This window comes from Blastococcus sp. SYSU D00669 (assembly GCF_054050715.1).
Window position 1 is genome coordinate 1 of the sequence record NZ_JBJGZV010000024.1, and the last position, 93,112, is coordinate 93,112.

Here is a 93,112-nt window from a genome sequence, read left to right on the forward strand (position 1 = left end):
GGGGGGGGGGGGGGGGGGGGGGGGGGGGGGGGGGGGGGGGGGGGGGGGGGGGGGGGGGGGGGGGGGGGGGGCGGGGGCCCCCCCCCCCCCGTCTGCGGGGTGTTACTTGATGATCTTCGTGACGCGACCGGCGCCGACGGTGCGGCCACCCTCACGGATGGCGAACCTCAGGCCCTCCTCCATGGCGATCGGCTGGATCAGCTCGACCGTCATCTCGGTGTTGTCGCCCGGCATGACCATCTCGGTGCCGGCGGGCAGGGTCACGACGCCCGTGACGTCCGTGGTCCGGAAGTAGAACTGCGGACGGTAGTTGTTGAAGAAGGGCGTGTGACGGCCACCCTCGTCCTTCGAGAGGATGTAGACCGAACCCTCGAAGTTGGTGTGCGGGGTGATCGAACCCGGCTTCACGACGACCTGACCGCGCTCGACGTCCTCGCGCTTGATGCCGCGGAGCAGGAGGCCGACGTTGTCACCGGCCTGACCCTGGTCGAGCAGCTTGCGGAACATCTCCACGCCGGTGACGGTGGTCTTGGTCGACGACGGGCGGATGCCGACGATCTCGACCTCCTCCGACACCTTGACGATGCCGCGCTCCACGCGACCGGTCACGACGGTGCCGCGGCCGGTGATGGTGAAGACGTCCTCGACGGGCATGAGGAACGGCTTGTCGATCTCGCGCTGCGGCTCGGGGATCGCCGTGTCGACGGCGTTCATGAGCTCCATGAGCTTGTCGGCCCACTCGGCGTCGCCCTCGAGGGCCTTGAGCGCCGAGACGCGGACCACGGGGACGTCGTCACCCGGGAACTCGTACTCGGACAGCAGCTCGCGGACCTCCAGCTCGACGAGCTCGAGGATCTCCTCGTCGTCGACCATGTCGGCCTTGTTCAGCGCCACGACGATGTAGGGGACGCCGACCTGGCGGGCCAGGAGGACGTGCTCCTTGGTCTGCGGCATCGGGCCGTCGGTGGCGGCGACCACGAGGATGGCGCCGTCCATCTGCGCCGCACCCGTGATCATGTTCTTGATGTAGTCGGCGTGACCGGGGCAGTCGACGTGCGCGTAGTGCCGCGACTCGGTCTGGTACTCGACGTGGGCGATCGAGATCGTGATGCCGCGGGCCTTCTCCTCGGGCGCCTTGTCGATCTGGTCGAAGGCCGACGCCTCGTTGAGGTCCGGGTACTTGTCGTGCAGCACCTTGGTGATCGCGGCAGTCAGCGTGGTCTTGCCGTGGTCGATGTGCCCGATGGTGCCGATGTTGACGTGCGGCTTGGTCCGCTCGAACTTGGCCTTGGCCACTGGGTTCCTCTCCTCGTGGTGACGCAGGTGGTGCGTGCTCTAGGGGTGGGCGGTGCTCGGGGGCCGGCGGGACGTGCCCGCCGGCGGGGTCATTCGCCGGTGGCCTTGGCGATGATCTCCTTGGCCACGTTCTGCGGGACCTCGGCGTACGAGTCGAACACCATGGTGTAGCTCGCCCGCCCCTGGGTGCGGCTGCGCAGGTCGCCCACGTAGCCGAACATCTCCGAGAGCGGGACCAGGGCCCGGACGACGCGGGCGCCGGAGCGCTCCTCCATCGCCTGGATGATCCCGCGCCGGGAGTTCAGGTCGCCGATGACGTCACCCATGTAGTCCTCGGGCGTGACGACCTCGACGGCCATGAGCGGCTCGAGCAGGGCCGGGTCGGCCTTGCGCGCGGCCTCCTTGAAGACCATCGAGCCGGCGATCTTGAAGGCCATCTCCGAGGAGTCGACCTCGTGGTACTGGCCGTCGACCAGGGTGGCCTTGATCCCGACCACGGGGTAGCCGGCGAGGATGCCGTACTGCATGGCGTCCTGGATGCCCTGGTCGACCGAGGGGATGTACTCCTTCGGCACGCGGCCACCGGTGACGGCGTTCTCGAACTCGTAGGTGGCCGAGTCACCGCTGATGGGCAGCGGCTCCAGGGTCACCTGGACCTTCGCGAACTGGCCGGAGCCACCGGTCTGCTTCTTGTGCGTGTAGTCGTACTTCTCGACCTTGCGGCGGATCGTCTCGCGGTAGGCCACCTGCGGCTTGCCGACGTTGGCCTCGACCTTGAACTCGCGCCGCATGCGGTCGACCAGGATCTCCAGGTGGAGCTCGCCCATGCCGGAGATGACGGTCTGCCCGGTCTCCTCGTCCTGGTGGACGCGGAAGGTCGGGTCCTCCTCGGCCAGCTTCTGGATGGCCGTGGACAGCTTCTCCTGGTCGGCCTTCGTCTTCGGCTCGATCGCGACGTCGATGACCGGGTTCGGGAAGGTCATCGACTCGAGGATCACGGGGTGCTGCGGGTCGGACAGCGTGTCACCCGTGGTGGTCTGCTTCAGGCCCACGACGGCGACGATCTGCCCGGCGCCCACGCCCTCGCGCTCCTCGCGCTTGTTGGCGTGCATCTGGTAGATCTTGCCGATCCGCTCCTTGCGGTCCTTGGTGCTGTTGAGCACCGGGGACCCGGAGGAGACCTTGCCCGAGTAGACGCGGACGTAGGTCAGCTTGCCGAGGTGCTGGTCGGTCTGGATCTTGAAGGCCAGGCCGGAGAACGGCTCGCTCTCGTCGGCGTGCCGGACGACCTCGGTCTCGCCGTCCAGCGCGGTGCCGACGATCGCCTCGATGTCGAGCGGGCTGGGCAGGTAGTCGACGACCGCGTCGAGCAGGGGCTGGACGCCCTTGTTCTTGAACGCGGTGCCGGTGAGGACCGGGTTGACCTGGCCGGCGATGGTGGCCTTGCGGATGGCGGCCTTCAGCGTCTCGACCGTGATGTCCTCGCCACCGAGGTAGGACTCCATGAGGGCGTCGTCGGTGTCGGCGACGGCCTCGAGCAGCTTCTCCCGGTACTCGGCGGCCTGGTCGGCGAGCTCGGCCGGGATCTCCTCGACCGCGTAGTCCTCGCCCATCTGGGTCTCGCCGCGCCACGTGAGCGCGCGCATCCCGACCAGGTCGACGACGCCGATGAAGTCGGCCTCGGCACCGATCGGCAGCTGCAGGACCACGGGGTTGGCGCCCAGCCGCTCGACCATCATGTCGACGCAGCGGAAGAAGTCGGCCCCGGTGCGGTCGAGCTTGTTGACGAAGCACATCCGCGGGACGCCGTACTTCTCGGCCTGCCGCCACACCTGCTCGGTCTGCGGCTCCACGCCGGCGACGCCGTCGTAGACCGCGACCGCACCGTCGAGCACCCGCAGCGACCGCTCCACCTCGACGGTGAAGTCGACGTGCCCGGGGGTGTCGATGATGTTGATGTCGTGGCCGTTCCAGGAGCACTTCGTCGCGGCGGACGTGATGGTGATGCCGCGCTCCTGCTCCTGCTCCATCCAGTCCATCGTGGCGGCGCCGTCGTGGACCTCACCGATCTTGTAGTTGATACCGGTGTAGAAGAGGATGCGCTCGGTCGTCGTGGTCTTGCCGGCGTCGATGTGCGCCATGATCCCGATGTTGCGGGTCTTGGCGAGCTGGGCCTGGGTGTCGGCCATGTCCTTACTCCTCTTGCTGTCAGTCCACGTGCGGGGTGTCCGTGCGCGGGTGCCGGGGGTGTCCCGGCGTTCCCGCGGTCAGCGGGGCCGCTGGACCTGCGTCACCAGCGGTAGTGCGCGAAGGCCTTGTTCGACTCGGCCATCTTGTGGGTGTCCTCGCGGCGCTTGACCGCCGCACCGAGACCGTTGCTCGCGTCGAGCAGCTCGTTCATCAGGCGCTCGGTCATCGTCTTCTCCCGGCGGGCCCGGCTGTACTGGATGAGCCAGCGCAGGCCGAGGGTGGTGCTGCGGGAGGCGCGGACCTCGACCGGGACCTGGTAGGTCGCACCACCGACGCGGCGGCTGCGGACCTCGAGGGCCGGCTTGACGTTGTCCAGCGCACGCTTGAGCGTCACGACCGGGTCGGTGTCGGTCTTCGCCCGGCAACCCTCGAGGGCGCCGTAGACGATCGACTCGGCGACCGAGCGCTTCCCGTCGACGAGGACCTTGTTGATCAGCTGCGTCACCAGCGGCGACTGGTAGACCGGATCGGCGACCAGCGGACGGCGCGGCGCGGGGCCCTTGCGCGGCATGTCAGCTCTTCTCCTTCTTCGCGCCGTACCGGCTGCGAGCCTGCTTGCGGTTGCGGACACCCTGGGTGTCCAGCGAGCCGCGGATGATCTTGTAGCGGACGCCGGGGAGGTCCTTCACACGGCCGCCGCGCACGAGCACCATCGAGTGCTCCTGCAGGTTGTGGCCGACGCCCGGGATGTAGGCGGTCACCTCGATGCCGCTGGTGAGGCGGACACGGGCGACCTTGCGCAGCGCCGAGTTGGGCTTCTTCGGCGTCGTCGTGTAGACGCGCGTGCACACGCCACGGCGCTGAGGGGAACCCTTCAGCGCCGGGGTCTTGGTCTTCTCGACCTTGTCCTCGCGGCCCTTGCGGACCAGCTGGTTGATCGTGGGCATGAGCGGCCTGGATCTCCTACCTGCGCTGGGTCGTGCTCTGGAAGTCGTGCTGTGCTGTGGTGCTCGGTGGTGCCGGCCCTGCTCGGGTCGTGACCGGCGCCAGGCCGCCCTGCATCGTCCGGCCCACGCGGTCGGGCGTGTCGCCCTTCCCCGGAACCGGCCGCTGTCGACGGACCGGATCGGTCGCCCCTCGCGACTCGGCGCCGCCTCCCCGGCCTCGACCGGGGGGACCCCGGTGTCCGTGAGGACACCCAGGCGCACCGCGAACGGGAGCAGGCCCAGGGCACCCTGGGCACGGCTGACCACGATACCCGCGCCGAAGAGGCCGGTGCAAACCGGGTCCCCTTGTCGACCGGGGCCCGCGCCCGCACCCGCCGGAGCGGGCCTCGCCGGGGTCAACGCACGGCACCCCGGACGCCTTCCCGGATGCGGGAGGACGTGGCCGGCTGTGGCGCAGCTCTCCCCCGGGCCGCGACGACAGTACCCCTCCGCCGGGCCGCGTGGGGCGGAGGTGGGCGGGACTGTCGGACCCCCGCCGTAGCGTTCGAGGCGTCCGATCCCGTTCCGGCACCGGAGGTCCCGTGCTCCTCGACTCGGCCCGCGAGCTCAAGGCCCGCATCCTCGCCGGCGTCCGCGCCGTCCCGGCCGCGCGCGAGGCCGGGGCGCCCCCCGGGCTCCGGGTGGCCGTCGGCCTGGCGCCGGAGGGGAAGGGGCGCGCGCGGGTCGCGGTGCGCCTCGGCTCGGCCGCCGACCGCGAGCTGCTCCCCGACCTGGGCACGGCCGCGGCGGCCGAGGTGGAGCTGCGCGTCATCGGCCCGGTGCGCCCCCTCTCCTCCCCCGCGCCGGGCGAGCTGCAGGCCCGCGTGCGGCCGCTGCGGCCGGGCCTGTCGGTCGCGCACCCCTCCGTCACAGCGGGAACCCTGGGGGGCTTCGTCCGGCTGGACGGCCGGCTGGCGGTGCTGTCGAACAACCACGTGCTCGCGGCGAGCGACGCGGCGGCCCTCGGCGACCCGGTGCTGCAGCCGGGGCCCGCCGACGGTGGCGTCGAGACCGACCGGATCGCGACCCTGGCGGCCTTCCACCGCTTCACCGAGGAGCCGAACCCGGTGGATGCCGCGGTGGCCGTGCTCGACGACGGCGTCGAGGCCGCTCCGGGCGACCTGCCCGGCGGCCCGCTGGACGGCGTGGTGGCGGCAAGCGCCGACATCGATCCCGACGAGCTGGTCGAGAAGGTCGGGCGCACGACCGGGCACACGCGGGGCCGGGTGTCCGCCGTGGAGGTCGACGGGGTCGCCGTCCAGTACGACGAGGCGGTGCACGTCTTCGACGACCAGGTCGAGATCGAGGGGCTGACCGGCGCGTTCAGCGCTGGGGGCGACAGCGGCTCGGTGATCTGGCGCAGCAGCGACCGGGCGCCCCTGGCCCTGCTCTTCGCCGGCAGCGAGCAGGGTGGCAGTGCCGGCGGCGGGGTGACCTTCGCCAACCCGCTGGCCACGGTGCTCGACCTGTTCGGGGTGCAGTGGGTGTCGTCCTGACGCGCTGAGGGGCACCATGGGTACGTGAGCCCCGATCGAGCGACCGCGCGCGCGGCCAAGAGCGCCCTCGCCCAGCGCCTGTCCGCCGAGCCGGCGGTCGTCGGGATCGGGCTGTCGCGCGCCGCCGGCGGCTACGTGCTCAAGGTGAACCTGGCCGACGCCGCGGCGGCCGGCCGGGTCCCCGGCGTCGTGGACGGCGTCCGGGTGGTCACCGAGGTCGTCGGGGCCGTCCGCCCGCTGTGAGCTCCCGCTACGGTCGCTGAGGACGCCGACGAGGGCGTCCCGAGACCGAGGGAGTGCACGTGCGCATCGGCATCCAGGCCAGCTACGCCGGGGGGTTCCAGCAGACGGCGGCGGAGATCCGCGACCTGGAGGCCGCCGGACTCGACCTCGCGCTGGTCTCGGAGGTCTACACCTTCGACGCGGTCAGCCAGCTGGGCTACCTGGCGGCAGTGACCGAGCGGGTGCAGCTGATGAGCGCCATCTTCCCCATCTACAGCCGCACGCCCGCCCTCACCGCGATGACCGCGGCCGGGCTGGACTTCGTCAGCGACGGCCGCTTCATCCTCGGCCTGGGCGCGTCCGGTCCGCAGGTCATCGAGGGCTGGCACGGCCTGCCCTACGACGCGCCGCTGCAGCGCACCCGCGAGGTCGTCGAGATCTGCCGGCAGGTCTGGCGGCGCGAGCGGCTGGAGCACCACGGCAAGAAGTACGACATCCCGCTGCCGGCGGAGCAGGGCACCGGCCTGGGCAAGCCGCTCAAGCTGATCAACCACCCCGTGCGCGAGCGCATCCCGGTGATGCTGGCCGCGATCGGGCCCAAGAACGTCGAGCTCGCCGCCGAGATCGCCGAGGCCTGGCAGCCCATCTGGTTCCACCCCGAGCGGGCGGCGGACATGTGGGGCGAGTCCGTCGCGGCGGGCAAGGCCAAGCGGGATCCCGCGCTGGGCGAGCTGGACATCGTCGTCGGCGTCCCGGTGGCGATCGGCGAGGACGTCGACGCGCTGCACGACGCCGTCCGGCCGCACCTGGCGCTCTACGTCGGCGGCATGGGCGCGCGCGGCAAGAACTTCTACAACGACCTCGCCGTCCGCTACGGCTACGAGGCGGAGGCCCGGGAGGTGCAGGACCTCTACCTGTCGGGCAAGAAGGACGAGGCGGCCGCCGCGCTGCCCGAGGAGCTGGTGCGGGCGGTGTCGCTGATCGGCCCGGAGTCCTACGTCGCCGAGCGGGTCGCGGCGCTGGCCGAGGCGGGGGTGACGACGCTCAGCCTGCAGCCGCTGGACGACAGCCCGGAGGGCCGGCTGCGCACCGTCGAGACGATGCGCCGCATCGCCGGCTGACGATGACCGCGCCCGGTGCCCCCACCGTCGCCGTCCGGGGGTCGTGGAGCGGCGAGGTGCCGCCGGAGCTGGCCCGCGTGCGGATCGCCGTCGGCGCCCGGTCCGGCGACCGGGCGCAGGCGCTGCGCGACCTCACCCGGCGGATCGAGGAGGTCCGGACGGCGCTCGCCGGCTACGGCGCGGCCGTCGAGTCGGTCGAGGCGGGGGCGCTCTGGGCGCGGCCGCAGGTCAAGGACGGCCGGCCCCGGGAGCGGGTCACCGGGTACGTCGCCGGGTCGCAGCTGACCGTGGTCGTCGTCGACCACTCCGTGCTGGGCGACCTCCTGCTGCGGCTGGCCGACCGGGAGATGCTCGCCCTCGAGGGCCCGTTCTGGGAGCTGCGCCCGGGCAGTGATGCCCACCGGCGGGCGCGGACGGAGGCGGTGCGGGACGCGCGGCGGCGGGCCGAGGAGTACGCCGCCGCCCTCGGCACGCGGCTGACCGGCCTGGTGGAGCTGGCGGACGAGGGCGTGCCGGGCCACGAGGGGTTCGCCACGGCGCCGGCGATGTTCAGCCGGGCGGCGCACGACAGCGTCGCCGACGAGTTGCACTTCGAGGTGGAGCCGGTGCCGCAGCGAGTGCACGCCGCCGTCCTGGCCCGCTTCACCTGCACCCAGCCCGACCTGGGCTGACGAACGCGGAAGGGCCCGCAGGCGCGAAGCCTGCGGGCCCTTCTCGTTCGCTACGGCGTTCAGCCGCGCCAGTCGTACTCCTCCAGGCGCACGGCCTCGCCGGTGCCCTGGCCGAAGACGTCGGGGCTGTAGTACTGCCCGTCGTCGTAGCCGGCCATGGTGTACACCGCGGCACGGGCCTCCTCGGTCGGCTCGACCGTGATGTTCCGGTAGCGGCTGATGCCCGTACCTGCCGGGATCAGCTTGCCGATGATCACGTTCTCCTTGAGCCCGAGCAGGCTGTCGCTCTTGCCCTGGATCGCGGCGTCGGTGAGCACCTTGGTCGTCTCCTGGAAGGAGGCGGCCGACAGCCACGACTCGGTGGCGAGCGAGGCCTTGGTGATGCCCATCAGGACCGGACGGGCCGAGGCCGGCTCGCCGCCCTCGGCGACGACGCGGCGGTTCTCGGTCTCGAACAGCGTCCGCTCGACCAGCGCACCCGGCAGGAACTCCGTGGCACCCGAGTCGATGATGGTCACCCGCTTGAGCATCTGGCGGATGATCACCTCGATGTGCTTGTCGTGGATCGACACGCCCTGGCTGCGGTAGACCTCCTGGACCTCGCGGACCAGGTGCAGCTGCACCTCGCGCGGGCCCATGATCCGCAGCACCTCGTGCGGGTCCACCGCACCCTCGGTCAGCTGCTCGCCGACCTCGACGTGGGAGCCGTCCTCGACCCGCAGCCGCGACCGGCGCGACAGCTTGTCGTAGACGACCTCGTCGGAGCCGTCGTCCGGGGTGATGGTCAGCTTGCGGAACTGCTCGCCGTCCTCGATCCGGACCGTGCCGGCCAGCTCGGCGATCGGGGCCTTGCCCTTGGGGACGCGGGCCTCGAAGAGCTCCACCACACGCGGCAGACCGTGCGTGATGTCCTCACCCGCGACACCACCGGTGTGGAAGGTGCGCATCGTCAGCTGGGTGCCGGGCTCGCCGATGGACTGGGCGGCGATGATGCCGACCGCCTCGCCGACGTCCACCAGCTTGCCGGTCGCGAGCGACCGGCCGTAGCAGGTGGCGCAGGTGCCGAGCAGCGACTCGCAGGTCAGGACGCAGCGGACCTTGACCTCGGCGACACCGGCGTCGATCAGCTGACCGATGAGGACGTCGCCCAGGTCGGCACCGGCCTGCGCGACCAGCGTGCCGTCCTCGGCCACCACGTCGGCGGCCAGGGAGCGGGCGTAGACGCCCGTCGCCACGTGCGGGTCGCGGGTGAGCTGACCGTCGATCACCGTGCCGATCGGCATGATGACGCCGCGGTCGGTGCCGCAGTCCTCCTCACGGATGATGACGTCCTGCGAGACGTCGACCAGCCGGCGGGTGAGGTACCCGGAGTCGGCGGTCCGCAGCGCGGTGTCGGCCAGACCCTTGCGGGCGCCGTGCGTGGAGATGAAGTACTCCAGCACGGACAGACCCTCCCGGAAGTTGGCCTTGATCGGCCGCGGGATGATCTCGCCCTTCGGGTTCGCCACCAGACCGCGCATACCGGCGATCTGGCTGATCTGCATCATGTTGCCTCGGGCACCCGAGTTGACCATGACCCAGACCGGGTTGGTGGTCGGGAAGTTGTCCACCATCGCCTGGCTGACCTCGGCCCGCGCGCGGGTCCAGATCTCGATGAGCTCCCCACGACGCTCGGCGTCGGTGATGACGCCGCGCTCGTACTGGCGCTCGATCTTGCGCGCCTCGTCCTCGTGCCGGTCGAGGATCTCCTGCTTGGCCGGCGGGGTGACGACGTCGTCGATCGCGATCGTGACGCCGGCCCGGGTGGCCCAGTGGAAGCCGGCCGACTTGAGGGCGTCCAGCGTCGCCGCCACGTGCACCTTGGGGTAGCGCTCGGCGAGGTCGTTGACGATCGCCCCGAGCTCCTTCTTCGGCACCTGGTAGTTGACGAAGCGGTAGTCCTCGGGCAGGGCCTCGTTGAACAGCACGCGGCCCAGGCTGGTCGAGACCATGGCCGGGGCACCCGGCGTCCAGTCCTCCGGCTGCTCCCACGGCTCGTTCACGCCGTTGTCGACGCCGAAGACCTCGTCCAGGCGGATGAGGGCCCGCTCCTGCAGACCCAGCACGCCCTTGTCGTAGGCCATGATCGCCTCGGCCGTCGACGCGAACGCCGCCGGCTGACCGCCGTCGGCCTCGCTGCGGCTCGGCACCAGGGTCGTCAGGTGGTACAGGCCCAGCACCATGTCCTGGGTCGGCGCGGTGATCGGACGACCGTCGGCCGGGCTCAGGATGTTGTTGCTGGACAGCATGAGGATGCGGGCCTCGGCCTGCGCCTCCGCCGACAGCGGCAGGTGCACGGCCATCTGGTCACCGTCGAAGTCCGCGTTGAACGCGGTGCAGACGAGCGGGTGGATCTGGATGGCCTTGCCCTCGACCAGCTGCGGCTCGAAGGCCTGGATGCCGAGGCGGTGCAGCGTCGGCGCCCGGTTCAGCAGCACCGGGTGCTCGGTGATGACCTCCTCCAGCACGTCCCAGACGACGGGACGGGCGCGCTCCACCATCCGCTTGGCGGACTTGATGTTCTGCGCGTGGTTGAGGTCGACCAGCCGCTTCATGACGAACGGCTTGAACAGCTCCAGCGCCATCTGCTTGGGCAGACCGCACTGGTGCAGCTTCAGCTGCGGGCCGACGACAATGACCGACCGGCCGGAGTAGTCGACGCGCTTGCCGAGCAGGTTCTGGCGGAACCGGCCCTGCTTGCCCTTGAGCAGGTCGGACAGCGACTTCAGCGGACGGTTGCCCGGCCCGGTGACCGGACGGCCGCGGCGGCCGTTGTCGAACAGCGCGTCCACGGACTCCTGGAGCATCCGCTTCTCGTTGTTCACGATGATCTCGGGCGCGCCGAGGTCCAGCAGCCGCTTCAGCCGGTTGTTCCGGTTGATGACGCGGCGGTACAGGTCGTTCATGTCGCTGGTCGCGAAGCGGCCACCGTCGAGCTGCACCATCGGGCGCAGGTCCGGCGGGATGACCGGGACGCAGTCCAGCACCATGCCCATGGGCGAGTTGCGGGTCTGCTGGAAGGCCGCGACGACCTTGAGCCGCTTGAGGGCCCGCAGCTTGCGCTGGCCCTTGCCGGTGCGGATCGTCTCGCGCAGCGAGGCGGCCTCGGCGTCGAGGTCGAAGTCGGCCAGCAGCTTCTGCAGCGCCGCGGCACCCATGCCGCCCTCGAAGTACTCGCCGAAGCGGTCGCGCAGCTCGCGGTAGAGGCCCTCGTCGGCGATGAGCTGCTTCACCTCGAGCTTGCGGAAGGTGTCCATCACCTCTTCGAGGCGGTCGATCTCCCGCTGCGCCCGGTCGCGGATCTGGCGCATCTCGCGCTCGCCGCCCTCGCGCACCTTGCGGCGCACGTCGGACTTGGCCCCCTCGGCCTCGAGCTCGGCCAGGTCGGCCTCGAGCTTCTGCTGGCGCGCCTCGACGTCGGCGTCGCGGCGGTTCTCCAGCTGGCTCTTCTCCGCGCTGATCTCGGCCTCGACGGTCGGCAGGTCGCGGTGGCGCGACTCCTCGTCGACCGAGGTGATCAGGTAGGCCGCGAAGTAGATGATCTTCTCGAGGTCCTTGGGCGCCAGGTCGAGCAGGTAGCCCAGGCGCGAGGGGACGCCCTTGAAGAACCAGATGTGGGTGACCGGCGCGGCCAGCTCGATGTGGCCCATCCGCTCGCGACGCACCTTGGCGCGGGTGACCTCGACGCCGCAGCGCTCGCAGATGATGCCCTTGAAGCGGACGCGCTTGTACTTGCCGCAGTAGCACTCCCAGTCCCGGGTGGGACCGAAGATCTTCTCGCAGAAGAGCCCGTCCTTCTCGGGACGCAGCGTGCGGTAGTTGATGGTCTCGGGCTTCTTCACCTCACCGTGCGACCACTGGCGGATGTCCTCGCCGGTGGCCAGCCCGATGCGGAGCTCGTCGAAGAAGTTGACGTCGAGCAAAGTGGTGACCCCTTCCAGGGGCTAGTTCTCTTCTCTGACCAAGTGGGTGGCCGGCCGGCCCCGGGAGCCCGGGGCCGGCCGGCGGGACGGTTTAGACGTCCTCGACGCTCGACGGCTCGCGGCGGGAGAGGTCGATGCCCAGCTCCTCCGCGGCCCGGAAGACCTCGTCGTCGGTGTCGCGCAGCTCGATCGCCTGCCCGTCGCCGGAGAGCACCTCGACGTTGAGGCAGAGCGACTGCAGCTCCTTGAGCAACACCTTGAACGACTCCGGGATGCCCGGCTCGGGGATGTTCTCGCCCTTGACGATCGCCTCGTAGACCTTGACGCGACCCAGGATGTCGTCGGACTTGATGGTCAGCAGCTCCTGCAGCGCGTAGGCCGCGCCGTAGGCCTGCATCGCCCAGCACTCCATCTCGCCGAACCGCTGGCCACCGAACTGCGCCTTACCACCCAGCGGCTGCTGCGTGATCATCGAGTAGGGGCCGGTCGACCGGGCGTGGATCTTGTCGTCGACCAGGTGCAGCAGCTTGAGGATGTAGACGTAGCCCACCGAGATCGGCTCCGGGAACGGCTCCCCGGACCGGCCGTCGAACAGCCGCGCCTTGCCGGTCGGGGCGACCATGCGGTCGCCGTCGCGGTTCGGGATCGTCGAGCCGAGGAGGCCGACGATCTCGTCCTCCTTGGCGCCGTCGAACACCGGGGTCGCGGTGCGCGTGCCGGGGTCGGCCGAGCGCGCGGAGGCCGGCAGGTTGGCCGCCCACTCCGGGTCGCCCTCGATCTGCCAGCCGGACTTGGCCACCCACCCGAGGTGGGTCTCCAGCACCTGGCCGACGTTCATCCGGCCCGGGACGCCGAGCGGGTTGAGCACGATGTCGACCGGGGTGCCGTCCTCGAGGAACGGCATGTCCTCGACCGGCAGGATCTTCGCGATGACGCCCTTGTTGCCGTGGCGGCCGGCGAGCTTGTCACCGTCGGAGATCTTGCGCATCTGGGCGACGTAGACCCGGATCAGCTCGTTCACGCCGGCGGGCAGCTCGTCGCCGTCCTCGCGCGAGAACACGCGGACGCCGATGACCTTGCCGGACTCACCGTGCTTGACCTTCAGCGACGTGTCGCGGACCTCGCGGGCCTTCTCGCCGAAGATCGCGCGCAGCAGCCGCTCCTCGGGGGTCAGCTCGGTCTCGCCCTTCGGCGTCACCTTGCCGACGAGGATGTCGCCGGGGACGACCTCGGCACCGATGCGGATGATGCCGCGCTCGTCGAGGTCGGCGAGGACCTCCTCGGAGACGTTCGGGATGTCCCGGGTGATCTCCTCGGCGCCGAGCTTGGTGTCACGGGCGTCGACCTCGAACTCCTCGATGTGGATCGAGGACAGGACGTCGTCCTGCACGAGGCGCTGCGACAGGATGATCGCGTCCTCGTAGTTGTGGCCCTCCCACGGCATGAAGGCGACGAGCAGGTTCTTGCCCAGCGCCATCTCGCCCTGGTCGGTGCACGGCCCGTCGGCGATGACCTGGCCGACCTCGACCCGCTGACCCTCGTCGACGACCGGGGTCTGGTTGATCGAGGTGCCCTGGTTGGAGCGGCGGAACTTCAGCAGCCGGTAGGTCTGCCGGGTGCCGTCGTCGGCCATGACGGTGACGTAGTCGGCGGTGGAGTCCTCGACCACACCGGCCTTCTCGGCCACCACGACGTCGCCGGCGTCGACCGCGGCGCGCAGCTCCATGCCGGTGCCCACGAGCGGGGCCTCCGAGCGGAGCAGCGGCACGGCCTGGCGCTGCATGTTCGCGCCCATGAGCGCGCGGTTGGCGTCGTCGTGCTCGAGGAACGGGATCATCGCCGTCGCGACCGAGGTCATCTGCCGCGGCGAGACGTCCATGTAGTCGACGTTCTCCGGGGAGAGGTAGTCGACCTCACCGCCCTTGGTGCGGACCAGGACGCGGTCCTCGGCGAAGCGGCCCTGGGCGTCCAGCGGCGAGTTCGCCTGGGCGACGACGAAGCGGTCCTCCTCGTCGGCGGTCAGGTAGTCGATCTGGTCGGTGACGACGCCGTTCTGGACCCGGCGGTACGGGGTCTCGATGAAGCCGAAGGCGTTGACCCGGCCGTAGGCCGACAGCGAGCCGATCAGGCCGATGTTGGGGCCTTCCGGGGTCTCGATCGGGCACATCCGGCCGTAGTGGCTCGGGTGCACGTCGCGGACCTCCATGCCGGCCCGCTCACGGGACAGACCACCCGGGCCCAGCGCCGACAGGCGGCGCTTGTGGGTCAGGCCCGCGAGCGGGTTGGTCTGGTCCATGAACTGGGACAGCTGGCTGGTGCCGAAGAACTCCTTGATGGAGGCGACGACCGGCCGGATGTTGATCAGGGTCTGCGGCGTGATCGCCTCGACGTCCTGGGTCGTCATCCGCTCGCGGACGACGCGCTCCATGCGGGAGAGGCCGACCCGGATCTGGTTCTGGATCAGCTCGCCGACGGTGCGCAGGCGGCGGTTGCCGAAGTGGTCGATGTCGTCGACGTCGTGGTCCGGCTCGCCGGCGTGCAGCCGGACGACGTACTCGATCGTGGCGACGATGTCGTCCTCGGTGAGCACCGTGGTGCCCTGCGCGACCTCGAGGCCCAGCTTCTTGTTGACCTTGTAGCGGCCGACCTTCGCCAGGTCGTAGCGCTTCGGGTTGAAGAAGAGGTTCTCCAGCAGCGCCTGGGCGCTCTCCCGCGTCGGCGGCTCACCCGGCCGCAGCTTGCGGTAGATGTCGAGCAGCGCCTCGTCCTGGCCGGCGATGTGGTCCTTCTCCAGGGTGGCGAGGACCGTGGGCGACCACTGGAAGTGCTCGCGGATGCGGTCCTCGGTCCAGCCGAGGGCCTTGAGCAGCACGGTGACCGGCTGGCGGCGCTTGCGGTCGATGCGCACGCCGACGGTGTCGCGCTTGTCGACGTCGAACTCCAGCCACGCGCCGCGGCTGGGGATGACCTTCGCGCTGAAGACGTCCTTGTCCGACGTCTTGTCCAGCGTCTTGTCGAAGTAGACGCCGGGGCTGCGGACCAGCTGGGAGACGACGACGCGCTCGGTCCCGTTGATGACGAAGGTGCCCTTGTTCGTCATGATCGGGAAGTCGCCCATGAACACCGTCTGGCTCTTGATCTCGCCGGTGGTGTTGTTCATGAACTCGGCGGTGACGAACAGCGGCGCCGCGTAGGTCATGTCCTTGTCCTTGCACTCCTCGAGGGACGCCTTGACGTCCTCGAAGCGCGGGTTGGAGAAGGACAGCGACATCGAGCCGCTGAAGTCCTCGATCGGGCTGATCTCCTCGAGGATCTCGGCGAGGCCGCCGACGGCGGTCTCCTGCTCCTCGGGCGAGAGGGTGGCCCGCCACTCGGGGCTGCCGATGAGCCAGTCGAACGAGGCGGTCTGCAGCGCCAGCAGATCCGGCACCTCGAGGGGCTCGTGGATCTTGGCGAAGGAGACGCGGAGCGGAGCGCCGGGGATCTTCTGGAGATCGGTCTCGCCGGTACGGGTACCGGACTGGGGCTCCTGCGGGGCGGTGCGGGTGGTGCCGGACTCGGTGGTGCTGGCGGAAATGCTGGTGGGGCGAGAGCCTGCCAAGATGCGTCCTTCCAAGGACTCACGACGTGCGGCCGGTGGGTGCGGGGTTTCGTCCTGGGTCGAAAGTCGGTAACGGCTGGCTGTCCGCGTTCTCCTGTCCAGTGGTCGTCCCGGGTGACCCGGGGATTCCCGGGCACCCCTGGTGACCCGTCTCGGCGGGCAGGCAGTCAGGGGGCAGCGCAACAGGAGACCCTACCCCTGCTCGCGCGCGCTGTCCACGTCGGGTGCCTGGTTCGCGACCAGCGCCACACCCGGGACGACAGACACGCCCTGCGCGCAGGGGTCTCTCGGGTCGTTCGTGGCAGCCATGATGCCAAATCCCGCGCCGTTGCGGCACTGCCACGCCAGAAAGGACCCGGTCCTTCTCCTCCCCCGCTGGGCTTGGGCGACCCCCGGGACCGGGCCCGATCAGGCGGTGGTCAGCAGCGTGAGCTCGTCGATCTTCCAGTCCCCGTCGGCCCGGACGACGTGCACGCGGACGGTCTGGGTGCAGGCCTGGGCGCCGTCGGCGGTCACCTCGCACTCGGAGCCCTCGGGCGCGGCCCGCTCCCCGCTGTTCACCGACTCGACGACGTAGCGGCCGAAGACGACGAGCGTCGCGGAGTCCTGCGCGTCGTCGATCTGCTGCAGCCCCACGTCGAGGACCTCGTAGCTGGTGGTCGCCGACACCTGCTCGTAGGTGTCGATGATCCCGCCCTGCGACAGGTCCTGCTCGTACTGGTCGCGCAGGTCACCGGTGAGGACGGCGAGCTTGGCCTCGACGCTGCCGTCGGAGTTGCGGTAGTCGTAGGCGTAGAGCGCCTCGACGTTCTCGCGGGTGGCGGCGAAGACCTCCGGGTCCACGTAGGACGGGTCGCTGCGCTGCCAGAGCAGGAACCCGGCGGCGGCCGCGGCGAGCAGGCACAGGACGGCGAGGGTCAGGGCGAGGCCGCCACCGCGGCGGCGCGGGGCCGTCCGCTCGACGACGGCGGTCGTGCGCGCGGAGCGGCGGGCGGCCGGCGTCGCACCGGTGCGGGACGCGGGCCGGGCAGCGGCCTTCACGGCTGCCGTCGCCGGCGCCTTCGCCGGCGCGGTCGACACCGTCCGGCCCGGCCGCGGCCGGGGCGCGGGTACCGCGCGCGCGGTCCGCTCGGCCGGGGTGTCCGGCTCCTCGCGGTCGCGGCGGCTGCCGGCGACGCGCGGCCGCGGGCTCGGGCGCGCGGCGGCACCCGGGCGGGGCCGCGGCGACGGGCGGGGGCGGTCCTCGGAGCTGTCGGTCACGTCGGTCACCTCCCGGTCAGCCCGGAGAGCAGCCAGCGGCCGTCCTCCTTCGCCAGCTCGACCTCGACCCGGTACCGGACGACCTGGGCCTGCTCGGCGGTGTTGGTCTTCTGGGTCGACTGGATGACCAGCAGCACGGTGCCGCGCTCCGCGTCGGCGCGGGTGACGGCGGCGCCGACCACCTCGGTCTGCACGACGGCCTCGGAGTCGGTCAGCTGCTGCCGCGAGGAGTCCAGCTGCTGCACGGTCTCCTCGCGCAGGTCGCCGGTGGTGATCCGGCGTGCCTCCTCGATGTCGTCGTCGATGGTCACGTAGTCGAAGGAGGTCAGGTCCACCACACCGGAGCGGGCGGCCTGCAGCACGTCCACGTAGTCGTCGGTGCGCACCGGCGACTCCTCGGGCCGGGTCGTCCAGAGCCAGACGACCGCACCGAGCAGCAGGACGAGCAGGACGGCGAGAACCGGGACGAGCGGGAGGGAGAGCCGGCGGCCCCGGTCGTCGTCCTCGTCCTCGGCGGTGGCCTCCTCCACGCCCTCCTCGGGCTCGGGGTCGGCCACCCGCCGCCGGCGCCGCGGCCGACGGCGCGGCGCGGCGTCCGCGGCGGCGTCGTCCTCGGCCTCGTCGGCGGTCCCGGTCCCGGGGGCGTTCGTCCTCGTCTCCTCGACATCCGGCGCCCGCTCGGCCGTGCCGCCGGGGACCGCGGTGTCCCCGCCGACGTCCTCGGCCAGCGTGCGGCCCCGCGCCTCGCTCGTCACCCGCGTCATCCTCCCGGTCGTCCGTCCGTCCGGCCCGTCGTCCCCACCGTGGCTCACCCGATCGTGCGGGCGAACGGGGTGGCCGACAGGATCTCCCCGAGCACCTCGTCGACGACCCCGCCGACGACCCCGGCCGCGGACTCCCCGCCGGCCGCGAAGCCGCCCTGGGCGCCGGGCGAGCCGACGCCGCCGCTGCGCCCGATGTTCTGCTCACCGCGGATGTTCGACCCCGTCTCGTCCACGCCGTCACCCGGGTTCGGGTCCACGCCGTTGACGACGTCGCAGGACACCGCGCCGGTGTCCACACCGGCGACCGAACCGGGGCCCGGCGTCGATCCCGTCGAGACGTAGCCGCTGGTGCAGGCCCGGGGGTCGTCCATGTTGAGCACGAACCCGAAGTGCGCCCGCATCGTGCCGCCGTCGTTGCGGACGACGGTGAACCCGCCGGAGACGACGTCGGGGTAGGTGACCAGCAGCTGCTCGACGCCGTCCAGCCGCGGGATCGTGATCCCGTTGAGGATGTCGAGGTTGCGCACCAGCGGGCCCAGACCCGGGCCGGCGTTCTCGATCAGCTGCTGCAGCGCGTCGCCGGCGTCGGGGGCGTTGACCACGAGGCTGCGCAGGTCGGGGTCCATCGCGACGAGCGTGTCGGTGAGCAGCCGCAGATCGGCCGCCCACTGCTGGATCGCCGAGCGGCTGGCGTTCTGCGTGTCGAGCACGGTCTGCCCGTCGGTGATCAGCTGCAGCGTCTGCGGCAGGGACTGCTCCGCCCGGGTCAGCAGCAGGTCGCCGTTGTCGATCAGCCGCCCCAGGTCGTCGCCGGCGCCGTCGAAGGCCCGCCCGAGCTCGTCGACGACGATCCGCAGGTTCTCGACGTCGAGGGAGTTGACCAGCTCGTCGACGTCCAGCAGCAGCTGCTCGACCGGGATCGGGATGGCGGTGCGCTCCACGGGGATGACCGAGCCGTCCTCCAGGAACGGGCCCTCGTCGTCATCGGGGCGCAGGTCGACGTACTGCTCCCCCACCGCACTGCGGTTGGCCACGACCGCCTCGGTGTCGGCCGGGATGCGCTCGGCCTCGGGGTCGATGGTCAGCGTGACCCGCACGCCGTCGTCGACCAGCCGCATGTCGGTCACCCGGCCGACGGAGACGCCGCGGTAGGTGACCTCGGCGTTGACGAAGATGCCGCCGGAGTCGGAGAAGTCGGCCTCCACGTCGTAGCCGCTGCCGAGCACGACCCGGTCCAGGCCGACGTAGTTGAAGCCCAGGTAGGCCATGCCGAGCACGGCGAGCGTGGCGAAGGCGATCAGCTTGATCTTCGTCGTGCGCGTGATCACCGCGTCACCCCCGGGACGGCGGGGAGCCCCGGCAGGCCGGCGGCCCCGGTCACGCCGCCCACGACGTCCCCGACCAGGTCGGTCGGCAGGCCCGGCAGGTTCAGGACCGTCGTCGTGGTGGTCGTCGTCCCGCCCTGGTTGGCCGGCGGGGTGCCCGCCTGGCCGCAGGTGTCGCCGAGCAGCTCCTGCGGCTGGATCTTCAGCGCGCCGGTCACCGGGTCGACGACGTAGCGGCAGAGGATCTCGCGCAGGTCGAGGTTCAGCGTCGCGGTCATGTTGGTGAACAGGCCGTAGCCCCCGGTGCGCGAGTCGGGCCGGTACTGCAGCGCCGACAGCGAGCTGGCCGGGAAGGGGTAGGTCAGCAGCAGGTCCAGCGAGCCGGTGAGGTCGGAGCCGGCCGCGGCCAGCTGGCTGAGGATCGGCTGCAGCAGCTCGAGGTCGCGGACGGTGTTCTGCCCGGCCTCGTTGATGATCCGGGTACCGACGTCGCCCAGGCGGTCGAGGCTCTGCAGCATCGAGACCAGCAGGTCCTCCTGCTGGTCGAGCACGTCCAGGCCCGGCCCGATGGTGTCCAGCGCCGTCTCGATCGTGCCGGTGCGCTCGGCCAGGGTGGCGGCGAGGGCGTTGACGCTGTCCAGCGCCCGGTTGATCTCCTCGCGCTGCTGGTCGAGGCCGCCGATGAAGACGTCGAGCTGGTCGAGGGTGGCCTTGAGCTCGTCCTCGCGGCCCTGCATCGCCTCGCCCAGCTCGTGGGTGATGGTCTGCAGCTGGGCCAGGCCGCCGCCGTTGAGCACCAGCGACAGGGCGCCGAGCAGCTCCTCGACCTCGACGTTGCGGTTGGTCCGGTCGAGGGTGATCAGCGAGCCGTCCTCGAGCGTGCCCTGCGCCGACTCGCTGCCGGGGGCGGCGAGCTCGACGTACTTCTCCCCGAGCAGCGAGGACTGCTGGATCATCGCCACCGCGTTCGCCGGCAGGTCGACGTCGCCGTTGACGACGACGGTCACCACCGCCGTCCAGTCGTCGGACAGCTCGATCTCGGTGACCCGGCCGACCGGGACGTCGGCGACGCGGACGCCGGACTGCGGCACCAGGTCGAGGACGTCGGCGAACTGGATCTGCACCGTGTACGGGTCGTCGCCGACGTCGGCGCCGCCCGGCAGGTCGAAGGAGTACGCGCCGCGGAACCCGCAGCCCGACAGCAGGACCAGCCCGGCGGCCAGCGCGCCGGCCCGGCGCACCGCCCCGGTCACCGGACACCCCCCACCGACGGCAGCCCCGGCAGCGAGCCACCGGACGGCGCCGCCCCGGTGCCGCCGCCGAAGATGCCGGTGAGCAGTTCCTGCAGGTCGGAGATGCCGTTGCCGTCGAGGTCGTCGAGCGCGCCGTCGGCGTCGGCGTCGCCGGAGAGCAGCCGGGCGCAGATCTGCTCCAGCGGCGGCAGGCTCAGCAGCGAGGTGACGTCGTCGAGGTCGATCCCGGCCAGCTGCAGCCGCCCGCTCTGGGCGAGCACCTGGCAGACGAGGACGTCGGCGTTCGTCGCCCCCAGTGAGTTGTCGCGGGTGTCGAGCGTGCCGTAGTCGGGGTTGTAGGCGTGCGCCAGGTTGCCCAGCGCGGCGGGCGCGACGTCGAGCACCTCGGCCAGCGCGTCGCGCTGCTGCACGAGGGTGAGCGTCACGTCGGCCAGCCGGTTGACGTTCGTCGAGAGCAGCGCGGTGTTCTGCTGCACGAACGTGGCCACCTCCCCGAGGGCCCGGCTGAGCAGCGCGACGGCGGCGGCGAGGTCCTCCCGCTCGCCGGCCAGCTGCTCGGCCACCGCGGCCAGGTTGTCGTTGAACTGCCGCACCTGGGTGTCGACGGTGGCCAGCGCCGTGGTGAACGTCTGCAGGTCGTCCAGCGAGCTGAACAGGTCGTCGCGGTTCTCCGCGAGGACCTCCACCGCCTCGGAGAACCCGGCGACGGTGCGGTTGAGGGCCTCGCCGTTGCCGTCGAGGTTGGCCGCGCCGGTGTCGATGAGGTCCGACAGCGCGCCGTCGGCGTTGGCGCCGGTGGGCCCGAGCGCGACCGACAGGTCGTCGAGCGCGCCGTAGACCGCGTCGAGCTCCACGGGCACCGCCGTGCGGTCGAGCGGGACCACCGCGCCGTCCTCCATCGTGGCGCCGCCGTCGTAGACCGGCGCGAACTGCACGTACCGGTCGGAGACGAGCGAGGGCGCCAGCACGGCCGCGTCGGCGTCGGCCGGGATGTCGTAGTCCTCGTCGATCTCCATGTCCACCCGCACCTGGTCGCCCATGGGGACGACGGCGGTGATCGTGCCGACCGGGATGCCCAGGATCCGCACGTCGGAGCCCTCGTACAGGCCCACCGCCGCGGAGAAGTAGGCGGTGACCCGATAAGCGCCGACCGGGCGGAGGACGGCGAACCCGATCGCCAGGAGCAGGACGCCGGCGGCCACGATGGCGACGCCGCGCTGCAGGGCGCCGGTCATCAGTTGCCCCCCGTGCTGCAGCCGATGGGCAGCGGGGTCTGCGCCGCGCCGCCGCAGACCACGGAGCCGAGGATCCCGGGCAGCAGGTTCTCGACGAAGCTGTCGAACCAGCGCCCGTTGCCCAGGGTGTTGGTGAAGACGCGGACGAACGGGGCCAGGTTGGCCACCGTCTCGCCCAGCGCCGCCCGGTTGCGCGACAGGATGTCGGTGACCGTCGACAGCTGCTGCAGCGCCGGCGTGAGCGCCTCGCGGTTGTCGGCGACCAGCCCCGAGAGCTGGGTGGCCAGCTCCTGGGTGGTCGTCAGGATCGAGTCGATCAGCTGCCGCCGCTCCTGCACCTCCTGGAGCAGCACGTTGGAGTCGACGATCAGCTGGGTGAACTCGCCGTTGCGGTCGGCCAGCACCTGGGTCACCTGGCGGGTCGCGGCGAGCAGGTCGCGCAGCTGCTGGTCCCGCGAGGCGATCGTGTCCGACAGGTGGGCCAGGCCCTCCAGGGACGTGCGGACCTCGTCGGGGGTGTCGGCGAAGGTCTGCGAGAGCACCTCGAACGAGCTGGCCAGCTGGCCGGTGTCGATCTGGTCGATGGTGGTGGACAGGTCGGCGAACCCCTCGACCACGTCGTACGGCGAGGCGGTGCGCTCCAGCGGGATCGGCTGGTCGGGGTCGAGCTCGGAGGTGCCGCGGGGCACCAGCGCCAGGTACTTGGCGCCGAGCACGGTCTCGATCCGGATGGCCGCCTCGGAGGCGTCGCCGACGAAGGTGTCCTCCACCCGGAACTCCACCTGCACGGCGCCGTCGGAGAGCGACAGGCTCTCGACCTGCCCGACCTTGACGCCGGCGACGCGCACCGGGTCGTCGGGCTGCAGCCCGGCGGCCTCGGAGAACTGCGCGGTGTAGACGGTGCCGCCACCGATCAGCGGCAGCGACTGCGCGTTGAACGCCAGCAGCACCAGCGCGGCGATCACGGTCAGGCTGATCGCGCCGATGACCACGGGGTTGCGGTCGCGGAACGGCTTGCTCCGGCGGGCCATCAGCTGCACCCCGCCTCTCCGTTGCCCAGGCCGCCGGCCGGCACCGTGATGCCGTTCGTGGTGCTGGGGCCGGAACCGGGGAGGACGACGAAGCCGGACGCCCCGCAGAGGAAGAAGTTGAACCAGCTGCCGTTGACCGCCGTCCGGGTGACGAGGTCGAGCTTGGTGGGGGCGAGCTGGAGGAAGCCCTCCAGCACGTCACCGGTGTCGGCGACGTTTCCGGCGAGCACCCCCAACTGCTCGATGTCGGCGGCCAGCGGCGGGCGTGCCTGCTCGAGCAGCCCGCTGGTGGTGGCCGCGAGCGTGTCGATGGTCTGCAGCGAGTCGAAGATCGCGTCCCGGTCCACCGCCAGGCCGGTGACGAACTGCTGCAGGCTGATGATCAGGTCGTTCAGCTGCTGGTCGCGCGCGGCGACGCTGCTCATGACCGTGGTCAGGTTGTCGATGACGCTGCCGATCACCGCGTCCTTGTCGGCCAGGGAGGACGACAGCGACGCGACGTGGCCGAGCAGGCTCTCGACGGTGCCGCCCTCGCCCTGGAAGACCTGGATGATCTCGAAGGACAGCCGGTTCACGTCGGCCGGCGAGAGCGCCTGGAACAGCGGCTGGAACCCGCCGAACAGCGTGGTGAGGTCCAGCGCCGGGTGGGTGCGGTCCAGCGGGATGACCTCGTCCTCCGACAGCGTGCGCCCGGCCGACCCCTCCCCCTCGGTGAGCGCCACGTACCGCTGCCCGACCAGGTTGCGGTAGCGGATGGTCGCCTCGACCGCGGCCGGCAGCGGCACGTCGCGGGACACCTCCAGCTCGATCTCCGCCACCGGGCGGTCGGTGCCGTCGGCCAGGCCGATGCCGGTCACCTGGCCGACGCGGACGCCGGCGATGCGCACCTCATCGCCCTCGACGAGTCCGGCGACGTCGGTGAACTGGGCCCGGTAGGTCACCTGCTCGCCGTAGCCGGCGTTGGTGATCGTCGTGACCAGCACGTAGCTGGCCAGGACGGTGACCAGCGCGAAGACGGCCAGCTTGGTCAGCGGCCCCGCGAGGCTCCTCACCGGACGACCACCTCCGTCCCGCGCAGCAGGGGCGCCAGCTGGGAGGCGGACAGGTCGGAGACGTCGTCGGCGGCGACGCCGGTCTGGTAGCCCAGGATGCTCTTCACGAAGTCCAGTTCCGCGGTGGATCCGGCGAGTCCGGCGCCCACCGACCGGCCCGCGGTCGGGTTGGGCTCACCGGCGCCCGCCGGGACGTCGTCCGGCCCCGAGCCGCCGAGGCACTCGGGGTTGCCGGAGACCGGGTCGTCGGTGGAGTCGACGCCGTCCGCCGGCGGGGTCGGGCAGTAGTACTCGCCCTGCGCCGCCGCGGCGATGATCGCGTCGATGTCGTCGAGCCCCTGGCAGTCGGGGCCGGACTGGTCGTCGTAGGACGGCTGGTCGCCGGGCACGTAGGGGTTGCGCGGGGGCAGGACCACCGAGATGTTCAGGTTCAGCGCCGGGTCGCCGTCCCCGCCGAAGGCCTCGGTGATCATCGGGTTGAACCGGGTCAGGCCGTCGAGCAGGCACGGGTACACCGGGGAGTACTCGGCGAAGACGCCCAGCACCGGCAGCGAGGTCTCGGCCAGCGAGATGAGGTTGCGCTCGTTGGCCTCGAGGAACTGCGCCACGGTCACCGACGAGCTGCCCACGACGGTGAACGTGCGCCGCAGCTGCTCGGCCTGGTCGACGATCGTCGTGTTGGTGACGGCCAGGTTGTCCAGGACGGCGAGCAGGTCCTCGGCCGCCCCGCTGTAGGTGTCGGCGACGTCGGCGATGCCGGAGATGTCGGCCTGGAGCTCGGGCAGCACGGTGTTGAGCTCGCCGACGTAGCTGCCCACGTTCGCGAGGTTCTCCCCCAGCGCGTCGCCCCGGCCGCGCAGCGCGTCGGCGACCGCGCCGAGCGTGTACGACAGCTGCTGCGGCGGCACCGCGCGCAGCAGGGGCAGCAGGTCGTCGATGACCCGCTGCAGCTCGATGGCGTTCTCGGTGCGGTCCTGCCCGATGACGGCGCCGTCGGCCAGCGGCTCGGCCGAGGGGTTCTCCGGCGGCACCAGGCTGACGAACCGCTCGCCGAACAGCGTCTTGGGCAGCAGCCGGGCGGTGACGTCGGCCGGGATCTGCGCCAGGTGCTCGGGGTCGATCGCCAGCTCGATGGTGGCGCCCTCGAGGTCGGCGCGGACCTCGCGCACCTCGCCGACGATGACGCCGCGGACCTTGACGTCGGACGCCTCCTGCAGCTGGTTGCCGGCGGTGTCGGTCTCCAGCGTCACCGTGGCGACGTCCTTGAACGCCTTGTTGTACTGCGCCACGGCCAGCCCGAGCAGGGCGGCCAGGACGACGAGGAACGCGACGCCCTGCAGGCGCCGCCGGACCGTCTTCGCTCGCTTCGAGGTCACGCGCTCACCCCGCGATCCGCACTGTCGTGGTGGAACCCCAGATGGCCAGGGAGAGGAACAGGTCGATGACGTTCACCGCGACGATGGAGAACCGCACCGCGCGGCCGACGGCCAGACCCACGCCCGCGGGGCCCCCGCTGGCGCGGTAGCCGTAGTAGCAGTGGGTCAGGATGATCACGACGGAGAAGACCAGCACCTTGACGAACGACCACAGCACGTCCTGCGGTGGCAGGAAGAGGTTGAAGTAGTGGTCGTAGGTCCCCGCTGACTGCCCGTACGCCTGCGTGGCGATGGTCCTCGTCGCGAAGTAGCTGGTGAGCAACCCGAGCACGTACAGCGGGATGACGGCGATGAAGCCGGCCACGATGCGCGTCGTGACGAGGAACGGCAGCGACGGCACGCCCATGACCTCGAGGGCGTCGATCTCCTCGTTGATCCGCATCGCGCCGATCTGCGCGGTGAACCCGCAGCCCACCGTCGCCGACAGCGCCAGGCCGGCGACCAGCGGCGCGATCTCGCGGGTGTTGAAGTACGCGGAGAGGAAGCCGGTGAACGCCGAAGTGCCGAGCTGGTCCAGCGCGGCGTAGCCCTGCAGGCCGACCTCGGTGCCGGTGAAGAAGGACAGGAAGGCGATGACGCCGACCGTGCCGCCGATGACCGCGAGCGCGCCCGTGCCGAAGGCGACCTCGGCGAGCAGCCGCACCGTCTCCTTCTTGTAGCGGCGCAGCGTCCGCGGCGTCCAGGCCAGGGCGCGGCCGTAGAAGCCGAGCTGGTCCCCGAGGTCGTCGAGGGTCTCCAGCGGCTTGCGGCCGACCCGGCGGAGGCGGCGGAACCGGAGGCGGATGCGGTCCGCGGGCGAGAGCAGTGCCACGTCACTGCCCCTTCGGCGGGACGAGCTGGAAGTAGATCGCCGTGATCACGAAGTTCACCGCGAACAGCAGCAGGAACGTGATGACGACGGACTGGTTCACGGCGTCGCCCACGCCCTTGGGCCCACCTCCGGCACGCAACCCCTTGTACGAGGCGACGATCGCCGCGATCAGCCCGAAGATCAGCGCTTTGATCTCACCGGACCAGAAGTCGGCCACCTGGGCGAGGGCGCTGAACGAGGCCAGGTACGCCCCGGGGGTGCCGCCCTGGAGGATGACGTTGAAGAAGTAGCCACCGGCGACGCCGACGACGCTGACCAGCCCGTTGAGCAGGACGGCGACGATCATCGCGGCGAGCACCCGGGGGACGACGAGGCGCTGGATCGGGCTGATGCCCAGCACCTCCATGGCGTCGATCTCGTCGCGGATCTTGCGCGCGCCCAGGTCGGCGCAGATCGCCGAGCCGCCGGCCCCGGCGATGAGCAGCGCGGTGACGATCGGGCTGGCCTCGCGCAGCACGGCCAGCACCGACGCCGACCCGGTGAACGACTGCGCGCCGAGCTGACGGGTCAGCGAGCCCAGCTGCAGCGCGATGACCGCGCCGAACGGGATCGCGACCAGGGCCGTGGGCAGGATGGTCACGCTGGCGACGAACCAGGTCTGCTGCACGAACTCGCGCAGCTGGAACGGCCGCTTGGGCAGCGCCCGGAGGACGTCGAGGGCGAAGGCGAAGAGGTTGCCGCTGGCCGCCAGCGGCCGGGTCGGCGAGAACTTGCCGTCGAAGAGGCCGGGGGCCTCGGGCTTGCCGGAGGCCGTCATCCCTCGCCCCGCGAGCCGGCCCACCAGGGACGACGCGCACCCGCTCCGGCGGGCTCGGCGACCGGCTCGCCCACCGGGCCGGCCTGCGGTGCGGCGTCGGGCTCGGGCGCCCAGTGCCGGCCCCGCGGCCCGGGCGCGGGCTGGTACGTGCCGGCGTCGGCGTGGGCCAGCAGGTCCTCGGGCAGGGAGGCGCGGATCGCGTCTGCGGTGTCCCGGTCGAACTCGTGGAGCATGCGCACGACCCGCTCCTGGCGGCGCCGCTGCGCCTTGCGCTCGGGCAGGCCGGGGGTGGGGTCGAGCTGCGGCGGGACGGCGTCCCCGCCGGTGGCGCCCTTCGGGCCGACGCCGTTGTGCTGGTCGCCGCCGCGCGCCTCGAGCGCCGCCATCTCGGCCTCGACCTGGGCGACGTCCTTCTCCTCGCTCATGCCGATCGGGCCCTCGCGGCGACCGTTGAGGAACTGCCGGACCACCGGCTCCTGGCTGGTGAGCAGCTGCTCGCGCGGGCCGAACATCGCCAGGTGGCGGCGGAAGAGCAGGCCGAGGTTGTCGGGCACGGTGCGGGCGGTGCCGATGTCGTGCGTGACGATGAGGAACGTGGCGTCGATCTGGGCGTTCAGGTCGACGATCAGCTGGTTGAGGTAGGCGACGCGGACCGGGTCGAGGCCGGAGTCGGGCTCGTCGAAGAGGATGATCTCGGGGTCGAGCACGAGGGCGCGGGCCAGGCCGGCGCGCTTGCGCATGCCGCCGGAGATCTCGCCGGGCAGCTTCCCCTCGGCGCCCTGGAGGCCGACCATCTCCATCTTCTCGAGGACGATGCCGCGGACCTCGGTCTCGCTCTTGCGCGTGTGCTCGCGGAGCGGGAAGGCGATGTTGTCGAAGAGGTTCATCGAGCCGAACAGCGCACCGTCCTGGAAGAGGACGCCGAACAGCTTCCGGATCTCGTACAGCTCGTGCTCGCTGCAGCGGACGATGTCGGTGCCCTCGATGACGATCGAGCCCTCTTCGGGCTTGAGCAGGCCGACGAGCGACTTGAGGAACACCGACTTGCCGGTGCCGGAGGGGCCGAGCAGCACGGAGATCTCACCGGGCGGCAGGGTCAGCGAGACGTCGCTCCAGATGTTCTGGCTGCCGAAGGACTTGGTCAGACCCTGGACCTCGACCGCGACGCCCACGAACGACCTCCCCTGCTCCGGCCCCGGCGCCGGTCCCCGCCACTGGCTCTACTCGTCAGTAACGACCGCCCATCGTCGGGGTTACGCAGGTCACGCAGCAAATCGAAGCTGTCACCCGGGCGAGCGACGCGCGGGAACGCCGCAGGGGCCGCCCTCCGGACGGAGGACGGCCCCTGCGGGACTGCGGGTGGTGCGTTCCCCGGCCTCAGGCCGGGGACTGCGTCACTTGACGGTGACGGTGGCGCCGGCGCCCTCGAGGGCGGCCTTGGCCTTCTCCGCGGCGTCCTTGGCGACCTTCTCCAGGACCGGCTTCGGCGCGCCGTCGACCAGGTCCTTGGCCTCCTTGAGGCCGAGCGAGGTCAGGCCGCGCACCTCCTTGATGACCTGGATCTTCTTGTCGCCGGCGCTCTCGAGGATGACGTCGAACTCGTCCTGCTCGGCAGCGGCCTCGGCGGCACCGCCGTCGCCACCACCGGCGGCCGGGGCGGCCGCGACGGCGACCGGGGCAGCAGCGGTGACCTCGAAGGTCTCCTCGAACTGCTTCACGAAGTCGGACAGCTCGAGCAGCGTCATCTCCTTGAACGCGTCGAGCAGCTCCGTGGTGGACAGCTTGGCCATGGTTCTCTCCTTCTCGGGGTCAGTCGGTGCTGGCCGCGGCGTCGGCCGGGGCAGCGTCGGTGTCGGGGGTGGTGTCAGCAGCGGCGGGGGCCTCGTCGGCCGCAGGCGCGCCCTCGGCGGGCTTCTTCTCCTGCAGCGCGGCGGCCAGGCGGGCGACCTGCGACAGCGGGGCCTGGAAGAGGCCGGCGGCCTTGGTCAGGTTGCCCTTCATCGCGCCGGCCAGCTTGGCCAGCAGGACCTCGCGCGGCTCGACGTCCGCGAGGCGGCTGACCTCGCGCGCGTCGACCGTGCGACCGTCGACCACGCCGCCCTTGACGACCAGCAGCGGGTTCGCCCGGGCGAAGTCGCGGATGGCCTTGGCGGCGCTTACCGGGTCGCCCTCGATGAAGGCGATCGCGGTGGGGCCGTTGAGCAGCGGGCCCAGGTCGGAGAAGCCGACCTCGTCCGCCGCCCGCTTCGTCAGGGTGTTCTTGACGACGGCGTAGCTGCTGCCCTCACCGAGGGAACGGCGCAGCTGGGTCAGCTGCGCCACGGTCAGCCCGCGGTACTCGGTGAGCACGGCCGCGCTGGACTTCTGGAACCGCTCGGTGATCTCGTCGATCACGGCGGCCTTCGCCTGCGTGGGCATGGGCCTCCTCTCGTCTGTCGGGCGACCACTGGCACCGACGACGGAGCGATCTGCCGGCCCCGGACAGACGGAACGCCCCGGCGCAGGCGCACGGGGCGAGGACGGGACGCACACGGCGCCCGTCGTTCGGACCGTCCTCCTGCGCGGGCCGCCCGGGGGTCCGGGACCTTCGATCGCACGCGGACGTGCGACCACCAGCGGTCTTGGGGGGAACGTCGACAAGGGTACACGCCCGCGACAACAGCCCGCCGCGGGCCCGGGCCGGCCGCCGAGACCACGCGATCTCGGCGCTCCGGGGGCCGGCGAGTGCCGAGATCACGGGATCTCGGCACAGCGGCCGCCGTCCTGCATGCAGAAGGGCCCCGCCGCGCGGTGCGCGGCGGGGCCCCTCAGCGGGTTGAACTCACGCGGAGGTCTCGTCCACCGTCAGGTTGCGGGTGCGGTTCGGGTCCACCGGGATGCCGGGGCCCATGGTGGTGGAGAAGGTGACCTTCTTCAGGTACCGGCCCTTGGCGGCGGCCGGCTTGGCCCGGAGCACCTCGTCGAGGGCGGCGGCGTAGTTCTCGACCAGCTTGGTCTGGTCGAACGACGCCTTGCCGATCACCAGGTGCAGGTTGGCCTGCTTGTCGACGCGGAAGTTGATCTTCCCGCCCTTGATGTCCGCGACGGCCTTGGCGACGTCGGGGGTCACGGTGCCGGTCTTGGGGTTCGGCATCAGGCCGCGGGGGCCGAGGATGCGGGCGATCCGGCCGACCTTGGCCATCTGGTCGGGGGTCGCGATCGCGGCGTCGAAGTCCAGGAAGCCGCCCTGGATGCGCTCGATCAGGTCGTCCGAGCCGACGACGTCGGCGCCGGCGGCCTCGGCCTCGGCGGCCTTGTCACCGGTCGCGAAGACGATGACGCGGGCGGTCTTGCCGGTACCGTGCGGCAGATTGACGGTGCCGCGGACCATCTGGTCGGCCTTGCGCGGGTCGACGCCCAGCCGCATGGCCACCTCGACGGTGGCGTCGTAGCTGGTCGGCGAGGTCTCCTTGGCCAGGGTGACCGCCTGCAGCGGGGAGTACAGGTTCTCGCGGTCGACCTTCTTGGCCGCCTCGAGGAACTTCTTGCCGTGCTTCGCCATGGTGGTTCCTCTCCCCCGGGATCGGGTCACCGGGAGGTCGTGTGGTGTGCGGGCCTGGCGCGGCCCTCCCACGAGTGCTGGATCTGGAGCGAGCGCTCCGGTGGGTGCAACGCTCAGCCGGTGACGGTGATGCCCATCGACCGGGCGGTGCCGGCGATGATCTTCTCGGCCTGGTCGAGGTCGTTGGCGTTCAGGTCGGCCATCTTGGTCTGCGCGATCTCGCGGACCTGGTCACGGGTGACCGTGGCGACCTTGGTCTTGTGCGGCTCGCCCGAGCCCTTCTCGACACCGGCGGCCTTGAGCAGCATGCGCGCGGCCGGCGGGGTCTTGGTGACGAAGGTGAACGAGCGGTCCTCGTAGACCGAGATCTCGACCGGGATGACGTTGCCGCGCTGCGACTCGGTCGCGGCGTTGTACGCCTTGCAGAACTCCATGATGTTGACGCCGTGCTGGCCCAGCGCCGGACCCACGGGCGGCGCGGGGGTGGCCGCACCGGCGTTGATCTGGAGCTTGATGACCGCGGTCAACCGCTTCCTGGGGGGCATGTCATTCCTTCTTCGTGGGACTTGTGCGTGGTCTTGGCTGGAAGGCCCCCTCGCAGGGGCCCGCGCCGAGCGTGCGAGGCGTGGCGGGCGAGGGGGTCCTAGATCTTCGAGACCTGGTTGAACGAGAGCTCGACCGGCGTCTCCCGGCCGAAGATGGAGACGAGCACCTGCAGCTTCTGCTGCTCGGCGTTGATCTCGTTGATCGTCGCGGGCAGGGTCGCGAACGGCCCGTCCATGACGGTGACCGACTCGCCGACCTCGAAGTCGACGACGGCGGCGGCCGCGCCCGACGGGGCGGCCCCACCGGTCGTGGCGGCCTCGGTCGCCTTCGCCGCCTGCGGGGTGACGGCCGGCGCCAGGATCTTCACGACCTCGTCGATGGTCAGCGGCGAGGGCTTGGAGGTGGCGCCGACGAAGCCGGTGACGCCCGGGGTGTTGCGGACCGCGCCCCACGACTCGTCGTTGAGCTCCATGCGGACCAGCAGGTAGCCCGGCAGGACCTTGCGGTTGACCTGCGCGCGCTTGCCGTTCTTGATCTCGGTGACCTCCTCGGTGGGCACCTCGATCTGGTAGATGTAGTCCTCGACGTCCAGCGACTGGATGCGCGCCTCGAGGTTGGTCTTCACCTTGTTCTCGTAGCCGGCGTAGCTGTGCACGACGTACCAGTCGCCCGGCATCATCCGCAGCTTCTTGCGCATGGCCTCGGCCGGGTCGGTCTCCTCGTCGTCCTCGACGAGCGCGTCGTCGGAGGACGGCGCGGGCGCGGCCAGCGGGTCGCTCACCAGGCTGTCGGCGTCGCCGCTCTCGACCTCCGGGGTCACGTCGGCGACCTCGGAGGCGGTGTCGAGGTCGGCGGTGTCTGTGGAGCTCTCGGCGGCAAAGGGCTCGCCGGCGTCGGTCTCGACGTCCACGGAACCGCGCACGTCGAACCGCGCGTCGTCGAGGTCGGTGGCCTCGACGGCGCTGTCGGTGTCGAAGGGTTCGCGGGGGTCGGTCACGGAGATCTCTTCCTCGTCGGGTGTGCGGGGCGTGGGGGCGGTCAGCCGAAGACCGCGAGCACGCCCTGGGCGAACAGCAGATCCAGACCGGCCACCAGGGCGACGATGAACGCCACGAAGATGATGACCACCGTCGTGTAGGTGATCAGCTCACGGCGGCCGGGCCAGATCACCTTGCGGAGCTCGGCGACCACCTCGCGCAGGAACCGGCGGAGGCTGCGGCGCTGCCGGACCTCCCCGGCACGGGCCTTGTCGGCCGCCGCCCGGGAGCGGGTGCCCGCACCGGCCCGCGCGGCCGGCCGCGACGGGGTGCGCTCGCGCGCCGCCCGGCGGGAGCGCGGGGCCGGCTCCTCGTCGTCGTCCTCGCGGTCCTCGTCGTCGGCCGTGATCCGGCCCCGGCGGCGGCGCGCGGGCGCGACGACCTTGTCCTCGTCCTCCGCGGCCTCGGCGGCCACCTCGTCCTCGGCGGCCTCGAGCTCGGCGGCGTCGTCGACGCCCGGGGCCTCCGCGTCGAGCTGCTCGTCGGTCAGCTCGGCGTCGGAAGGGGTGCGCGCGTCGTCGTCGCGTCCCGGCTTCTCGTCGCTCACTGCGCCTCGCTCGCCTCGTGGTGGTGGCCCGTCCGGCGGAGGGACCGTCTGTCGCGTGTGGTGCTGGCAGGGGTGACAGGACTTGAACCTGCAGCCTGCGGTTTTGGAGACCGCTGCTCTGCCAATTGAGCTACACCCCTAGGGGAACTGCAGACCTCGCCACGGCAACGCCGGGCCCGCAGGAGGTGGATCCGGGGCACGCCGGTGGCGGGGTCAACTGCCCCAGGACAGCCAGTGTACGGGACCGCGATCGGGAAGGGCCAACGTCGGTCCGAGCCCGGTACTCGGAGGCGGGACGGCGGTGGTCTTTGACACGATGAACGCATGACCGCCGTCTCCTCCTCGGAGCCCGCCCTGTCCGAGCTGCCGCCCGCGCAGCGCCGCATCTCCCGCCGCATCGCCGCGATCACCGAGTCGGCGACCCTGGCGGTCGACGCCAAGGCGAAGGCGCTCAAGGCGGCCGGCAAGCCGGTCATCGGCTTCGGCGCCGGCGAGCCGGACTTCCCGACGCCGGACTACATCGTCGAGGCCGCCGTGGCCGCCTGCCGGCAGCCGGCGATGCACCGGTACACCCCCGCCGGCGGCCTCCCGGCGCTCAAGGAGGCGATCGTCGCCAAGACGGCGCGCGACTCGGGCCTGGCGATCACCCCGGCCAACGTGCTGGTCACCAACGGCGGCAAGCAGGCCGTCTACGAGGCGTTCGCCACGATGCTCGACCCGGGCGACGAGGTGCTGCTGCCCGCTCCGTACTGGACCACCTACCCCGAGGCGATCCGGCTGGCCGGCGGCGTGCCGGTGCCGGTCGTGGCCGACGAGCAGAGCGGCTACCTGGTGTCGGCCGCGCAGCTGGAGGCCGCCCGCACGCCGCGCACCAAGGCGCTGCTGTTCTGCTCGCCGTCCAACCCGACCGGTGCGGTGCACCCGCGCGAGCAGGTCGAGGAGATCGGCCGCTGGGCCCTCGAGGCGGGCCTGTGGGTGCTCACCGACGAGATCTACGAGCACCTCACCTACGACGGGGCCACCGCGCCGTCGCTGCCCGTCGTCGTCCCCGAGCTGGCCGACCGCTGCGTCGTGGTCAACGGCGTCGCCAAGACCTACGCCATGACCGGCTGGCGGGTGGGCTGGGTCGTGGGCCCCACCGACGTCGTCAAGGCCGCCACCAACCTGCAGTCGCACGCCACCAGCAACGTGGCCAACGTCTCCCAGGCGGCCGCCGTGGCGGCGCTGAACGGCGACCTGTCCGCGGTGGCCACGATGCGCGAGGCGTTCGACCGCCGGCGGCGGACGATCGTCTCGATGCTCCGCGAGATCCCGGGCGTGGCCTGCCCCGAGCCGCAGGGCGCCTTCTACGTCTACCCGTCGGTGAAGGGCCTGCTGGGCCGCGACATCGGCGGCCGGACGGCGCAGGACACCGTGGAGCTCGCGGAGATCGTCCTGGAGCAGGCCGAGGTCGCGGTCGTGCCGGGCGAGGCGTTCGGCACCCCGGGCTACCTGCGGCTGTCCTACGCCCTGGGCGACGACGACCTGGCCGAGGGCGTCGGCCGCCTGCAGCGCCTGCTGGGCTCGGCCGGCTGAGGGTCGGCGGGGCTTCAGCGGTCCAGGGACTCCTTGGACACCGCACCCGCCTGCAGGAGGACCGCCAGCGCGGGCGGCACCTGGGCGAACGCGGCCGCGACGTCGGCCGGGGTCGCGATCGTCCAGGCGTTGGCGTCGACGTAGCAGCGCATCGCCGCGTCGAACGCCTCCGCGCCGGCGGCGTCCCGCGCGGCCAGCAGCGCGGCGCCGCCCTTGCCGTAGACGGTGGAGAAGTAGGCGTCGTCGTCGGGGAACTCGTCCATCGACCCGCCCACCTCGCCCGGCCGCTGCAGCGCCCGGTCGACGGCGCTGTCGTTCGCCGCGTAGTTCACCGACTCGGTGAAGGTGGCGAACGCCTCGTCCAGCCACGGGTCGCGGAACTGCGAGTCGCCGACCATCCCGTAGAACCACATGTGCCCGACCTCGTGCACCAGCACGTTCCGGCTCGGCGCGGCCATGAGGATGCTGCTGGGGTACTCGATGCCCCCGCCGTACGAGGGCAGCAGCGGCACGGTGAGCGTCTCGTAGGGGAACGGCCCGAACCGGCCCTCGAGGTCGGTGATCGCCTGCACGGTCCAGTCGGCCAGCTGCCCGAGCTCGAGGTCTCCCCCGGGCAGCACGCCCACGGTGACCCGCGTGCCCCCCTCCGTCGTCCGCTCCTCGGTGGTGAAGTCGCCGGCGGCGACGCTGACGTCGCGGGCGACCGGCTCGGTGGAGGTCCACGTCCGCCGGCCGTCCTCGGGTGCCGACGGCTCGGCCATGTCGCCGGTCATGAGCACGGTCAGCGCCTCGGGGGCCGACACGGAGATCGTGGTGTCGGCGACCGGGCTGCTCGCCGTCTCGCCCTGCAGCTGCACGAAGGGGTCCTCGGCCCAGCCGACGCCCGGCTCCCAGGCCAGGAGCGGGAACCCGCTGGCCCACCAGGACAGGCCGTCGTCGGTGCCGAACCGGTCGAACTCGCCGCCGCCCAGCCGGAGGGTGAAGTCCAGCTCGACCTCGGTGGAGTCGCCCGCGGCCAGCTCGCCGTCCAGGGCGACCTCGTACAGGCCGCCGGGACCGGCCGCCCCGGCGGCGACGTAGCGCCCCTCGTCGACGTCGTCGCCGCGCACCTCGTCGACGGTGAGCTGGTTGCCCGACCGGGCGGACGGCGGCGCGTTGGCCACCAGGCGGAACACCAGCCGGTCGGTGTCCAGGTCGGGGGTGAAGGTGACCGTCTCGGTGCCGGTGACCGTCGTCCCGTCGTCGGACAGCCGGAACTCGAGATCGATCACCGGGCGGTCGGGATCGGGCTCGGCGCGCTCGGCCGGGCAGCTGAACCCCTCGTCCTCGGCCGCACCGCCGGAGGGGGCCGCCGCGGGCGCGGACATGCCCTCGACGAACGACGTGCAGCCGGTCAGCACCAGCAGGGCGGCCAGGGCCGCCCCGCCGCGCGCCCGCCTCACGGCAGGCGGACGACGGCCCGGGCCAGGGAGAGCACCTTCTCGCCGGCGCTGGTCACGGTCAGGTCCACGCGGTAGCGGTCGTCGTCGAGCACGGCGGCGACCTTGCCACGGACCGTCACCGTCGTGCCGGTGTCGTCGTCCGGTACGACGACGGGCCGGCCGAACCGGACGTGGTACTCGACCAGCGCGGCCGGGTCGCCGGCCCACGAGGTGACCGCGCGCCCGGCGAGCGCCATGGTCAGCATCCCGTGGGCGATGACGTCGGGCAGGCCCACCGAGGTGGCCACGCGCTGGTTCCAGTGGATCGGGTTGAAGTCGCCCGAGGCGCCGGCGTAGCGGACGAGGTCGGCGCGGGTGACCGGGAAGGTCTGCTCGGGCAGCTCCGTGCCCACCTCGACGGCCATCAGGCGCCCCGCGCGACGAGCATGGAGGTGGCCGTGCAGACCGCTTCGCCGTCCTCGGTGGCGAGCTCGACCCGGGTCGTGAGCATGTCGTTGCCCGCCACGCTCCGGACGTTCTCGATGGTGGTCGTGGCGACCAGCCGGTCACCGGCGCGGATCGGGCGGTGGTGGGCGAACTTCTGCTCGCCGTGGACCACCCGGCTGTAGTCGAGGGCGACGTCGGGGTCGTCGAGCACGCTCGTGGCCGCCTCGAGGCTCACCACGATGGCGAACGTCGGCGGGGCGACGACGTCGGGGTGCCCGGCCGCGCGGGCGGCCGCCGCGTCGCGGTGCACCGGGTCGGGGTCACCGATCGCCGCGGCGAACTCGGCGATCTTCGCGCGACCGACCTCGTAGACGGCCGAGGGCGGGTAGCTGCGCCCGACCAGTCCTGGGTCCAGCGCCATGCTCCCGCCCTCGTCCCGCTGCCGGACGCGTCAGCGCGTCTCGCGGTGGACCGTGTGCTTGCGGTCGTGCGGGCAGTACTTCTTCAGCTCGAGCCGGTCGGGGTCGTTGCGCCGGTTCTTGCGGGTGATGTAGTTGCGGTTCTTGCACTCCTGGCAGGCCAGGGTGATCTTCGGACGGATGTCGGTGGCTGCCACGGTGTGCGCTCCTAGCCTTGTCGGTCGGGCCGTCCCCTGGACGACCCGCGTGCCGGCGGGGTTGCCGACACGGCGACGGACCCCCGAGGGGGTCCGTGGTGAGTAGCGGTGACCGGATTTGAACCGGTGACACAGCGATTATGAGCCGCTTGCTCTGCCTGGCTGAGCTACACCGCCGGGACGACCGCGCGGCCCGGTCTCGCGACAGGACCGGTCGGTCGCTTCTCGATGTTACGAGCCCCTTTACGGAATCGAACCGTAGACCTTCTCCTTACCATGGAGACGCTCTGCCGACTGAGCTAAAGGGGCGTTGTCGGACTGCTGGGAACTGTACCCGACGCCTCCCGGCCGCCCTGAGGGGGCCCTGCCTCAGGTGCGGACGAACAGCCGCCGGTGGGTGGCGCCGGGCGCGGCGGACCGGACCCCGGTGCGGGCGAGCAGCCAGCTCTCCAGCCGCTCGTCCGGCAGCGGGCGGCTGACCAGGAAGCCCTGGAGCTTGTCGCAGCCCATCTCGGCGAGCAGGTTGCGGGTCAGCTCGTCCTCGACGCCCTCGGCGACGACCCGCAGGCCCAGGTTGTGCGCCAGCTCGATGATCGACCGGGCGATGAACGACTCACCCTGGCTGGTCGACATGCCCAGCACGAAGGACTTGTCGATCTTGACCTCGTCGATCGGCAGCTGGCGCAGCTGGGACAGCGACGAGTAGCCGGTGCCGAAGTCGTCCATCGACAGCCGCAGGCCGAGGGCGTGCAGGTCGGCCAGCACCGAGCTGTTGCGCACCGTGTCGTCGATGACGCTGCCCTCGGTGAGCTCGAGCGTGAGCAGCTCGCCGGGGACGCCGTGCCGGCGCAGCGCGCGCCGCACCCGGTCGACCAGGTCGGCCTCGGTGAGGCAGCGTGCGGAGAGGTTGACGGCGACCGACAGCGCGATGTCCTGGTCCAGCCACCGTCGGCAGCGCGCCAGCGCCAGGTCCAGCACGTGGTCGGTCAGCGGGCCGATCCGGCCGATCTGCTCGGCAAGGTGGATGAAGTCGTCGGGCGGGATGGCCCCGTAGCGGGGGTGCGCCCAGCGCACGAGCGTCTCGACCGAGACGATGTCCGACGTCCGGGCGTCGATGATCGGCTGGAAGACGACGGAGATGTGCCCGTCGGCCATGGCCTGCTCGATCTCGGTGCCCAGCTGCAGCCGGCGCAGGCTCTGCTGGTCCAGCACGGGGTGGTAGCTGGCGACCCCGCTGGACCCCGACGCGGCCAGCAGCGCGACGTCCGCCCGCTGCATGAGCGTGCCCGCGTCGGCGCCGTGCACGGGCGCGGCGGCCACGCCGATGCTGAGCGTGACCTCCAGGTCGAGGCCGGCCACGCGGGCGCGGGTGGAGGTCGCCTCGCGGAGCCGGCGGGCGGCCCGCTCGGTCGCGGCCAGGGAGAGCCCGGGCAGCAGGACGGCGAACTGGTCGCCCTCCATGCGCGCCAGCAGGGCCTGCGGCGGTGCGTGCTCGCGCAGCAGCCCGGCCGTGACCAGCAGCAGCTCGTCGCTGGCGGCGTGCCCGAGGGTGTCGGTGACCTCGGTGTAGTTGTCCAGCGCGGCGAGGATGAGCCCGGCGCGCGCGGCGACCGGGTCGGCGGCCAGCAGCGCGTCGATCTCGGCGGCCAGCCGCTGCCGGTTGGGCAGCCCGGTGAGCCGGTCGTGGTCGGCGTCGTAGCGGATCTGCGTCAGCAGCTGCTGCTGCCGGATCGCCGCGTTGACGTGGGTGAGCATGCTCTCCAGCGCGGCGCGGTCGCCCTCGCCGAAGTTCACGACGTCGCTGCGCCGGTCGCAGACCTCGAGGTAGCCCGGCTCCCCCGCGGCCGTGACGACGGCGGCGCCGATGAGGTCGGCGGCGCGCCGGCGGGCGAGCGCGGCGGCCTCCTGCGCGTCGGCGCGGGCGAGCGAGACGTGCACCGGGCCCTCGGCGCCGGCGTCCACGGCGCGCCGGCGGAACAGGTCGTCGGGGTCGCCGGGGCCGTCGTACCAGACGGCGCCGTCCTCGGCGGCCACGACCAGGCGCGGCTCCTCGTCGAGGTACGGGGGCAGCCACAGCGCGACCCGCTCGGCGTTGAGCAGGTCGCGGACGGCGAGCACGATCTGCCGGGCGCCGTCCTCGTCCGCCGGGATCTGCTCGACCCGGCGCGCGAACTCGTAGACGCGCTCGAGCCGGTCGCCCTCGCGGGTCACCTGCCCGAAGCGGCGGTAGAGCAGGGCGAGCGCGGCGACGATCGGCGCGAGCAGCGCCCACGCCCACAGGGTCTGGTCGACCAGCAGCAGCGCGCCCAGGCCGACGATGACCGACATCGGGCTGACGATGGCGATGGGGACGAACAGGCTGGTCCACAGGTCGCGCCCGGGATAGCCCTGGGTCGCGGTGATCGCCCCGGCGATGAACAGCGCGCCGACGACGTCGGTGAGCACCATCGCGGCCAGGTAGGACAGCCAGGTGACCGGCGACGTCAGGTCGTCGTGCGGCAGCAGGGAGAGGACGCCGACCGCGACGCCCACCTCGACGACCGCCACGGCGAGGTTGAAGGCCGTCTTCGCCAGCGAGTAGCGCCCGGCGACGAGCACGAGGGCCAGGGCGACGAGCCGGGCGACCACGGTCCACGCGCCGCCGACCTCCGCGAGCGCGACGACGAGGGCGACCTCGTTGGCCGACCAGCTGAAGGTCTGCTTGCGGAACTCGAAGTGGATCGGGACGGACTCGGTGGCCAGGAAGAGGAGGAACACGCCCAGCACGGCGAGGGCGCCGACCGGGCGGTACGTGGCCCCCAGCAGCACGATCAGCGCCGGCAGCCCGAACAGGCAGGCGACCGCGGTGGCGTTCCACGGGTTCCGCCGCACGGGGGCGCGCACGACAGCGCGCTGCTCAGGCTCGGCCAACGGGACCCGTTTCTGGGGAGGGGAAGAATCGCGCCGAGGCTAACAGCGGAGATGGCCGGCGCCAGGGCTTGCACACCCGAAGGGGGCAGGCGGTCCGAGACCGCCTGCCCCCTTCGGTGAACTGCTGTCGGTGCGGGCTCAGCCCCAGCGACCGGTACGGCCCCAACGGCCGGTACGACCCCAGCGGCCGGTGCGCTGCTGCGTGCTGCTCATGACGCCTCCTCAGGCATGAACGACTGCTTTGGTGCGGCAGTCACCCACGCGCGGGGGCAGAGCGTCGTTCGGTACGGACCGCGCCGGTGACATTGCTTCCCGTCACCCGTCCGAGCAAGCACCGCTGATCACGTCCGTGTGACGCACAGTCGCGTCGTCACGTTGCGTGATCGAAGACAGACGACACGTCACCGATTCGGGGGACGCAGGGGCTGGTGGGGCGCGAGAGGCGCGGCTTCCGGGCACCGCTACCCGCCCCGGCGCGCCACACACGTGCGGAAAGACACCGGTGGAACTCGCGACAGAGCACGAAGTCCCTGGCCGGCCGCGCACGGCCCGCGGCCACGGCCCTCAGCGGCCGCCGCGGCGGCCGTCCTCGACGAGATCCCGGAGCCCGTCGGCTGGCGTGGGCAGCTGCTCCCACGGCAGCGCCTCGTCCGGGCGCGGCAGCTCGGGCACGCCCAGGATCCGGCCGGTGCGGTCGAAGCCGTCCAGGGCCCGTTCGCGGGCCTCCGCGGCGGCGTCCCCGGGGCCCGGTCCGGCCGCGGCACCGGCCGCCTGCTCCCGGTCGACGACCAGGCCCTCGTCCGGAGGCACCTCCCACGACCCGTCCGCGTCCACCGCCTCGGCGGCCAGCCCCTCGAGCTGCTGGACCACCTCCGAGGCCACCCGCCCGACCGGGGTCCGGTCGAGGAACTCGGTGAGGATCGTGGTGGGCAGGCCCACCGTGATCTCCCAGGTGATCCGGCGGTCCACCGCCGCGGTCATCACCTCGACGGCGTCGAGGGCGTGGTCCAGCCGCTGCCCGTACTCGCGGGTGGCGAGGAACGCGCCGACGACCGCCGCGCCCGCGGCCCCCTCCCCCGCTGCCCTCTGCCCGACCGCCGCGGCCACGCCCGCCGCGGCGTCCTCGTCGACGGTGAGGTAGCCGAGGCCCCGGAGCGACTCGTCCTCGACGCTGGTGAGCGGCCCGCCCGCCGCGGCGGCGGCCAGCAGGGAGGTGACGACGTCGACCTGCGCGCCGAGCGCCGCACCGAGCGCCGGGGCGAGCACGGCGGCCGTCGTCCGGTCCACCGTCCACATACCCGGCTCGGCCGGGGACAGACCGCTCCCCAGCGCCGCCAGCCCGGCGGCGACCGCGGCACCGCCCTCCGGACCGGGGGCGGCCGCGGCCGCGCCGACCACGTCCGCCAGCGCGCCGCCGTCCGGCCAGTGCCGTGCGAGCAGGGCCGACCAGGCGTCCCGCTCGGCGAGCAGCACCGCGGCGGCGGCCGGGTCCGCCGAGCCGGCCACCCGGTCGAGCAGCAGCGGGACGACGTCGGGCGCGCCGGCGCCCAGCCGCGACGCCGTCGTCACCCCCTGCCGGGGGGGGGGGGGGGGGGGGGGGGGGGGGGGGGGGGGGGGGGGGGGGGGGGGGGGGGGGGCGCGGGGGGGGGGGGGGGCCGCCCCCGCCCCGCCCCCCCCCCCCCCCCCCCCCCCCCCCCCCCCCCCCCCCCCCCCCCCCCCCCCCCCCCCCCCCCCCCCCCCCCCCCCCCCCCCCCCCCCCCCCCCCCCCCCCCCCCCGTCACGCGTTCGGTGCATCCCTGCCGTCGGATGGCGGACGGCGGGTCGTGGCGCCTTGCCAGTTCCCCGACCGGGGGGTTCCCTTCGAGGACCACCCACGGGCCGATGGCGAGGAGAGCCATGGACTTCCTGCAACCGACGACGTGGGCCGAGGCCCTGGCGCTGCGGGCCGAGCGGCCCGACGCGCTGCCGATCGCCGGGGGCACCGACGTCATGGTCGAGCTGAACTTCGACCGGCGCCGGCCGGGAGCCCTGCTCGACCTCGGCCGGGTGGCCGAGCTGCGGGAGTGGTCGACCGACGGCGCGCGGGTGCGGCTCGGCGCCGGGGTGACCTACGCGCGGGTGATCTCCGAGCTCGGCGGGCAGCTGCCCGGGCTGGCCATGGCGTCGCGGACGGTGGGCTCGCCGCAGATCCGCATGCGCGGCACCGTGGGCGGCAACCTGGGCGCGGCCTCCCCGGCCGGCGACTCGCACCCGCCGCTGCTGGCCGCCGACGCCGTGGTCGAGGTGGCCTCGGCCGCCCGCGGCACCCGCGAGGTGCCGGCCGCGGAGTTCTACACCGGCGTGAAGCGCAACGCGCTGGAGGCCGACGAGCTGATCGCCGCGGTGCTGGTGCCTCTCGCCGCCGGTCCGCAGCAGTTCTCGAAGATCGGCACCCGCAACGCGATGGTCATCGCGGTGACGGCGTTCGCGCTGGCGCTGCACCCCGACCGGCACGCCGTGGGCACCGGCATCGGCTCGGCCGCGCCGACCCCCCGGCGGGCCGTCGGGGCCGAGCAGTTCCTCGCCGGTGAGCTCGACGCCGCCGGCCTGTGGGAGTCGCGCGGGCCGCTGCCGGAGTCGCTGCCCCGCGCGTTCGGCGAGCGCGTCGCCGCGGCGGCCGCCCCCATCGACGACGTCCGCGGCAGCGCGGCCTACCGGCGGCACGCGCTGTCGGTGATGGCCCGGCGCACCGCCACCTGGGCGTGGGACCAGTACCGAGAGGCGGCCTGAGCATGCGCGTCACCACCACCGTCAACGGCACCGAGCAGACCGTCGACGACGTCTGGCCCGGCGAGAGCCTGCTCTACGTGCTGCGCGAGCGGCTCGGCCTGCCCGGCTCCAAGAACGCCTGCGAGCAGGGTGAGTGCGGCTCCTGCACCGTCTACCTCGACGGCGAGCCGGTGTGCGCGTGCCTGGTCGCGGCCGGCCAGGCCATCGGCCGGGACGTCGTCACCGTCGAGGGGCTGGCGTCGGAGGAGGGCCTGCACCCGGTCCAGGAGGCGTTCGTCGAGGCCGGCGCCGTCCAGTGCGGGTTCTGCACGCCCGGGCTCGTCGTCGCCGCGCACGACCTGCTGGCACGGGTGCCGCAGCCCGACGACCTGGAGATCCGCGAGGCCCTGGCCGGCAACCTGTGCCGCTGCACCGGCTACGAGAAGATCCTCGACGCCGTGCGGCTCGCCGCGCGGAAGCAGGTGCAGCCGTGACCGAGACGCGCACCCGCCCCGCGCCGCCGACCACCACCACCGGCCGGATCGGCGACAGCCCGCTCCGCCCGGACGGCACGCTCAAGGTCACCGGGGAGTTCGCCTACGCCAGCGACCTGTGGCACGACGACATGGTCTGGGGCGTCACGCTGCGCAGCCCGCACCCGCACGCGCGGATCAGGGGCATCGACGTCACCGAGGCGCTGACGGTGCCGGGGGTCTCCGCCGTCCTCACCGCCGACGACGTCCCGGGCCAGAACGCATACGGCCTCGAGCACGCCGACTCCCCGGTGCTCGCCGCCGACGTCGTCCGCTACGAGGGCGAGCCGGTGGCGCTCGTCGCTGCCGACCACCCGGAGACCGCGCGCCGCGCGGCCCGCCGGATCCGGGTCGACTACGAGCCGCTGCCGGCGGTCACCGATCCCCGGCGGGCCCTGGACGACGACGCCCCGCTGGTCAACCCGGCCGGCAACCTGGTGCGGCACCTGACGCTGCGCCGCGGCGACCCGGAGGCCACCGCGCCGGTCGTGGTGTCGCTGGACTTCGAGGTCGGCATGCAGGACCAGGCCTTCCTCGGCCCCGAGTCGGGGCTGGCCGTGCCGGGGGAGGACGGCGGCGTCGACCTCTACGTCGCCACCCAGTGGCTGCACGTCGACCAGCGGCAGATGTGCACGGCGCTGGCGCTGCCGCCCGAGAAGGTGCGGCTGACCCTGGCCGGGGTCGGCGGCGCCTTCGGCGGCCGCGAGGACCTGTCGGTGCACATCCACGCCTGCATGCTCGCGCTGCGCACGGGCCGGCCGGTGAAGATGGTCTACGGCCGGGAGGAGTCCTTCTACGGCCACGTGCACCGCCACCCCGCCTGGCTGCACTACGAGTTCGGCGCCGAGCGCGACGGCACGCTGGTCTACGCCAGGTCCGACGTCCTGCTCGACGGCGGCGCCTACGCGTCCTCGACGCCGGCCGTGGTCGGCAACGCCGGCACGCTGGGCCTGGGGCCCTACCGCATCCCGAACGTGTCGGTCGACGCCCGCGGCGTCTTCACGCACAACCCGCCGTGCGGCGCGATGCGCGGGTTCGGCTGCGTGCAGGCGGCGTTCGCGCACGAGGCGCTGATGGACGAGCTCGCCGACGTCCTCGGGATGGACCCGGTCGAGATCCGGCAGAAGAACGGCATGCGCGAGGGCGACCGCAACATCACCGGTCAGGTCATCGACTCGGCCGCGCCGGTCGCGGAGCTGCTGCAGAAGGTGAAGGACATGCCGCTCCCGCCCGAGCCGGAGGGGGAGCGGGACCTGCTCACCCTGCCCGGCGCGGTCGGCAACACCACGCACGGCGAGGGGGTGCGCCGCGGCGTCGGCTACTCGGTGACCTACAAGAACATCGGCTTCTCCGAGGGCTTCGACGACTACTCGACCGCCCGGGTGCGGCTGCAGGTGACCGGCGGCGAGGCGGTGGCCACCGTGCACACCGCGGCCGCCGAGGTCGGCCAGGGGCTGGTCACCGTGCAGCAGCAGATCTGCCGCACCGAGCTGGGGGTGGAGCGGGTCGTCGTCGTCCCGGCCGACACCGGGGTGGGCTCGGCCGGCTCCACGTCGGCATCGCGGCAGACCTACGTGACCGGCGGCGCGGTCAAGGCCGCGTGCGAGGCGGTGCGGGCGCGCGTGCTGCAGCGCGCGGCGACCGCGCTCGACCTGCCGGTCGGGTCGCTGGCGCTCGACGGCGAGAAGGTCGTCGGCGTCTCCGGGGAGGTGCTGACCGGGCTGGCCGAGGTCCTCGGCGAGGACGCGGTCGAGGAGACCGTCGAGTGGCGGCACCGGCCCACCCACGCGATCGACCCCGAGACCGGGCAGGGCGACGCGCACGTGCAGTTCGCGTTCTCCGCGCACCGGGCGGTGGTCGACGTCGACACCGAGCTCGGCCTGGTCAAGGTGGTGGCGCTGGACACCGCGCAGGACGTCGGCAAGGCGCTCAACCCCGACGCCGTGATCGGCCAGATCCAGGGCGGCAGCACCCAGGGCATGGGGCTGGCGCTCATGGAGGAGGTCGTCGTCGCCGACGGGCACGTGCGCAACCCGTCGTTCACCGACTACCTGATCCCGACCATCCTCGACACCCCGCCGATGCGCATCGAGGTGCTCGAGTACGCCGACCCGCACGCGCCCTACGGCGTGCGCGGGGTGGGCGAGCCGCCGACCATCTCGTCGGGCCCAGCGGTGGCGGCGGCCGTGCGGGCGGCGACGGGGAAGAAGCTGCGCCGGGTGCCGATCCGCCCGGAGCACATCACGGAGACCTGAGTTCCGCCGATGATCATCGTCATGTGGTCGCCCCCGCCGGCGCGTCGACCAGCCACGCGCCGATGATCAACGCCGACGTGCCCGTGCCGACGCTGGTCGGGCAGAGCGTGGTGGTGGAGGCGGACGCCGTCCGCATCCTCGACCGACGCGTGTTCCCGTTCGAGCGGGTGTGGGTGACCTGCCGCAGCGTCGAGGACGTGGCGAAGGCGATCGAGGACATGGTCACGCAGAGCCTCGGCCCGCCGTTCGCCGCCGCCGGCGGGATGGTGCTGGCCGCCCGCAGCGGCCGGCTCGAGGCCGTCCGCGAGGCCGCGCGGCGGCTGGTCGCCACCAGGCCGACGAACAACGGCATCCGGGACGTCGTCGCCGAGCTGCTCGCGGTCGCCGAGGCCGGTGGGGACGTCGAGCGCGCGGCCGCCGCGCTGGCCGACCGCGCCCGCGCCGGCTACCGGGCGCTCGGCGAGCACGCCGCGGCGCTGGTCCCCGACGGCGCCACCGTGCTCACCCACTGCTGGGCCGACGCCTACCTGACCGAGACGGTCGCCGCGGTGCTGCGCGCCGGGAAGCGGATCGACGCGGTGTGCACCGAGACGCGCCCCTACCTGCAGGGCGCCCGCCTGACCGCGGAGAGCCTGGCCGAGATGGGCGTGCCCACCCGCCTGGTCACCGACGGCATGCCCGCCCACCTGCTGAGCCGCGGGGAGGTCACCGTCTTCATGAGCGGCGCCGACCGGGTGACGATGGACGGCGCCGTCGTCAACAAGATCGGCACCCTGTCCATCGCGGTCGCGGCGCACGCCTTCGGGGTGCCGTTCGTCGCGCTGGTGCAGGCGCCGGACCGGCAGGCGCCCACCGCCGCCGACGTCGAGCTGGAGGACCGCGACGGCGACGAGGTGCTGCACACCCTCGGCCGCCGCACCGCCTCGCACCGGGTGACCGGCGTCTACCCGGCCTTCGACGTCACGCCGCCGCGGCTCGTCAGCGCCGTCGTCACCGACCGCGGGCGGTTCGCGCCGATCGACGTCGCCTCCTACTGGTCGGCATGAGGACGGCGACCACCCGCGCCGAGGCGGTCGAGCAGCTGGTCGAGGTCGGCCGCCTCGCCGTGGAACGCGGCCTGGTGCTGGCCAGCGGCGGCAACCTCTCCGCGCGGCTGCCGGGGGAGACCGAGTTCGTGGTGACCGCGGCCGGCACGTGGCTGGACCGGCTGACCCCCGGCGACTTCAGCGTGGTCACCCTGGACGGCGAGGTCGTCGGCGGGGCGGCGCGGCCGTCGAGCGAGTGGAAGCTGCACCAGCGCACCTACCTGGCGCGGCCCGACGTCGGTGCCGTCGTCCACCTGCACCCGCAGCACACCGTGCTGGTCGACGCGCTCGGCCACCGCATCCGGCTGCTCACCCTCGACCACGCCGTCTACGTCCGCTCGTTCGGCACCGTGCCGTTCCACCCCAACGGCTCCGACGCGCTGGCCGACGCCGCCGCCGAGCAGGCCCGGACCCACGACTGCGTCGTCCTCGCCCACCACGGCTGCTCGGCGCTGGGCCCGGACGTCGGGACGGCGTTCCGCCGCGCGCTCAACCTGGAGGAGGCGGCGACCGCGACCTACCGGATGCTGCTCCTCGGCGACACCACCACCGCCTTCCCCGCCGACGCCGACCCGCGGCACGCCTGACACCGGCCGGCGGCCCGGGGGACCCGGCCCGCGCACGGGCCGGGTCAGACCTCGTGCGGCATCTTGTACGGCAGGGTGCCGCCGGCGTCGACCAGCATCGTCGTCCCGGTGATGTACCGGGCCTCGTCCGAGGCGAGGAAAAGGACGGCGTTGCTGATGTCGACCGCCTCCACCCACGGGATCGGCAGCGCGTTCAGCCCCTTCAGCGCCGGCATCGCCTGCTCCTCGCTGGCGTCCGGCATCCCGGTGAACAACTCGTAGGTCGTCGGGTTCTGCACCATGGGCGTCGCCACGGCCGTGGGGTGGACGGTGTTCACCCGGATCATGTGCGGCGCCAGCTCGATGGCGAACACCCGCATCAGCCCGACCACACCGTGCTTGGCGGCGGCGTAGTGGGCGATGTTCGCGATGCCGGTGACCCCGGCGGTCGAGCTGGTCAGGATGATCGAGCCCCCCTGCCCGCGCTCCAGTATCGAGGGCAGCGCCGCCTTGATCGTCTTCCACACGCCGGTGAGGTTGATGTCGATCGTGGCCTGCCAGACCTCGTCGGTCATCTCGTGGCCGGGCGCGAAGGTCGCGATGCCGGCGTTGGCGCAGACGATGTCGACGTGGCCGAACTCCGAGATCCCCTCGTCGACGGCCGCCTGCAGCGCCGGGAGATCGCGGACGTCGGCCTGCCGGGCGACGATCCGGCGGTCGAGGTCCTCCACCTGCTTGACCGTCTCGGCGAGGTCGGCCTCGGTCGCCCCGGCGTAGCCCACGGTCTCGACGTCCTGGCAGATGTCGACGGCGATGATGTCGGCGCCCTCCTGCGCCAGACGGACGGCGTGCGACCGCCCCTGACCGCGGGCGGCGCCGGTGATGAACGCGACCTTGCCCTCGACTCGTCCCATGTCGCTCCCCTTCGTCTCGATCCGGGCCTCCACCCTGAGGTCCCGGACCGACCGTGGCCCCGGCCCTACATCGGGTCAAGACCGGGCCGTGCCGTCCCGCCGGCGCGCTGTTGTGAGCCGTGGCGGGCGCGGGTAGACAGGGCGCGATCGTCCCGTTCGCCCGCACCGGGAGGCGGTCCTGAGCACCGACGCCCCGTTGTCCGATCCCGCGCTCGCCGGCAGCCGGGTCGTGCACGACGAGGGGGCGTCCGTCCGCGAGGTCCGGGCCCGCGTCGCCGCTCACCTGGTCGGCCGGGAGCGGGAGCTCGACCTGCTGCTGGCGGCCGTCGCAGCGGGCCGCGACGTGCTCCTCGAGGGCCCGCCCGGGACGTCGAAGTCGACGCTCCTGCGCGCCATCACCGCCGAGTGGGGGATCCCGCTGCTGTTCGTGGAGGGCAACGCCGACCTGACGCCGTCCCGGCTGGTGGGGCACCACAACCCGGCGCGCGTGCTGCGCGAGGACTACTCGGAGGACAACTTCGTCGCAGGCCCGCTCGTCGAGGCCATGCGCACCGGTGGCTTCCTCTACGTCGAGGAGTTCAACCGTGCGCCGGAGGACACCCTCAACACGCTGCTCACGGCCATGGCGGAGCGGCAGATCGCCGTGCCGCGGGTCGGCACGGTCGAGGCGCTGCCCACCTTTCGCCTCATCGCATCGATGAACCCCTACGACAACGTCGGGACGACCCGGCTGTCGACGTCGGTGCACGACCGGCTGTGCCGCCTGTCGGTCGACTACCAGGACGCCGAGGCCGAGCGCGGCATCGTCGGCCGGCGCACCGGCATCGGGTCGGCACGGCTGGTGGCCGACGCGGTGGCGCTGACCCGGGCGACCCGGGAGCGCGAGGACGTGCAGCAGGGCAGCAGCGTGCGTGGCGCGATCGACGTCGCGCTCATCGCCGCGCAGCTGGCCACGATGCGCAGCGTCGCCCTCCCGGACGACCCGTCGATCGACCCGCCGCGCGGGCTGCCCGAGGAGTACACCGCCCTGGTCCTCGACGCGGTGCTGGTGGCGCTGTCCGGGCGGATCCACCTCGACGAGACCATCGAGGAGACACCGGAGGACGTGCTGCGGCAGGTCTGGGGGGACCACTTCCTGCTGAACCCGGCGGCCGCGCAGCCGGGTTGAAGGGAGATCGCGGCCGACTCGCCGCTGCGCCGGGACCGCCCCGGGCGCCCGGCGCGCTCCCGGACGCTCCGGCCGCTGCGCCGAAAGCCCAAACAGCTCACCGAGGAGCCCTCGCTCTACGCCACGGACGTCCGGGGTCAGGGTGGGCTCGTGCTCTCCGCCCGGGACGCCGGGCGCCGCGGCTCAGGCGCCCGGCGGCGGGGGAGCGGCGCGCCGGGGACCACGGAGGAGCCCGCGGAGATCATCGCGCTGGCCGACCTCGACCTGACGACGGCCGACGAGCGGGTGGCCCGTCAGCGTGCGCGGGAGATCGCCGCCCGGCTCGCCGTGCCGCGTCCGCGCCGCGACACGCATGCCCGGCGGGGCATCGGCGAGCTGGAGAGCGTTCCCTACCGGGCGGTCGCCGACGACATCGACCTCGACCGCACCCTCGACGTGCTGGCCGGCAACCCGGTGCCGGAGGACGACGACATCATCGTGCGCGAACGAGAGCGCACCCGCCGGTCGGTCGTCCTCGTCGTGGACGTCTCCGGGTCGATGAAGGGTGAGCGGGTGCGGACGGCGGCGGCCACCGTCGGCGCACTCGCCGGTGAGCTGCACCGCGACCAGCTGGCCGTCGTGGCGTTCTGGTCCGACGCCGCCGTCCTGGTGCGGCTCGGGGAGCCGGTCTCCCCGGCGCGGGTGCTCGACCTGCTCCTGCGGGTGCCGGCCCGCGGCCTCACGAACGTCGCCTTCGCCCTGCAGGTCGCCGGCCGGCAGCTGGCCGGCGTGCCCCCGCGGGACGCCCGCGTGCTCCTGCTGTCGGACTGCGTGCACAACGCCGGTCCCGATCCGCGGCTGACCGCCGCCCGGCTGCCCCGGCTCGACGTCCTGCTGGACACGTCCGGCGAGGACGACGTCGACCTCGGCCGTGACCTGGCCCGGCTGGGCCGCGGCCGGCTGCGGCTCGTCCGCGACCACCGGGACGTGGCACGAGCGCTGACCTCAGTCTTCGCCCACTGAGGGGCGCTCGACGCGTCGGGCGCGACCGATGAGTGCGGCCGCGCCCTCCCGTCCTGTAGGCAGGGACCCACCCGCGGAGGAGGAGCGATGGACTGGAAGCTGGAAGTGCTGGTCGTGCCGGTGAGCGACGTCGACCGGGCCAAGGAGTTCTACGGCGGGAAGCTCGGGTTCGCCGTCGACACGGACTTCGCGCCGAACGAGCACTTCCGGGTGGTGCAGGTGACGCCCCCGGGCTCGGCGTGCTCGATCGTGTTCGGTACGGGCATCCCGCAGAGCGCCGCGGGCTCGATGAAGGGGAACCAGTTCGTCGTCGGTGACATCACCGCCGCTGCCGAGCAGCTGGACGCGGCCGGGGTGGCGCACAGCGGCGTCGTCCACTTCGAGGACGGCCAGCAGAAGCCCGGCCGCGACCCGCAGGACGCCGACTTCAACTCCTTCCTCTTCTTCGACGACCCCGACGGCAACACCTGGGCGGTGCAGCAGGGCAAGCGCTGACCGGTCGCGCGGAACGGCGGGGTCGGCCAAGCTCGGGCCATGACCGACCGATCCGGCCCCCCGTTCCGCGCCGACCACGTCGGCAGCCTGCTGCGCCCGCAGGGCCTGCTCGAGGCCCGGGCGCGGCACGCCGCGGGGGAGATCGACGACGCCGAGCTGCGCGGGATCGAGGACGAGGCGATCACCGACGTCGTCCGCATGCAGCGCGACGTCGGCCTGCAGACGGCGACCGACGGCGAGTTCCGCCGCGCCTCGTGGCACATGGACTTCATCTACCGGATCGACGGGATCACCAAGGTCACCGACCAGAACATCGTCGTCCACTTCAAGAACGCCGACGGCACGATCGACTTCACCCCGGCCGGGCTGCACGTCGACGGCCCGCTGGCGATCCCCGAGCCGATCTTCGCCGAGGACTTCGCCTACCTGCAGAGCGTGGTCTCGCCGGAGCAGACGGCGAAGCTGACCATCCCCTCGCCGTCGATGGTCCACTACCGCGGCGGCGCCGCGGCGATCGACCCGGCGGTCTACCCCGACGAGGACTCGTTCTGGGAGGCGCTGTCGGCGGCCTACGCCGCGCAGGTCCGGGGCATCGCCGCGCAGGGCTGCACCTACCTGCAGTTCGACGACACCAGCCTGGCCTACCTCAACGACCCGGCGCAGCGCGCGGAGATCGCCGCCCAGGGCCGCGACGCCGAGCACCTGCACGAGCGCTACATCCGGCAGATCAACGCCGCGCTGGCCGGCCGGCCCGAGGGGCTGACGGTCACCACGCACATGTGCCGGGGCAACTTCCGCTCCTCGTGGGTCGCCGAGGGCGGCTACGACTTCGTCGCCGAGGCGCTGTTCGGCGGGCTGGAGGTCGACGGGTTCTTCCTCGAGTACGACGACGCCCGCTCCGGGGGGTTCGAGCCGCTGCGGTTCGTGCCGCCGGGCAAGCGCGTCGTGCTGGGCCTGGTGACGACGAAGCGGCCCGTGCTGGAGAGCAAGGACCACCTCAAGCGGCGGATCGACGAGGCGGCGAAGTACGTCCCGCTCGACCAGCTCGCGCTCTCGGGTCAGTGCGGCTTCTCCTCGACGGTAGAGGGCAACGCGCTCACCCGCGACGAGCAGATCGCCAAGCTCGCGCTCATCGTCGAGACCGCCGAGGAGGTTTGGGGCTGATCTGTTCCGATAGGTAGTGCTTTCCGGCGCGCGGAGGAGCACTCTTCCCCGGGGGGACCTTGCTCAGCCCGGGGGACGTCATGCTCCACCAGCACGGCCGGCACCGACGCCGGCCCAGGCACATCGGTCTCGTGCTGCTCGTCGTCGCCCTCGTGGCGCTGGTGGCGACCGGCGTCGCGGTGGGACTGGCCCGGGGCGGGGACCCGGCCCCGGCCGCGAACCCGACCGCCGCCTCCGCCTCCGCCCACCGGCACGGTGCGGACGACGACGGACGCCGACCGGCCAGGACCACCAGCGCCCCACCCCCGGAGGCCAGCGTCGCCACACCGGTGGTCGCCGCATCACTCCCGCTCGGGGGCGCACCGCACCACGTCCAGGTCGCCCCCGACGGCTCCTACGCGTACGTCGCCGATCCCGCGGCGAGCCGCCTCGTCCGCATCGACAACGTCACCGGGCAGGTCACCGCGATCATCCCCGTACCGGACGCACCCCCTGAGCTGGTCTCGTTCTCGCGGGACGGGGAGCGCGCCTACGTCAGCGCCTACACCGAGGACTTCGTCACCAACGTCGTCGTGGTCGTGGACACCGCGACCAACCTGGTGGTCGGCCGCGTCCCGGTCGGCCGCGGGCCGTACGCGGTCGCCGAGGGCCCGGACGGCCGGGTCTACGTGCCGCTGTACGACGACGACCACCTCGAGGTCGTCGACCCGGACGCGATGGCGGTGGTCGCGCGTGTCCCCATGGCGCCGAGCCCGCACTGGATCGCGTTCAGCGCCGACGGGCGCACCGGCTACGTGACCAACCACTTCTCCGACCTGGTCTCCGTGCTCGACCTGGCGACCCAGCAGGTCACCGCGACGATCCCGGTCGGGGACGGTCCCCACGCCATCGCGATGTCGCCCGACGGCACGCGCGCAGCGCTCGTCAACTACATCAGCGGCGACGTCACGATCCTGGACCCGGCCACGAACACCGTGGTCGCGACGGTGCCCACCGTCGGGGTCGAGCCGCAGGACATCGTGTTCGCGCCCGACGGCCGCCACCTCTACACGGCCAACTCCGGCGACGGCACCGTGTCCGCCATCGACGTGACCGCCGGCACGGTGACGGCGCGGGTGCCGACGGGGACCACCCCGACCGGGCTCGCGGTCCTGCCCAGCGGCAACTCGGCCCTCGTCACCGACTTCGGCGAGGGCACGCTCACCGTGCTGCGGACGTCCGCGTGACGGGTTCCGCTCAACCGCGGGCGGCGCGCGCCGAAAACCCAGGGGACACCGACCAGACCTGGAGTCCCCCATGTACGTCGACGTTCCCGTCCCGGAGCAACTGCGCACCGCCATCGCCCTCCTCGGCAGCGCGGCATCCGACCTCGGCTGGGGCAACGGCGAGGTCATCCGGGTGCGCTCCGGCGGTCTGCAGATCGGCGACGAGCCGGCGCTGGTCGACGCGGCGACGGTCTACATGGCCGCGCGCGGGCTGGTCGCGGCGCTCGTCGACGACCTGGTGGCGGCCAGCGGCCGGGACATGGACGACGTCGTCGCGCCGTGGCTGCTCTTCCTCGAGCTGCGGTCCGCGCTGGCCGGGGTCGAGGAGGACGACGCCGCCTGAGCACGCCGGTGCGCCGACCTGCCGCGCGCGCGAGCGGAGCGGTTACGGTCCGCTGGTGACCAGCAAGCGGACCGCGCTGCCCGCCGTCGTCCTCGCGGCGGGGCTGCTCACCGGGTGCGGCCAGTCCGAGTGGATCGACCAGGTGGGCGGCGGGGCGCCGCCGACCGACGCCGCCGGCCTCGCCGAGCACCTGCGCGAGGGCGCGGCGGACATCGAGTCGGCGCACATCGAGCTGGAGGTCTCGGCGGCCGGCACGGAGATCACCGGCAGCGGCGACCAGCTGCTCGAGGACGGGCGCACCGAGGCGTTCGACCTCACCCAGACCGTGCCCGGCGTCGGGGACATCCGCGTCGTCCAGGTCGACGAGCAGACCTACGTGCAGCTGCCCGAGGGCATCAACCCCTCCGACCGGCCGTGGCTGCTGGTCAGCGCCGACAGCAGCGACCCGCTGATCCGCGAGCTGGCCGCGTCGCTGGAGTCGACGCGGTCGAGCAGCGACCTCGCGCAGTACACCGCGTTCGCCGAGTCCTCGACCGTCGAGGTGGTCGGCGAGGAGGAGGTGGCCGGCGCGCCGGCGACGCACTACCGGCTCACCGTCGACGTCCTCCGGCTGCCCAACGACACCCCCGGGCGGGCGGACCTGCTCAGCTCCGGCCTGACGCGGCTGCCGGTGGACCTGTGGGCGGACGACGAGGGCCGGCCGGTGCGGGTGCTCCAGGAGTTCACCGTGCAGGGCCAGGACGTCCGCACCCTCGTCGAGCTGGGCGACTTCGACGAGCCGGTCGAGATCAGCGCACCGCCGGCCGACGAGGTCGCCACCGAGTAGCGCGCCGGTGCCGGTCGGCGACCGTTCGGGTGAACTTCGCCGGAGCGTTCCCCCAGGTCTGGCCCGTGGACCGGTGGGGTCGCTCTACTCGGCCCGTGACTTCCCCGCACGAGCCGCCCGAGCGCACCCAGCCGCCGGTTCCCCGTCCCTGGACGACCCGGCGCCGGGTCGTCGTCGTGCGCGAGGTCCGCTCCTAGGCCGTGCGGAACCGGCCCACCGGCACGTCGTCCTCGCAGGCCTCGAGCCCCGTCGCGGTCTCGACGACGTAGCTCACGGCGGCGCGCCAGCCGGAGCCGTCGTCGTACATCCGCCAGCCGCGCTGCACGCCGGGCCACCACCGGCCGTCGACCAGGACCTCGACCTGCCGCTGCGGGTCCACGAGGCGCTCGACCAGGTAGGGGGACGCGGTCACGTCTGCGCAGCGTAGGACGTGTCGGCGGTCACCGTACCGGGGAGTGGTCGGCCGGCTGCGTGTGGACCGGACACGCGGTGCGGCCGTCCGCCCGTCCCCGGCACCCGGCGTGGCGCGGCCGGCGTCCGGGGGCCGCTGCGCACGATCGGTCCGCCAGCCGGGCGCCAGGCTGCCTCCCGTGACGGACCGAGACGATCGGACGGTGCTCCATGCGACACCCGCTCCCCACCCGTGCCCAGCCGGAACCGCGTCTGCGGCCGCTGACGAGGGACCTGCCCACCCCGCGCCGGGTGCCGCGGGACGGTTCGCGCGCCGAGCAGTACAGCCGCTGAACCGGACGGGCCGTGGCTCTCGACCTCGACCTGAGGTCGAGGGCCACGGTCAGCCCACGGAGGCGACGACGCGCGCGGCGGCATCCGCCGGGATCCGCCGGCCGACGAGCACCAGCTCGCGGGACACCGGCGAGGCCGGGCGGAGGGCCCGGAGCGGCGCCCGCTGGTCGGCGGGGACCAGCTCGATCCCGCAGAGGGCGAGCGCGTCGGCGACCTGGCGGAGGGTGAGCGCGTCCGTGGTGGGTGCCGCGAGCCCGTGGATCCGCCAGCCCGGCGTCTGCGTGGCGAGCAGCTGCGCCCCGGCGGCGCCGGTGCGGAACGACCGGCGCGCACCCCGCGGGACGAACACGGCGGCACCGGGGCCGAGGTCGCGGTAGTCCTCGCACCCCGCCACGCTGAACGTCACCGTGCCGCTGAGCACGACGAACGCTTCGTCGGCCGCGTGGTGGACCTAGTCGGGCCGCCCGTCGCCCGGGGACGCGTCGACCAGGAAGGTCGAGAACGCGCCCGTGGTGAGGTTGGCCGGTACCACCTCGCGGAAGCGGTCGCCCCACGGCGTGACGGCACCGGTCGCCGGGTCGTCGGGGATGCACACCGGCTGCCTGCTCGTCGGCGTCACCGGAACTCCTTCCACTGCGGGGCGGTACGACGTCGACTCTCCGGTGCGCACCCCTCGCGCGGAACGGGCAGCACCCACACACCACCCACACACCTGCTGGTGCGGGCGCCCGCGGCCGCCCCGCCGAGCGGCCTAGCATCGGGCCGTGTCGGGAACGGGGGCGGCAGAGCCGGGAGATCCGCCCTTCGGGGAGCGGTTGCGGGCGCTGCGCGAGGCGGCCCGCATGACACAGGCCGAGCTGGCCGCCCGGGCGGAGCTGAGCGTCAACGGGATCAGCGCGCTCGAGCGCGGCGTGCGGCGGCGTCCCTACCCGCACACGGTGCGCACGCTGGCCACCGCCCTCGGCCTCTCCGACGCCGACCGGGAGTGGCTGTTCGACGGGGAGCCCGCCGCGCACGAGGCCGCCACGCCGCCGGCGCCCGCGGCACGCGGCCTGCCGACCCCGGCGACGTCCCTCGTCGGCCGCGGCGGCGACCTGACCGGGATCCTCACCCTGCTGACCGCACCGTGGCCGCGGCTGCTCACGCTCACCGGCCCCGGCGGTGTCGGCAAGACCCGGCTGGCCGTCGAGGTGGCGCGGCAGGCGGCGGCCGCCTTCCGGGACGGCGTCGCGTTCGTCCCGCTGGCCCCGGTGGCGGAGGCCGGCGCCGTCCCGGCGGCGGTGGCGCGGGCGCTGGGCGTGCGCGAGCTGCGGACGGGGGAGCCCGGCGACGGCAGCGCCGTGCCGGCGCTCATCGACGTCCTGCGCCCGCTGCAGCTGCTGCTCGTCCTCGACAACTTCGAGCACCTCACCGAGGCGGCCGGCACGGTCGCCGAGATCCTCGCGGGCTGTCCCGACGTGACCGTGCTGGTCACCAGCCGTGCCGCGCTCCGGGTGCGCGGCGAGCAGGAGCGCGTGGTGGAGCCGCTGCGGCTGCCGACTTCCACGCAGGGGCCGGCCCCGGACGAGGTGATGTCGTCGGCCGCCGGCGAGCTCTTCGTCTCCCGCGCCCGTGCGGTGGTGCCGTCCTTCGCGGTCACGTCGGCCACCGCCGGCGACGTCGCGGCCATCTGCTGGCGGCTGTCGGGCCTGCCCCTGGCCCTGGAGCTCGCGGCCGCCAACGTCAAGCTGCTGTCCCCGGCGGCCCTGCTGCAGCGGCTGGACCAGGCGCTCGCGACCGGCTGGACGCTGGACCTGCCGGCCCGCCAGCGCGGCCTGCGCACCACGCTCGACTGGAGCTTCGACCTCCTGCCGCCCGCCGCGCAGGCGCTGCTGCCCCGGCTGGCCGTGTTCGCCGGCGGCTTCGACCTCGAGGGCGCGGAGGCGGTCGCGCCGCCGTCCATGCCGCCCGCCGAGGTGCTGCCGGCCCTCGGCACCCTGGTGGACCACTCCCTCGTCGTCCCCTCGCACGGCGCCGGGGGCGAGGTCCGGTACGGCATGCTCGAGCCGATCCGGCAGTACGCCGACTCCCTGCTCCCCGCCGGGGAGCGGCCGGCGGTGACGGCCGCCCACGCGGCCCGGTACCTGCGGCTGGTCGAGGAGGCGGAGCCGGGGCTGCAGACGGCGGCCGCCGTCGAGTGGCTGGACCGGCTCGCGACCGAGGACGGCAACGTCCGGCACGCGATCGCCGAGTCGCTGCGCGCGGGGGACGGCGAGACCGCGGCCCGCATGTGCTGGGCGGTGTGGCTGGCCTGGTGGCTGCGCGGGGGCGACCGCCAGGGACGGGAGTGGGTCGAGGCCGCGCTGCGCCTCGAGTTGTCCGACGCGGTGCGCGCCCGCGCCGCGACGACGGCGGCCTGCCTCGCCTACGTCGAGAGCGACTACGCCGTCGCCGCGGCCCGGTGGGCCGAGGGGCTCGCCCTCTCGCAGCGGACCGGCGACCTCCAGATGCAGGCCAACGGCCACGGCGGCCTCGGCCTGGTGGCCATGGCGACCGGGGAGCTCGGCGAGGCCGAGGGGCACCTGCAGCGGGCGCTCGACCTCGCCGAGGAGGCCGACGCCGACTGGCTGCGCTCGCTCGGGCTCGTCTGGCTCGGCACCGTCCGCCTGGTCACCGGCGACACGGCCGCGGCGACCGCCCTGTTCGAGCGGGGGCTCGCCGCGGCCCGGCGGCGCGGGGACCGGCTGGTCACCTACGTCGCCCTCTACAACCTGGCCCAGGCCGCGACCAGCGAGGGGCGGTTCGACGCCGCCCGCGACCTGCTGCACGAGGGGGTCGTCCTGTCCGGCGAGACCGGCGACCGGGCGAACACCGCCTACTTCCTCGACGCCCTCGCCGTCCTGGAGGGGCAGGACGGCCGGTGGGAACGGGCGGCGGTGCTGCTGGGTGCCGCCGAGGCCGCGCTCGGCAGCTCGTGGGGCAGTGGCTACAACTACTACCTGCCCGACCCGGAGCTGAAGGCGCGGACGCGGGACGGCGCCCGTTCGGCGCTCGGGCCGGCGTTCGACGACGCCGTCCGGCGCGGGCGGGAGCTCCCGGCCGACCTCGTGACCGACCTGGCGCTCGCCGGGGTCCTCGACGAGGTGCCCGCCGGGGACGTGCGGCCGTCGTAGCTCACCGGGCGCCGTCCAGCAGCCCGAGCCGCTCCAGGACCCCGACCAGGTAGAGCCGGCGCGGCCGGATCAGACCCGGCACGTTGCACCACCCGGCGCCGGCGACCTGCGCCATCCGGCCCAGGGCGGAGTCGACCGCGGCCCGCGCGTCCTCCGACAGCCCGGCGTACACCGCCACGAGGTCCTCGCCGGTCAGCTCCGGGAGGCTCGGGCCGGCCGCGACCTGGACCGCCGCGGGACGGGCGGCCTCCGGCCCCGGCACGGCGGGCCGGACGACCGGGCGAGCCGCCGGGACCGACGGAACCGGTGGGGCCGGCAGCGGGGGAGGGACGGCGGCGGCACGGTCGCGCGGCGGGGTCGGACCGCCGGTGGCCAGCAGCCGGCGCAGGTAGGCACCGGGGTTCTTGATCTCGCCGAAGCGCCCGGAGATCTCGCGCAGGGCCGCGTCGAGGGCCACGGGGTCGGCGGTGCGGACGACGGACTCCGCGTCGAACACGCCCCACTGCTCGAGCAGCGCGACGACGTCGGCGACCGGCAGCCCGGCGAGGACCGACGGCGGCGTCAGCCGCGCGTCGGGTGCCGGGGGAGATGGATGGTCTTCATCCATCCCATCTCCATGACGGTGACTGCGCACCCCGCCGTCGGAGAACCTGCCACCGGTGCGACCTGCGGGTCCGTCGCCGGTGTCAGGCCGGCTGACAGCGGTCGGCGTGGTGTCAGCTTCCGTGACACCGGCTCTCCGCGAACCGGTGTCAGCTCCCGTGACACCGGTGGGCGAGCCACCGAGCGGGCGCTCACTGTGCGTGAGGGACTGCCGTCGCTCCACCGCGCGGTACAGCTCCGGGCAGAGGACGTACCGGCCGCGGCCGAACCGGTCGGCACGGCCGCCGATGCCACGGGCCTGCTGGCGGTCGAGGAACCCGGCCTGCTCCAGCTGGGTGACCATCTCGCCGGCCTTCTGGCGGCTGCAGCCGAGCTGCTCGGCGAGCTTCGAGGCGTTGGTGTCGACGACCAGGCGGGAGCCGTCGTCGCCGGCCATGCAGATCAGCGTGAACAGCGCTGAGAACAACTTGACGCCGAGGGCCCGCTGCAGCTGCAGGGCGGCCTCGGGCACCACCGTCACCTTCAGCCCACCGCCGGGCGCGATGCCGTCGGTGGTGTAGGCGGCGATGGTCTTGGTGACCTCGAAGACGAGCGCCGGCCGGGCGGTGGTCGGCGTACCGGCCCCGAGGGGCGGGGGAGGGGAAGCGGTCATGGATCGGCAGCTCTCCGGGCGCAGGACGCGGACACCGGTGTCGCGGAACCTGACACCGGTGCCGAGGGAACAGCACGACAACCCGGCGGACCGCTGCTAGCCTTGTGGCGTCCATTCCGGAGGCTTTCGCAGGCCGTCGGGCGTGTACGTGGCATCGGCTGGCAGGCCGGTGCCACGTTGCGTTTCTGGGGTCGGTCAGCGCACGGTGCGCCTCCCCGGGGCGACGGGCCCGCTCACGCGGCAGCGTCCGTGACGATTTCCGGCACGCTCAGGGCGGTCACCAGCAGCGAGGCCACCGGCACGGGGTAGCGGCGGAGGTAGTCGCCGAGGCCGCCGGCGTCGGCGAGCAGCTCCACGTCCCCGTCGCCGTCGACGACGATCAGGCCGCTCCAGCCCGGCTGCAGCCGCTTGCGCTTGAGCCGCAGCGCGTCGCTGAGCCGGCGCAGCTGCTCGCCGCGGACACCGAGGCGGTGCGCCGCCATCGCGAAGCGGGCGACGGCCAGGTCGCTGGTCGAGTAGAGGACCGGGCGGGTGTCCCCGCGGCGGCGGCGCTGCTCGGCCCCCAGCACACCGGCGCGCTCGAAGGTGTCCAGCTCGGTCGCCGTCAGCCCGAGGTCCTCCTCGACCTGCGCGCGGGTGTAGAAGCCGGGCTCCCGCGAGGTGCGGCGGGCGCGGGTGGGCGCCGCGGAGCTGGTCGGCACGTGGTCCTCCTCGAGTTGCACGCTGGTCATTTCGACGCCTGGATCCTGTCACGGCGCCGACGTCCGCCCGGCGCGACTCGCGGGGTGCATCCCGGGAGTCCTGCGCCCGCCGTCCCACTCGTCCCACTCGGGGGATCCGCCCCGCGAGTGGGACGGGTGCGCGTACGCAACTACGGGGAGGGGTACCGCGAGGAAGGCGATGCGGTTCGTTTGCGCAATCACTCCCGTCCTGCGGTGCCCGAGTTGCGCAAACGCGCCAGCATCCACATGCCCGGGCAGTGGGCGAGGCGGCAGGCGGCGATGTCACTGCGAAACAGATTGCGCAAGCGTTCGGGGACGTAAGGTTGCGCAACATGACCGGTCCGCCGTTCGACGAGCTCGAGGACGACTTCCTCACCGTCGAGCAGCTGGCCCAGCTGCGCCAGGTCACCCCGGCGGCGATCCGGGCGCAGCTGCGCGCCGGCAACCTGGCGGGGGAGCAGGTCCTCCAGGGGCAGCGGACGGTGTGGCGGATCCCGGTCGAGGTGGCCCGGCGGTACCTGGAGCGCTCGGGCAATCCGTCACCGGCGGCAACGGGTGGCCGGGGCGTCCCGCCGGACGACGCCCGCCCGCCCGCCGCGGAACCCGCGCCCGCACCCGCGCCCGTGCGGGCGGTCCCCGTCGCGCCGTCCGTCGCCGCGCCGCCCGTGACGGCGCCGTCCGGGCGGGTGGAGGCGCTCGAGGCGGAGGTGCGACGGCTGCGCCGGCAGCTGGCGGCCCTGGCCGATGCCCACCGCCGGTTGCTCGACGCGCTGACCGCGGACGGGGTCGACGACCGGACGCCGTGACGGCGCCCGGTCGTCGGTGGGGTCAGGCCGGCAGCGGGACGGCGGTCCCGGTGACGCGGATGCCGGTGGCCCCCGCGGGGACGTCGACCTCGAGGACGCCGGGGCGGCCCATGTCGGCGCCCTGGTGGACGGTGAGCGTGACCGGCGTCGGGACGTGCCCGCCCTCGCGCAGGTAGCCGCCGAGGGCGGCCGCGGCGGCGCCGGTGGCCGGGTCCTCGACCACCCCGCCGGGTGGGAAGGGGTTGCGCGCGTGGAAGGTCGTGGCGTCCTCGCGCCACACGAGGTCCACCGTGGTCCAGTCGCGGGCGGCCATCAGGGCGCCGAGCGCGTCGAAGTCGTAGTCCAGGTCCCGCAGCCGGTCCCGGCCGGTCACCGCCAGCACCGGGTGCCAGGCGCCCGCGTACGCCACGCGAGGCGGCAGCGAGGCGTCGAGCTCGTCCTCCGACCAGCGCAGCGCGGCCAGCAGGGCCCGCCGGTCGGCGTCGGCGAGCGGCGCCGTCCTCGGCGGGACGCTGGTCAGGGTGGCCCGGACGGATCCGTCGTCCGCGCGCCGGGTGACGACCTCCACCTCGCCGGCGGGTGTGTCGAACAGCAGCCGGCCGGGGCCGTGCCGCCCGGCCCACGCCACCGCCGAGGCGATGGTCGCGTGCCCGCAGAAGGGGACCTCGGCGCGGGGGCTGAAGTACCGGACGTCGAAGCGGCCGTCCCGCGGGGCGAGGAAGGCGGTCTCGGAGAAGCCGACCTCCGCCGCGGTGGCCAGCATCTCCTCCGTGGACATGCCACCGGCGTCGAGCACCACCCCCGCGGGGTTGCCACCGGCCGGGGACGTGCTGAACGCGGTGTACCGGAGGACCTCGCGGTCGGTCGTCGGCATCGCTGCTCCTCCCGCGCCGGGGGCGCCGTCCTGGTGGGACTCGATCCAGTACTCGGTGATCCGGCCGTGCCGGACGCGGTAGCCGGCCCGGCCGTGCTCGACCACGCGGCCGGTCTGCCGCCAGGTGGCCTCGACCAGCCCCGCCCGCCGCGTCAGGCCCAGCACCTCGAAGGTCCAGGGCCCGACGGCGGACAGCATCTCGCGGACGTGCTCGGCGTACTGCTCGGGGTCGCGGGTCACGACCGCGTGCGCCGTGCCGGGCCGGCCCTGGTGCGCGCGCACGCGCGGGGCCAGGTAGGTCCTCGCGCGGTGCGGGCGGTGCCCCGAGCGGACGTCGAGCAGGAAGCCGAGCACGACCTCCTCGGGCGAGCGCGCCATCAGAACTTCGCCGCCAGCCGGCGGGCCTCCTCGTGCGCCCGCTCGCGTCCGGCCGCGGCGTCGGCCGTGGCGAGGTTGGGCCGGAACTGGACCTCCTCGACGTCGAGCACGCCGGCCCAGTGCAGCCAGTCGCGCAGGTACGGCGACTGGAAGTCGGAGCCGAAGGTGGCCGGCCTCCCCACGCCGTAGACCGCGCTGGTGAGCAGCAGGACCGCCTTCTTGCCCCGCAGCAGGCCGGTGTAACCGGCGACCGGGTCGAACCCGAAGACCATGCCCGGCTGGCTGACCACGTCGATGAACTGCTTGAGGACGTACGGGATGCCGGCGTTCCACATCGGGACGCTGAACACGTAGCGGTCGTAGGCGTCGAACCGCTCGAACGTGGCGCGGGCGGCGGCCCAGGCCTCGGCCTCGGCGCCCTCGGGCTGCCCGCCGCCGAAGATCGTCATCTTGGCCCCGGCGGCGGCCGGCCCGAACTCCGGCAGCGTGCCGTCCCAGAGGTCGTAGGTGTCGACGGTGTCGAGCGGGTTCAGCTCGCGGTAGGTGGCGAGGAACGTCGCCGCGAGGGCCAGCGACTCGGAGCGGGCGCCGCGCGGGGAGGCGGAGACGTGCAGCAGGCGGGACATCGGGACTCCTGAGGATCGGCCGCGGCCCTTCGCCGCGTCTGGCCCCACCGTCGGCCGCGGTCGTGTCGCCGCTCTGTCGCCCGGCTGTCACCAGCCGCGGCGGCGCCACTCCGCCAGCGACGGGCGCTCCCGGCCGACCGTGGTGCCGGGCCCGTGCCCCGGGTGGACGCGGACCGCGTCGGGGAGGGCGAACAGCCGGCCCTCGATCGACGCCAGGATCGTGCCGAAGTCCGACAGCGGCCAGCCGGTGAGGCCGGGACCCCCGGGGAACAGCGTGTCGCCGGTGAGCAGGTCGGCGCCGAGCCGCAGGCAGACCGAGCCCGGGGTGTGGCCCGGGGTGTGCAGCACCTCGAGGTCCAGCTGCCCGATCCGCAGGTGGTCGGCGAGCGGGTGGTCGACCCGCCCGTCCCACCGCGGCACCGGCGCCGCCGCGCCGGCGGGTGGGTGCTCGAGCCCCCAGTCCCACTGCCCGTGGGTGCGCAGGTGGGCGAGCTCGTGCGCCCACACCGCGTCCTCCGCCGGGTGGGCGAGCACGGGGCACCCGTGCCGGGCGCGGACGGCGTCGGCGGCCTGCACGTGGTCCCAGTGCGCGTGGGTCAGCAGCACGGCGACGGCCCGGCGGCCGCCCAGCGCGGCGGTGATCCGCGGCTCGTCGTCCCCGGGGTCGACGACGGCGGTGTCCCCGGTGCGCGCGCAGGTCACCAGGTAGGTGTTGGTCCGCAGCGGCCCGACCACGAGCCGGGAGAGGACGACGTCGTCGTCGCGCCGCAGGACCTCGACGGTCACCGCTCGACGTGCCGGGCCTGCGGCGGGTTGGTGTACACCCGCTGCGGCCGGACCAGCACCGCGGTGCGGCGCTCGACCAGCATGACCCGGTCGTACTCGTCGAGGTCGTCGTGCGTGCCGCCGGCCGCGGCGAAGACCCGCCGGAGCAGCCGGCGGACCTCGTCCGCGCCCAGGCCGAGATCGGTGTCGTCGGGACCGGCGAGCTCGACGTCCCCCTCGACGGCGACCCACTCCCAGCCGGCGCGCAGGACCAGCGTCAGGTGGGGGCGCCGGCGCAGGTGGGCCAGCTTGCGGGTGCCGCCGCGGGCGACGAAGGCGACCACCGGCTCGCCGTCGACGGGGTGGGGGAGGACCCCGGCGTTGACGACGGAGGCCTGGACGCCGCCGTCGGCACGGGTGGTGGACACCACGGCGAGGCCGTGGTCGGCCGCGACGAGCCGTCGGACCAGCTCCAGATCAGCGTTCACGGCGGGTAGCTTCGCGCCCGTCGCTGTCATCCGTCTGTCGTCCGGGGGCCGGTCGGTGAACCTGCTGGTGCTGGGCCCGCTGGAGGTGTGGCACGAGGGCCGCCCGGTCGAGGTTCGCCGCGGGCGGCCGCGCCGGCTGCTGCTGTCGCTGCTGCTCCAGCGGGGCGACCCGGTGGCCCAGGCGACGCTGGTCGACCAGCTCTGGGGCGACGAGCCCCCGGTGAACGCCGACAACGCCCTGCACCTGCTGATCTCCTACCTGCGGCGGACGCTCACCGGCGCCGGTGTGCGGGTCGAGCGCGGCCCCGCCGGTTACCGGCTGGCGGTCGCCCGGGACGAGGTGGACCTGTTCCGCTTCGAGGAGGCGGTCCGGACGGCGACCGCCGCCGGGACGGGCCCGGCCGAGCAGGTCCGCCTCGCCGGGGAGGCGCTGGCGCTCTGGCGCGGTCCGGCGCTGAGCGAGGCGGCCGACGATGCCTTCGCGCAGGGCGAGATCGCCCGGCTCGACGAGCTGCGGGTGCAGGCGTACGAGGTGCGGGCCGTCGGTCTGCTGGCCCTGGGCCGGCACGACGAGGCGCTGCCCGACCTCGGCCCGCTGGTGCGCGAGCACCCGTTCCGCGAGCGGCTGCAGGGCCTGCACGCCCTCGCGCTCTACCGGGCCGGGCGGCAGGCCGACGCGCTGCGCGCCCTGGAGTCCACCCGGACGGCGCTGGTCGACGAGCTCGGCCTCGACCCGGGGCCGGCCCTGCAGCAGCTCGAGCAGCAGATCCTGCGCCAGGACCCCGCGCTCGACCCGGCGTCGCCCGGAGCGGTGGCCGCCGACCCCGAGCCGGTCACCGTCCTCCCGACCCCGACCCCGGCGCCGTCCGCACCGGCGGCGGTCCCCGAGCTCCCGGTGCCGCTGACCACGCTGGTCGGGCGGGAGGAGGCGATCCCCGCGGTGCGGCGGCTGCTGGGGGCGCACCGGCTGGTCACCCTGACCGGACCGGGCGGTGCGGGCAAGACCCGGCTCGCCGTGGAGGCGGTGCGCGACCGGCAGGACGTCGTCCGGTGGGCCGACCTCGCCGCCGTCGGTCCGGGACCGGGCGTCGAGGTCGCGGTGGCGGCGGCGGTCGGCACGGGGCTGTCCACGGCCGACGCGGTGGCGGAGCTGCGGGCGTGGATCGGCGGCCGTGAGGTGGTGCTCGTGCTCGACACCTGCGAGCACGTCGTCGAGGAGGTCCACCGGCTCGTCGCCGGGCTGCTGCCGGCCTGCCCCGCGCTGCGGGTGCTCGCCACGAGCCGCCGGCCGCTGGGCCTGCCCGGCGAGGTGTCGTGGCCGGTGCCGCCGCTGCCGGTCGCCGATGCGGTGCACCTGTTCGCCGACCGGGCGGCGGCCGTGCGGCCCGGCTTCGCGCTGACCGAGGCCAACGCCGACGACGTCGCGCGGGTGTGCCGGCTGCTCGACGGGCTGCCGCTCGCCGTGGAGCTCGCGGCGGGCCATGCGGCGGCGCTGAGCCCGGCGAAGATCGCCGAGGTGCTGGGCGACCGCCTGCGCCTGGTCGGGGAGGGCGACGGGGCCGCGGGCCGGCACGCCGGGCTGCGGGCGGCGGTCGAGTGGAGCTACGGGTTGCTCTCCGACGAGGAGGCCGTCTTCCTCGACCGGCTGTCGGTCTTCGCCGGCCCCTTCCTGCTGGAGGCCGCGGTCGAGGTCGCCGGCGCGGGGCTGCCGACCGACGGCCTGCGGCTGCTGCTGAGCCTGGTCCGCCAGTCGCTGGTGGCCCCGGCCGAGGACGACCACTTCCGGCTGCTCGACACGATCCGGGCCGCCGCCGGCGAGCGCCTGGCGGCCGACCCGGCCGAGTTCCTGGCCGCCCGCGACCGGCACGCCCGCTGGTACGCCGCGTTCGCCGAGGAGGCCGACCGCGGCATCCGCGGCGTCGACCAGCCCGGCTGGTTCGCCGAGCTGCGGACGGCGGCCGCCGATCTGCGCGCGGCGCTGCGCCACTGCCTGGGCGGGCCGGCGGCGCGCCCGGAGACGGGCGCGCGGCTGGTCTGCTCGCTGTCCTGGTTCTGGTCCTACGAGGGCTCCTTCGCGGAGGCCCGGCGGTGGATCGCCGAGGCGCGGGCGGCCGGCCCCCACGGCCCGCGCCTCGACGCGGGCCTGCACCTCGCCTCCGGCATGCACGCCGAGTCGGTCGGTGACCTCCGCACGGCCGAGGCGGAGTGCCGGCGGGCGGCCGCCGGCTTCGCCGCCGTCGGCGACCTGCGGGGCGAGGCCTTCAGCTCCCTGCACCTGGGGACGGCGACCTGGGCGCTCGGCCGGCTGGACGAGGCGGCCGCGGCGCAGGACCGGGCCGTCGCGCTGTTCCGGGCGGACGCCTTCGACAGCGGCACGGGCCTGGCGCTGGTCCTGCGCGCCCGGACCGCGCTCGACCGGGGCGAGACCGGCCCGGCCCGGCAGCTGCTGCTCGACGCCCGGCACGTGCTGCGCCGGGCGGGGGACCGGCACCTCGTGGCGCTCTGCCTCGACCAGCACGCCCGCACCTGCCTCGCCGCGGGCGACCCGGCCGAGGCCGGTGCGCTGGCCCGGGAGGCCCTCGCCATCTACGAGTCGGTCGGCAACCCCGAGGGCCTGGCGGCGGCCCAGCAGACCCTCGGCCAGGTCGCGCTGGCCGAGGGCGACCGGGCCGGGGCCACCGAGCTGTTCCTCCGGGCGGCCGGCGGCGCGCGCGAGCTCGGCCAGACGGCCGCCCTCGCCGAGAGCCTGGAGCTCCTCGCCCAGGCCCTCGCGCCCGACGACGCCGACGTCGCCGCGCGGCTGCTCGGGTGCGCGGAGCAGCTGCGCGACGACGTCGGCGTCCCCCGGACCGCCCTGCAGGACCGCCGGCTGGCGCGCTGGTGGCCGGTGCTGCGCGAGGCCCTCGGCGACCGCTCCGACCCGGCCCTGCGGGCGGGGCGTCAGAGCTCGGCCGACGAGCTGCTGACCGGGATCGCCGCGGGACGGGTCGCGGGCGCGGCCTGCTGACCTGCCGTGACGACCCGGGGGAGCTGCACCGCCAGCGCCGCGGTGGCCAGGGCCAGGGCGAACCCCGTGGTGGCCTGGGCCGACTGGAGGACGAAGCCGGTCAGCGCGAACAGCGGGACCAGGACGGCGTAGGCGACGCCCGGCCACCGCAGCCGGGCGTCGGTGCGCGCGATCGCCGTCCCCAGCACGACCGCCGAGACCATGAGCGAGAAGGTGGCCGTCAGGGCCGTGGCGAAGAACGCCGGGCCGTAGGCGGTGTCGGCGTTCAGCTCCGCCATGCCCGGGACGCCGGCGAGGTGGGCCCGCCCGATGCCCGGCTGGACGAACGCCGCGCTGCCGAACGTCGCGGCGAGGAAGACGTTGGACACGGTGGTGAGCACCAGCCCGGCCACGGCGGTGCGTGCGGCCCGGCCGCGGACGAGGTGGGCGGTGACCGCCACCGCGCCGAGCACCGCCAGGGCGGCGCCGAGGATGCTCGCGCCCAGGTGGCTGACCAGGAACACGTCGGTGGTGACGTAGCGCGCGTAGGCGTCGAAGTCGTCCACGGACGGCTGGTGGGTGAGCGTGCTCAGCCCCAGCAGGGCGCCGTAGGCAGGCAGGGCGAACAGGCCGAGCCGGGCGGCCCGGCCGGGGGAGGGGCGTGCAGCTGAGAAGGACATCGGGGGTCGTCTCCGGGTGCGAACGAGCGGCGGCGGGTCCGTCGCCGCCGCCGACGATCGGGCCGACCGGTGTCGCGCCCCTGTCGGGGACCTGTCACGGCTGCATCCGCGGGTCGTGGGTGGGATCGACGTACGCCGGCGGGCAACCGTGCTCGATCGCGGCCGGGCGCAGCTCGAGGTGCCACGGCTCGTTGCCGTAGATCCGGCAGAGCCCGTACCGCGCACCGTGCCGGGACAGCCACGCCGTGGCATCGGCGTGCCCGATGTCGACGGCGTCGCCCGACACGTGGGGGGACGTGTCCGACGTGGCGACCCACCGGGCGGCCTCCGCCTCGGAGCCGTGCTCGGCGACGGCCTCGCGCAGGAGCTGGTCCTGGTACTCCGGAGAGCGCCAGCCGCTGGTCACGTGCAGCTCGACGCCGTCGCGGGCGGCGTCCGTCGCCGCGGCGCGAAGGGCCCGGAGCAGCTCGGGATCCAGGTTCGCGACGGCGGGGTACTCGTCGTCGAGGACGGTCACGCCCTCGGGCAGGACCCCGTCGTCCTCGGTGACGGCACCGGCGGCGCCGAAGCGGACCTCACCGGACGACGCCGACCGGTGGACGAGGACCGCAGCGACGGCGGCCACGACCACCAGGAGGGCGGCGGCGATGGTGCCGGACCGTCGCCGGGTCGGTGTCGGGACTGCGCTCCGGGCCATGCGGCCAGTCGAGGAAGCGCGGCGTCACCTGCCCGTGAGCCGCTCGCCCACAGCCGACGTACGGGCACCGAGGCCGGAACGCAGCAGGTCCGCACGAGCAGCCGCCGGCTGCTCGTGCGGACCCGTGGCGAGGTGCCCGGCTCAGATGTCGTAGTACATCGCGAACTCGTGCGGGTGCGGCCGGAGGCGGATCGGGTCGATCTCGTTCTCCCGCTTGTACTCGATCCACGTCTCGATCAGGTCCGGGGTGAACACCCCGCCGTCGATCAGGTACTCGTGATCGGTCTCGAGGTTGTCGAGGACGGCGTCGAGCGAGGCCGGCACCTTCTCGATGCCCAGGGCCTCTTCCGGCGGCAGCTCGTAGAGGTCCTTGTCGACCGGCGCCGGCGGCTCGATCTTGTTCTTGATGCCGTCGAGGCCGGCCATCATCATCGCCGAGAAGGCGAGGTAGGGGTTGGCCGACGGGTCGGGCACGCGGAACTCGATGCGCTTGGCCTTGGGGTTGTCGCCCGAGATCGGGATGCGGCAGCAGGCCGAGCGGTTGCGGGCCGAGTAGACCAGGTTGATCGGGGCCTCGTAGCCGGGCACCAGGCGGTGGAAGCTGTTGACCGTCGGGTTGGTGAAGGCCAGCAGCGACGGGGCGTGGGCGAGCAGGCCACCGATGTAGTGGCGGGCGGTGTCGGACAGGCCCGCGTAGCCGGTCTCGGCGTGGAAGAGCGGCTCGCCGTCCTTCCACAGCGACTGGTGCGTGTGCATGCCCGAGCCGTTGTCACCGAAGAGCGGCTTCGGCATGAAGGTGACGGTCTTGCCCGCCTGCCAGGCCGTGTTCTTGATGATGTACTTGAACAGCATCAGGCTGTCGGCCGCGCGCAGCAGCGTGTCGAACTTGTAGTTGATCTCGGCCTGGCCGGCGGTGCCCACCTCGTGGTGGCCGCGCTCGAGCTCCAGCCCGGCGTTGGTCAGGTTGCGCATCATGACCGAGCGCAGGTCGCTGTAGTGGTCGTAGGGCTCGACCGGGAAGTAGCCGCCCTTGGGGCGGGTCTTGTAGCCGAGGTTCGGGCCGACGCCGTTCTCGCCGGTCAGCGCGCCGCTGTTCCAGGAGCCCTCGACCGAGTCGATGTGGTAGTAGCCCTCGTTGATGCCTGTGTCGTAGCGGACCGAGTCGAAGATGTAGAACTCGGCCTCGGGACCGAAGTACGCGGTGTCGGCGATGCCCGACGATGCGAGGTAGGTTTCGGCCTTCTTCGCCACGTTGCGCGGGTCGCGGCTGTAGGCCTCGCGCGTGATCGGGTCGTGGATGAAGAAGTTGACGTTCAGCGTCTTCGCCGCCCGGAACGGGTCGACGAAGGCGCTCTTCGCGTCGGGCAGCAGCAGCATGTCCGACTCGTTGATGGCCTGGAACCCCCGGATCGACGAACCGTCGAAGCCGAGGCCCTCGGAGAACGTGTCCTCGCCGAACGTCGACGCCGGGATGGTGAAGTGCTGCATGACGCCGGGCAGGTCGCAGAAACGCACGTCGACGAACTCGACGTCGTTGTCGCGGATGTAAGCGGCGACCTCGTCGGGACTGTTGAACATCGATCCTCCGGTAGTGGGCGGACAGCCGGTGGCGACGCTACGAGCGGGGAGTTGCCCTCGGGTGTCCCTCGTGTTTCGGAGCGGTAACACAGGCCCCGGCGTGTCGCCGGTGGCTGCTCGTCGCCGCGCAGGGCCTGGCCGCGCGCGGGTCTTACGCTGGCTGGCATGGTCAGGGAAGCAGAGCCACCCTCTCAGGCACGCGTCCGCGGCGCCTCACTGGGGCTCCCGGCGGAGGGCCCCGGCTCCCTGGCGCCCTTCAGCACCCGCGTGGTGCAGTACCTCGTCGACGCGATCGCCTCGGCGTTCCTCGCCGGCCTGTTCACCGCACCCGAGCTGCCCGGACTGTGGAGCCTGGTGAGCTTCGCGGCGATCACGGTCGTCACGCTCGTGCTCTTCGGGCAGACGCCCGGCATGCGGCTGCTCGGCCTGCGGATGGCCCACCCGCGCGAAGGGGAGCGGCTGGCCCCGTGGCGCGCCGTCGTCCGGACGGCGCTGCTGGTGCTGCTGGTGCCGGCGCTGGTGGTCGACGCCGACGGCCGCGGCCTGCACGACCGCCTCACCCAGACCGCCGTCGTCCGGGTCTGAGCGAGGCGGAGTCCCACGGCCGCGGGAACCGCGCCGTGGGACTCCGCGAACAGCTAGCGGCGGCGGACCTGGCGCTGGCTGATCGTCATCTGCCGACCGCCGGGCAGCGGACCGCCGGGCACCGGCATCTTCGGCCCGCCCAGCGCGCCCATGCGGCGGCGCAGCGCGTTGACCTCGCCCCCGCTGAGGTTGCGGGGCAGCTTCATCACGTGCGCCGACAGCTTGCGCAGCGGCACCTGGCCCTCGTCGTCGCCGACGACGATGTCGTAGATCGGGGTGTCGCCGACCACGCGGGCGATCTTCTTCTTCTCCTGCGCCAGCAGGTTGCGCACGCGGTTGGGCGCGCCCTCGCCGACCAGGATGATCCCCGGCCGGCCGGTCACCCGGTGGACGGCGTCGAGCTGCGGGGTGCCGGCCACACCCGAGGTGACCTGCCAGTCGCCGCGCATGCCCTCCAGCACCCACGACGCGGCGCCGGGCTGGCCCTCGACCTGCCGGTAGGCGGTGCCCTGCGCGCGCCGGCCGAAGACGACCAGCGCGACCAGCGCGGCGAGCAGGATCGCGATGGGCAGGAACAGGAACGGCGAGCCCACCAGGATCGCGACCACCTCGATGACCGCGAAGACCGCGACGAAGGTGATCAGCAGGATCCAGGGCAGCTTCGGGTCGTTCTTGCGGGTCAGCGAGTACGCCTGCTTGATCATGCCGAGCTGGCGGCCGAACCGCTTCAGCCGGCCCGGCTTCTTCTCACCCTTGCCGCCGCCCTTGGCGGCCTTGCCCGACGCCGCCGACGACCCGGAGGACGCAGCGCCGCGCCCCCGCCCGCCGGCCCCCGGGCCACGCCCGGCCTTGCCGCTGGGAGCGGGGTTGCCTGTGGGCTTGCTGCGTGCCATGCCCCCAGGATAAGGGCGCGGCGACGCCGTCCCGGGGATCAGGCCTGCGCGGCCATCCCGCGCGCCTCGACCGCCTGCTGGTACAGCCGGCCGGCGCGGTAGGAGCTGCGGACGAGCGGCCCGGCCAGCACCCCGGCGAAGCCGATCTCCTCGGCCTGCTCGCGGAAGCCCACGAACTCGTCGGGCTTGACCCAGCGGACCACGGGGTGGTGCCGCACCGACGGGCGCAGGTACTGCGTGATCGTGAGCAGGTCGCAGCCGGCGTCGTGCAGGGCCTGCATGGTCTCGACGACCTCGTGCGGCTCCTCGCCCATGCCCAGGATCAGGTTGGACTTGGTGACCAGGCCGGCCTCCCGGGCGGCGGTGAGCACCGACAGCGACCGCTCGAAGCGGAAGCCGGGGCGGATGCGGCGGAAGATCCGCGGCACGGTCTCGACGTTGTGCGCCAGCACCTCGGGCCGGGAGCCGAAGACCTCGGCCAGCTGGCCGGGGTCGGCGTCGAAGTCGGGGATGAGCAGCTCGACGCCGCAGCCGGGGACGGCGGCGTGGATCTGCCGCACCGTCTCGGCGTACAGCCACGCGCCGCCGTCGGGCAGGTCGTCGCGGGCGACGCCGGTGACGGTGGCGTAGCGCAGGCCCATGGTGGCGACGCTCTCGGCGACCCGCCGGGGCTCGTCGGCGTCGAAGACGGCCGGCTTGCCGGTGTCGATCTGGCAGAAGTCGCAGCGCCGGGTGCACTGGTCGCCGCCGATGAGGAAGGTCGCCTCGCGGTCCTCCCAGCACTCGTAGATGTTGGGGCAGCCGGCCTCCTCGCAGACCGTGTGCAGCCCCTCGCGGCGGACCAGCGACTTCAGCTCGGTGTACTCCGGCCCGGTGCGCAGCCGGGTCTTGATCCACTCGGGCTTGCGCTCGATCGGGACCTGGCTGTTGCGGACCTCGAGGCGCAGGAGCTTGCGGCCGCCCGGCCCGATCGGAGAACCCGGATCAGTGGTCGGTACGGCCGTCTCCGTCATGGTCGCCACGGTACCCCCGACGTGCGAACGCCCCGGGCGAGCGCGGGGGCTCGTCCGGGGCGTTCGCCCGTTCGGGGCTGCTTACGCGGGGTCCTGCGGGTTCAGCTTGTCGGTCCTCCCGGAACCCGTGGCGCCGCCGGTGCCCCCGGCGGTGCCCGCGCTGCCGGCGCCGCCGCTGCCGGTGGCGTCCGGCGCCGTCTGCGGCTGGTCCTCCGGGGCCGCGGTGGCGGTGGTCAGCGTCGCGTCGTTGCTGGTGCTCGACGCGGGCTCCGGCGTGCTCTCGTTCTCGGCGCCGCCGTACGCCAGCTGCTGGGGCTGCTCGCCGAGGTCGCTGTCGGCCGGGGTGGCGTCGCCGGGCGTGGTGTCGGCCGTGGACACGGCCTTGCCGGCGTCGCCGCCGGACGTGCTGGGGCTGCTGGGCACGGGGTCCTCTCGGTAGCTGGGCACCGGGCCGTCACCGGCCGGCGCGGGGGTCCAGGAGTCGTCGGACCCCCGGAGCCGGCGGAGCACCGCGAACGCGGCGGCGCCGACGGCCAGGACGGCGAGGAACCACGGCCAGCGACTGCCGCCGGACCCGGTGTCGACCGTGCCCTTCTTCGCGGCCTTCTTCGCCGCCTTCCGCTTCTGCTTGGCGGCCTTGCGCTTGGCCTTCGCGCGGGCTTCCGCGCCGCTCGCGACGAGTTCCTCGCGGCGCGCCTCCAGCTCGTGCAGCGCCGACTCGGCCGCCGCCGTCACCGCCTCCCGGGCGGCCAGCACCTTCGGCGTCGCGTAGGCCAGCGCGGCCGCCTGGGTGGTGGCCAGCTTGGGCAGGACGTCCTTCTCCAGCGCCTCGCGGGCGGCCTCGACCCGGGGTCCGAGGTCGGCCGCGGCCTTGACCGCGGCGGCCCGGGCGGCCTCCACGCGCGGGGCAGCGGCCCCCCGGGCGGCCTCGTAGCGGGGCGTGAGCGCCTCCATCGCGGCCTCGACCCGGGGGCCGACCGCCTCCCGGGCGGCCTCGACCCGCGGGGCGATGGACTCGCGGGCGCTGGCGACCACCGGGGCGGCGGCGGCGACGGCGGCGGCCACCTTGGGCGCCGCGGCCCCGCGGGCCGCCCCCACCCGGGGGGCCAGCTCGTCCGCGACCGCGTGGGCGGCCTCGGTCACCGCCGTCCCGAGGTGGCTGAGGCCTTCCTGCAGCTCTGCGCTGATGACCTCGCCTCGCGTCTTCTTGCGGAACACGGCATGCACCTCTCGAAAAGATCGACTTGTCGCCATCCTGCCCGGTCCCGGCGGCGAGCACACCCCGGGACGGCCCGGTGCGCGGCCGGGGCCGTGGCTGGCTAGCGTCGGGCCGTGCAGCTGCGGATCTTCACCGAACCCCAACAGGGCGCCATCTACGACGACCTGCTCGCCGTCGCGCGGCGGACCGAGGAGGCGGGCTTCGACGCCTTCTTCCGCTCCGACCACTACCTGGCCATGGGCGGCGACGGCCTGCCCGGCCCGACCGATGCGTGGGTCACCCTCGGCGGTCTCGCGCGCGAGACCTCGCGGATCCGGCTGGGCACGCTGATGACCGCGGCGACGTTCCGGCTGCCCGGTCCGCTGGCCATCGCGGTCGCGCAGGTCGACCAGATGAGCGGCGGCCGGGTCGAGTTCGGCATCGGCGCCGGCTGGTTCGAGGCCGAGCACACCGCGTACGCCATCCCGTTCCCGGAGCTGGGGGAGCGGTTCGACCGCTACGAGGAGCAGGTGGCCCTCATCACCGGCCTGTGGGGCACCCCGCAGGGGCAGACCTTCGACTTCGACGGCCGGCACTACCAGGTGGCCGGCTCGCCGGCGCTGCCCAAGCCGGTCCAGGACGGCGGGATCCCGGTGATCATCGGCGGCAAGGGCGCCAAGCGGACGCCGCGCCTGGCCGCCCGGTACGCGGCCGAGTTCAACGTGCCGTTCGAGTCGGCCGAGACCAACGCCCGGCTGTTCGCCGGCGTCCGCGCGGCCTGCGAGGAGGCCGGTCGCGACCCGGGCTCGGTGGTGCACAGCTCGGCGCTGGTGCTCTGCGTCGGCAAGGACGACGCCGAGCTCGCCCGCCGGGCCGCGGCGATCGGCCGCGACGTCGACGAGGTGCGGGCGAACGGGGTCGCGGGCACGCCGGCCGAGGCGGTCGACACCCTCGGGCGTTTCGCCGAGGCGGGGGCCTCGCGGGTGTACCTGCAGGTGCTGGACCTCGCCGACCTCGACCACCTCGACCTGGTGGCCGCCGAGGTGGCGCCCCAGCTCGGCTGAGGCGCCGCCGGCGCGCTCAGGGGGTCCAGCGCGGGTCGCGGCCCTGCCAGGCGACCAGCCGGTCGATGCCGGCCGCGTTCTCCGCGGTCGGCACGATGTCGCCGAACGGGACCTCCGGGCCCCGGCGGTCGGCGGGCAGCGCCCGCTGCGCCGCGGCGAGGGCCCGGGCCACCACGTCGTCGTCCCAGGCCGGCGCCTGGCCGGTGGCGACGGCGACGTCCCAGGTGTGGGTCGTGACCTCCCCGGTGTAGGTCGCCAGCGCGGCGGCGCCCGGGAAGGTGCCGAACGGCAGCACGAGCTGCCGGCCGAGCAGCGCGTCGTCGGCCCAGACGGCGAGGACGTCGTCGGCGGCGGCGCGTGCGGCGGCACCCCAGCCGTCGTCGGGGACGCCGGTGGTCACCTGCGGCACCGAGAACGGGTGCTCGCCCCGGCCGACGGCGGCCACCCGCCGCAGCACGGAGACGAGGTGGCCGACCAGCGCCCGGACGTCGTACTCCGGGCACGGGGTGCGGCCGGCGAGCTGATCGGGCCGGACGGCGGCGAGGACGGCGACGGCGGTCGCGGTCGCCGCGGCGAAGGCCGGGCGGGGATCGGTCAGGGGAGCGGTGGAGGTCGTCATGCGGCCACCCTCGCGCGGGAACTGGCCACCTCCTGGCCAGTTTCCGCGATAGTCCTCGGACGTGCGCGCCGACCGCCTGATCGCCGTCCTCCTCCTGCTGCAGTCGAAGGGCCGGGTGACCGCCGCGCAGGTCGCCCGGGAGCTGGAGATCTCGGAGCGGACCGCACGCCGCGACCTCGAGGCGCTCGGGCTGGCCGGCGTGCCGGTGTACAGCTCGCCGGGCCGGGGCGGTGGCTGGTCGCTGGTGGGCGGGGCCCGGACCGACCTGACCGGGCTGACCGTGGACGAGGCGCGGGCGCTGTTCCTGGCCGCGGGCTCTGCGGTGGCGGCCGCCCCGGCCGTCGAGGCGGCGCTGCGCAAGCTGCTCGGGGCGCTTCCGGCGCCGCTGCGCGAGGGCGCCCGGGCGGCGGGCGAGGCCGTCGTGGTCGACGCCGCCTCGTGGGGGCGGACCGCGCCGCCGGAGCCGCCGCACCTGCCGGCGCTGCAGCGGGCCGTCGTCGACGGCGAGGAGGTCGTCCTCGGCTACGCCGGGAGGGCGAAGGCGCCGTCCACCCGGACCGTCTCACCGCTGGGGCTCGTGACCAAGGCCGGTGTCTGGTACCTGATCGCGGGGACCGATGCGGGGGTGCGCACGTTCCGGGTCGGCCGCGTCACCGCGGTGACGCCGACCGGCGCCCCGGCGCGGCGGCCGGACGGTTTCGACCTGCGCGCCGCCTGGGAGTCCAGCGCCGGGGAGGTGGAGCAGCGCCGGGCCGGGGCGCGGGTGCAGGCGCTGGCCGATCCGTCGCTGGTGCCGCTGCTGCGCCGCTGGTCCGGCCCGGCCCAGGTGGCCGTGGGGGAGCCGGCGCCGGACGGGCGGGTGGCCGTGGAGCTCGCCGGCCCGTCGGTGGAGGTGCTCGCCGCGCAGTTCGCCGGCTTCGGCCACCGGCTGGAGATCACCACGCCCGAAGCCCGCCCGCACCTGCGGCGCGTCGCCGACGACCTGCGCCGGCTCTACGGCGACGAATGACGGCTCAGGCGGGGGCCTCGTCGAGCAGCGCGGACCGCCGCGCGGCCAGCCACCCGGGGAGGTCGGCCGGCGGCATCGGCCGGGCGATCCCGTACCCCTGCGCGGTGTCGCAGCCGAGGCGGGCGAGCACCTGGCCGATGGCGTCGTCCTCGACCCCCTCGGCGACCAGCCGCAGGCCGAGGTCGTGGGCGAGCGCGGCCGTGTGCCGGACGATCGCGGCGGCGTGCAGGTCGCGGTCGACGTCGGCGGTGAGGCTGCGGTCGGGCTTGAGCTCGTCGGCCGGCAGGTACCGCAGGTAGGCCAGCGAGCTGTACCCGGTGCCGTAGTCGTCGATCGCCGTCCGTACGCCGAGGTGGCGCAGCTCGCCGAGGACGAGGCGGCCGCGCTCCGGGTCGGCCATGAGGGTGTCCTCGACCAGCTCCACGGTGAGGGCGCGGCCGGGCAGGCCGTGCCGGGCCAGCGCCGCGGCGATCCGGTCGGGCAGGTCGCGGTCGCCCACGTCGCTCGCGGAGAGGTTGACCGACACCGGCACCTGCCGGGCGCGCCACCAGGTGGCCGCGGCCCGCAGCGCGAGGTCGACCACCACGTCGGTCAGCGGCCGCAGCAGGCCGGCCTGCTCGGCGGCCGGCAGCAGCTCGGCGGGGGAGAGCAGGCCGCGCGTCGGGTGCTGCCAGCGGACCAGCGCCTCGACGCCGACCACCGCGCCGTCGGCGAGGCGGACCTGCGGCTGCAGGTGCACCAGGATCTCGTCGCGGTCCAGCGCGGTCCGCAGCTCCTCCATGGTCCGCAGCCGGTCGCCCAGGCCGGTCGAGGGGTCGGGGACGTGGACGCGGACGCCGTCACGGGCGGCCTTCGCCGCGTACATCGCCACGTCGGCGCAGCGCAGCAGGTCGTGCACGGTGGCCGCCGGCACCGGGGCGGTGGCCACGCCGATGCTCACGCCGACGTGCAGCCGCACGCCCTCCACGGTGAACGGCTCGCGCAGCCGCGCGTGCAGCCGCCGCGCCAGCTCCTGGGCCCGGTCGACGTCGGCGTCCGGCAGCAGGACGGCGAACTCGTCGCCGCCGAGCCGGGCGAGCAGGTCCTGCGGTCCGAGCTCCTCGGCCAGCCGCGGGCCCACCCGGCGCAGCAGGTCGTCGCCGGCGGCGTGCCCGAGGCCGTCGTTGACCTCCTTGAAGCCGTCGAGGTCGAGCAGCAGCAGCGCCGCCGGGCGGCGCGCGGTCGCGGCGGCGACCACCGCGTCCGCGGAGGCGAGCAGGGCGCGACGGTTGGGCAGGCCGGTCAGCTCGTCGGTGCGGGCCTCGGCGCGCACGGCGTGGAGGTCGCGCAGGTCGCCGAAGGTCACGACGGACCGGACGAACGAGACGGCGATGCAGACGGCGGCGCACCCGGTCGCGAACGGTGCCTCCTCGAGCGAGGACCGCACGAGGACGGCGAGGCTGGCCGCGTTCAGCGCGAGCGGGATCGCGATGTGGCGCCAGCCGGTGCGCACGGCGGTGGAGCCGCCGGCGTGGCCGTCGCCGTGCGCGGGACGGGCCCGGTGGGCCGCCAGCCCGATGAGGACGGCGGAGACGAGCCAGGTGAGGTCCAGCGGCCCGCCCTCGACGTAGATGTCGAGCGTCGCCAGGCGGGCGAACACGAGGTCGCCGGTGAGGTTGAGGGCCACCCCGGCCAGCAGGAGGAGGAGCGGGACCTCGCCGCGCAGGCCGAGGACGGCGCCGGCGGCGGCGAAGAGCGCCAGCAGGACCATGTCGGCGACCGGGTAGGCCAGGCTGACCACGACGGCGGCGGGGTCGCCCTCCGCGATCCAGGTCTGCGGTCCGAGCAGGACCGCCACGGCGACCGCCGAGGCGCCGAGCGCCCCGACCAGCCCGTCCAGCGCCGTCGCGGGGCCGAAGCGGCGGGTGCGGGCGCGCACGAACGCGACCAGGCCCACGCAGGTGGGCACGAAGGAGGCGAGGTAGGCGACGTCGGCCACCGACGGGTAGGGCTCCTCGGGCAGCCGGGCGATGACCAGGCTGTGGACCAGGTTCCCCGCGGTGCTCATGACCAGGCCGGTGCCCATGGCAACCCAGGTGAGCCGGTCCCCGGGGAGGCGGACGGCGGCGGTGAAGCAGACCAGCGCGGCGAGGACGTGCACGGCGTTGTAGAGGACGACGTCGTAGAGGAGCGCCCACGTCGCGCCGTCCGGCCGCGGCCCGGTGCCGGTGACGAACAGGGCCAGGCACCCCACGGTCAGCAGCACGAGCCGGCGCGACACCCGCTCGGGTGCGCCGCCCCGTCGCGGATCGCTGCTCACGGGGTCCGGTTGGGCACGAGCTCGGACGGAACCGAACGGGGAGGGGTGCCGGGCTCCTCCCGAAGGGTGGAGGCGCCGTCCCGGGCGCGTCGTCGGCTCGGCCGGGGGAGCGGTACGCTGGTCCCGTGTCCGGTGGACTGCTTCTTCCGCGGCCGTGCTGACCTGACCAGTTCGGACAGCACGGCGACCCCTCCTGCGCGAGGGGTTTTTTTCTGCCCACCCACCGGATCCAGAAGGAGCGCAGGACGATGAGCCAGACGGCGAGCCAGGCGAGCGCCGAGCAGAACGGTGAGGTCCCGCCGCACCGCTACACCCCGGCGCTGGCGCAGCGGATCGAGCTGGCCTGGCAGGACCGCTGGGAGGCCGAGGGCACGTTCCACACGCCGAACCCGACCGGGCGGCTGTCGGCCGGCTTCGACGCCGTGGCCGGCCGGCCCAAGTTCTTCGTGATGGACATGTTCCCGTACCCCTCGGGCGCCGGGCTGCACGTCGGCCACCCGCTGGGCTACCTGGGCACCGACGTCACCAGCCGGTTCCGCCGGATGGACGGCGACAACGTGCTGCACCCGATGGGCTACGACGCCTTCGGCCTGCCGGCCGAGCAGTACGCGGTGCAGACCGGGCAGCACCCGCGGGTCACCACCGAGGCCAACATCGCCGCGATCAAGGCGCAGCTGCGGCGGCTGGGCGTCGACCACGACGACCGGCGGTCGTTCGCCACGATCGACCCCGGCTACTACAAGTGGACGCAGTGGATCTTCCTGCAGATCTTCGGGTCCTGGTTCGACGAGGACGCCGGCAAGGCGCGCCGCATCGAGGAGCTGGTGGCCGAGCTGGACGCCGGCACCCGCGAGCCCGGTGAGGGCACCAACCCGTTCGCCCGCCCCTGGGCCGAGCTGGACGACGTCGAGAAGCGCAAGGTCGTCGACGCGCACCGGCTGGCCTACCTGCACGAGGCGCCGGTGAACTGGTGCCCCGGCCTGGGCACCGTGCTGTCGAACGAGGAGGTCACGCCCGACGGGCGCTCCGAGCGCGGCAACTTCCCGGTGTTCCGCCGTCCGCTGACGCAGTGGATGATGCGGATCACCAGCTACGCCGAGCGGCTGCTGGACGACCTGGACCGGCTGGACTGGTCGGACTCGCTGAAGCAGATGCAGCGCAACTGGATCGGCCGGTCCGCCGGTGCCCGGATCGGGTTCTCGTGCGGCGACGAGACGATCGAGGTCTTCACCACCCGCCCCGACACGCTGTTCGGCGCCACCTACATGGTGCTGGCGCCGGAGCACCCGCTGGTCGAGGCGCTGACCGCCGACGCGTGGCCGGACGGCACCGACCCGCGGTGGACCGGCGGCGGGGCCACCCCCCGCGAGGCGGTCGCCGACTACCAGCTGCAGGCGTCCCGACGCTCGGAGCTGGACCGCCAGAACGAGACGCGCGAGAAGACCGGCGTCTGGCTGGGCACCACCGCCGTCAACCCGGTCAACGGCCGCGAGCTGCCCGTGTTCATCGCCGACTACGTGCTGACCGGCTACGGCACCGGCGCGATCATGGCCGTCCCCGGCGAGGACACCCGCGACTGGGAGTTCGCGCGGAAGTTCGGGCTGGAGATCATCCCGACCGTCGAGCGCCCCGAGGGCTTCGACGACGAGAGCGGCGCGTACACCGGCCCCGGCCGCATGATCAACTCCGCCAACGACGAGGTGTCGCTGGACGGCCTGGACAAGGCCGCCGCCATCGCCCGGATCACCGACTGGCTGGTGGCGAAGGGCTCGGGGCAGGCGACGACCACCTACAAGCTGCGCGACTGGCTGTTCAGCCGGCAGCGCTACTGGGGCGAGCCGTTCCCCGTCGTCTACGACGACGACGACCTGCCCATCGCCGTCCCCGACTCCCTGCTGCCGGTGCTGCTGCCCGAGGTCGACGACTACTCGCCGAAGACCTTCGCCGACGACGACGCCGACTCCAAGCCCGAGCCGCCGCTGTCGCGCGCCACCGACTGGACGACGGTCGAGCTGGACCTGGGCGACGGCCCGAGGAAGTACCGGCGCGAGACCAACACGATGCCCAACTGGGCCGGCTCGTGCTGGTACTACCTGCGCTACCTGGACCCGGGCGACGACGAGCGCATGGTCGACCCCGAGCTGGAGGCGTACTGGCTGGGCCCGCGCGGGGCCGGGGACGTCGGCGGCGTCGACCTGTACGTCGGCGGCGTGGAGCACGCCGTGCTGCACCTGCTGTACGCCCGCTTCTGGCACAAGGTGCTGTTCGACCTGGGCTACGTGACCAGCGAGGAGCCGTTCCGGCGGCTGGTCAACCAGGGCTACATCTCGGCCTACGCCTACACCGACGAGCGCGGCTTCTACGTGCCGGCCGCCGAGGTGGAGGAGAAGGACGGGCAGTTCTTCTTCGAGGGCAAGCCGGTCGACCGCGAGTACGGGAAGATCGGCAAGAGCCTGAAGAACATGGTCACCCCCGACGAGATGATCGGGCAGTACGGCGCCGACACCTTCCGGGTGTACGAGATGTCGACCGGCCCGCTGGACCAGTCACGGCCGTGGGAGACCAAGGCGGTCGTCGGCTCGCAGCGGCTGCTGCAGCGGATCTGGCGCGTGGTCGTCGACGAGCGGACCGGCGAGGTCCGCGCCGCCGACGTCGAGCCGGGCGAGGAGACCCTGCGGGCGCTGCACCGGGCGATCGCCGGGGTCCGCGACGGGTTCTCGACCCTGCGGTTCAACATCGCGATCGCGCGGATCACCGAGCTGACCAACCACCTCACGCAGGTGTACGGGGCGGACTCGCCGGTGCCGCGGTCGGTGGTCGAGCCGCTGGTGCTGGTGCTGGCGCCGCTGGCCCCGCACGTGGCCGAGGAGATGTGGGCGCGGCTGGGGCACGAGCAGTCGCTGGCCTGGCACGCGTTCCCGGTGGCCGACGAGCGCTGGCTGGTCGAGGACACCGTCGAGGTGGCGGTGCAGGTCAACGGCAAGGTGCGGGCGCAGGTGCGGGTGCCGGCCGACGCCGACGCCGCGGCGCTGGAGGCCGCGGCGCGGGCCGACGAGAAGGTCGTCGGCTACCTCGACGGGAAGACGGTGCGCCGCGTCGTCGCCGTCCCCGGCCGCCTGGTCAACTTCGTCCTGGGCTGAGGTGCGGAGTGGATCCGTGCGGGTCACCCGCGCGGATCCACTCCGGTGAGCACCTCGCGCATCGCGGCCTCGACCGGGTCGACGACCTCGGCCACGGGGACGTCGCGGCCGAGCTCGGCGGTCAGCGACGTCGCGCCGGCGTCGACGATGCCGCACGGGATCATGTTCGCGAACGCGCGCATGTCGGGGTCGCAGTTGAGCGCGAAGCCGTGCATGGTCACGCCCCTGGCCACCCGGACGCCGATCGCGGCGACCTTGCGGTCGGGCCCGCGCTGGTCGGCGCGCACCCAGACGCCGCTGCGCCCCTCGACCTGCTCGGTGGCGACGCCGAGGCCGGCGCAGACCTTCATCAGCGCCTCCTCCAGGCGCCGGACGTGCGCGACGACGTCGACCGGGTCGGTCAGCCGCACGATCGGGTAGCCGACCAGCTGGCCGGGGCCGTGCCAGGTGATCTTGCCGCCGCGGTCGACGTCGATGACCGGCGTCCCGTCGAACGGGCGCTCGTGCGGCAGGGTGCGCTTGCCCGCGGTGTAGACCGGCGGGTGCTCCAGCAGCAGCAGGGTGTCGGGGGCGGTGCCCGCGACGACCTCGGCGTGCAGCTCGCGCTGGCGCGCCCACGCCTCCTCGTAGTCGATCAGCCCGAGACGGAGGACCTGGAGCTCGCTCACGACGTTCAGCGTAGGCGCCGCGGCTCCAGGCGGGTCTCGACGACGGCGCCGTCGGCACCCTTCTCCACCCGGTACGCGGCCTTGCCCGGCCGGTCGGCGACCGCCTCGACCAGCTCGGTCCCGCGGTAGACCAGGCCGACGCCGTCGTCGGTCGCGTGCCCGGCCGGCAGCGTGCCGTCGGCGACCAGCCGGTGGTACAGCGGCCGGCGCTGCTCCTCGGAGTCGTAGTGGACGCCGTTGGAGGTCGGGATGAGCCCGAGCCCGTTGGTGACCGGCCGCAGATCGGGGCCGTAGGAGTCCGTCGTCCCGCCGACGTGCCAGCACAGCGACCCCGCCGACACCCCGCCCAGGACGACGCCGGCCTGCCACACCTCGCGGAACACCTCGTCCAGGCCGTGCACCCGCCAGACCGCGAGCAGGTTGGCCACGCTGCCGCCGCCCACCCAGACGACGTCCTGGGCGAGCAGGTGGGCGCGCACGTCGGGCACCGTCGGCATCGTGAACAGGCTGAGGTGGCTGACCTCCACGCCGCTGCCGGCGAACGCGCCGTAGACGCCGGCGATGCGCACCGGGTCGTCGCCGGTCGCGGTGCCGAGGTAGCAGAGCTTCGGGCGCGCCGGCGCCCCGGCCAGCTCGAACGCGAGGTCGAAGACCGGCCCGGGCGCCCAGTCGTAGGGCCCGCGGCCGCGGCTGTCGAAGCCGATGCTGGTGGCCAGGATCGTGGGGGCGGCGGCGGGCATCAGGCTCCGTTCGGGCGGAGGGCGCGCAGCACGGCGCGGGCGCACCGCGCGCCGCTGGCCATGGCGCCCTGGATGGACGGTGTGTCGCGGTGGTCGCCGCAGACGAACACGCCGCCGCCGAGGTCGACGGGGCGGCGCAGCTGCAGCGGCGGCAGCGCGGCCGGCTGGGCGCCGGTCACGGTGGTCGTCGTCAGGTGCTCGAGGTCGCCCGGGGCGACGTCGTGTGCCCGGGCGATCTCGTCGCGCACGTCGGCCTCGCGGGTCGGGTCGAGGGTCGAGCTGGACACCAGCGCGCGGCCGTCGGGGGAGTAGCGGGGCTGGGCGTCGGTGAGGACGACGGTGTTCACCAGGCGCCCGCCCGGCTGCCCGAGCACCAGCAGCGGCGACGGCCACGGCGAGGCGGGCAGCACGTGCAGGTGCGTGGTCACCTGCCGCGGCGCCGCCGCCTCGACCCCGGGCAGCAGGGCGGCGGCGGTGCGGGGGTCGGTGGCGACGACGACGGCGCCGGCCCGGGTGCGCCCGGTGGCGGTGGTGACGCCGTGCCCGTCGACCGCGTCCACGCGGGTGCGCAGGTGCACCCGCTCCGGGTCGAGCTGCGCGGCCAGCTGCTCGCCGACCGCCTGCATGCCGTCGGCCGGCAGACCGATCTCGCCTCGGGCGAAGCTGCGCCAGAGCAGGTCGAGGTAGCGGCTGGACGTGGCCAGCTCCGCCTCGAGCAGCACGCCGGCGAGGAAGGGCCGGAAGAAGCGCTCCACCGCGGCGGTCCCCACCCCGGCTCGCCGCAGGGCCTCCCCGGCGGTGCGCTCCGGCGCCCGCAGCAGCCGCCCGACGGGCGCGTAGGCGGCCCGGGCGGAGAAGGCCGCGATCGCCGCCTTGTGCCACGGCGCCCCCAGCGGCGCCGCCAGGGTGCCCGGCAGCGCGGTCGGCCGGCGGCGGGGGTCGACGACGCGGTGGGTGCCGCCGTCCACCCGGAGGACGGCGCCGCGCTCGAAGAAGCCCATCTCCAGCGCCGCCAGGTCGAGGTCGGCCGCCCGGGGATAGCCGGTGTTGAGCACCTGGAAGCCGCGGTCGACGACGAACCCGTCGACCCGGTCGGTGGCCAGCCGGCCGCCGACGTGCCCGGCGGCCTCCAGCACGTGGACGTCGCAGCCGGCCGCGGCGAGGCGGGTGGCCGCGGACAGGCCCGCGAGACCGGCGCCGACGACCACGACCTCGGCGCGGGAGGGGAGGGACATCGCCGTCGAACCTAGGACCTGTGGACAACGCCCGCGCTCGGTGGCCCCGTTCGCCTAGCGTCCGACCGTGACCGCGCCCGACGAGACCAGCCCGCCGGTCGTCCCCGGCTACACGCTGCAGGAGCTGCTCGGCCGCGGCGGCTCCGGCGAGGTGTGGCGGGCGGTGCCGCGCGGCGGCGGTGCGCCGGTGGCGGTCAAGGTGCTCGTCGCCGGCGATCCCGAGCGGCAGGCCCGCGAGGCGGCGCTGCTCGGCGAGCTCGACCACCCCCACCTGGTGCGGCTGCGCGAGGTCGTCCACCAGCCCCGGCGCGGCGGCCCGGCGCGGGTGGCGCTGGTCCTCGACCTCCTGCCCGGCGGCAGCCTCGCGCAGCTGCTGGCGCGCCGCGGCCGGCTGCGGCCGGGCGAGGTGGTCACCGCGATCGCCCCGGTCGCCGCCGCCCTGGCCCACGCGCACGAGCAGGGCGTCGTCCACGGCGACCTCTCGCCGGGGAACATCGTGTTCACGGCCGAGGGCCGGCCGGTGCTCACCGACCTCGGGGTCGCCCGGGTGCTCGGGGAGGCCGCCGCCGGCGAGGTCACGCCCGCCTACGTCGACCCGACGGTCGCGCGCGGTGGGGCGCCCGGGCCGGCCTCCGACGTCTTCGGCGTCGCCGCCGCGGCCTTCCACGCCCTCACCGGCATCCCGCCCTGGAACGCCGCCGGGCCGGCCGAGACGCTGCAGGTGGCCGCCGTGGGGGTGCTGCCGGACCTGGCCGAGCTCGCCCCCGGGGCGCCGGAGGAGCTGCTGGCGGTGGTCAGCCGCGGGCTGGCCGACGACCCGCACGAGCGCGGCACGGCCGCCGAGTTCGCCCTCGACCTGCGCCACGCCTGCCGCCCCGAGCCGGTCCGGCTGCCGGCCGAGGGGATCCCGGACGAGGAGCTGGGCCGCACCGGCCGCGGCCCGCGCACCGAGCTGACCCACCAGGTGCCGGGCCGCCGGCGGGCAGCACCGCCGGAGCTCGAGCCCGAGCCGGCGCGGCGGTGGTCCGGCGCCCTGCCGGTGCTCCGGCGGGCCGCCGCGGTCGCCGGCACCGGCGCCGTCCTGGCCACCGCCGTGTGGCTGGGCACGCGGTGGGGGAGCGGGGACGACGCCGCCCCGCCCGCCACGGCCTCCTCGTCGTCGTCCACCCCGCCGGCCGCCGCGAGCCCGAGCCCGGCCGACCTGCGGGCGGTCCCCGACGGTGCCGCCGGGTGGCTGCCGGTGCTCGCCGAGCTCTACCGCCGACGCGCCGAGGCGTTCGGCACGGCCAGCCCCGACGCCCTGGCCGGCGTCTACACCGCGGGCAGCGCTCCGGGGGCGGCCGACACGGCGTTCGCCGCCTCGCTGGTCGGTGCCGGTGAGGTGCTGCGCGGCTTCGCACCCACCGTCGTCCGGGTGACCGCGGCGACGGTCGACGGCGACCGGGCCGAGGTGGAGCTGGTCGACGAGGTGCCCAGGTATGACGTCGTCCCCGCCGCGGACCCGGCGGGACCGGCCCTGCGCAGCGAGCCGGGCCGGCCGGCCGCGCCGGTGCGGATGGTGCTGCGCGCCACCGCCGACGGCTGGCGGATCGAGACCGCGGTGCTGCTCTAGGCCCCTGGCAGGGGCCACCGCGAGCAGGCGAGCGGTGGGGGGCGGGGAGTCCGTGTCCCTAACGGAGCCGCAGGGCGGCGCGCAGCGCCGGCTCCAGGTCGGGGTGGGTGAAGGAGTAGCCCGACGCCAGCAGCTTCTCGGGCAGCGCCCGCCGTCCGCCCAGGATGCTGGTCCGGGCGAACTCCCCGAGCGCGAGCGACAGCGCGAACCCCGGCACCGGCAGCGGGGTCGGGCGCTTGACGACCCGGCCGAGGACACGGGTGAACTCGGCGTTGGGCACGGGGTTCGGCGCCGTCATGTTCACCGGGCCGGACACGTCGGAGGTGAGCAGGTGGGCGATGCCGTCGACCTGGTCGGTGAGGGCGATCCACGGCCAGTACTGCTGCCCGGAGCCGATCCGGCCGCCGAGGCCCAGCCGGAACACCAGGCCGAGGATGCGCACCAGCGGCGCGCCGGGGCCGAGCACCAGGCCGGTGCGCAGGTTGACCACCCGCACGCCGGCGGCCGCCGCCGGCGCGGTGGCCGCCTCCCACCGGACGCACAGCCGGGCGAGGAAGGAGTCGCCGGGCGGGTCGGCCTCGGTGACCGGCCGGTCGCCGAGGTCGGGGTAGTAGTCGATGCCGGACGCCGACACCAGCGCGCGCGGACGGCCGGGGTCCTCGGCGGCCGCCGCGGCCAGCGCCTCGGCGATGGTCGTCGTCCCGTCGAGGCGGCTGTCGACCAGCCGCTGCTTGTAGGCGCGGGTCCACGGGCGGGGCCGGATCGGCTCACCGGCCAGGTGCACGACGGCGTCGACGTCGCGCAGGAGGGCGGGGTCGATCCGCCGGTGCTCCGGCGCCCAGCGGTGCTCCTCCGCCGTCCGCGGGGTGCGCCGGACCAGCCGCAGCACCTCGTGGCCGTCGGCCTGCAGGCGGGGGACGAGGGTCCTGCCGATGAGCCCCGAGGCCCCGGTCACCGCGATCTTCACGCCAGCTCCTTCTGCTGTGGAGGCCCCCGCGGACGCATCGGGGCCCCGGCGCGCCGCCGGGGCCCCGATGCGGGATCAGCTACGCGAGGCCGAGGTCGCCCTCGAACTGACCGGCCTCGAGCCGCTCCTTGACCGTGACCAGGAAGCGGGCGGCGTCGGCGCCGTCGACGATCCGGTGGTCGTAGGTCAGGGCCAGGTAGACCATCGACCGGATCGCGATGACCTCGCCGAGGTCGGGGTCGGTCACCACGACGGGCCGCTTCACGACCGAGCCGGTGCCCAGGATCGCGACCTGCGGCTGGTTGATGATCGGGGTGTCGAACAGCGCCCCGCGGCTGCCGGTGTTGGTCAGCGTGAACGTGCCGCCGCCGAGCTCGTCCGGCGTCACCTTGTTCAGCCGGGTCCGCTCGGCGAGGTCGGCGATCCTGCGCGCCAGCCCGCCGATGGACAGGTCACCGGCGTCGTGGATGACCGGGACCAGCAGCCCGCGGTCGGTGTCGACGGCGACACCCAGGTTCTCGGTGTCGTGGTAGGTGACCGTGCCCGCCTCCATGTCGATGGAGGAGTTGACGGCCGGGTGGGCCTTCAGCGCCTCGATCGACGCCTTGGCGAAGAAGGGCAGGAACGACAGCTTCACACCCTCGCGGGCCTCGAAGTCCCGCTTCGCGCGGTTGCGCAGGGTGGCGATCCGCGTGACGTCGACCTCGACGACCGTCGTGAGCTGGGCGCTGACGGCCAGCGACTCGACCATGCGCTTGGCGATGACCGAGCGCAGCCGGGACATCTTCTCGGTGCGCCCGCGCAGCTTGGTGTCCGGCGTGGCCGCGGGGGACGGCGTCCGGGGCGCGGCGGCGGCGGGAGCCGGGGCCGCCTTCGCCTCGGCGGCGGACAGCACGTCCTGCTTGCGGATCCGCCCGCCGACGCCCGTGCCCTGCACCGAGCCGAGGTCGACCCCGTGCTCGGCGGCGAGCCGGCGGACCAGCGGGGTGACGTAGTTGCCACCGCCGTCGCCGCTGGACGCCTCGGCGGCGGCCGGGGCGGGCTGCGACGGGGCGGGCTGCGAGGCCGCCGGCCGGCCGGCCTGGCCGCCGGCCGAGCCGTAGTAGTCGGCGCCCTGCTCCGCGGAGACGGGCTCGGACTGCGCGGGCGCGGCCTGCTCCTGGCGCGGCGCCTCCTGCTGCGGCGCCTCCTGCTGCGGTGCCGGCGCCTCCTGCTGGGGGGCCGGCTGCTCCTGCCGCGGGGCCGGCTGCTCCTGCTGCGGCGGGGCGGCGGGCGCCGACGGCTCGCCACCACCGGCCGCGCCGGTGCCGATCACGGCCAGCTGGGCGCCGACCTCGACGGTCTCGTCCTCGGCGACGGTGATCTCGAGCAGGGTGCCCGACGCCGGGGCCGGGATCTCGGTGTCGACCTTGTCGGTGGAGACCTCGAGCAGCGGCTCGTCCGCGGTGACCTCGTCGCCGACGGCCTTGAGCCAGCGGGTGACGGTGCCCTCGGTGACGCTCTCGCCGAGGGCGGGCATGGTCACCGGCGTCCCCTGACCGCCACCACCACCGCCGCCGCCACCGGACGGCGCGGGGGCGGGCTCCGGCTCGGCGGCCGGCTCCTCGGTCTGCTCCGCCGGGGAGGCCGGCATGTCCTGGTCCTCGGCGGAGGGCTGCTCGGTCTGCTGCGGCGCGGCGTCGGCCTGCGGCGCGGGGGCGCCGCCGTCGCCCTCCCCGCCGATGACCGCGAGCTCGGCGCCGACCTCGACGGTCTCGTCCTCGGCGACGAGGATCTTGGTCAGCACGCCCGCGGCGGGCGAGGGGATCTCGGTGTCGACCTTGTCCGTCGACACCTCGAGGAGGGGCTCGTCGGCCTCGACCTGCTCGCCCTCCTGCTTGAGCCAGCGAGTGACCGTGCCCTCGGTGACGCTCTCGCCCAGGGCGGGCATGGTGACGGACGTCGGCATCGAGGCAGTGCTCCTTCTGGCGCGGTGTGCGGGTCTGGGGTTCGGGTCAGCTGTGGGCGTGCAGCGGTTTGCCGGCCAGCGCCAGGTGCGCCTCGCCGACCGCCTCGCTCTGCGTGGGGTGCGGGTGGACCAGGGAGGCGACCTCGTCGGGCAGGGCCTCCCAGTTGTAGATGAGCTGGGCCTCGGCGATGAGCTCGCCGACCCGGCTGCCGACGATGTGCACGCCGACGACCGGGCCCTCGGGCGCCTGGATCAGCTTGACCGCGCCCGCGGTCTTGAGGATCTGGCTGCGCCCGTTGCCGGCGAGGTCGTAGCTGAGCGTCTTCACCTCGCCGTACTTCTCGCGGGCCTGCGCCTCGGTCAGCCCCACGGAGGCGACCTCGGGGTCGGAGTACGTGATCCGCGGGACGCCGGCGTAGTCGATCGGGACGACGGGCAGCCCGGCCAGCCGCTCGGCGACGAGGATGCCCTCGGCGAAGCCGACGTGCGCCAGCTGCAGGGTGGGGATCAGGTCGCCGACGGCGGAGACGGTGGGGACGTTCGTGCGGCAGTACTCGTCGACGAGGACGAAGCCGCGGTCCATCGCGACCCCGGCCTCCTCGTAGCCGAGGTCCTCGCTCACCGGGCCGCGACCGACGGCGACCAGCACGATCTCGGCCTCGAGCTGCTTGCCGTTCTCGAGCGAGACCGCGACGCCGTCCTGCGTCGTCCGCACGCCGGAGACCCGGCTGCCGAGCTCGAAGCCGATCTTGCGGCGCCGGAAGGCGCGCTCGAGCAGCTTGGAGGAGCCCTCGTCCTCGAGCGGGACGAGGTGCGGCAGCGCCTCGACGATGGTGACGTCGACGCCGAAGGACGTCCACGCGCTGGCGAACTCGCAGCCGATCACGCCGCCGCCGAGGACCACCGCCGAGGCGGGGACGCGGTCGAGGGCGAGCGCCTGGTCGCTGGTGATGACCCGGGTGCCGTCGATCTCGATGCCCGGCAGGGTGCGCGCGTAGGACCCGGTGGCCAGCAGCACGTGCCGGCCCTCGTAGGTCTGCCCGCCCACGGCGACCGCGGTGGGGGAGACCAGCCGGCCCTCGCCCTCGACGTAGGTGATCCCCTTGCTCTTGATCAGGCCCTGCAGGCCCTTGTAGAGCCTGCCGACGACGCCGTCCTTGTAGGCGTTGACGCCGTCCATGTCGATGCCGGCCAGCGTCGTCTTGACCCCGAACTGCTCGCCCTCGCGGGCGAGATCGGCGACCTCGCCGGCGTGCAGCAGGGCCTTGGTCGGTATGCAGCCGCGGTGCAGGCAGGTGCCGCCCACCTTGTCCTTCTCGACCAGGACGACGGACAGGCCGAGCTCGGCGGCGCGCAGCGCCGCGGCGTACCCGCCGGAGCCGCCGCCGAGGATGACCAGGTCGGCCGGGCCGGCGGGTGCACTCACGGGAACTCCCTCGCAACAGCAGTCGTCGCCCGCCCGGGGGGACCGGGGGCGGGGTGGTCCGCCCACATCCTGCCACTCCGGGAACGGCGCGGCCGTACGCACCGTTGGGCTCACGGAGCGTCGCGGCGCAGGCCGGGCGCGGTGGCGACAGGAGAGCGTCATGGGGCTTCTCGACCGGCTGCGCGGTCGCGGCGGCGGGAGCGCCGACGGGCGCCGCGGCACGCTCGACCGCGGCTCGCACAAGGGCGACCTCGCCCACCTCGAGCAGTTCGTCGCCAGCCGCCGCGGGGTGGAGGGCTACGTCGAGCCGCGCACCGCCGTCACCGAGACGACCATCCTGCTGGTCGCCGCCGACGGCGAGTGGACCCGCCGGCGCATCGACGGCCCCGACGTCGCCCGCCGGCTGCAGCGCGACCTCGGGATCCCCGTCTACGACGCCCAGGTCACCGGCTACCCCCAGCGCATGCGCGACTGGAGCGCCCGGCAGAAGTCGAAGGACCCCCGTCCCCCCACCACGAGCTGACGCTCGCGGCGGAACCCTGACGGGGGCCGCTCCATCCCGTCGCCTCAGCCTTCGGCGATGAGGTCCTCGATGGTGGCCAGGAGGGTCCGCACCGGGACGCCGGTGCCGCCCTTGGTCACGTGGCCCCACGGGGCGCCGGTGTTGTAGGCCGGGCCGGCGACGTCGATGTGCGCCCACGGCAGACCGTCGGGCACGAACTCGGCCAGGAAGTGCGCGCCGACGAGCATGCCGCCCATCCGGTCGGCGTTGGCGTTGACGAAGTCGGCGATGGGCGAGTCGATGCCCTTGCGCAGCTCCACCGGCAGCGGCATGGGCCACATGCCCTCGCCGACCCGCGTGCCGGCGGCGACGACGGCGTCGCGCAGCTCGTCGGTGCCCATGACGCCGGCCGTCCGGTTGCCCAGCGAGACCTGCTGGGCGCCGGTGAGGGTCGAGGTCTCGAGCAGCACGTCGGGGGCGTCCTCGGCGGCGCGGGCGATCGCGTCGGCCAGGATCACCCGGCCCTCGGCGTCGGTGTTGGTGATCTCCGACTTCTTGCCGTTGCGGAAGGTGACGACGTCGCCGGGCCGGTAGGCGGTGCCGCTGGGCAGGTTCTCGGCGATCGGCACGGTGGCGGTGACCTCGACCGACAGCCCGAGCTCGGCGACCAGGCACACCGTCGCGATCACCGCGGCCGCGCCGGCCATGTCGCTGGTCATGTGGTGCATGTTCAGCGCCGGCTTGATCGACAGGCCGCCGCTGTCGAAGGTGATGCCCTTGCCGACCAGCGCGACCTTCCTGCGCGCCTTCTTGCCCTCGTAGGTCAGCCGCAGCAGCCGGGGGCCGCGGGCCGAGCCGCCGCCGACGGCGAGGATGCCGCCGTAGCCGCCGGCCGCCAGCGCCTTCTCGTCGAGGACCTCGACCGACAGGCCGGCCTTTTCGCCGGCGGCCGCGCCGCGGGCGGCCAGCTCGGCCGGGTAGAGGTCGTTGGGCGGGGTGTTGACCAGGTCGCGCACCAGCCAGACGGCGTCGGCCACCGCGCGCACGTGCGAGAGCGCGGCCTTGGCCTCACCGGTGTCGGGCACGACCACCTCGAAGGCGGCCGGCGGGGTGGGCCGGTTCGCCGGCAGGTCGGACTTGTAGGCGGTGAACTCGTAGGCGCCGAGCAGCGAGCCCTCGCCGACGGCGTGCAGCCGCTCGGCGTCCGGCGACCCGCCGATCGCGGTCAGCAGGGTCACCACCGAGCCGCGCCCGCCCAGCGCGCGGCTGGCCGCGCCGGCCGCCCGGCGCACCGCGTCGGGGCGGTAGCCGCCGTCCGCGGCGGGCGACCCGAGCCCGGCGGCCAGGACCACCGGGAAGGGGCCCTGCCCGAGGGTGGCCACCTTGGTGACCTCCTCCTCGGCGCCGCGGGCGCCGAGGTCGGCGAGGGCGGGGAACAGCTTGCCCCCGAGGATGCGGTCGACGGCCTCCGCGCCCGGCGTGGCCAGCAGCCCGTCCGGCCCCTTGCCGATGCCGATGACGACGGCGTCGGCGGAGAGCTTCTCGAGGGGGCGGTCGGTGGTGGCGATCGTCGGCGGCACGGCGTCGATCGTATGGGCACGGCTAGCGTGACCTCCCGTGAGCCCGAAGACGTCACCGCTGCACGACCGGCACGTCGCCGCCGGTGCCAAGCTCGCCGACTTCAGCGGTTGGTCGATGCCGATCGAGTACGCCGGGGGAGGGGTGCTGGCCGAGCACACCGCCGTCCGCACCGCCGTCGGCCTCTTCGACGTCTCGCACCTGGGCACCGGCACCGTCCGCGGCCCGGGGGCGGCCGCCTTCGTCGACCGGTGCCTCAGCAACGACCTGTCGCGCATCGGTCCGGGTCAGGCGCAGTACACGCTGTGCTGCAGCGCCGACGGCGGCGTCGTCGACGACCTGATCCTGTACCTGCACGGCCCGGACGACGTCCTGCTGGTGCCGAACGCGGCCAACGCCGCCGAGGTGTTCGGCCGGCTGGCCGCCGAGGCGCCGGACGGCGTGGAGATCACCGACCGGCACGAGGAGGTCGCCGTCCTCGCCGTCCAGGGCCCGCGCTCGCCGCAGGTGCTGCAGGCAGTCGGGCTGGCGGCCGACCTGGGGTACATGTCCTTCGCGGCCGGCGACGTCACGGTCTGCCGCACCGGCTACACCGGCGAGCACGGCTACGAGCTGCTGGTCGCCGCCGAGCGGGCCGGCGAGCTGTGGGACGCGCTGCTCGCCGCGGGGCAGGACCAGGGCATCCGGCCGTGCGGGCTGGGCGCCCGTGACACCCTGCGCACCGAGATGGGCTACCCGCTGCACGGGCACGAGCTGTCGCTGGAGATCTCGCCGGTGCAGGCGCGGTCGGGGTGGGCGGTCGGCTGGAAGAAGGAGCGGTTCTGGGGCCGCGAGGCGCTGCTCGCCGAGAAGGAGGCCGGCCCGGCACGGCTGCTGTGGGGGCTGCGCGCCACCGGCCGGGGCATCCCGCGCCCGGGCATGCCGGTGCTGGACGGCGCCGGCGAGCGGATCGGCGAGGTGACCAGCGGCACGTTCTCACCGACGCTGAAGACCGGTATCGGCCTCGCCCTGCTCGACACCGCGGCCGGCGTGGCCGAGGGAGCAGAGGTGACCGTCGACGTCCGCGGGCGCCCGCAGCCGGTCGAGGTCGTCCGCCCGCCCTTCGTGGAGTCGCGCACGAAGGACCCCGTCACCCTCGACCACTCGCAGGCTCGCGGCGGGGCCCGGTAACGGAGCCGATGCTCCTATGGATCGTCAAGCGGCTCGGGCCGGTGGTGGTGAGGTGAGCAGGTAGTAGAGCTCGCGGGCGATCAGTCGTTTGAGGCATCGGATGATGTCCTTCTTCGACAGCCCTTCTTCGGTGCGGCGCTGGACGTAGGCACGGGTGCGGGG

Annotated in this window: 81 protein-coding genes and 3 tRNA genes; 27 read left to right on the forward strand and 57 right to left on the reverse strand. The window is 74.0% G+C overall.

The annotated features are described in order from the left end of the window. Positions 1–102: 102 nt before the first annotated feature. From tuf to rpsL, 4 genes are all read right to left on the reverse strand, one after another. Complete coding sequence (gene tuf, locus ACI8AF_RS17090) at positions 103–1,296, reverse strand: elongation factor Tu (protein ID WP_456540936.1); 1,194 nt, start codon at positions 1,294–1,296, stop codon at positions 103–105. An 89-nt stretch (positions 1,297–1,385) separates the two neighbouring features. After that, positions 1,386–3,485 carry an elongation factor G gene (gene fusA / locus ACI8AF_RS17095; RefSeq protein WP_456540937.1) on the reverse strand — a complete coding sequence of 700 codons (2,100 nt, stop codon included), beginning with the start codon at positions 3,483–3,485 and terminating at the stop codon, positions 1,386–1,388. A 101-nt stretch (positions 3,486–3,586) separates the two neighbouring features. Beyond that, positions 3,587–4,057: a 30S ribosomal protein S7 gene (gene rpsG / locus ACI8AF_RS17100; protein ID WP_456540938.1), complete on the reverse strand. Its 471-nt coding sequence runs from the start codon at positions 4,055–4,057 to the stop codon at positions 3,587–3,589. A gap of 1 nt (position 4,058) precedes the next feature. After that, complete coding sequence (rpsL, locus tag ACI8AF_RS17105; protein ID WP_012950487.1) at positions 4,059–4,433, reverse strand: 30S ribosomal protein S12; 375 nt, start codon at positions 4,431–4,433, stop codon at positions 4,059–4,061. Between the two features lie 581 nt (positions 4,434–5,014). Between rpsL and ACI8AF_RS17110 the strand changes: the two genes are divergently transcribed. From ACI8AF_RS17110 to ACI8AF_RS17125, 4 genes are read left to right on the forward strand one after another with little or no spacing between them, the layout of a single operon-like run. After that, on the forward strand, positions 5,015–5,968 hold the full coding sequence (locus tag ACI8AF_RS17110) for a hypothetical protein (RefSeq protein WP_456540939.1): 954 nt from the start codon (positions 5,015–5,017) through the stop codon (positions 5,966–5,968). Between the two features lie 24 nt (positions 5,969–5,992). Further along, complete coding sequence (locus ACI8AF_RS17115; RefSeq protein ID WP_456540940.1) at positions 5,993–6,211, forward strand: hypothetical protein; 219 nt, start codon at positions 5,993–5,995, stop codon at positions 6,209–6,211. Between the two features lie 59 nt (positions 6,212–6,270). Beyond that, positions 6,271–7,311, forward strand: coding sequence for an LLM class F420-dependent oxidoreductase (locus tag ACI8AF_RS17120; protein ID WP_456540941.1), 1,041 nt, complete (start codon positions 6,271–6,273; stop codon positions 7,309–7,311). 2 nt (positions 7,312–7,313) lie between these two features. Then, the gene (locus ACI8AF_RS17125) at positions 7,314–7,982 is read left to right on the forward strand and encodes an SIMPL domain-containing protein (RefSeq protein WP_456540942.1); all 669 of its coding nucleotides are present in this window, start codon (positions 7,314–7,316) and stop codon (positions 7,980–7,982) included. 59 nt (positions 7,983–8,041) lie between these two features. Here ACI8AF_RS17125 and ACI8AF_RS17130 read toward each other — a convergent pair whose 3' ends face one another. The 20 genes from ACI8AF_RS17130 to ACI8AF_RS17225 all read right to left on the reverse strand — a co-directional run bounded on the left by ACI8AF_RS17130 (position 8,042) and on the right by ACI8AF_RS17225 (position 32,340). Next, positions 8,042–11,944: a DNA-directed RNA polymerase subunit beta' gene (locus tag ACI8AF_RS17130; protein ID WP_456540943.1), complete on the reverse strand. Its 3,903-nt coding sequence runs from the start codon at positions 11,942–11,944 to the stop codon at positions 8,042–8,044. Positions 11,945–12,035: 91 nt separating this feature from the next. After that, positions 12,036–15,545, reverse strand: a complete 3,510-nt coding sequence (gene rpoB / locus ACI8AF_RS17135) for a DNA-directed RNA polymerase subunit beta (protein ID WP_456540944.1) — start codon at positions 15,543–15,545, stop codon at positions 12,036–12,038. Between the two features lie 408 nt (positions 15,546–15,953). Beyond that, entirely contained in the window at positions 15,954–16,805 is an 852-nt protein-coding gene (locus ACI8AF_RS17140; protein ID WP_456540945.1) for a hypothetical protein, read from the reverse strand. 5 nt (positions 16,806–16,810) lie between these two features. After that, a complete protein-coding gene (locus tag ACI8AF_RS17145) occupies positions 16,811–17,560 on the reverse strand; it encodes a hypothetical protein (protein ID WP_456540946.1) in 750 nt (249 codons plus the stop codon). A 53-nt stretch (positions 17,561–17,613) separates the two neighbouring features. Further along, positions 17,614–18,897: an MlaD family protein gene (locus ACI8AF_RS17150; protein WP_456540947.1), complete on the reverse strand. Its 1,284-nt coding sequence runs from the start codon at positions 18,895–18,897 to the stop codon at positions 17,614–17,616. After that, positions 18,894–20,147 carry an MCE family protein gene (locus ACI8AF_RS17155; RefSeq protein ID WP_456540948.1) on the reverse strand — a complete coding sequence of 418 codons (1,254 nt, stop codon included), beginning with the start codon at positions 20,145–20,147 and terminating at the stop codon, positions 18,894–18,896. Before ACI8AF_RS17155 ends, ACI8AF_RS17150 begins: the two co-directional genes overlap by 4 nt. Further along, positions 20,144–21,382 carry an MCE family protein gene (locus tag ACI8AF_RS17160; RefSeq protein WP_456540949.1) on the reverse strand — a complete coding sequence of 413 codons (1,239 nt, stop codon included), beginning with the start codon at positions 21,380–21,382 and terminating at the stop codon, positions 20,144–20,146. Before ACI8AF_RS17160 ends, ACI8AF_RS17155 begins: the two co-directional genes overlap by 4 nt. Then, a complete protein-coding gene (locus ACI8AF_RS17165; protein ID WP_456540950.1) occupies positions 21,382–22,413 on the reverse strand; it encodes an MCE family protein in 1,032 nt (343 codons plus the stop codon). The genes ACI8AF_RS17160 and ACI8AF_RS17165 overlap by 1 nt, the downstream gene beginning before the upstream one ends. Beyond that, a complete protein-coding gene (locus ACI8AF_RS17170) occupies positions 22,413–23,465 on the reverse strand; it encodes an MCE family protein (protein ID WP_456540951.1) in 1,053 nt (350 codons plus the stop codon). Before ACI8AF_RS17170 ends, ACI8AF_RS17165 begins: the two co-directional genes overlap by 1 nt. Next, entirely contained in the window at positions 23,462–24,841 is a 1,380-nt protein-coding gene (locus ACI8AF_RS17175) for an MCE family protein (RefSeq protein ID WP_456540952.1), read from the reverse strand. The genes ACI8AF_RS17170 and ACI8AF_RS17175 overlap by 4 nt, the downstream gene beginning before the upstream one ends. Positions 24,842–24,845: 4 nt before the next feature. Next, complete coding sequence (locus ACI8AF_RS17180; protein ID WP_456540953.1) at positions 24,846–25,712, reverse strand: MlaE family ABC transporter permease; 867 nt, start codon at positions 25,710–25,712, stop codon at positions 24,846–24,848. Position 25,713: 1 nt separating this feature from the next. Further along, positions 25,714–26,529: an MlaE family ABC transporter permease gene (locus tag ACI8AF_RS17185; RefSeq protein WP_456540954.1), complete on the reverse strand. Its 816-nt coding sequence runs from the start codon at positions 26,527–26,529 to the stop codon at positions 25,714–25,716. Beyond that, entirely contained in the window at positions 26,526–27,701 is a 1,176-nt protein-coding gene (locus ACI8AF_RS17190; protein WP_456540955.1) for an ABC transporter ATP-binding protein, read from the reverse strand. Before ACI8AF_RS17190 ends, ACI8AF_RS17185 begins: the two co-directional genes overlap by 4 nt. 222 nt (positions 27,702–27,923) lie before the next feature. Beyond that, positions 27,924–28,319, reverse strand: coding sequence for a 50S ribosomal protein L7/L12 (rplL, locus tag ACI8AF_RS17195; RefSeq protein WP_456540956.1), 396 nt, complete (start codon positions 28,317–28,319; stop codon positions 27,924–27,926). 19 nt (positions 28,320–28,338) lie between these two features. Beyond that, entirely contained in the window at positions 28,339–28,947 is a 609-nt protein-coding gene (gene rplJ, locus ACI8AF_RS17200) for a 50S ribosomal protein L10 (RefSeq protein ID WP_456540957.1), read from the reverse strand. Between the two features lie 403 nt (positions 28,948–29,350). Further along, complete coding sequence (gene rplA / locus ACI8AF_RS17205) at positions 29,351–30,070, reverse strand: 50S ribosomal protein L1 (protein ID WP_456540958.1); 720 nt, start codon at positions 30,068–30,070, stop codon at positions 29,351–29,353. Positions 30,071–30,183: 113 nt separating this feature from the next. Then, positions 30,184–30,615, reverse strand: a complete 432-nt coding sequence (gene rplK / locus ACI8AF_RS17210; protein ID WP_456540959.1) for a 50S ribosomal protein L11 — start codon at positions 30,613–30,615, stop codon at positions 30,184–30,186. Positions 30,616–30,713: 98 nt separating this feature from the next. Beyond that, positions 30,714–31,613: a transcription termination/antitermination protein NusG gene (gene nusG, locus ACI8AF_RS17215; RefSeq protein WP_456540960.1), complete on the reverse strand. Its 900-nt coding sequence runs from the start codon at positions 31,611–31,613 to the stop codon at positions 30,714–30,716. A gap of 41 nt (positions 31,614–31,654) precedes the next feature. Continuing rightward, positions 31,655–32,200 (reverse strand): preprotein translocase subunit SecE, encoded by a 546-nt coding sequence (secE, locus tag ACI8AF_RS17220; protein WP_456540961.1) that lies wholly within the window; start codon positions 32,198–32,200, stop codon positions 31,655–31,657. Positions 32,201–32,264: 64 nt separating this feature from the next. Beyond that, positions 32,265–32,340: transfer RNA gene (locus ACI8AF_RS17225), tRNA-Trp, on the reverse strand. A 184-nt stretch (positions 32,341–32,524) separates the two neighbouring features. Here ACI8AF_RS17225 and ACI8AF_RS17230 point away from each other — a divergent pair. Further along, a complete protein-coding gene (locus ACI8AF_RS17230) occupies positions 32,525–33,775 on the forward strand; it encodes a pyridoxal phosphate-dependent aminotransferase (protein WP_456540962.1) in 1,251 nt (416 codons plus the stop codon). 14 nt (positions 33,776–33,789) lie between these two features. Here ACI8AF_RS17230 and ACI8AF_RS17235 read toward each other — a convergent pair whose 3' ends face one another. The 8 genes from ACI8AF_RS17235 to ACI8AF_RS17270 all read right to left on the reverse strand — a co-directional run bounded on the left by ACI8AF_RS17235 (position 33,790) and on the right by ACI8AF_RS17270 (position 40,738). Further along, positions 33,790–35,217 carry a peptidase M1 gene (locus ACI8AF_RS17235; RefSeq protein ID WP_456540963.1) on the reverse strand — a complete coding sequence of 476 codons (1,428 nt, stop codon included), beginning with the start codon at positions 35,215–35,217 and terminating at the stop codon, positions 33,790–33,792. Further along, a complete protein-coding gene (locus tag ACI8AF_RS17240) occupies positions 35,214–35,621 on the reverse strand; it encodes a MaoC family dehydratase (RefSeq protein WP_456540964.1) in 408 nt (135 codons plus the stop codon). The genes ACI8AF_RS17235 and ACI8AF_RS17240 overlap by 4 nt, the downstream gene beginning before the upstream one ends. Continuing rightward, a complete protein-coding gene (locus ACI8AF_RS17245; RefSeq protein WP_456540965.1) occupies positions 35,621–36,064 on the reverse strand; it encodes an FAS1-like dehydratase domain-containing protein in 444 nt (147 codons plus the stop codon). Before ACI8AF_RS17245 ends, ACI8AF_RS17240 begins: the two co-directional genes overlap by 1 nt. A gap of 30 nt (positions 36,065–36,094) precedes the next feature. Beyond that, positions 36,095–36,259 carry a 50S ribosomal protein L33 gene (gene rpmG, locus ACI8AF_RS17250; protein ID WP_448626809.1) on the reverse strand — a complete coding sequence of 55 codons (165 nt, stop codon included), beginning with the start codon at positions 36,257–36,259 and terminating at the stop codon, positions 36,095–36,097. Positions 36,260–36,362: 103 nt separating this feature from the next. Further along, positions 36,363–36,436, reverse strand: a tRNA-Met gene (locus tag ACI8AF_RS17255). Positions 36,437–36,495: 59 nt separating this feature from the next. Beyond that, a tRNA-Thr gene (locus tag ACI8AF_RS17260) sits at positions 36,496–36,568 on the reverse strand. A gap of 60 nt (positions 36,569–36,628) precedes the next feature. Further along, positions 36,629–39,142, reverse strand: a complete 2,514-nt coding sequence (locus tag ACI8AF_RS17265) for a putative bifunctional diguanylate cyclase/phosphodiesterase (RefSeq protein ID WP_456540966.1) — start codon at positions 39,140–39,142, stop codon at positions 36,629–36,631. A 591-nt stretch (positions 39,143–39,733) separates the two neighbouring features. After that, on the reverse strand, positions 39,734–40,738 hold the full coding sequence (locus ACI8AF_RS17270; RefSeq protein ID WP_456540967.1) for a hypothetical protein: 1,005 nt from the start codon (positions 40,736–40,738) through the stop codon (positions 39,734–39,736). A gap of 327 nt (positions 40,739–41,065) precedes the next feature. Here ACI8AF_RS17270 and ACI8AF_RS17275 point away from each other — a divergent pair, with 327 nt between their 5' ends. The 5 genes from ACI8AF_RS17275 to ACI8AF_RS17295 are packed head-to-tail and all read left to right on the forward strand — an operon-like array spanning position 41,066 to position 46,377. Then, positions 41,066–41,938 carry an FAD binding domain-containing protein gene (locus tag ACI8AF_RS17275; protein ID WP_456540968.1) on the forward strand — a complete coding sequence of 291 codons (873 nt, stop codon included), beginning with the start codon at positions 41,066–41,068 and terminating at the stop codon, positions 41,936–41,938. 2 nt (positions 41,939–41,940) lie between these two features. Then, the gene (locus ACI8AF_RS17280) at positions 41,941–42,411 is read left to right on the forward strand and encodes a (2Fe-2S)-binding protein (protein ID WP_456540969.1); all 471 of its coding nucleotides are present in this window, start codon (positions 41,941–41,943) and stop codon (positions 42,409–42,411) included. Further along, positions 42,408–44,705 carry a xanthine dehydrogenase subunit D gene (gene pucD, locus ACI8AF_RS17285; protein WP_456540970.1) on the forward strand — a complete coding sequence of 766 codons (2,298 nt, stop codon included), beginning with the start codon at positions 42,408–42,410 and terminating at the stop codon, positions 44,703–44,705. The genes ACI8AF_RS17280 and pucD overlap by 4 nt, the downstream gene beginning before the upstream one ends. Positions 44,706–44,728: 23 nt before the next feature. Further along, on the forward strand, positions 44,729–45,751 hold the full coding sequence (locus ACI8AF_RS17290; RefSeq protein ID WP_456540971.1) for a methylthioribose-1-phosphate isomerase: 1,023 nt from the start codon (positions 44,729–44,731) through the stop codon (positions 45,749–45,751). Then, complete coding sequence (locus ACI8AF_RS17295) at positions 45,748–46,377, forward strand: class II aldolase/adducin family protein (protein WP_456540972.1); 630 nt, start codon at positions 45,748–45,750, stop codon at positions 46,375–46,377. The genes ACI8AF_RS17290 and ACI8AF_RS17295 overlap by 4 nt, the downstream gene beginning before the upstream one ends. Before the next feature lie 44 nt (positions 46,378–46,421). Here the strand turns inward: ACI8AF_RS17295 and ACI8AF_RS17300 are convergent, their stop codons facing one another. After that, positions 46,422–47,270 carry a mycofactocin-coupled SDR family oxidoreductase gene (locus ACI8AF_RS17300; protein WP_456540973.1) on the reverse strand — a complete coding sequence of 283 codons (849 nt, stop codon included), beginning with the start codon at positions 47,268–47,270 and terminating at the stop codon, positions 46,422–46,424. Positions 47,271–47,466: 196 nt separating this feature from the next. On the opposite strand from ACI8AF_RS17300, the gene ACI8AF_RS17305 reads away from it, so the two are divergent. The 7 genes from ACI8AF_RS17305 to ACI8AF_RS17335 all read left to right on the forward strand — a co-directional run bounded on the left by ACI8AF_RS17305 (position 47,467) and on the right by ACI8AF_RS17335 (position 53,533). Continuing rightward, positions 47,467–48,438 carry an AAA family ATPase gene (locus ACI8AF_RS17305; RefSeq protein ID WP_456540974.1) on the forward strand — a complete coding sequence of 324 codons (972 nt, stop codon included), beginning with the start codon at positions 47,467–47,469 and terminating at the stop codon, positions 48,436–48,438. Positions 48,439–48,588: 150 nt separating this feature from the next. Further along, on the forward strand, positions 48,589–49,440 hold the full coding sequence (locus ACI8AF_RS17310; protein WP_456540975.1) for a vWA domain-containing protein: 852 nt from the start codon (positions 48,589–48,591) through the stop codon (positions 49,438–49,440). An 87-nt stretch (positions 49,441–49,527) separates the two neighbouring features. Beyond that, entirely contained in the window at positions 49,528–49,935 is a 408-nt protein-coding gene (locus tag ACI8AF_RS17315; RefSeq protein WP_456540976.1) for a VOC family protein, read from the forward strand. A 39-nt stretch (positions 49,936–49,974) separates the two neighbouring features. Then, positions 49,975–51,099 (forward strand): 5-methyltetrahydropteroyltriglutamate--homocysteine S-methyltransferase, encoded by a 1,125-nt coding sequence (locus tag ACI8AF_RS17320; protein ID WP_456540977.1) that lies wholly within the window; start codon positions 49,975–49,977, stop codon positions 51,097–51,099. An 80-nt stretch (positions 51,100–51,179) separates the two neighbouring features. Then, the gene (locus ACI8AF_RS17325) at positions 51,180–52,325 is read left to right on the forward strand and encodes a cytochrome D1 domain-containing protein (RefSeq protein WP_456540978.1); all 1,146 of its coding nucleotides are present in this window, start codon (positions 51,180–51,182) and stop codon (positions 52,323–52,325) included. A gap of 70 nt (positions 52,326–52,395) precedes the next feature. Beyond that, positions 52,396–52,707 carry a hypothetical protein gene (locus ACI8AF_RS17330; protein WP_456540979.1) on the forward strand — a complete coding sequence of 104 codons (312 nt, stop codon included), beginning with the start codon at positions 52,396–52,398 and terminating at the stop codon, positions 52,705–52,707. A 55-nt stretch (positions 52,708–52,762) separates the two neighbouring features. Further along, complete coding sequence (locus tag ACI8AF_RS17335; RefSeq protein ID WP_456540980.1) at positions 52,763–53,533, forward strand: hypothetical protein; 771 nt, start codon at positions 52,763–52,765, stop codon at positions 53,531–53,533. A 193-nt stretch (positions 53,534–53,726) separates the two neighbouring features. On the opposite strand, the gene ACI8AF_RS17340 is transcribed toward ACI8AF_RS17335, so the two are convergent. The 3 genes from ACI8AF_RS17340 to ACI8AF_RS17350 form a co-directional block, all read right to left on the reverse strand. Further along, positions 53,727–53,945, reverse strand: coding sequence for a hypothetical protein (locus ACI8AF_RS17340; protein ID WP_456540981.1), 219 nt, complete (start codon positions 53,943–53,945; stop codon positions 53,727–53,729). Positions 53,946–54,326: 381 nt separating this feature from the next. Next, entirely contained in the window at positions 54,327–54,698 is a 372-nt protein-coding gene (locus ACI8AF_RS17345) for a hypothetical protein (protein ID WP_456540982.1), read from the reverse strand. A 30-nt stretch (positions 54,699–54,728) separates the two neighbouring features. Next, a complete protein-coding gene (locus ACI8AF_RS17350; RefSeq protein ID WP_456540983.1) occupies positions 54,729–54,896 on the reverse strand; it encodes a hypothetical protein in 168 nt (55 codons plus the stop codon). Between the two features lie 145 nt (positions 54,897–55,041). On the opposite strand from ACI8AF_RS17350, the gene ACI8AF_RS17355 reads away from it, so the two are divergent. Further along, positions 55,042–57,429, forward strand: coding sequence for an ATP-binding protein (locus tag ACI8AF_RS17355; RefSeq protein ID WP_456540984.1), 2,388 nt, complete (start codon positions 55,042–55,044; stop codon positions 57,427–57,429). A 1-nt stretch (position 57,430) separates the two neighbouring features. Here ACI8AF_RS17355 and ACI8AF_RS17360 read toward each other — a convergent pair whose 3' ends face one another. Both ACI8AF_RS17360 and ACI8AF_RS17365 read right to left on the reverse strand, forming a co-directional pair. Then, the gene (locus ACI8AF_RS17360) at positions 57,431–58,684 is read right to left on the reverse strand and encodes a hypothetical protein (protein WP_456540985.1); all 1,254 of its coding nucleotides are present in this window, start codon (positions 58,682–58,684) and stop codon (positions 57,431–57,433) included. Positions 58,685–58,917: 233 nt separating this feature from the next. Continuing rightward, positions 58,918–59,415, reverse strand: a complete 498-nt coding sequence (locus tag ACI8AF_RS17365; RefSeq protein ID WP_456540986.1) for a hypothetical protein — start codon at positions 59,413–59,415, stop codon at positions 58,918–58,920. A gap of 323 nt (positions 59,416–59,738) precedes the next feature. Between ACI8AF_RS17365 and ACI8AF_RS17370 the strand changes: the two genes are divergently transcribed. Then, positions 59,739–60,212, forward strand: a complete 474-nt coding sequence (locus ACI8AF_RS17370) for a hypothetical protein (protein ID WP_456540987.1) — start codon at positions 59,739–59,741, stop codon at positions 60,210–60,212. Between the two features lie 22 nt (positions 60,213–60,234). Here ACI8AF_RS17370 and ACI8AF_RS17375 read toward each other — a convergent pair whose 3' ends face one another. From ACI8AF_RS17375 to ACI8AF_RS17390, 4 genes are all read right to left on the reverse strand, one after another. After that, on the reverse strand, positions 60,235–61,464 hold the full coding sequence (locus ACI8AF_RS17375; RefSeq protein WP_456540988.1) for a PhzF family phenazine biosynthesis isomerase: 1,230 nt from the start codon (positions 61,462–61,464) through the stop codon (positions 60,235–60,237). Beyond that, entirely contained in the window at positions 61,464–62,090 is a 627-nt protein-coding gene (locus ACI8AF_RS17380) for an FMN-dependent NADH-azoreductase (protein WP_456540989.1), read from the reverse strand. Before ACI8AF_RS17380 ends, ACI8AF_RS17375 begins: the two co-directional genes overlap by 1 nt. Before the next feature lie 87 nt (positions 62,091–62,177). Further along, a complete protein-coding gene (locus ACI8AF_RS17385) occupies positions 62,178–62,876 on the reverse strand; it encodes an MBL fold metallo-hydrolase (protein ID WP_456540990.1) in 699 nt (232 codons plus the stop codon). Next, positions 62,873–63,343: a TIGR03618 family F420-dependent PPOX class oxidoreductase gene (locus ACI8AF_RS17390; protein ID WP_456540991.1), complete on the reverse strand. Its 471-nt coding sequence runs from the start codon at positions 63,341–63,343 to the stop codon at positions 62,873–62,875. The genes ACI8AF_RS17385 and ACI8AF_RS17390 overlap by 4 nt, the downstream gene beginning before the upstream one ends. A 55-nt stretch (positions 63,344–63,398) precedes the next feature. Between ACI8AF_RS17390 and ACI8AF_RS17395 the strand changes: the two genes are divergently transcribed. Then, positions 63,399–66,350: a BTAD domain-containing putative transcriptional regulator gene (locus tag ACI8AF_RS17395; protein ID WP_456540992.1), complete on the forward strand. Its 2,952-nt coding sequence runs from the start codon at positions 63,399–63,401 to the stop codon at positions 66,348–66,350. Here ACI8AF_RS17395 and ACI8AF_RS17400 read toward each other — a convergent pair. The 3 genes from ACI8AF_RS17400 to glnA form a co-directional block, all read right to left on the reverse strand. Continuing rightward, entirely contained in the window at positions 66,284–67,009 is a 726-nt protein-coding gene (locus ACI8AF_RS17400; protein WP_456540993.1) for a hypothetical protein, read from the reverse strand. The two genes, ACI8AF_RS17395 and ACI8AF_RS17400, sit on opposite strands and share 67 nt — an antisense overlap. Before the next feature lie 94 nt (positions 67,010–67,103). Continuing rightward, positions 67,104–67,706 carry a M15 family metallopeptidase gene (locus tag ACI8AF_RS17405; protein ID WP_456540994.1) on the reverse strand — a complete coding sequence of 201 codons (603 nt, stop codon included), beginning with the start codon at positions 67,704–67,706 and terminating at the stop codon, positions 67,104–67,106. A gap of 141 nt (positions 67,707–67,847) precedes the next feature. Next, complete coding sequence (glnA, locus tag ACI8AF_RS17410; RefSeq protein ID WP_456540995.1) at positions 67,848–69,284, reverse strand: type I glutamate--ammonia ligase; 1,437 nt, start codon at positions 69,282–69,284, stop codon at positions 67,848–67,850. Positions 69,285–69,551: 267 nt separating this feature from the next. Here glnA and ACI8AF_RS17415 point away from each other — a divergent pair, with 267 nt between their 5' ends. Next, complete coding sequence (locus ACI8AF_RS17415; RefSeq protein ID WP_456540996.1) at positions 69,552–69,869, forward strand: RDD family protein; 318 nt, start codon at positions 69,552–69,554, stop codon at positions 69,867–69,869. A gap of 53 nt (positions 69,870–69,922) precedes the next feature. Here ACI8AF_RS17415 and ACI8AF_RS17420 read toward each other — a convergent pair whose 3' ends face one another. The 3 genes from ACI8AF_RS17420 to ACI8AF_RS17430 form a co-directional block, all read right to left on the reverse strand. Beyond that, the gene (locus ACI8AF_RS17420) at positions 69,923–70,762 is read right to left on the reverse strand and encodes a DUF4191 domain-containing protein (protein ID WP_456540997.1); all 840 of its coding nucleotides are present in this window, start codon (positions 70,760–70,762) and stop codon (positions 69,923–69,925) included. 38 nt (positions 70,763–70,800) lie between these two features. Then, positions 70,801–71,775, reverse strand: a complete 975-nt coding sequence (gene lipA, locus ACI8AF_RS17425) for a lipoyl synthase (protein WP_456540998.1) — start codon at positions 71,773–71,775, stop codon at positions 70,801–70,803. An 81-nt stretch (positions 71,776–71,856) separates the two neighbouring features. Continuing rightward, positions 71,857–72,993 (reverse strand): hypothetical protein, encoded by a 1,137-nt coding sequence (locus ACI8AF_RS17430; protein ID WP_456540999.1) that lies wholly within the window; start codon positions 72,991–72,993, stop codon positions 71,857–71,859. 114 nt (positions 72,994–73,107) lie between these two features. Between ACI8AF_RS17430 and ACI8AF_RS17435 the strand changes: the two genes are divergently transcribed. Then, the gene (locus ACI8AF_RS17435) at positions 73,108–74,037 is read left to right on the forward strand and encodes an LLM class F420-dependent oxidoreductase (protein ID WP_456541000.1); all 930 of its coding nucleotides are present in this window, start codon (positions 73,108–73,110) and stop codon (positions 74,035–74,037) included. A gap of 16 nt (positions 74,038–74,053) precedes the next feature. On the opposite strand, the gene ACI8AF_RS17440 is transcribed toward ACI8AF_RS17435, so the two are convergent. Beyond that, positions 74,054–74,656, reverse strand: coding sequence for a TIGR03086 family metal-binding protein (locus tag ACI8AF_RS17440; protein ID WP_456541001.1), 603 nt, complete (start codon positions 74,654–74,656; stop codon positions 74,054–74,056). A 61-nt stretch (positions 74,657–74,717) separates the two neighbouring features. Here ACI8AF_RS17440 and ACI8AF_RS17445 point away from each other — a divergent pair, with 61 nt between their 5' ends. After that, entirely contained in the window at positions 74,718–75,665 is a 948-nt protein-coding gene (locus ACI8AF_RS17445; protein WP_456541002.1) for a helix-turn-helix transcriptional regulator, read from the forward strand. Between the two features lie 4 nt (positions 75,666–75,669). Here ACI8AF_RS17445 and ACI8AF_RS17450 read toward each other — a convergent pair whose 3' ends face one another. Next, positions 75,670–77,964, reverse strand: coding sequence for a putative bifunctional diguanylate cyclase/phosphodiesterase (locus ACI8AF_RS17450; RefSeq protein WP_456541003.1), 2,295 nt, complete (start codon positions 77,962–77,964; stop codon positions 75,670–75,672). 248 nt (positions 77,965–78,212) lie between these two features. Between ACI8AF_RS17450 and leuS the strand changes: the two genes are divergently transcribed. Continuing rightward, the gene (leuS, locus tag ACI8AF_RS17455) at positions 78,213–81,104 is read left to right on the forward strand and encodes a leucine--tRNA ligase (protein WP_456541004.1); all 2,892 of its coding nucleotides are present in this window, start codon (positions 78,213–78,215) and stop codon (positions 81,102–81,104) included. Positions 81,105–81,127: 23 nt separating this feature from the next. Here the strand turns inward: leuS and lipB are convergent, their stop codons facing one another. The 3 genes from lipB to ACI8AF_RS17470 are packed head-to-tail and all read right to left on the reverse strand — an operon-like array spanning position 81,128 to position 83,747. After that, positions 81,128–81,772, reverse strand: a complete 645-nt coding sequence (gene lipB, locus ACI8AF_RS17460; protein ID WP_456541005.1) for a lipoyl(octanoyl) transferase LipB — start codon at positions 81,770–81,772, stop codon at positions 81,128–81,130. Between the two features lie 5 nt (positions 81,773–81,777). After that, a complete protein-coding gene (locus ACI8AF_RS17465) occupies positions 81,778–82,512 on the reverse strand; it encodes a Type 1 glutamine amidotransferase-like domain-containing protein (RefSeq protein ID WP_456541006.1) in 735 nt (244 codons plus the stop codon). Continuing rightward, positions 82,512–83,747, reverse strand: coding sequence for an NAD(P)/FAD-dependent oxidoreductase (locus ACI8AF_RS17470; protein ID WP_456541007.1), 1,236 nt, complete (start codon positions 83,745–83,747; stop codon positions 82,512–82,514). Before ACI8AF_RS17470 ends, ACI8AF_RS17465 begins: the two co-directional genes overlap by 1 nt. Before the next feature lie 67 nt (positions 83,748–83,814). On the opposite strand from ACI8AF_RS17470, the gene ACI8AF_RS17475 reads away from it, so the two are divergent. Further along, positions 83,815–85,359 carry a protein kinase domain-containing protein gene (locus ACI8AF_RS17475; protein WP_456541008.1) on the forward strand — a complete coding sequence of 515 codons (1,545 nt, stop codon included), beginning with the start codon at positions 83,815–83,817 and terminating at the stop codon, positions 85,357–85,359. Positions 85,360–85,417: 58 nt separating this feature from the next. Here the strand turns inward: ACI8AF_RS17475 and ACI8AF_RS17480 are convergent, their stop codons facing one another. The 3 genes from ACI8AF_RS17480 to lpdA form a co-directional block, all read right to left on the reverse strand. Then, positions 85,418–86,326, reverse strand: coding sequence for a TIGR01777 family oxidoreductase (locus ACI8AF_RS17480; protein WP_456541009.1), 909 nt, complete (start codon positions 86,324–86,326; stop codon positions 85,418–85,420). Positions 86,327–86,405: 79 nt separating this feature from the next. Then, positions 86,406–88,274: a 2-oxoglutarate dehydrogenase, E2 component, dihydrolipoamide succinyltransferase gene (gene sucB / locus ACI8AF_RS17485; protein ID WP_456541010.1), complete on the reverse strand. Its 1,869-nt coding sequence runs from the start codon at positions 88,272–88,274 to the stop codon at positions 86,406–86,408. A 46-nt stretch (positions 88,275–88,320) separates the two neighbouring features. Continuing rightward, entirely contained in the window at positions 88,321–89,700 is a 1,380-nt protein-coding gene (gene lpdA / locus ACI8AF_RS17490; RefSeq protein ID WP_456541011.1) for a dihydrolipoyl dehydrogenase, read from the reverse strand. A gap of 160 nt (positions 89,701–89,860) precedes the next feature. Between lpdA and ACI8AF_RS17495 the strand changes: the two genes are divergently transcribed. After that, on the forward strand, positions 89,861–90,223 hold the full coding sequence (locus ACI8AF_RS17495) for an oxidoreductase (protein ID WP_456541012.1): 363 nt from the start codon (positions 89,861–89,863) through the stop codon (positions 90,221–90,223). A 44-nt stretch (positions 90,224–90,267) separates the two neighbouring features. Here the strand turns inward: ACI8AF_RS17495 and ACI8AF_RS17500 are convergent, their stop codons facing one another. Then, positions 90,268–91,782 carry a leucyl aminopeptidase gene (locus ACI8AF_RS17500; protein WP_456541013.1) on the reverse strand — a complete coding sequence of 505 codons (1,515 nt, stop codon included), beginning with the start codon at positions 91,780–91,782 and terminating at the stop codon, positions 90,268–90,270. Between the two features lie 37 nt (positions 91,783–91,819). On the opposite strand from ACI8AF_RS17500, the gene gcvT reads away from it, so the two are divergent. Next, on the forward strand, positions 91,820–92,950 hold the full coding sequence (gene gcvT, locus ACI8AF_RS17505) for a glycine cleavage system aminomethyltransferase GcvT (protein WP_456541014.1): 1,131 nt from the start codon (positions 91,820–91,822) through the stop codon (positions 92,948–92,950). Positions 92,951–93,112: the final 162 nt, after the last annotated feature.

Excerpts from the sequence above, each read along its gene's own strand:
- fusA (WP_456540937.1), bottom strand. The coding sequence starts at position 3,485 with ATGGCCGACACCCAGGCCCAGCTCGCCAAGACCCGCAACATCGGGATC.
- rpsG (WP_456540938.1), bottom strand. The coding sequence starts at position 4,057 with ATGCCGCGCAAGGGCCCCGCGCCGCGCCGTCCGCTGGTCGCCGATCCG.
- rpsL (WP_012950487.1), bottom strand. The coding sequence starts at position 4,433 with ATGCCCACGATCAACCAGCTGGTCCGCAAGGGCCGCGAGGACAAGGTC.
- ACI8AF_RS17125 (WP_456540942.1), top strand. The coding sequence starts at position 7,314 with ATGACCGCGCCCGGTGCCCCCACCGTCGCCGTCCGGGGGTCGTGGAGC.
- ACI8AF_RS17160 (WP_456540949.1), bottom strand. The coding sequence starts at position 21,382 with ATGACCGGCGCCCTGCAGCGCGGCGTCGCCATCGTGGCCGCCGGCGTC.
- ACI8AF_RS17165 (WP_456540950.1), bottom strand. The coding sequence starts at position 22,413 with ATGGCCCGCCGGAGCAAGCCGTTCCGCGACCGCAACCCCGTGGTCATC.
- ACI8AF_RS17185 (WP_456540954.1), bottom strand. The coding sequence starts at position 26,529 with ATGACGGCCTCCGGCAAGCCCGAGGCCCCCGGCCTCTTCGACGGCAAG.
- rplL (WP_456540956.1), bottom strand. The coding sequence starts at position 28,319 with ATGGCCAAGCTGTCCACCACGGAGCTGCTCGACGCGTTCAAGGAGATG.
- rplJ (WP_456540957.1), bottom strand. The coding sequence starts at position 28,947 with ATGCCCACGCAGGCGAAGGCCGCCGTGATCGACGAGATCACCGAGCGG.
- rplA (WP_456540958.1), bottom strand. The coding sequence starts at position 30,070 with ATGGCGAAGCACGGCAAGAAGTTCCTCGAGGCGGCCAAGAAGGTCGAC.
- rplK (WP_456540959.1), bottom strand. The coding sequence starts at position 30,615 with ATGCCCCCCAGGAAGCGGTTGACCGCGGTCATCAAGCTCCAGATCAAC.
- ACI8AF_RS17230 (WP_456540962.1), top strand. The coding sequence starts at position 32,525 with ATGACCGCCGTCTCCTCCTCGGAGCCCGCCCTGTCCGAGCTGCCGCCC.
- ACI8AF_RS17240 (WP_456540964.1), bottom strand. The coding sequence starts at position 35,621 with ATGGCCGTCGAGGTGGGCACGGAGCTGCCCGAGCAGACCTTCCCGGTC.
- ACI8AF_RS17245 (WP_456540965.1), bottom strand. The coding sequence starts at position 36,064 with ATGGCGCTGGACCCAGGACTGGTCGGGCGCAGCTACCCGCCCTCGGCC.
- ACI8AF_RS17275 (WP_456540968.1), top strand. The coding sequence starts at position 41,066 with ATGGACTTCCTGCAACCGACGACGTGGGCCGAGGCCCTGGCGCTGCGG.
- ACI8AF_RS17280 (WP_456540969.1), top strand. The coding sequence starts at position 41,941 with ATGCGCGTCACCACCACCGTCAACGGCACCGAGCAGACCGTCGACGAC.
- ACI8AF_RS17295 (WP_456540972.1), top strand. The coding sequence starts at position 45,748 with ATGAGGACGGCGACCACCCGCGCCGAGGCGGTCGAGCAGCTGGTCGAG.
- ACI8AF_RS17300 (WP_456540973.1), bottom strand. The coding sequence starts at position 47,270 with ATGGGACGAGTCGAGGGCAAGGTCGCGTTCATCACCGGCGCCGCCCGC.
- ACI8AF_RS17315 (WP_456540976.1), top strand. The coding sequence starts at position 49,528 with ATGGACTGGAAGCTGGAAGTGCTGGTCGTGCCGGTGAGCGACGTCGAC.
- ACI8AF_RS17320 (WP_456540977.1), top strand. The coding sequence starts at position 49,975 with ATGACCGACCGATCCGGCCCCCCGTTCCGCGCCGACCACGTCGGCAGC.
- ACI8AF_RS17325 (WP_456540978.1), top strand. The coding sequence starts at position 51,180 with ATGCTCCACCAGCACGGCCGGCACCGACGCCGGCCCAGGCACATCGGT.
- ACI8AF_RS17330 (WP_456540979.1), top strand. The coding sequence starts at position 52,396 with ATGTACGTCGACGTTCCCGTCCCGGAGCAACTGCGCACCGCCATCGCC.
- ACI8AF_RS17360 (WP_456540985.1), bottom strand. The coding sequence starts at position 58,684 with ATGACCGCTTCCCCTCCCCCGCCCCTCGGGGCCGGTACGCCGACCACC.
- ACI8AF_RS17365 (WP_456540986.1), bottom strand. The coding sequence starts at position 59,415 with ATGACCAGCGTGCAACTCGAGGAGGACCACGTGCCGACCAGCTCCGCG.
- ACI8AF_RS17370 (WP_456540987.1), top strand. The coding sequence starts at position 59,739 with ATGACCGGTCCGCCGTTCGACGAGCTCGAGGACGACTTCCTCACCGTC.
- ACI8AF_RS17375 (WP_456540988.1), bottom strand. The coding sequence starts at position 61,464 with ATGGCGCGCTCGCCCGAGGAGGTCGTGCTCGGCTTCCTGCTCGACGTC.
- ACI8AF_RS17380 (WP_456540989.1), bottom strand. The coding sequence starts at position 62,090 with ATGTCCCGCCTGCTGCACGTCTCCGCCTCCCCGCGCGGCGCCCGCTCC.
- ACI8AF_RS17400 (WP_456540993.1), bottom strand. The coding sequence starts at position 67,009 with ATGTCCTTCTCAGCTGCACGCCCCTCCCCCGGCCGGGCCGCCCGGCTC.
- ACI8AF_RS17405 (WP_456540994.1), bottom strand. The coding sequence starts at position 67,706 with ATGGCCCGGAGCGCAGTCCCGACACCGACCCGGCGACGGTCCGGCACC.
- glnA (WP_456540995.1), bottom strand. The coding sequence starts at position 69,284 with ATGTTCAACAGTCCCGACGAGGTCGCCGCTTACATCCGCGACAACGAC.
- ACI8AF_RS17420 (WP_456540997.1), bottom strand. The coding sequence starts at position 70,762 with ATGGCACGCAGCAAGCCCACAGGCAACCCCGCTCCCAGCGGCAAGGCC.
- lipA (WP_456540998.1), bottom strand. The coding sequence starts at position 71,775 with ATGACGGAGACGGCCGTACCGACCACTGATCCGGGTTCTCCGATCGGG.
- ACI8AF_RS17440 (WP_456541001.1), bottom strand. The coding sequence starts at position 74,656 with ATGACGACCTCCACCGCTCCCCTGACCGATCCCCGCCCGGCCTTCGCC.
- leuS (WP_456541004.1), top strand. The coding sequence starts at position 78,213 with ATGAGCCAGACGGCGAGCCAGGCGAGCGCCGAGCAGAACGGTGAGGTC.
- ACI8AF_RS17465 (WP_456541006.1), bottom strand. The coding sequence starts at position 82,512 with ATGCCCGCCGCCGCCCCCACGATCCTGGCCACCAGCATCGGCTTCGAC.
- ACI8AF_RS17470 (WP_456541007.1), bottom strand. The coding sequence starts at position 83,747 with ATGTCCCTCCCCTCCCGCGCCGAGGTCGTGGTCGTCGGCGCCGGTCTC.
- sucB (WP_456541010.1), bottom strand. The coding sequence starts at position 88,274 with ATGCCGACGTCCGTCACCATGCCCGCCCTGGGCGAGAGCGTCACCGAG.
- ACI8AF_RS17495 (WP_456541012.1), top strand. The coding sequence starts at position 89,861 with ATGGGGCTTCTCGACCGGCTGCGCGGTCGCGGCGGCGGGAGCGCCGAC.